The organism is Sphingobacterium sp. UBA5639 (genome assembly GCF_002421245.1).
GTDB classification, from domain to species: Bacteria; Bacteroidota; Bacteroidia; order Sphingobacteriales; family Sphingobacteriaceae; genus Sphingobacterium; species Sphingobacterium multivorum.
Genome location: NZ_DIJR01000014.1, coordinates 57,672 through 145,563, shown reverse-complemented (window position 1 = coordinate 145,563; position 87,892 = coordinate 57,672). Strand labels below are relative to the sequence as shown.

The 87,892-nt window shown below is 39.2% G+C and carries 76 protein-coding genes and 1 pseudogene (1 of these 77 running past the window's edge); 38 read left to right on the top strand and 39 right to left on the bottom strand.

What is annotated here, in order from left to right; all coding sequences use genetic code 11:
* The 3 genes from B4Z90_RS10455 to B4Z90_RS10445 form a co-directional block, all read left to right on the top strand.
* Positions 1 to 228, top strand: a 228-nt coding sequence (locus tag B4Z90_RS10455) for a hypothetical protein (RefSeq protein WP_286802157.1), incomplete at its 5' end; no start/stop codon positions are given.
* Between the two features lie 8 nt (positions 229 to 236).
* The gene (nagA, locus tag B4Z90_RS10450; protein WP_286802156.1) at positions 237 to 1,346 is read left to right on the top strand and encodes an N-acetylglucosamine-6-phosphate deacetylase; all 1,110 of its coding nucleotides are present in this window, start codon (positions 237 to 239) and stop codon (positions 1,344 to 1,346) included.
* A gap of 75 nt (positions 1,347 to 1,421) precedes the next feature.
* On the top strand, positions 1,422 to 1,901 hold the full coding sequence (locus tag B4Z90_RS10445; RefSeq protein ID WP_286802154.1) for a DoxX family protein: 480 nt from the start codon (positions 1,422 to 1,424) through the stop codon (positions 1,899 to 1,901).
* Positions 1,902 to 2,072: 171 nt separating this feature from the next.
* Here B4Z90_RS10445 and B4Z90_RS10440 read toward each other — a convergent pair whose 3' ends face one another.
* Genes B4Z90_RS10440 through B4Z90_RS10420 form a run of 5 tightly spaced genes read right to left on the bottom strand, consistent with a single transcriptional unit; the run spans position 2,073 to position 11,390 of the window.
* Positions 2,073 to 2,654, bottom strand: coding sequence for a hypothetical protein (locus B4Z90_RS10440; protein WP_286802152.1), 582 nt, complete (start codon positions 2,652 to 2,654; stop codon positions 2,073 to 2,075).
* The gene (locus tag B4Z90_RS10435) at positions 2,651 to 5,365 is read right to left on the bottom strand and encodes a GH116 family glycosyl hydrolase (protein ID WP_286802151.1); all 2,715 of its coding nucleotides are present in this window, start codon (positions 5,363 to 5,365) and stop codon (positions 2,651 to 2,653) included. The genes B4Z90_RS10440 and B4Z90_RS10435 overlap by 4 nt, the downstream gene beginning before the upstream one ends.
* Positions 5,366 to 5,384: 19 nt before the next feature.
* Positions 5,385 to 7,028, bottom strand: a complete 1,644-nt coding sequence (locus tag B4Z90_RS10430; RefSeq protein WP_286802150.1) for a RagB/SusD family nutrient uptake outer membrane protein — start codon at positions 7,026 to 7,028, stop codon at positions 5,385 to 5,387.
* A 5-nt stretch (positions 7,029 to 7,033) separates the two neighbouring features.
* Complete coding sequence (locus B4Z90_RS10425) at positions 7,034 to 10,330, bottom strand: SusC/RagA family TonB-linked outer membrane protein (protein ID WP_286802148.1); 3,297 nt, start codon at positions 10,328 to 10,330, stop codon at positions 7,034 to 7,036.
* 34 nt (positions 10,331 to 10,364) lie between these two features.
* Complete coding sequence (locus B4Z90_RS10420; RefSeq protein ID WP_286802147.1) at positions 10,365 to 11,390, bottom strand: FecR family protein; 1,026 nt, start codon at positions 11,388 to 11,390, stop codon at positions 10,365 to 10,367.
* A gap of 182 nt (positions 11,391 to 11,572) precedes the next feature.
* Here B4Z90_RS10420 and B4Z90_RS10415 point away from each other — a divergent pair, with 182 nt between their 5' ends.
* The gene (locus B4Z90_RS10415; protein ID WP_286802146.1) at positions 11,573 to 12,190 is read left to right on the top strand and encodes an RNA polymerase sigma factor; all 618 of its coding nucleotides are present in this window, start codon (positions 11,573 to 11,575) and stop codon (positions 12,188 to 12,190) included.
* Between the two features lie 17 nt (positions 12,191 to 12,207).
* On the opposite strand, the gene B4Z90_RS10410 is transcribed toward B4Z90_RS10415, so the two are convergent.
* Both B4Z90_RS10410 and B4Z90_RS10405 read right to left on the bottom strand, forming a co-directional pair.
* Positions 12,208 to 12,351 (bottom strand): hypothetical protein, encoded by a 144-nt coding sequence (locus tag B4Z90_RS10410; protein WP_286802144.1) that lies wholly within the window; start codon positions 12,349 to 12,351, stop codon positions 12,208 to 12,210.
* A 1-nt stretch (position 12,352) separates the two neighbouring features.
* Positions 12,353 to 12,541 carry a hypothetical protein gene (locus tag B4Z90_RS10405; protein WP_286802143.1) on the bottom strand — a complete coding sequence of 63 codons (189 nt, stop codon included), beginning with the start codon at positions 12,539 to 12,541 and terminating at the stop codon, positions 12,353 to 12,355.
* 1,228 nt (positions 12,542 to 13,769) lie between these two features.
* On the opposite strand from B4Z90_RS10405, the gene B4Z90_RS10400 reads away from it, so the two are divergent.
* The gene (locus tag B4Z90_RS10400) at positions 13,770 to 14,882 is read left to right on the top strand and encodes an acyltransferase family protein (protein ID WP_286802142.1); all 1,113 of its coding nucleotides are present in this window, start codon (positions 13,770 to 13,772) and stop codon (positions 14,880 to 14,882) included.
* On the opposite strand, the gene B4Z90_RS10395 is transcribed toward B4Z90_RS10400, so the two are convergent.
* Positions 14,879 to 15,373, bottom strand: coding sequence for a YdcF family protein (locus B4Z90_RS10395; protein WP_286802140.1), 495 nt, complete (start codon positions 15,371 to 15,373; stop codon positions 14,879 to 14,881). The genes B4Z90_RS10400 and B4Z90_RS10395 overlap by 4 nt on opposite strands.
* Positions 15,374 to 15,624: 251 nt before the next feature.
* On the opposite strand from B4Z90_RS10395, the gene B4Z90_RS10390 reads away from it, so the two are divergent.
* Entirely contained in the window at positions 15,625 to 17,205 is a 1,581-nt protein-coding gene (locus B4Z90_RS10390) for a discoidin domain-containing protein (protein ID WP_286802139.1), read from the top strand.
* A 193-nt stretch (positions 17,206 to 17,398) separates the two neighbouring features.
* Positions 17,399 to 17,920, top strand: coding sequence for a DinB family protein (locus B4Z90_RS10385; protein WP_286802138.1), 522 nt, complete (start codon positions 17,399 to 17,401; stop codon positions 17,918 to 17,920).
* Positions 17,921 to 17,991: 71 nt separating this feature from the next.
* On the opposite strand, the gene B4Z90_RS10380 is transcribed toward B4Z90_RS10385, so the two are convergent.
* Complete coding sequence (locus B4Z90_RS10380; protein ID WP_286802137.1) at positions 17,992 to 18,447, bottom strand: GNAT family N-acetyltransferase; 456 nt, start codon at positions 18,445 to 18,447, stop codon at positions 17,992 to 17,994.
* A 219-nt stretch (positions 18,448 to 18,666) separates the two neighbouring features.
* On the opposite strand from B4Z90_RS10380, the gene B4Z90_RS10375 reads away from it, so the two are divergent.
* From B4Z90_RS10375 to B4Z90_RS10365, 3 genes are all read left to right on the top strand, one after another.
* Positions 18,667 to 19,761, top strand: a complete 1,095-nt coding sequence (locus B4Z90_RS10375; protein ID WP_286802136.1) for a PAS domain-containing sensor histidine kinase — start codon at positions 18,667 to 18,669, stop codon at positions 19,759 to 19,761.
* A 142-nt stretch (positions 19,762 to 19,903) separates the two neighbouring features.
* On the top strand, positions 19,904 to 21,217 hold the full coding sequence (locus tag B4Z90_RS10370) for a sensor histidine kinase (RefSeq protein ID WP_286802135.1): 1,314 nt from the start codon (positions 19,904 to 19,906) through the stop codon (positions 21,215 to 21,217).
* A 128-nt stretch (positions 21,218 to 21,345) separates the two neighbouring features.
* The gene (locus B4Z90_RS10365) at positions 21,346 to 23,466 is read left to right on the top strand and encodes an ATP-binding protein (RefSeq protein WP_286752035.1); all 2,121 of its coding nucleotides are present in this window, start codon (positions 21,346 to 21,348) and stop codon (positions 23,464 to 23,466) included.
* Positions 23,467 to 23,567: 101 nt separating this feature from the next.
* Here the strand turns inward: B4Z90_RS10365 and B4Z90_RS10360 are convergent, their stop codons facing one another.
* Positions 23,568 to 23,897 carry a YegP family protein gene (locus B4Z90_RS10360; RefSeq protein WP_070569093.1) on the bottom strand — a complete coding sequence of 110 codons (330 nt, stop codon included), beginning with the start codon at positions 23,895 to 23,897 and terminating at the stop codon, positions 23,568 to 23,570.
* A gap of 163 nt (positions 23,898 to 24,060) precedes the next feature.
* Positions 24,061 to 25,395: a M60 family metallopeptidase gene (locus tag B4Z90_RS10355; protein WP_286802134.1), complete on the bottom strand. Its 1,335-nt coding sequence runs from the start codon at positions 25,393 to 25,395 to the stop codon at positions 24,061 to 24,063.
* A 925-nt stretch (positions 25,396 to 26,320) separates the two neighbouring features.
* On the opposite strand from B4Z90_RS10355, the gene B4Z90_RS10350 reads away from it, so the two are divergent.
* Positions 26,321 to 26,722 (top strand): helix-turn-helix domain-containing protein, encoded by a 402-nt coding sequence (locus B4Z90_RS10350; protein ID WP_070561060.1) that lies wholly within the window; start codon positions 26,321 to 26,323, stop codon positions 26,720 to 26,722.
* 150 nt (positions 26,723 to 26,872) lie between these two features.
* Here the strand turns inward: B4Z90_RS10350 and B4Z90_RS10345 are convergent, their stop codons facing one another.
* From B4Z90_RS10345 to B4Z90_RS10335, 3 genes are all read right to left on the bottom strand, one after another.
* Positions 26,873 to 27,274, bottom strand: coding sequence for a hypothetical protein (locus tag B4Z90_RS10345; protein ID WP_286802133.1), 402 nt, complete (start codon positions 27,272 to 27,274; stop codon positions 26,873 to 26,875).
* Positions 27,275 to 27,523: 249 nt separating this feature from the next.
* The gene (locus B4Z90_RS10340; protein ID WP_286802132.1) at positions 27,524 to 28,039 is read right to left on the bottom strand and encodes an N-acetyltransferase; all 516 of its coding nucleotides are present in this window, start codon (positions 28,037 to 28,039) and stop codon (positions 27,524 to 27,526) included.
* An 85-nt stretch (positions 28,040 to 28,124) separates the two neighbouring features.
* On the bottom strand, positions 28,125 to 29,540 hold the full coding sequence (locus B4Z90_RS10335; RefSeq protein ID WP_286802130.1) for a PLP-dependent aminotransferase family protein: 1,416 nt from the start codon (positions 29,538 to 29,540) through the stop codon (positions 28,125 to 28,127).
* A gap of 73 nt (positions 29,541 to 29,613) precedes the next feature.
* Between B4Z90_RS10335 and dxs the strand changes: the two genes are divergently transcribed.
* The 3 genes and pseudogenes from dxs (at position 29,614) to msrB (ending at position 32,804) form a co-directional block, all read left to right on the top strand.
* Complete coding sequence (dxs, locus tag B4Z90_RS10330; RefSeq protein WP_286802129.1) at positions 29,614 to 31,521, top strand: 1-deoxy-D-xylulose-5-phosphate synthase; 1,908 nt, start codon at positions 29,614 to 29,616, stop codon at positions 31,519 to 31,521.
* A 179-nt stretch (positions 31,522 to 31,700) separates the two neighbouring features.
* Positions 31,701 to 32,276: pseudogene (msrA, locus tag B4Z90_RS25045) on the top strand (peptide-methionine (S)-S-oxide reductase MsrA); the annotation flags it as partial.
* Positions 32,277 to 32,384: 108 nt separating this feature from the next.
* Entirely contained in the window at positions 32,385 to 32,804 is a 420-nt protein-coding gene (gene msrB / locus B4Z90_RS25040) for a peptide-methionine (R)-S-oxide reductase MsrB (protein WP_349676162.1), read from the top strand.
* A gap of 59 nt (positions 32,805 to 32,863) precedes the next feature.
* Here the strand turns inward: msrB and B4Z90_RS10320 are convergent, their stop codons facing one another.
* Positions 32,864 to 33,619 carry a response regulator transcription factor gene (locus B4Z90_RS10320; RefSeq protein ID WP_115048810.1) on the bottom strand — a complete coding sequence of 252 codons (756 nt, stop codon included), beginning with the start codon at positions 33,617 to 33,619 and terminating at the stop codon, positions 32,864 to 32,866.
* 150 nt (positions 33,620 to 33,769) lie between these two features.
* Here B4Z90_RS10320 and B4Z90_RS10315 point away from each other — a divergent pair, with 150 nt between their 5' ends.
* Together B4Z90_RS10315 and B4Z90_RS10310 are read left to right on the top strand one after the other, a co-directional pair.
* Positions 33,770 to 34,576, top strand: a complete 807-nt coding sequence (locus B4Z90_RS10315; RefSeq protein WP_286802128.1) for a DUF5694 domain-containing protein — start codon at positions 33,770 to 33,772, stop codon at positions 34,574 to 34,576.
* An 86-nt stretch (positions 34,577 to 34,662) separates the two neighbouring features.
* Positions 34,663 to 35,394: a DUF3667 domain-containing protein gene (locus B4Z90_RS10310; protein ID WP_286802127.1), complete on the top strand. Its 732-nt coding sequence runs from the start codon at positions 34,663 to 34,665 to the stop codon at positions 35,392 to 35,394.
* A gap of 45 nt (positions 35,395 to 35,439) precedes the next feature.
* Here B4Z90_RS10310 and B4Z90_RS10305 read toward each other — a convergent pair whose 3' ends face one another.
* The 3 genes from B4Z90_RS10305 to B4Z90_RS10295 form a co-directional block, all read right to left on the bottom strand.
* Complete coding sequence (locus tag B4Z90_RS10305) at positions 35,440 to 37,155, bottom strand: hypothetical protein (protein WP_286802125.1); 1,716 nt, start codon at positions 37,153 to 37,155, stop codon at positions 35,440 to 35,442.
* Between the two features lie 140 nt (positions 37,156 to 37,295).
* Entirely contained in the window at positions 37,296 to 38,240 is a 945-nt protein-coding gene (locus B4Z90_RS10300) for an aldo/keto reductase (RefSeq protein WP_286802122.1), read from the bottom strand.
* A gap of 190 nt (positions 38,241 to 38,430) precedes the next feature.
* Entirely contained in the window at positions 38,431 to 39,486 is a 1,056-nt protein-coding gene (locus tag B4Z90_RS10295) for an NAD(P)-dependent alcohol dehydrogenase (protein ID WP_070561202.1), read from the bottom strand.
* Positions 39,487 to 39,685: 199 nt separating this feature from the next.
* Between B4Z90_RS10295 and B4Z90_RS10290 the strand changes: the two genes are divergently transcribed.
* A complete protein-coding gene (locus B4Z90_RS10290) occupies positions 39,686 to 40,252 on the top strand; it encodes a YceI family protein (RefSeq protein ID WP_286752045.1) in 567 nt (188 codons plus the stop codon).
* 234 nt (positions 40,253 to 40,486) lie between these two features.
* Positions 40,487 to 41,071, top strand: a complete 585-nt coding sequence (locus B4Z90_RS10285) for a hypothetical protein (RefSeq protein WP_070561069.1) — start codon at positions 40,487 to 40,489, stop codon at positions 41,069 to 41,071.
* A gap of 32 nt (positions 41,072 to 41,103) precedes the next feature.
* Here B4Z90_RS10285 and arr read toward each other — a convergent pair whose 3' ends face one another.
* Together arr and B4Z90_RS10275 are read right to left on the bottom strand one after the other, a co-directional pair.
* The gene (gene arr / locus B4Z90_RS10280; protein ID WP_083295751.1) at positions 41,104 to 41,847 is read right to left on the bottom strand and encodes an NAD(+)--rifampin ADP-ribosyltransferase; all 744 of its coding nucleotides are present in this window, start codon (positions 41,845 to 41,847) and stop codon (positions 41,104 to 41,106) included.
* A 268-nt stretch (positions 41,848 to 42,115) separates the two neighbouring features.
* The gene (locus tag B4Z90_RS10275; protein WP_175441938.1) at positions 42,116 to 43,342 is read right to left on the bottom strand and encodes an amidohydrolase; all 1,227 of its coding nucleotides are present in this window, start codon (positions 43,340 to 43,342) and stop codon (positions 42,116 to 42,118) included.
* 390 nt (positions 43,343 to 43,732) lie between these two features.
* Between B4Z90_RS10275 and B4Z90_RS10270 the strand changes: the two genes are divergently transcribed.
* A complete protein-coding gene (locus B4Z90_RS10270; RefSeq protein ID WP_286802121.1) occupies positions 43,733 to 44,377 on the top strand; it encodes an ankyrin repeat domain-containing protein in 645 nt (214 codons plus the stop codon).
* Between the two features lie 149 nt (positions 44,378 to 44,526).
* On the opposite strand, the gene B4Z90_RS10265 is transcribed toward B4Z90_RS10270, so the two are convergent.
* Positions 44,527 to 45,711, bottom strand: coding sequence for a metallophosphoesterase (locus B4Z90_RS10265; protein WP_201639167.1), 1,185 nt, complete (start codon positions 45,709 to 45,711; stop codon positions 44,527 to 44,529).
* A 317-nt stretch (positions 45,712 to 46,028) separates the two neighbouring features.
* Between B4Z90_RS10265 and B4Z90_RS10260 the strand changes: the two genes are divergently transcribed.
* The 5 genes from B4Z90_RS10260 to B4Z90_RS10240 all read left to right on the top strand — a co-directional run bounded on the left by B4Z90_RS10260 (position 46,029) and on the right by B4Z90_RS10240 (position 50,905).
* Positions 46,029 to 46,544: a DUF2975 domain-containing protein gene (locus tag B4Z90_RS10260; protein WP_070561071.1), complete on the top strand. Its 516-nt coding sequence runs from the start codon at positions 46,029 to 46,031 to the stop codon at positions 46,542 to 46,544.
* A gap of 3 nt (positions 46,545 to 46,547) precedes the next feature.
* Positions 46,548 to 46,754 carry a helix-turn-helix domain-containing protein gene (locus B4Z90_RS10255; protein ID WP_046672837.1) on the top strand — a complete coding sequence of 69 codons (207 nt, stop codon included), beginning with the start codon at positions 46,548 to 46,550 and terminating at the stop codon, positions 46,752 to 46,754.
* A 69-nt stretch (positions 46,755 to 46,823) separates the two neighbouring features.
* The gene (locus B4Z90_RS10250) at positions 46,824 to 47,696 is read left to right on the top strand and encodes an ABC transporter ATP-binding protein (protein WP_286752050.1); all 873 of its coding nucleotides are present in this window, start codon (positions 46,824 to 46,826) and stop codon (positions 47,694 to 47,696) included.
* Positions 47,697 to 47,698: 2 nt separating this feature from the next.
* Positions 47,699 to 49,915 (top strand): hypothetical protein, encoded by a 2,217-nt coding sequence (locus B4Z90_RS10245; protein ID WP_286802120.1) that lies wholly within the window; start codon positions 47,699 to 47,701, stop codon positions 49,913 to 49,915.
* A gap of 261 nt (positions 49,916 to 50,176) precedes the next feature.
* On the top strand, positions 50,177 to 50,905 hold the full coding sequence (locus B4Z90_RS10240) for a M1 family aminopeptidase (RefSeq protein WP_286802119.1): 729 nt from the start codon (positions 50,177 to 50,179) through the stop codon (positions 50,903 to 50,905).
* Positions 50,906 to 50,978: 73 nt separating this feature from the next.
* Here the strand turns inward: B4Z90_RS10240 and B4Z90_RS10235 are convergent, their stop codons facing one another.
* Positions 50,979 to 52,184 carry an aminotransferase class I/II-fold pyridoxal phosphate-dependent enzyme gene (locus B4Z90_RS10235; protein WP_070561075.1) on the bottom strand — a complete coding sequence of 402 codons (1,206 nt, stop codon included), beginning with the start codon at positions 52,182 to 52,184 and terminating at the stop codon, positions 50,979 to 50,981.
* A gap of 144 nt (positions 52,185 to 52,328) precedes the next feature.
* Here B4Z90_RS10235 and B4Z90_RS10230 point away from each other — a divergent pair, with 144 nt between their 5' ends.
* Entirely contained in the window at positions 52,329 to 52,787 is a 459-nt protein-coding gene (locus B4Z90_RS10230; protein WP_070561076.1) for an Lrp/AsnC family transcriptional regulator, read from the top strand.
* Positions 52,788 to 52,793: 6 nt separating this feature from the next.
* Here the strand turns inward: B4Z90_RS10230 and B4Z90_RS10225 are convergent, their stop codons facing one another.
* A complete protein-coding gene (locus tag B4Z90_RS10225) occupies positions 52,794 to 53,816 on the bottom strand; it encodes a bestrophin family protein (RefSeq protein ID WP_046672841.1) in 1,023 nt (340 codons plus the stop codon).
* A gap of 266 nt (positions 53,817 to 54,082) precedes the next feature.
* Between B4Z90_RS10225 and B4Z90_RS10220 the strand changes: the two genes are divergently transcribed.
* Positions 54,083 to 54,619 (top strand): hypothetical protein, encoded by a 537-nt coding sequence (locus B4Z90_RS10220; RefSeq protein ID WP_139144872.1) that lies wholly within the window; start codon positions 54,083 to 54,085, stop codon positions 54,617 to 54,619.
* A 37-nt stretch (positions 54,620 to 54,656) separates the two neighbouring features.
* Here B4Z90_RS10220 and B4Z90_RS10215 read toward each other — a convergent pair whose 3' ends face one another.
* Entirely contained in the window at positions 54,657 to 55,226 is a 570-nt protein-coding gene (locus tag B4Z90_RS10215) for a gluconate 2-dehydrogenase subunit 3 family protein (protein ID WP_070561079.1), read from the bottom strand.
* Between the two features lie 21 nt (positions 55,227 to 55,247).
* Positions 55,248 to 56,936, bottom strand: a complete 1,689-nt coding sequence (locus B4Z90_RS10210; RefSeq protein ID WP_286802117.1) for a GMC oxidoreductase — start codon at positions 56,934 to 56,936, stop codon at positions 55,248 to 55,250.
* A gap of 348 nt (positions 56,937 to 57,284) precedes the next feature.
* Between B4Z90_RS10210 and B4Z90_RS10205 the strand changes: the two genes are divergently transcribed.
* On the top strand, positions 57,285 to 58,337 hold the full coding sequence (locus B4Z90_RS10205) for a sugar phosphate isomerase/epimerase family protein (protein WP_070561081.1): 1,053 nt from the start codon (positions 57,285 to 57,287) through the stop codon (positions 58,335 to 58,337).
* A gap of 34 nt (positions 58,338 to 58,371) precedes the next feature.
* On the top strand, positions 58,372 to 59,529 hold the full coding sequence (locus B4Z90_RS10200; protein WP_070561082.1) for a Gfo/Idh/MocA family protein: 1,158 nt from the start codon (positions 58,372 to 58,374) through the stop codon (positions 59,527 to 59,529).
* A gap of 65 nt (positions 59,530 to 59,594) precedes the next feature.
* On the opposite strand, the gene B4Z90_RS10195 is transcribed toward B4Z90_RS10200, so the two are convergent.
* From B4Z90_RS10195 to B4Z90_RS10170, 6 genes are all read right to left on the bottom strand, one after another.
* The gene (locus B4Z90_RS10195) at positions 59,595 to 60,818 is read right to left on the bottom strand and encodes a retropepsin-like aspartic protease (RefSeq protein WP_286802116.1); all 1,224 of its coding nucleotides are present in this window, start codon (positions 60,816 to 60,818) and stop codon (positions 59,595 to 59,597) included.
* Between the two features lie 106 nt (positions 60,819 to 60,924).
* Entirely contained in the window at positions 60,925 to 61,464 is a 540-nt protein-coding gene (locus tag B4Z90_RS10190) for a helix-turn-helix domain-containing protein (protein ID WP_286802114.1), read from the bottom strand.
* Positions 61,465 to 61,531: 67 nt separating this feature from the next.
* Positions 61,532 to 62,536 carry a YihY/virulence factor BrkB family protein gene (locus tag B4Z90_RS10185; protein ID WP_070561084.1) on the bottom strand — a complete coding sequence of 335 codons (1,005 nt, stop codon included), beginning with the start codon at positions 62,534 to 62,536 and terminating at the stop codon, positions 61,532 to 61,534.
* Positions 62,537 to 62,601: 65 nt separating this feature from the next.
* Positions 62,602 to 63,882 (bottom strand): hypothetical protein, encoded by a 1,281-nt coding sequence (locus tag B4Z90_RS10180; protein WP_115048823.1) that lies wholly within the window; start codon positions 63,880 to 63,882, stop codon positions 62,602 to 62,604.
* A gap of 312 nt (positions 63,883 to 64,194) precedes the next feature.
* The gene (locus tag B4Z90_RS10175; RefSeq protein WP_286802112.1) at positions 64,195 to 64,827 is read right to left on the bottom strand and encodes a response regulator; all 633 of its coding nucleotides are present in this window, start codon (positions 64,825 to 64,827) and stop codon (positions 64,195 to 64,197) included.
* A 12-nt stretch (positions 64,828 to 64,839) separates the two neighbouring features.
* A complete protein-coding gene (locus tag B4Z90_RS10170) occupies positions 64,840 to 66,990 on the bottom strand; it encodes a sensor histidine kinase (protein WP_201639164.1) in 2,151 nt (716 codons plus the stop codon).
* Between the two features lie 250 nt (positions 66,991 to 67,240).
* On the opposite strand from B4Z90_RS10170, the gene B4Z90_RS10165 reads away from it, so the two are divergent.
* Both B4Z90_RS10165 and B4Z90_RS10160 read left to right on the top strand, forming a co-directional pair.
* Positions 67,241 to 67,570 carry a DMT family transporter gene (locus B4Z90_RS10165; protein WP_070561088.1) on the top strand — a complete coding sequence of 110 codons (330 nt, stop codon included), beginning with the start codon at positions 67,241 to 67,243 and terminating at the stop codon, positions 67,568 to 67,570.
* A 53-nt stretch (positions 67,571 to 67,623) separates the two neighbouring features.
* A complete protein-coding gene (locus B4Z90_RS10160) occupies positions 67,624 to 68,922 on the top strand; it encodes a DEAD/DEAH box helicase (protein WP_070561089.1) in 1,299 nt (432 codons plus the stop codon).
* 140 nt (positions 68,923 to 69,062) lie between these two features.
* Here the strand turns inward: B4Z90_RS10160 and B4Z90_RS10155 are convergent, their stop codons facing one another.
* The 3 genes from B4Z90_RS10155 to recQ form a co-directional block, all read right to left on the bottom strand.
* A complete protein-coding gene (locus B4Z90_RS10155) occupies positions 69,063 to 70,157 on the bottom strand; it encodes an SGNH/GDSL hydrolase family protein (RefSeq protein WP_070561090.1) in 1,095 nt (364 codons plus the stop codon).
* A gap of 84 nt (positions 70,158 to 70,241) precedes the next feature.
* The gene (gene kdsA / locus B4Z90_RS10150; RefSeq protein WP_070561091.1) at positions 70,242 to 71,057 is read right to left on the bottom strand and encodes a 3-deoxy-8-phosphooctulonate synthase; all 816 of its coding nucleotides are present in this window, start codon (positions 71,055 to 71,057) and stop codon (positions 70,242 to 70,244) included.
* Between the two features lie 14 nt (positions 71,058 to 71,071).
* Complete coding sequence (gene recQ, locus B4Z90_RS10145; RefSeq protein ID WP_286767290.1) at positions 71,072 to 73,261, bottom strand: DNA helicase RecQ; 2,190 nt, start codon at positions 73,259 to 73,261, stop codon at positions 71,072 to 71,074.
* 101 nt (positions 73,262 to 73,362) lie between these two features.
* Here recQ and B4Z90_RS10140 point away from each other — a divergent pair, with 101 nt between their 5' ends.
* The 4 genes from B4Z90_RS10140 (at position 73,363) to B4Z90_RS10125 (ending at position 76,554) form a co-directional block, all read left to right on the top strand.
* Positions 73,363 to 74,328, top strand: a complete 966-nt coding sequence (locus B4Z90_RS10140) for a KpsF/GutQ family sugar-phosphate isomerase (RefSeq protein ID WP_070561093.1) — start codon at positions 73,363 to 73,365, stop codon at positions 74,326 to 74,328.
* Between the two features lie 98 nt (positions 74,329 to 74,426).
* The gene (locus B4Z90_RS10135) at positions 74,427 to 74,801 is read left to right on the top strand and encodes a DUF1573 domain-containing protein (protein WP_075992841.1); all 375 of its coding nucleotides are present in this window, start codon (positions 74,427 to 74,429) and stop codon (positions 74,799 to 74,801) included.
* Between the two features lie 97 nt (positions 74,802 to 74,898).
* Positions 74,899 to 76,098 carry a pyridoxal phosphate-dependent aminotransferase gene (locus B4Z90_RS10130; RefSeq protein ID WP_070561095.1) on the top strand — a complete coding sequence of 400 codons (1,200 nt, stop codon included), beginning with the start codon at positions 74,899 to 74,901 and terminating at the stop codon, positions 76,096 to 76,098.
* A gap of 162 nt (positions 76,099 to 76,260) precedes the next feature.
* Positions 76,261 to 76,554 (top strand): hypothetical protein, encoded by a 294-nt coding sequence (locus B4Z90_RS10125; RefSeq protein ID WP_070561096.1) that lies wholly within the window; start codon positions 76,261 to 76,263, stop codon positions 76,552 to 76,554.
* Between the two features lie 52 nt (positions 76,555 to 76,606).
* On the opposite strand, the gene cmk is transcribed toward B4Z90_RS10125, so the two are convergent.
* From cmk to topA, 3 genes are read right to left on the bottom strand one after another with little or no spacing between them, the layout of a single operon-like run.
* Positions 76,607 to 77,302, bottom strand: a complete 696-nt coding sequence (gene cmk, locus B4Z90_RS10120) for a (d)CMP kinase (protein WP_286802110.1) — start codon at positions 77,300 to 77,302, stop codon at positions 76,607 to 76,609.
* Positions 77,302 to 77,715, bottom strand: coding sequence for a hypothetical protein (locus B4Z90_RS10115; protein WP_046672862.1), 414 nt, complete (start codon positions 77,713 to 77,715; stop codon positions 77,302 to 77,304). The genes cmk and B4Z90_RS10115 overlap by 1 nt, the downstream gene beginning before the upstream one ends.
* A gap of 2 nt (positions 77,716 to 77,717) precedes the next feature.
* Positions 77,718 to 80,117 carry a type I DNA topoisomerase gene (gene topA / locus B4Z90_RS10110; RefSeq protein WP_286802108.1) on the bottom strand — a complete coding sequence of 800 codons (2,400 nt, stop codon included), beginning with the start codon at positions 80,115 to 80,117 and terminating at the stop codon, positions 77,718 to 77,720.
* Positions 80,118 to 80,495: 378 nt separating this feature from the next.
* Between topA and B4Z90_RS10105 the strand changes: the two genes are divergently transcribed.
* Positions 80,496 to 81,410, top strand: coding sequence for a glycerophosphodiester phosphodiesterase family protein (locus B4Z90_RS10105; RefSeq protein WP_070561099.1), 915 nt, complete (start codon positions 80,496 to 80,498; stop codon positions 81,408 to 81,410).
* Between the two features lie 108 nt (positions 81,411 to 81,518).
* Here B4Z90_RS10105 and B4Z90_RS10100 read toward each other — a convergent pair whose 3' ends face one another.
* Positions 81,519 to 82,334 carry a patatin-like phospholipase family protein gene (locus B4Z90_RS10100; RefSeq protein ID WP_070561100.1) on the bottom strand — a complete coding sequence of 272 codons (816 nt, stop codon included), beginning with the start codon at positions 82,332 to 82,334 and terminating at the stop codon, positions 81,519 to 81,521.
* A gap of 110 nt (positions 82,335 to 82,444) precedes the next feature.
* On the opposite strand from B4Z90_RS10100, the gene B4Z90_RS10095 reads away from it, so the two are divergent.
* The gene (locus B4Z90_RS10095) at positions 82,445 to 83,149 is read left to right on the top strand and encodes a DsbA family oxidoreductase (RefSeq protein WP_159332947.1); all 705 of its coding nucleotides are present in this window, start codon (positions 82,445 to 82,447) and stop codon (positions 83,147 to 83,149) included.
* A 69-nt stretch (positions 83,150 to 83,218) separates the two neighbouring features.
* Positions 83,219 to 86,761, top strand: a complete 3,543-nt coding sequence (smc, locus tag B4Z90_RS10090; RefSeq protein WP_286802107.1) for a chromosome segregation protein SMC — start codon at positions 83,219 to 83,221, stop codon at positions 86,759 to 86,761.
* A gap of 151 nt (positions 86,762 to 86,912) precedes the next feature.
* Here smc and B4Z90_RS10085 read toward each other — a convergent pair whose 3' ends face one another.
* Positions 86,913 to 87,065, bottom strand: a complete 153-nt coding sequence (locus B4Z90_RS10085) for a hypothetical protein (RefSeq protein WP_286770847.1) — start codon at positions 87,063 to 87,065, stop codon at positions 86,913 to 86,915.
* A 569-nt stretch (positions 87,066 to 87,634) separates the two neighbouring features.
* Here B4Z90_RS10085 and ppk2 point away from each other — a divergent pair.
* Positions 87,635 to 87,892 carry the beginning of a polyphosphate kinase 2 gene (gene ppk2 / locus B4Z90_RS10080; protein WP_046672869.1) on the top strand. It continues 552 nt past the right edge of the window, so 258 of the gene's 810 nt are visible here — the first part of the coding sequence; its start codon is at positions 87,635 to 87,637; its stop codon lies off the right edge, out of view.

The window sequence follows — 87,892 nt, the reverse complement described above, 5'->3', positions numbered from 1 at the left end:
CCAAGAAGTCTGCTTGATCCATTAAACTCCTTCAAAACTAGCCAAAGTATTTTCCAAAATCATTTTGACAGCGAAATTTCAGCGAATAAATTCCAATCTCGAGGCAATCGTTTACAAATCTATCTATTCTATTTTTTGATTTATAACAGTGCTTTAGTTACTAAATATTTTCAAGCTATATTTAATGTGACTCCTAATAAGTCTTTGCGCTTAAATATTAAATTTTAAATATTCATATGATAAAAGTACTCCATAATCTACAGATAATTTCAGACGGTGAGATTATTAAAAACAAAGCGATTATTATTTCTAATGACAAAATATTGGGAATAACTGACCGCTCGGTACTTTCAACGAATTTTGAAAAAATTGATTGTAATGGTTTTTACGTTACACCAGGATTCATAGACCTTCAGGTTTATGGAAGTAGTGGCAATCTATTGAGTGCGAAAAGAGATGTTGATACCTTGGCCCAAATGGAGCACGATTTGATTTCGCAAGGAACAACAGGATTCTTAGCTACCATTGCAACCAGTTCCCTAAATGATACCGAAGAAGTTATACATGTTGCACGTGAGTATTATAAAGTTTGCCAAGGGAACTTTTTAGGTTTACATTTAGAGGGGCCTTTTCTAAACCCTGAACAGAAGGGTGCACATCCTGTTAATTTAATCAGAAAATCTTCTTTTGATCTCGTAAAAAAATGGGTGCGTATGGGAGAAGGAGTAATTAAGATGATGACACTGGCTCCGGAACTTCAAGATGATCAAGTACTACGATTTTTAACAAATGAAGGTATCATTCTGTCCTGTGGACATAGTAATGCAACATATCAGGAAGCGAAAAGATTCTTAAATAATCCTGTCAAAGCTGTTACTCATCTATTTAATGCGATGCCACAGATGCATCATCGCCATCCGGGATATATACCTGCTGTTTTTGAAGAACGACCCTACACAAGTATAATTCCAGACGGCATCCATGTGGATTTCGCAATGGCAAGAATAGCAAAGAGAGAATTGGGTTCCAAGCTATTTTTTATCACAGATGCTGTTATAAGAACTAATATCGGTCAATTTATTCATATAGATAAAGGTGATCACTTTGAACTGCCAGACGGAACAATATCGGGTTCGAATCTTACCATGTTGAAATGTGTTGAGAATGGTTTTGTACATTTGAACATTGGGCTTCCAGAAGCCGTAAATATGGCTACAAAATATCCTGCTCGTTTAGTTCAATTAAACAAAGGCGAAATTAAAGCCGGCTATGATGCTGATTTAGTTTTATTCAACAGTGAATTTGAAATTCAGCAGGTATTTATGGCAGGAAAACTAAAAATATAAAAAAGATTCGCAGATCAATAAATCGTTATAACCATTTAATAGCAAAAAAATACTTCACAAAAAAATCTAAAGAATATGGAATCAGTTAACAATTTTCAAAATAAATTTGGAATGAGCACATATGTTGTCGCTAGGGTTCTTATCGGACTGTTTTTTACCATTACAGGCTTTAACAAATTATTTCATCCTATTTTTCAGGAACGTATGTTAAATACGATCAGTAAAATTGGATTCCCTTATCCTCAGTTTACGGCAAACTTTACTGCGACTTTTGAATGCATATTCGGTCTATTTTTGTTGATTGGACTATTTACCCGTATAAGTTCAGCAGGTTTAATTATCATTATCCTAGTTGCCCTTATAAGCCATGATTTAAATTCGATTCCAAAAGAGCTGCTGCCAAGTTTGGATGCAGGAAAAATATACCCGATGGATCCATTTACATGGCTAAGTTATTTTCTTTACCTTCCACAAGTGTTGTACTTATTATTACTTTTCATTTTTTTAGGGTATGGTTATGGAAAGGTCGGTTTTGATAGGTATGTTCAAAAATGAAAAATTATTTTATTCTCTCTTTTTTCAAATTTTGGCTTAAGTATAAGATCGGAGAAAAGTACAAAATTAAGGAATAAAAATTATAGACAACCTTCAAATTGAGAAGCATTCAAAGAAATCATTGAATGCCTCCAACTAAACCTAAATTATTATGATAAAAAGTTCGGATAGCTAATTACCGGAGTCTCCTTTCTTTATTTTGTCCCGCAGTAAAATTTCTTTGTCAACATTCCAATACTTACAATCCAGCTCCATGAAAACAGAAGAGTATGGCATGACAGCATTTGTTTTGAGAACCAATACCTTAAACAGTTTTGATGCAGCGTCCATTTTAGAAAAGATCTCGTTGTGCGAGATCACCGAATACGACTCTTTGGGATAAATCCTGTATAAGTCTTTTTTAAACTTTTCTATTCCCGGAACGAGCTCTTCATTCAAATAATCAAGCTCAAGATCCTTGTATAGGATTGGTTTAACATGTGCCTGCTCCCCTACTTGGTTCTTTACTTCATTCAATACATCCACCAGTTGTTCATTTGTCTCAATAATTTGAATATTTTCATCTGCAAGTAGCGGAAATGCTTTGTCTACCACCAACAACCAGTTTCGATGTCCCAATTGAGGTAATTCGGTCTGAAGTTGCTTCTTCCAACTTGTTGATTTCTGTCCATCGGGAACCGGGGTTTTATTTGGCTGACAGCTTATAAATAAAACCGAAAACACAAGCAATAAATAACTTATTCTTTTCTTCATATGATCTGGATTGAAAGTTCTTCCCCTTTTTTAATTAAAGTAGGATTTTTTAAAACAATGTTGATCTTTCCATCTGCAATCAGAGCATCTTGAACTTGGCAAGTCTTTTGGTCCAACCTAATTGTGATATTTTTCTTTGATAGCTGTTTTTTTACGTAGACGTTCAGCGAAATTTCACCAAGTTCTAACTGTCCTTTTTCAAGCTTCAGGGAAGCGTTAAATTCAGTAACAGATGACCGCTGTGAAAAGCTTCCCCAGCCCTCCGCAGCTGTAAATGCAGCTTTAAAATCTTGAGGATTAATTTTAGGGTCAAAGCCGATCTGCTTCTTTGGACCATGGTAGGTAAATCCACAAGCACTAATAAATGTACCATAACTTGCCATGGCTCTGGCATAATGGTCACTGCATTCGATTTCATTAAATGGGTTTCGCTTCAATGCATGATATCGATCGTGAATCTTACGGGTAAGAATTAAACCTTCATCCACCATTCCCTCTGCAAGCATATGGGCCGCTACCTGATGTTCAAATCCACTCATACATTCATGAAAATATCCCAACTGCCAGGTTTCATTCTCTCCATAAGCATTTTTCTCGTTCTTGGGATTGGTGTTCATCACCATTCCTCCATCCCCTGCAAGTGCATATGGCCTACCCTGAAGATGTGTTTTTATATAAGGTCCTACGTCCGGTGTAAAATTGTAATTCCACAGGGCACGAAGAGCAGACATGGTTTTTTCTTTAGAATTTACCCGTGGAAGTCCAACCTGGAAAGTCCACGCTTGTCCATATACTTGATCAATGTGGCAGGTATTGTAAGAACCCAATTTCTTTCTACCAAATTCTTTGTTAGGCCTATGGATATAATACTCGCCATTAAACAGCTGCTCATCCATATTTTTGCTCCCTTTACTGAAATATTCGGCACAAACCCTTTGAAAGTTTTTGTCACCGACTTCTTCAGCCATTAGTTCGCCTGCTTTTACTGCTGCCAAACAGAGGCCGACAATCCAGGCAATCTCTCCTTCCCAAACGGCATCCAGTGTATTTTCCATTGGTGTATCTGTCATGCCATCACCGTTCTTGTCCTGATCCAGGATAAACTGAGTCACTTTTTTAATCGCGGACCAGTTTGTTTTTAAGAATTGACTGTCTTTGCTCGTCTGATGATCACGGTAGGTCCTTAAGATCACTCCAGCCTGACCATCAATCGCAGGTCTAGTCTCATATTCTGCCCTGAATATTATTGCTCCAGAATCTTTCACAAATCCCACTCCATAATCAGTAGTTTCGCGCAGATTTCTCTCTAAACCAGGGAAAATTCTGCCCATAGCCTGACCGTACTGCCAGACGTGGGTGCAAGTGCCGGCGCAGGCGCCCACGCCTTCCCATCCCCAGAATCGACCGGTTGCAAAACGCATCGTATTTGCTGTTGCCAAGGTTCCAATGTTAACAAAAGTTCGATCAATGAACCAGTATGGTAAAGTTGTATCATTCCAGGTCTTTACCCAAGTCATGGTATCATTGTCTAATTGCGACTTGTTTGCTGAATAATATTTCAGTACATCAACTGCGTCTTTAAACTTCTTACCAAACCAGTATCCTTCCTTGGCATCGGACAGACGTTTTATCAATTGCGGATGTGGATTGTTAAAATACCAGGCAACAGCATAATTGAACTTCTTTGAATCTGAACCCGAAACTTTTTGGCGGGAACTTATTGCCGCAACTTGCATTTTGTCAAAATCTTCTACGCGTTTTTCTTCAGTATCGACAAAATTATTCGGATTAATTGGCCATTCCTGAATACTTGTCACCAGCTTAATCGCTGGATCATGGCACATAAATGCCATGTTACCATAGTCACCTGCTGTGAGATCCTGTGAAGCTACCTGATCGCATGAGAATTGAATTATCTTATGTGTCGTATATGATCTGTCTAGCTCAGCTACTTTATTTACGCTTTTGAAATCTTTTCTACCTTTGTGCACCCCATTTTCCATCCATCCGATCAACTCCACGTCCAGATCCGCATTGGATTTATTTCTTACCTCAATCTGAAATGTGGTCAATGGTAAAGATGAATTATCTTCATCCAGGGGAATAAATGGAGAAAATGCGGTCAACTCAACATCCACCGGGAACGTTTCACTGCTATAGGTAACTTTACAGCTTGGATAAGAAGGTTCAAAGATTATTTCGTCCCAATCGTTTTCATTCAGGTCTTTCTGAAAGAGCTCTCCCGATTTTCTTACAACGACCTTAAAACCCTGTTCGAATTTCCGCAGGTTATCTGCAATAGCAGGCTCAATATAGGCCGACCCATCTCTCGGTCTCACCTTGACCATTTCCTTTCCATTGTCCCACTGTAAAATTTTGGTTTCTATCCCCTCTTTCAGACCATCGTAGGCATCATTGAAGATCTGCCACAACCACAATCTGCCATCACCACCAATATAAACAGTACCAGTATGGAGTCCTCCAACAGGCATACCGATATATTTCAGTTCGTTTTTACTTTTTCTATATTGTATTTTATCTCCCTTTTGGTAGAGTGACTTTATCCATTCCGCAGGATATCCTTTGTCCAATGGAATATTGTGCATAGGTTGATCCCAGGCAAACATAGTGGTTGACCAGACGGGGTAATTAGCAGCTAATACACCCAGTCCAAGTAGACCCGATTTCTTTAAAAAGTTTCTTCTGTCCATTTTTCCGTTTATATTCATTTTACCAGCCTGCATTTTGAGGCAACAATTTTTGGTTTTTGTCTATGGCTTCTTGTGGTATTGGCCAAAGGTAATGTTTACTTTTGTCGAACACCCGATTTTGTGCCAAAAATTTAGGTTTGGTCCAGTCTCCAATTGGGTCATTTTTATCACTATTGATACCATACGCGGGCTTGCTTAAGACATCCTCAGCAATTTTCCATCGTAGGATATCGAAGTACCGCTTATGTTCAGCGACAAACTCATGTCTTCTTTCTTCACGGATAATCTGGCGCATTTCGTTTTTGTCGCTCAGCTGGGCCGTTGTTATCGCGGGAAGTCCAGCCCGTTTCCTTACCTGATCCAAGACTGTTTTTATTTGTATATCTCCCGGTTTGTACTCGTTTAACGCTTCTGCAACGATCAAAAGTGTTTCAGCATATCTATAAATTGGCCAGTTGGCAAATCCTTCGCTCGGTTTACTGTAGTTTGGTTCATTAAACTTCAAATACATATAACCTGTTAATCCACCACCTTCACTGTTGATCTTTTCACTTTGATTATACGCTGGATGGGGTTGGTACGGTGTGTATTGACCATTAGGCCTTAAAACGGGAACACCTGGTAACATAAAGGTTTGCGTAAGTCGTTTGTCACGGTTTGCCCAGGGATCTTGCTTATTATACAAAGGCGACGCTGTAATTGTCTTACCGTCTGTACACAGATAGGAATCTACCAAATCTCTTGTCGGACAAAAAGATGCCCAGCCATTTCCTGTAATCCCGGTACCTGAGGGTGAAGCCAATACCGGTAACATGTGAGTTATTTTATCTTGAACATATTGGTAAGCCAAGATCGTTTCATCCATATTACGGTTGTTATCCTGTTTAAAGATATCGGCATAATTATCAATCAATTTATAACCTAAATTCAATACTTGGGCTGCTGCATCAGCTGCTCCTTTCCATAAAGTGGCATCACTAGTCCCTTCATGGAACTGCTTGATGCTAGCCTGATATAACAAAACATTAGCCTTGAGCATCAAGGCTGCCCCTTTTGTAATTCTGCCGGCATCGGCGCCAGTGTATTTGTCTGGTAAATTGTTAATAGCAAAATCTGCGTTTTCCAATGCGTATTTTAGCACTTCCTCTTTTTTTGTTCGAGGAAGACTACTCTCATCCAGCGCAACTGGACTCTCCTTAATTAACGGAATATCGCCAAAAAGCTGAACCATTCGAAGGTATCTCATACCAATCACAACCCTTGCCTCAGCTTCAAATCTCTTTTTCTTATTTTCATCAAAACTCATCCCACGTAGACGTTCCAAGAAATAGAGACCTTTTCTAATTTGATCATACTTCCATTCTTCTTTCAGGTAGCCCGTGGCGGCATTATGATTCCCCATACTGATATAGCCCAAGCCAGCCTCTCCCCAGGCATTGGTCATGACAGAATTATCACTTTGACAGTCTCGCCAGAAATCTCTTGAATCTGGAAGTGCGGTGTATACCGCATTAAGTCCCACCATTGCATCATTTTCTGTTTGCCAAAAAGTATTTTCTGATGCCTGAGATAATGGTTCTCGGTCAAGAAAGCCCGAGCATGCGCTTGTACTTATGATAAAGGTGATCGCAAATGCAATCTTGCTTATATTTCGATAGTTCATTGTGTTTAAAATTTAAGATTTACGCCAAAAGAATAAGTTCTGGATAATGGATAGTAAGATCCTTCAGGATCAAATCCAGGATAATTGGTAATTGTTGCTAAATTCTGACCGGATATGAAAGCCCGAAGATTAGAGATTTTCAGACGTTCAAGAAACCCGCCAGTAAAATTGTAGCCGATCTGTACATTCTGAATTTTCAGATAATTCGCGCTTCGCAGCCAAAAATCGGAGTACTGCGTATCATTGGACGTATATTGCAAGGAGAGTCTCGGGTAACTTGCATTTGGGTTTTCAGTCGTCCAGTTATCCAAATGCATCGGTCTTGCATTCTGCGCAAGAAAAAATGCCCAGCCCTCATAGTTCGAAATATATCTGGCGTTCTGTAAAGCTCCATAGGCGTTCATCGATACATCGATATTTTTCCAGCCAAAACCAAGATTGAATCCATATCTAATAACGGGCTTATCTCTTAAAATTACCCGATCATCGCCATTGATTTGCCCATCCCCATTGATGTCTTCAAATTTTATATTACCGGGAAATACGTTGGTTCCCTGTGAAGGACTACTTTTTATTTCCTCTTCGGATTGGAAAAGGCCAATAGCGCGGTAACCGTATGGAAGATTATAGGTATGTCCTACGTCTGTAAAAGTCGAATTACCAATCCAGGGTCCTGTACCTGCCAGATCTTTAACCTTATTTGTGGCATAGGAAGTATTGGCGTTGAAAAACCAGTTCCAGTCATTCTTACGATCCTGATAACCCAACTGAAATTCCATCCCTTTACTCTCCATGCTTAAGAGATTTGTTAATGGCCCCCCTAATCCAAATTCCAAGGGTACGGGTGGTGCATAAAGAATGTTGTTTCTATTATTAATAAAATATTCTGCGGTAAAATTGATCTTGTTCAGCAAACCCAAATCAATTGCAAAATTGGTTTGTTTGGATTCCTCCCAGCTGATAGTGGGGTTAATGGAAACATTATTCCATGCTCCTGGGACTACGACACCATTTAAACCATACATGGCCGGATTATAGGTTAGAATTGCCGATGTCGCATAATAACCAACTTTTTCGGCATCGCCCAAAATTCCCCAGGAGGCCCTCGCTTTTAAGTTGGTAATGACATCCGAATGGAAGAGGTCTTCCTTATGAACATTCCATCCAGCTGAAAAGGATGGAAATACTCCCCAACGATGACCTTTGGCGAATCGAGATGAACCGTCTGCTCTTAAATTTGCCTGGAAAAGGTACTTTCCATTGAAATCGTAATTTAAACGAGAAAAGTAAGACTGAATAGCGACGTCACTTGCATCCCCTTTAGCCTGCATATTACCTTGTCCACCGCTATTTAACACATCAATATTGGCAAAAGGTAAGGCATCTCTGAATGCGGAGAAATTGGACGTATTGAAATACTCCTGCGAGTAACCGACCAATACTTTAAAGTTATGATTATCAAAATTAAAACCATAATCACCTGTAAATTGTAACATATTTCGGTAGCTATTCGACACAGCATCAGTTAAATTTGTCACCCGGTTTTGTACAGTTGCTACTTCCCCAGCGTCATTATAAAGGTTATAACTCAATACTCTATTTTTGCTCCAGTTATCAAATGTGTAACGGGAAAAGTTTGCTTTTAGCTCCATGCCTTTGATAGGTTTAAAAGCTACTTCAAAAATTCCCATCAGCTCCTTATACTTTTGCTTGTTGAATCCAGACTCATAAACTCCAGCTATCGGATTGTTAACCATAGATGAGCCAGGCCCATATTGACCCACAGCATTCCGAACCTTATAGATTGGTGCAACCCGAGTAGCCTGAGTCTGCCAAATCTCTGTACCACCCTGCGGTGCATCGATATAGGTTTCTGTATATTGAATATTCGCTCTAGCACTCAGATTTTCGGTAATCTTAAACGTCATATCCGGCTTTAAGATGATCCGATTATAATTATTATTGGGTAATGTACCATCCTGATAGTCATGTGAAGCTGAAAATCGGTATTTCATTTTCTCCGTATTACCGGAAAAAGCGAGGTAATTATTGGTAATCGCTGAATTCTTTTTATAGATCTCTTCATACCACTTGACATCACCATATTTTCCGTTCCGCAGATCTTCCAATCCCTGTTGACCGTACAATGCCGGTTTTCCATCATTGATCAGGGCCTGATCCCATAATTTCATAAAATCCTCTGCTCCAACAAAATCAATCATGAATTGAGGCGATTGAAACCCCACACTGGAACTAATATTAACGGCAAGCTTATCTAGGGCCTGTCCACTTTTGGTTGTCACCAAGATAACGCCGTTTGCGGCGCGCGAACCGTAAATAGAGGCTGATGCGGCATCTTTTAGTACAGAAATACTCTCAATATCATTTGGGTTTAACGTATTGATGTTTCCTGGCATCCCATCGATCAATACCAAGGTTCCAGAACTACCGCCAATGGTGGACGTTCCCCGGATATTGACCGAAGCACCACTCCCTACCGCACCGCTGCCTTTGCTCACGTTCAAACCCGGAATAGTTCCAGCCAGCAACTCCTGAACGTTGGTTACAGGTCGGGAATTCATCGACTTAGCAACATCAACGACACCAAAAGAACCTGTTAAGTCTGACTTCTTTTGGCTACCGTACCCTACGACAATCACTTCTTGCAAATCATTACTTTTCTCCTCCAGGATAACCTTTAATACTTCTAGTGAAGACACAGTAACTAACTGGTTTTTATAGCCTATTGAATGAAAAGACAATGTATTCCCCACGGTGCTCTTGATCTCAAATTTTCCATTTTCATCTGTCGAAACCGATATATTACCTTCTATATCTTTAACGGTAACTCCTGAAAGATTTTTTCCCTGCGAATCGACCACTCTACCTACTATTGTCCGTTGTTGTTGAACCTCAGATAGCGATGATGAACTGTTATTCCTTGGTTTAGGAGATCCGATAGACTGAATAATAAATTGTTTATTATTCACTTTGACCATTTTTAATTTTTTTAGACGAAGAATTTCGGGAAGATTCTTTAATTGGGCTTTCGACAGATCGACACTTTCAAAAACCACGTCTTCAATAGTCTTATCGGAATAGACAAAATAAACATCTTCAATTTTGGAAATCCGGTCCAAAAGCTGAACAATTTTTAAATTGTAAGTAGTTGTTTTAAGCCCAATCTGATAACTCCATCTGCTATTCTTTAGGTAAGAATTTCCATAGGAAGGAAAAGATTGAGCAGTAAGTGATGTTGCAAGACAACAGCTTACAATGAATTTAAACTTATCATTAATCATAGTTAAGGATTGTGTTTTGGTTTATTGATATTAATTAATATTGGTTGGCTTCTGTAATCAACACCTGATTACCGATATGTGAAATCTTTAGGTTATAAAAATTTTCTAAGGTTTGGTAGAGGTCAGACTCATTCTCAAGTTTGATCTTGCCACTAATTGTGTTATTTAGACGTTCTTTGGAAAGCTGGATATTGAAGTCGCGGTCTTGGCTAATTTGGAGCCAATCCAAAATTTCTTTTAATCTGGTATTATTCAAATTCAGAACTCCAGTATTCCACGCAGCAAAGAAATTGGGATTAATCGTTAATTTCACTAGCTGACCATGATGACTTTTAAAAACCTCACCAGGCTTCATTAATGCATAACCAGAGCGGTCACTAACTTTTACTTTACCCTCAAACAAGGCTACACTTTGGGATTTTCGTGTTCCGATAAAATTGAATTTAGTACCTAAAACCTCGACTTTAAATCCCTCATGTTCTACTTCAAACGGTACTCGTTTTCTTTGTTTTTCCTTTTTTGCGACTTCCAAATAGCCTTCTCCCTCAATTGTCAAAAGTCGAATTGTATCATTAAAAGAAAAAATAGCTTTTGAATTTTTATTTAATGTTAGCCTTGTACTATCAGGCAGAAGGAACGTTTCTTTTTTTTCTGTGGTAAAAAAGGAAACACTATTTTTCTGGACTCCGATCGGTTTATTAATCCACCAGATGGCTCCTAACAGTGTGGCAATAAAAATTGCTGCGTATGGAAACAATCTATTTAGATAGGGTAATATTCTCGAAGTATTAGAAGAGTCCTGCTGTGTCGAATCACTAATTTTTAATGCAATCATCTCCCATACCTCATTTTGCTCTTCATTACCATCAAAAACATTATTTTCATAATATTTGATCGTGTAAAAGGATCTTGCTAGGTCTTTAACAGCAAAGTATTTATTATTTTTTCTAAACCAACTGTCCCATTCCGTTTGATCAATAAAAATAGGTCGTGAGGTGAATTCATTAAAATGAGCTTCAGCGTATAATTGTTCAAGTAGATTATCGTCAATTTTATTCATTGGTAAGTAACCCTTTTTTGGTTTATATCCAGTAGACACTCATTTTTAAAATAGTGCCGCATTATTTTTCATAAATTTCATAAACAACAGATAAACAATCACTTAATTTTTATTAGGTAGAATAATTTGTAAGTTTTATGGGAATTGATAGATTTGCTTTTAATAAATTATGTTAATCTACCATGTCAGACGATTTGATATTTATATGGGGGAACTTTGTTAGAGGTAATTCTATTGCTTTTAAACAGGTCTACGACAACTGTTTTGAGTCTATCTATTTATATGGCCAACAGTTCAGTAAAGATCCTCAAACTATCAAAGATGTCATCCAAAATACATTTATCAAAGTTTGGGAAAAGAAAGAAAGCCTTGCTGAGGTTCGAAATCCCAAAGCATACCTTATGCAAATGTTCCGAAATCAGATGTTAAATCTTATCCGTTTTAATAAGAACAATCCACTGTATTCAACGGAAATTGATGCGGATAATTATGATTTCAAACTAGCTGTCCCCGTCGAACTAGACATTATTGAAAAAGAGAGAACGGACGAGATACAAAAAAAATTAAAAGATGCATTTAAAACATTGACAGCAAAACAGAAGGAGATCATTTATCTTAAATATGTTAAAGGACTAGAATTTAAAGAGATAAGTGACATTATGGAAATTAATACGCGATCTGCATACAAGTTACACCATCGTACTTTATTAAATCTGAAGAGTCAATTAGGCAATATTGATAACATGCTATTATTAGCCTATTTAACTTGGTACACAAAAGAGATTTATAGCATATTTTAGCCTCAAATTGTTCGACATTAACGGACTGAACGAATAGCAATATTTCCCTTGTTTTTTTGAATATCTTCCTGATTCTCTTTGTCGGAACATGAAATAGCACATAGTGAGCTTGATCCTATTGCAAAGGCCAGACTATAAATACGGATAAACTTTTTCATCATCTTATAAATCAAAATCTCTACTGTTGGACCAACCAGATTCATATTGTCGCTCTGTAGGAGTCTGACTTGAACTTTCTGAACCTGTTTTAAAATTTGCCGAACCTGCAGCAACTGAGTTTTCAAACTCAATCTGAAACATCTCAATCCTTGGTGGAATGTAAATTTCTTTGTTTTTAGTTTTGTCTTTCATCTCATTTCTAATTTTAGTGTGTATATCGAATACTATTCATTTACAAATATTGGTGGTCGATTTTACGACCGTACAAAATTATAGATGATAAAAACACGATAAAAGGACAGATCAGGGAGGTATCAGGACCATTCAACTATCCTTAAATATTTTTTAAAATATTTAAGGTAAATCCCGTAAAAAATGTCAAATGGAGTTGTTCTGTCCACTGGCACCCTAGTTCACCGATTCAGCCGACTTAAAATTTATCAACTTAATTGATACGGCATGTTTGAGATTCGATACTCATAGATAGTGGATATACCTGCTGGCCCCAATATACAGTTTCTGCGCAGGTCGTTACATAAGCGTATATTCTTTCCTTCTTTCTCTTTTAATTTTTAGCTGCCGCAAATGAAATATCAAGCAGTGATCAAATTCGATATTTCTACAGTGCTTGTTCAGTGTTCGTTCAGTGCTTGTTCAGTGCTTACTCAGTGGTAACTGAATAAGCACTGACTAAACATTGTTTAAAAACTGATTCAAAATTGTTATTACCTCTAAATTGATATTAGGATGTATTGGTTTTAATGCTTATCTTAACTATCTATTATCAACCAATTGTGACAACCATCAAAAAAGGATCAGCTGGCTCGTAAATTACCATAACTGCTGATATCCGGGCTTTTAAACATTTAGATCCTTATTTTTCTAAAGGACGATAAGAACAAGTACAATTGGATTGACGATTCGGTATACAAGCCATTGAGATACACGATACATTATCGAGTCTATGTAACCAGCTACTTGCTAAACTTAAATCTTAACAGGTTAGACTTTTATACGGTCGATGACAAACAACCGAAATCAGATTTCCCCGAAAAAGCAGGATTGGTTCTCGCTGGACAACTTGATGAAAAAACTTTCAACAACAATCATCTCTTCTATTATTTATATTTATAAATGCTCAGCAGGATTTTCAATGGGCAAAAAGAGCTTCTCGATTTTCCATAAACTAACGGTCGAAAAAAGCCTTTGTGAATCGGACAGCTGCATATACCACTAACAAGTATTTTGAATTCGTATAAACGGTTCGGCACAAATACAAAAAAATGAGACTAACCATCGGGATTTTGATACAATATGATCAAAATCAAATGTGTTATTTCGCTATTTTCACCCATTCATTCCATAACATTTATAAAAAACCAGTAAGTCCATAGACATCTTCGAAATACAATCAGAAGCCATGAACAATAAAACCCTTTCTACAAAGCCACACTATCCCATTTTAGATGGACTACGAGGAGTCGCCGCGATTATCGTTGTCACCTTTCATCTCACAGAACCATTGGGAACTGGACACCTCGATATATTGGTCAACCATGGCTATCTGGCAGTTGACTTTTTCTTTCTTTTATCTGGCTTTGTGATCGGTTATGCCTATGATGATCGCTGGCATAACATGTCGATTGGCACTTTTTTTAAACGCCGTATTGAACGCCTCCAGCCGATGGTTATACTTGGCATGACTCTTGGCGCAATAGGCTTTTATTTTACAGATTCCACCATCTGGCCACTTATTCATACGGTCCCGATCTGGAAAATGCTTCTCGTAATGCTCATCGGTTATACGATTCTCCCTGTCCCTCTTTCTTTGGATATTCGTGGTTGGCAGGAAATGCACCCACTTAATAGTGTTGGCTGGTCATTGTTCTTTGAATATATTGCCAATATTCTATATGCTATCGGTATTCGTAAATTATCCAAAACAGCATTAGGCAGTTTGGTTCTTATTGCAGCTGTGGCGCTCGCCTATTTGGCGGTCGCAAGTCCTAATGGTGATGTTAGTGGTGGCTGGACATTAAGTGTTGAGCAAGTGCGGATAGGAATCACCCGCACCATGTACCCTTTTTTTGCTGGCCTCCTGCTATCCAGAATAACAAGTCCCAGCCGTATCCGATATGCATTTTTATACTGCAGCATTTTAATCGTCATTGTGTTGTATATGCCTCGTATAGGTGGAGCAGATCAGCTTTGGATGAACGGTGTATATGAGTCGGTATGCATTATCATTGTATTCCCCTTGATTGTTTACTTGGGCACAAGTAACGTATCAAGCAGCAGAATAGAAAATAAGCTCTGTAAGTTTTTGGGTGACATCTCCTACCCACTATACCTCGTACACTATCCTTTCGTTTATTTTTACGTTGCCTGGATCAGCAATAACAAGGATGTGACACTAGTGACAGCCTTGCCTTATGCCCTATTGATTTTGCTGGCGAGTATTGCACTGGCCTATGTCAGCTTGAAATGGTATGACGAACCTGTCCGTAAATGGCTCAGAAAGAAATTGGGTTAATAACTTTTCAATATTTTTTGAATGGCCTGTTGTTCATGCATTGACAACAAATTCAATTCTTCGGGACTAACAGTCGACTTCGCGGCAATGAACAGTACATTTGGGTAGTCGATGAGTTTGTATTGCAACAATTTCGCTCGCTCCATATGAAAATCAGAGGTAATCACGATGAAGAGGTCGGGAGAGATATTTTCGATGATCTCCTTTGATAGCATAAAATCTTCGTAAGTATTTGTGGATAGTACACATGGAAGTAAATCCCTCTCATAGACACCTCTTTCCATAAGATAAGCTTGAGCATAAGCGCCATGCGGCTTTTCTGTCCGATTGAAATGTTCACCCATTCCGCCGGTACATAAAATTACCGTCCCCTCATTATGACAATAGAAATTATAGGCGCATTCGTTTCTATTTAATGCCATAACGCTAAGTTGTCCCTGCTCATCATTGGGTGCGCCCAACAATAATATCAGGTTTTTAATTTTTTCCATACAATGTGATTATTCATACAACCAAATGTAATAAGACCTGAATGAACGCCAAGTAAGTGGTCGGTTAAATTTTGTCCTGTTACTATTAATTCATACTCATTACATGCGCAAATAAAATAAAATGTTACAAAACATTTTTCAAAGTTGTTTAATCAATCGATTGACTATACTAATTGTGATAAAAGTTTATTTTTTTACATAGCAATAAAAGATAGCTTAATTATATTTATTGATACACAATATAAACCATTATGAGAAAAATTTTAGATCTAATGCTTGCAACCCTCGCTTTAGGGGCTGCATCCTGTAACAAGACCTTGGTAAACACCGAAGAAAGTGTCGGCAGTCTCAAAGCAAAAACATCAAGTACCACCGTAACAAATGAATGGAGCAGTAACCCCTATAAGCTGAACGTCATTTATTTTGTTCCAAATGATGTTGATTCCATTCCCAATTTCAGAAAGCGTCTTAGCAAGATCCTTTTGGACGCCCAAAATATGTTTGCAAGCAATATGGATCGTGAAGGCTTCGGAAGAAAATCCTTCGGATTAGATCTAGTCAGTGACAGCTTGATAAACATCCATTACATCGCTGGAAAATATGGCAAAGCTACTTATCCATATTCGGGGGGTAGCGGAGCAGTGAAGGCGGAAGTGGACAGCTATTTTAATCAAAATCCGTCAGGAAAAAAAAGCGAACACAATCTAATCATTATTCCAACTTATAATACAGATCCGGCTAATCCCGGAGGTCCTCCATTCTATGGTACAGGCACCAGCTGTTACGCCTTAGATTATGTAAATCTGGACGCTAAAAACTTAGGAATAGGCGGCGATATTGGATGGAAAGCAACCGTATGGATCGGTGGAATGATTCACGAACTGGGCCACGGATTAAATGCCAGCCACAATAGGATGAACAAAACATTAGCACCAACTTTAGGTACGGCATTAATTGGTTCAGGCAATTCAACCTATGGAATCTCTACAACTTCATTGACCAGTACCACAGCAGCAACATTTAACAATAGCCAAGTATTTAGCACTGTGGCGAGAAGTGACTGGTATGCATCCGCTTCTGCAGAAATTACATCCTTGTCATCAAGCTTTGTGAACAATAAGATTATCATTTCCGGGAAATTTACGACAACAAAACCGGTCAATGACATTGTTGTCTGGCACGATAGAGAGCCTTTTGGTGTAAACAACGATTATGATGCCGTACAATGGGCCACAAAAATAATTGGCCAAGATAGCTTTCGATTCGAGTGTCCATTAGCGGATTTTTATGATCTGACAGGGAATTACGAAATGAGAATAGGGTTTCTCCATGCCAATGGAAGCCGTACAACCTTAGGGTATGCTTATAACTTCGTTAACAATGTACCCGATTTATCCAAGGTTGTTACCTATAGACTTTTACCGACAACAGGTTGGTCAATCGTCGCTAGCGATAGTAACGAGCCTGGATCACCGGCGAGCAATGTATTGGATATGAATAGAAGTACAGTGTGGCATACGCCCTGGTCGTCCACTCAAACTCCACAGCCTCACTTCTTCTCCATCAATATGGGGGCAGTACGTACCGTGAAAGGAGTTGCTTTCCGTAACCGCGACAATTTAAATGGAGCGATGAAAGATGTCAATATTTACTCAAGTACAAATGGTGTAAGCTGGACATTGATCAAAACGACGCAGCTAAGCAAAGTTGCTGGTTCCTGGATCAATGTCGATCTGAATGCCTCCGTTAACACCCAATACCTTAAAATAGAATCGACAAGTTCTTGGGGTGATTTCTTCTATTCTCATCTTGCAGACTTTGGTGCATATTAGTTTTTAAACCAATAGAATAGGCGGCCGGTATAACAAACAATACCGGCCTTCTTAAATTTGATCATCATCGAATTAATGAGATTCATCAATGCGGTTAGCGAATAATTTCTTATTTTTAGTACATCATACTGACTTTGACGTATCAATAAGCTAGAATAAACGATCGAAGTAAACACTTAACAAAAAAAATAGGATGAATCGACAAGAACTGATCAAAACTTTTTCAGACAACCACCATACGGTTATTGCTTATATCCAGGCATTGCCTGATTCCCTTTTTTTATACCGTAATCATGAAAAATGGACAGCTGGTCAGCAGCTAAAACATATTCTCTTAACGCTTCTACCCTTTCCAAAGATATTGCAATCAAAAGAGTTCATCGTCCAAAAATTCGGCACCCTACAACGTACAACTTGGGATTACGATACGGTACTTAACAATTATCTCAAAACAAGCCTACAGGCACCAAGTCAATTTTTGCCTGAAGATATCCTGCCCGCACAGAAAAAGGGCCTTATAACGCAATTAGAAGAAGTAATAACTAAAATTAATCAGTTATTTGCACTGTACAATGAAGAGGAGCTCGATAACCTAGTCTTACCCCATCCTTTGCTCGGAAAACTCAGTATACGTGAAATGTTTTACCTGATGAGCTATCATCCCCTACACCACCTGAATCAAATTAAGGAAAACTTGGCGTCATTAAATCACTAAGTCGCACCCTATTTTCAACATGTTGCCTGACTAGCATTCATGGTTTGTGTCTATTCCTTCATGGTATTTGTCTATTCCCTTGTATGGACCATATCATATAAATCAAAGCCTTCAGCCCAATAATCTTTATGGATTTCCCGTAGTACAAAACCATTTTTCTTATAAAATCCAAACGTAAATTGAGAGGTGCCGACTTCGATCTTTTCAACCTGATGATGGGCGTAAAGAAAGTCAATGCGATGATGCAATAAGTTTTTTCCAAAACCAAATCCATGATATTTTGGATTTAAAAAACTCCAACTCAAATATCCTGTGCGCTGATCATCGGAAAAACCTACACCGCCGCCACCAATAATTTGTCCGTTAACCAGTGCAACAAAATACGTCTCCATTTCCTGATCCAGATATTCCCTGAAATCGGCAACCTCGCTCTGTGCAAAGTACTTCGGTATATTCATATGAAGAATATCAATCAGTTTATTGCTATCCTGAACATCATATTTCCTAATTTCCAAATACTTATCCATAATTGGTATGATTACAAATCCCTGTCTATTTTAAACTTACATCTCCTGTGAAGTTTCTTAAATATAGGAATAATTTAGTGGTTTTTTATTGAACTATTCCCAAGCATACCCGCTGATCGCATTTTTATTAAAAAACATAAAAAACTATGGCTATTGGCTTGATTTTTGATTAATTTTACGCTCGCACTGTGGCAAGCAGATGATTATTAAACACCCAATATGCAAAAACCTCAAAAGGATTTACCGATTTTTTTTGAAGCATTAAATCAAATGCCGATTGCCACGGCCATTTATGATAATTCGAACCTCAATATCGCATTTGCCAATTCTCGTATGTTAAAAATGTGGCGTACAGAGAATGAAATCGTTGGACATTCCTTTGGAGAGGTTTTTCCGGTTTTTACCCAGGAAGGATTTACCGATATACTCCGTAACGTCTGGGAAAGCGGTGTTACCTACAAGGCAGTTGAAACTCCCGCAACGATTGTTGACGGTGATTTCAAAATCAAACGCTATTTTGATTTTGAGTATCAGCCACTCTTTGATAAGCGCGGACGAACAAATTCCATCCTCCACACAGCTACCGATGTCACGCATAAGATACACGATGAGAAACCTTTAGATCGAGAAAATATAACTATCAATCCCGCAACCAACCTGCGCATGATATCCTATACACTATCACATGATGCGAAAAATCCCTTGGCACTCGCTAAATTGGGTATAGGTGTACTTAAAGAACATTTGGATATGCAAACCAATAGGCGGCTCGAACTGTATGAGGTCATCGATCAATCACTTGAAAACATCGCTGACATTATCGACAAAACGGTAGAGTTAAGCCTTGCCCCAATGTATAGGCTACGGAAACAACCTGTCCGTTTAGATCTTACATTGCCCAATTGGTGCCGGGAAGCTAAATTATTATTCCGTAGCCCGCATACTAAACTTATCTTTGGGGACCTTTTTCCAGTAAACAGTGATCAAAATGGAGTTTACCAAATCTTTACAAACTTGATCAACAATGCCATTAAATACTCTTCGGCCAATACGAAAGCAGCGCTGCATATTTATAGTGAAAAAGTAACGAACGGTGTGTTATATATTATTAAAGATAATGGTATCGGTATTCCGCAGCATGAACTCGAAAATATCCGTATGGAAAGACTTCGTGGCTCAAATTCAACGGAGTACCAGGGAAAAGGCATCGGATTGTTTATCGTTCAGGAAATTCTTGAAAGGCTCAAAGCGCAGATGGCCATTTTCAGTCAGGAAAACCAAGGGACCGAAATTCGTTTGTTTTTTCCAAATTAATAACGTGACGTAGCCTTTTATCTTCCTTCCAGGACAGATTTTGCCAATCTTATCCTGCTATTCAAGAAAAATCATTGTTGAACTCCTGATTTATAGCTAATTTTGAATGTTTAGAAATTGCAAGCAAATCAGACAAGTCTTTATGAATCATTTTCGTAAATATTGGAAACTACTTTCCCATATTGGTGCACATCCGGACATGTCATACATCGATTTCAAACGCGTATACATGATCAATCTGATTGCATTGTTATGTTTATTTCCGACAATTTTCTTTTCAATCCTCAATCTTATCGACCACCGTTATATTTTAGCAGCGATTAACTTCTGCAATTCACTATGTGCGCTTACGGTCCTTCTACTTCAATATTATGAGAAGCGTACTATCGCTAAGGCAACACTGTTGACAAGTAATGCTGTGTTTTTCTTCGCTGGAGCGCTACTTTATAAAAATGGTGGCGAATACTTTTTATTGTGCACATTGATTGTCTCCATGTTGATGTATGATAATCGAAAGATCCATATAGCCCTTTGTATTACGGTAGCTTTTTTGATTTCACTCTTATATCTACTTCCCGATATACTCCCGTTAAGCCAGCAAGTGCCTCGATCTAGGTCTGTTTTCAATATTATCAATGCACTAGCTTTTATGGTCGTCGCAGTCAACTTCTTTCTTGACATCATCTATAAGAATATAAAAAAAATTGAGCAGCAACGCCGCAACTTAGAATCCATGAATCGGGACAAAGAAAAAATCTTTTCTATTATCGCGCACGATATCAAAAGTCCTTTTGCCAATCTGGAAGCACTGGTCTTTATGTTTCGTAATCAAATGCTCGACAGTACAAACTCCAAGGAATACATCCAGCAGATCTTTCAACAAATTACGCAGCAGAATCAGGCGTTGGATGATTTATTGCAATGGGGCAGCAGCAGTATGCAGGGGATCAATACCAAAGCATCACCCCAGTTGATCAAACCTATAATACAACAAATTGTTGAAGTTTTTAATGAGAATGCACAATCTAAACAGCTAAAAATCAATATTGATATACCAAACAACACACAGATAATTGCCAATCGGGATCATACCATCATTATTTTACGCAACTTGATCAGCAATGCGATTAAATTCAGCTATGTGAGCGGGAATATCAACATCTACACCAGCATGGATGAAACCTATACACATATTCATATTCAAGATGAAGGAATAGGAATTAACCCTTCGAAGTCCGCCGTACTTTTTAATGAGATCCAGCAAAAGTCTTTCGGAACGGAAGACGAACCCGGATCGGGCGTAGGCCTTGTTTTATGTAAGGATCTTATTGAGCGGAACAAAGGTGTAGTGAACATCCAAAGCACACCTAATAAGGGATCCGTTTTTACGGTCGGATTGCCATCCTGCCCCAGCCATAAACCACAAACCGAGTTCGAAGTACCCACATGCTGTTAATTCAACTATAGGTTTAGAAATTTTTTGGTGGTTTTATGGAATCATTGAATTGCCGATGAAGAGAGAAAAATTGAATCTCCCTTTTGTAATTAAAACTATATCTTTATAAAAAGAATTACAGGGTCACTATGATAGAGAATACGTTTGGAATGGATATAATGCCTGAAAATGAACATGACCGACTGAATGCCCTCAGACGCTATAAAATAATGGGAACCCCCGCTGAAGCCAGCTTTGATGGAATTGCAAAATTAGCCAGCCAGATCTTTAATGCCCCTATTGCATTGCTCTCATTGGTGGATGCAGAATCGGTCTATTTCAAAGCAAATATCGGCATGGGCACCACAAAGGAAACGAATCGAGGGCAAAGTTTGTGTAGTCTGGCTATTTTGGACAAGAAAGTAACAGTCTTTGAAGATACATTGGAAGAAGATATCCTACTGACCAATCCAACTGTAATTGGAGACTTTGGGCTACGGTTTTACGCAGGTGCACCCCTTATTACACATGATGGTTTTATGATCGGTTCACTGTGCGTTATCGACAAGCATCCGCGGGCTTTCAGCGCAGCTGATCGACAGATATTAGCAGGTCTTGCACGCACAGCGATGGATCAAATCGAGCTTCGAAGTTCTTCCATCGATAAAATTGATGAGCTTGAGGGCGTCAATATTACTATGGCAACCATGCAACAACGACTGCTCGAACTTAATGACGAAATGGAGCTTGCCAATGACGAACTTTATCGCACGAATAGTCAGCTCAACAAATCCTATGATTTGACAGTGCTACTCAATAAAAATCTCAAAAAAAGTGAACGTCGATTCAGATCCTTTATAGATAAGGCCCCAATAGGCTTTGCGATTTTAACAGGCCGTGAGTTAGTTATTGAAGTTGCCAACGATAGGATGCTCAAGCTCTGGCGCAAAACCGAAATTGTCCTCGGCAAACCACTTGCACAAGCGCTTCCAGAACTTCAGGGACAGCCCTATTTAGGGATATTGGACGATGTCTTTACCACCGGCCAAAACTACATTGGAGATACTGCCTACGCAAGACTTGAGTCTATGGGGGTATTGGGCGATCATTATTTTGATTTTACTTATGAGCCGTTAAAGAATGATGAAGGTGAAACGGAGTCTATTATTGTCATAGCCAATGAAGTTACCGAGCGTATCAAAAGAAACGAACATCTTGAAGCTCTCAACTATCAGTTGGAAATTGCACTAAAAGCTGGTGAACTCGGCTCCTACAATCGCGATATCAGAACAGGAAAAATGGACTGCTCCGAAACCTGTAAAATCAATTTTGGTCTTACCAAAAACGACCGCTTTGACTATGAAGACCTCATGCGAAGCATCGTCCCTGAACACCGCGAAATGGTGTATCAAAAGGTGCAGGACGCTATCCAGAACAAGACCACTTATCACGCGGAATATCTCATCCGTTGGCCTGATGGATCGTTACACTGGATCAATGCGTCAGGTCTTCCCAAATACGATCCAGAAGGTCATGCAACTCACCTCATCGGCGTAGTGGCAGATATTACAAAACGAAAGAATTACGAATCACAAAAAGATGACTTCCTGGGCATTGCCAGCCATGAACTAAAGACACCCGTCACGGGCTTAAAGGGAACGATTCAATTGCTGGAACGATTTAAGGACAAAACTGGAAGTGAGATCATTTCAAGGCTTATTGATCAGTCTGCTGTCAATATCAAAAAAATCGTTACACTTGTTGATGACCTGCTCAATATGCATAGAATCAGTGAAGGACAGCTTCATCTCGAAAAAACAACCTTCAAAGCGTCAAAGATTCTTGCCTCCAGTTGTCACAATATCATATCCCAAGGCAACCATCAAGTTAATATTACGGGCGATCTCGATGCAACTATATTTGCTGACGAGCAACGCCTTGAACAAGTGCTTGTTAATTTTGTCAACAATGCCGTTAAATATGCACCAGAATCGAGAGAAATCAATATCACTGTGGAACAGCTGCAAGATTGTATCAAGATAACCGTCAAGGATCAAGGTGAAGGTATTGATCCGGCAGTACAGCCTTTTATTTTTGATCGATATTATAGAGCAAACCATGAAGGCAAATCGTACTCGGGGCTCGGGCTCGGACTCTATATCTCCGCTGAAATTATCAAAAAACACGCGGGTCTAATAGGAGTTGACAGTACGGTAGGCTTGGGCAGCAGTTTCTGGTTTTCCATTCCACGCCCACCAGCGGAAAGATAATCGCAAAAGAGCCGGTAAAAAACCGGCTCTTTGTTATAAACTCCTATGCGCTTCTATTTACAGACTGCTTATGTACAACCGATCGGCATTTCAATATAGACTTAGGCTATCTCCTCAACCGTCGCGTCAGGCGCATTCTTCTTGACAGATTCAATGCCGTTTTCCATACCACTTGCGCTTTCATACATCTCGCTGCTTCCAATAATTTGACCATTGGTCGCCTTGAGATTGAAATAGTACTTACCATTGGTAGCAGTTTTACGATCAAATTTGTTATCGTCCTGAGCATTCTTCTTAACAGATTCAACGCCATTTAAACAGTTTGCTTTAGTTGTATAACCTTCACTGCTTAAAATCACCTGTCCGTTTCCAGCTTTTAGATTAAACTGAAATTCGCCATTTTTCCGAGTTTTTACTTCAAATTTACCCATTTTCTCAATTAATTAAATAAATACGTGGTTATTGGAATGAAATCCATACTACAATATAATACTTTTCCATGTTTTTATTGTAAAACAACGATTAATTTTTTTTTCCGCGATAACGTACTTGTTTCTATCCGTCTATCCTGTCCAACAGGGTATTTAAGAATGTTTAATCTCTTAAAGTAGTTAGATCCTGCATTGGCGCTGGCAAATTCAAATCAGCTATTGCTGTATAGACAGATTCATCAACTTTAAACCCCCATTTTCTAAAAAAATCCGAGAGATCTTTTTGAGCAATCTGACATGCAGACAGCATAAAATAGCGCATTTTCTCTGCATCTGTCGCGGGCCTGTTCTCGCGCGTAGTTTTGCTAAGTTTGATGTAAAAATCGTCGCCAAATCCCAACCAGAGTTGATGAAACATAATCATTTTTAAATCATTATCCCCCAAATTAAAGTTACGATCAGCGATATTTTTTTGAAAGTAAGTCGTAAATTTAGGCCAGGAATTATTGGCTGTCACTCGACTTACCGGCAATCCAAATCCCCTTTCGCTGGCTAGGGAATAGACATTCACGGTTGTTTCTGTCAGATTGCCCCAGGTCCAAGCTTTTTGTTGATAGGTGTGGCCGACCTCATGCCATATTCCCCATCCATTTGTATTGGACAGATATTTTGGCTGCAACATACGATAAGATAAGGCATCGGTAAAATAAATAGAAATACCGGCTGCCATATAGCCTCCAGCACTCGAATCCCTCACGGTAATCAGATGCTTATTGTAAGGTACCGCATGGACTCCACTGGTACCATTCAAGCCACTGATCCGATTGGAAAAGTCAATAATTGAATCCAGTCTATTAACAATCAGCTGTTGATCTTCGTCCCTGTACAACAGGGCATCGGCAATTTTGGCTACCATAATGGTGTGATCCGACGAGAAGACGACATCCGGTACGGTACTTTTCAACGAATCCAATGTAGCTACCCATTGCTCATGGGAGGTTATCCCCTTTTGAAAGTAAGGGACCGGAATAAATCCATTGTCAAAAGAAAGCTCGATTTCTCCAGTTGTCGTATAATTATCAGCTGTATAAATCACATAAACCAATCCCCCGTATTGATCCACTGTGAAAGTTTGCGTACCTGCCTGGAGATTGAAATACTGCCGGACTGGTCGAATATTATCTCTAAAAGGCGTCCCGATCGCTAAGCGTGCTGCTGTAGTACCCGAGTTGACTTTTACGTTTATGGTTATGGTACTGTTTGGCGCCACATAAAATCCGGTCATTTGCATTTCATTGTGATTCGCTCGAAATTGAAGTCTATCAGCCTCCATTGCGGCCGAAGGACTTACGTTGAATAATTGGACCGAATCCGCTATTGCTAAGGATTCTGCGCCGGTATCGTTTGGTAAGGTGTACATTAAGCTGCCATCTTTCCGGCAGGAAATGCTAATAGCGATCACTAAAATCGTGATTAAGGAAAACACGGTCTTTCTCATAATTTTTAAATAAAGTTTATAAATTGTATTAATTGTCCGCACTTCTTCCGATCATCCTACAAAGCCTCAGCGGCTGTTTCGAAGTTTTTTATTTTTTTGATCGATTTAGGATTCCACAAAACTTGAAACAAGATGATCCATACAAAGAATTCTCTTCACCTTCGGTAAAGTATTAGTTCATAACCTTAAAGCAAGATATAATATATTGTACAGAAAAATAATCAACTGCTTCAGATCAAACGTTTGCACAATCAACGAAAACCTTTTCGCTTAGACAAACATCAAATAACCCAAAAGAAAGTATATTTTATAAAAAATGACAAGAATCGAGTAATAACCTTATTCTGTACCGCGATAGAAGCTAGATGTTATTCAAACTAATCGCTCAGATCTAACGCTATTCGCTCGAACACTCCATCATCCAGCACTAGCGGAGCTGCGCATGATCATCTCAATAACCATGATTAAATTATAGATGAAGATGACTTGAAGTGGATTAATTAGACGTGAATCCTAAAAAACCTAAAAAAAAGCAGTATAACCAAAGGTTATAATCAACGTATTTCATAGTTTTATTTTTAATAAAGATAACATACGTAAAAACCTATATTACAAAGAATAATATAAAATAAAACAAGAGAAAAATGAAATCAGAAAATAGAACAAAAAAACGATTTCTCTCTTCTCGGAGCCAAGTTTTAATTTATCCGTCTATTTTTCAAAGGATAATCTGCTTCGCTTCAGTTTACCAGAATCAATTATAAAAAATTATAATTTTAAAAAGCGAATCGTTAATTTCGAAAAGTACACTATGAAATTAATACCCTAATTTTGCTTGTATTCAAAAAAGTTTGATGAAACATTTAACCTAAACTATAGCCTCAGAACACTATAGTGAATCAATAACAAGCGATTATCTTAAAACATGAAAAATAACATAAAGGAACAAAAAGAAACATTAAATCAATTGGATCAAAATTCAGCACCGCTAGCGGAACACCCCATTATAGTAGAATTTAAAAAACTCATTCACCAATATCCTCAGAATCACTGGGACCTCCAATTCTACTTGAAAAAGCTCAACGTTTCAAGAATGGCCTTACATCGATTGACACTTTCAAGCAGTGAAACTTCACCCAGCACGATCGTCAAGGAAATTGTCGCAAGTGAGATTGCCAAAAAACTTGCTACCACTGAAATTCCGATTAAAGAGTTGACTTCGTATTATGGTTTTAGTTCTTCAGCATCATTAACACGGTTTATAAAAAAGCATACCGGTCTGAGTCCCCGAAAATTTAGGGCATTAAATGCGCTGGATTATATTTAAAAAATAACTCGAAGCTATCTCCCGATCGATAGCTAAAAATTGAATAGCATAGGGAAGCTTTTTATGAAATTTGGGCGATATTCCTATATTTACCAGTATTTAATGCTGATTTGGTAAAGCTGCATCGTACAAAAAATCAAGATAGTGTATCTACTGCTTTTTGATAAGCCTGTAGTTATTCAGCGGTTCGTCTTTTTGCACGGCATACTGATCTTTGAGTTGCATCACCCAGCCCTCACCCTCTACGCGTTGCCCTTCGATTTTTGTAGGCCTACTAACTGTTATTTTTCCCAATTGGGCCCCATAAGCACTCCACTTTTGACTTGGCGTGGTATTATAGGCAAAAGACCTTACATGAGTGGGATTCGAGAAAAATCTGTCTACAACATTAGTAAAATGTTTTTTTGTTTTTTCTTTGTTTCTCCCACTGATCATTACCCCGGTATACTCTGCGATTCCTTCATTAAGCTCCAATTGGTTTTCAATGTGGGCAGAACCTGGAAAAAGTGAATTTCGATACTTCCGAAAAATCAAAGCATCCTTCAAATGCATTCGTTGTTCTTATAGAAGCGTTATAACTATTTTCTTCATTAAACAATTATGAAAAGGGATTATAAACGATATTTTTTAGTTTAAAGATATTGTTAAAGTTTGACAAACACCTTCTTTTTAAAAACTAAAAACACACATTATAAAACTAAAATATCTATCATTAAACAAAAAAAAGCGCACTTATCTGTGCACTTTTTTTGCTAAACATTATTATGCTTTGTTTAAACTTCACGATAAAATTCCTTTGAACTATGAGGTCGCCTTAAGATATATTGCTGATTCCAAGGCCAATCCCTCGAATCTGCCAACCCCTGGCTGTTTTATAAATCCATTCTGCTCAAAAAATCCTATCGACGAACTTTTTATGGGTTCATTGACCCATATCACATCATAGGGATTGCAGACGGCAAGACATTTGTCCATTAAAGATGTCTCCATTTGCTGCCGAGCTGCATGTTGGCAGACACCAAAGTCCGCGATTCGAATCGCACGTGTACCTGCCAGGGCATCCGGCTTCTGCCCTTTCGAGGTTATTCTTGCATAACCCATTGGTTGATCGTCGGCATACACCACCAGCCATTGGTTTGACATGCTGTTTATTTCGTTGACAAGTGTTCTGGAATTAAAATTGTCAGCGATGTAATGTTCCAGTTCAGCTGGCTCCACTAAGCTGGCGAATTTTTCTAGCGCCAGTGTTTTGGTGATCATCGACAACGCTTCAATTCCCTGCTCTGTTGCCACCGTAAATTTTGTAACTATATTCATATATGCATCTCCTATTAAACAAACAAATGTAAATGCTATCACTTGCTATTATTCGATACACATTATTCATTTAGCATCAGTACAGCTACAGGTTCCCACATAAATACCGACCTATATGCTGGATCGCTTCAATTCGTTTATCAGAAAATTTATCCGCGATGACCAACCTAAAATAATGTCCAAAAGTATTCGCAAAAGAGAACGTATAACCCGGTGTGAATCTCGCACCAATTTTTTCACACTGCGCATAAAAATCCGACATATCTGTACTTTCGGGCATTTTAACCCAAAGATTATATCCACCTGCCGGGGCAATCACTTTGGTTTGTTCGGGAAAACTGGAAGCGATTAGTTTGGTGGCTAGATAGGCATTTTTTGCCAGTTGCATCTTCAGTGAACGAATATGCCGATCGTAACTACTGCTGCCGATTAAACGGCTTACAGTCTCCTGATTCAAAGGGGAAACTGTACTGCCCAACGCAAACTTGATCTGTTCGGCATCTTTCAGAAATAGCCCTGTGCTTAACCAGCCCAGTCGAATTCCAGGTGCCAGGGTTTTTGAATAAGATGAATAAGTCATCACCAATCCGCTTTCATCAAATTGTTTTAAAGTTGATGGTCTACTCCCATGAAAGTTTAGGTCGCTATATATATCGTTCTCGATAACAGCAACATGATATTGATGAGCAATCGCCAATAAAGTAATTTTCTGTTCATCTGCAAGCAAAATACCTGTTGGATTATGAAAATTCGGTGTTAGCACGACGGCTTTTACAGCACTTCTTTGACATGCTCTTCTAAAAAAATCAATATCGAAGCCTTCTTTAGTCAGAACAGGAACTTCAATGACACGCAGTTTGAGCACCCGAATGACCTCCAATACAGAAAATACACATGGACTTTCCACAGCAACAATATCTCCGGCTTCGCATATGGCTGCCAAGGCGATATACAAGGCCTGTAAAGCGCCATCTGTGATCAGCAGTTCATCTGTATGCAGCAAGGTCTGATGAGAGGCCGCACGGCTGACAATGTTGTCCTTCAATTGTACAGAGCCATTAGACGGATAATAGCGTAGCAATCCTGCCCCTAGTTCCCGAATGACCTGTTGCATCGTCCGAAGTAAAAGTTTTTGCGGAACAAGGAGATCCCCTGGAGCCGCAACATTAAATTCCGAAAAACCCCGCCCCAAAGGTGACGCTGTTGTCAGGCCCAGCCTTTGTTCAAAGACAGCATCCCTTACTATTGGTGGACGACCATGCCCTCCTGGTTCTGCCAGCATTTCATTTTTCGCACTGACATAGTAGCCAGATTTCGGAACGCTTTCCACTAGGCCACGAATCATAAGATATTCGTATCCAGCTTGAACAGTACTCATACTTAAACCATAATAATCTTTAAAATCACGTACTGAAGGTAGCTTTTGTCCGGGTTTATAGACCCCTGATTTTATATTTTTCTCGATTGCCTGTGTAAAGATTTCAAACTTATAGTTCTTCATCTGTATTGATCACTTTTACCTATACTGTACCTGTATCGCAAATCTAATCAATCTAAATTTGTCTAAAAAAGAAATGACAGGTAATTATCAAATCAACAGCCCCAGTGAATTACGAGCTCTTCCACAGGAGGTATTACCCGAATTAGGTCAGGAATTAAGGAACCTCCTCATTGACCATATTGCTACACATGGCGGTCATTTTAGTTCAAGCCTTGGTGTTGTAGAACTTACCATAGCAATACATTATGTGTTTAACACCCCTGAGGATAAATTGATATGGGACGTTGGTCATCAGGCTTATGTCCATAAATTAATCACAGGTAGAGCGGCTCGCTTCCATTCGAACAGGCTTCTACATGGCATCAGCGGATTTCCTGTTATGGAAGAAAATAACTTTGACGCCTTTGGTACTGGTCATTCATCCACATCCTTATCAGCAATTCTGGGTATGGCCTGCGCGGCCAGGTATAAGGGTGATCATAACCGTCAACACATCGCTGTTATCGGTGACGGCGCCATGACTGCCGGTCTAGCATTCGAAGCTTTAAATAATATTGGTTTCGAGCAGCCCGACCTATTGATTATATTAAATGACAACAATATGTCTATTGATGCCGGTACGGGAGCGCTACAAAATTATCTGACCGACCTGACCTCGGGGCAAGCCTATAATCAGTTCAAATCACAGATCAAAAAGCTGCTGTCGCGTAATAAGGATCGGGCACAATGGTCAATTGCTGCGATTAGAAAAATAGAGAAACTGATAAAAACGGGACTACTTGCTTCAAGCAATATTTTTGAGGCCTTAGGTATACGTTATTTTGGACCAGTGGATGGGCATAATCTCCATAAGCTTATCAAAATATTCGAGCAGTTGAAGCATATAATGGGGCCCAAAATAGTACATTGTGTGACGCAGAAAGGAAAAGGTTTTGCACCGGCCATGTTAAATAAGGCAGAATGGCATGCCACGGGGAAATTCGACAAACTGACAGGTGAACGGTTAGAACACCAGCTACCGCAACTCCACAACGAGACTTTTCAGCAGGTGCTGGGCGAAACGCTGACACAGCTGGCCCGAAGGAATAGTCGTATTATGGCTATTAGCCCAGCGATGCTTTCCGGCAGCAGGCTAACCGCAATGAAACAGCAGATGCCCAACCGTGTTTTTGATGTTGGTATCTGCGAACAGCATGCCGTTACTTTTTCTGCTGGCCTTGCTGCCGATGGACTACTTCCTTTCTGCTTTATCTATTCGACATTCTTACAACGCGCCTATGATCAGCTTATCCACGACGTCGCTTTGCAGAAATTGCCAGTCGTGTTCTGTATTGACAGGGCCGGTGTTGTCGGTCCCGACGGCCCCACTCATCAGGGGGCATTCGACATTGCTTTTCTCCGATGCATACCCAACATTACGGGCGCTTCCCCCATGACGCTTACAGACTTTAAAAATTTGTTGTTCACGGCTCAGGACATCGCTCTCGACGGACCGTTTGCAATCCGCTACCCAAAAGGTCGAGGTAACCAAGAGAAGCAATCCGACAAATATAAAAGACTTGAAATGGGAAAAGGAAGAAGACTTTGTTCAGGTAAAGACATTGCCCTACTCTCTCTTGGACCCGTTGGTCAATATGCACAGGACGCCTGCTGCGAGCTGCTCCAGGAGGACATCCACGTCGGGCACTATGATCTCCGGTTTTTTAAACCGCTCGACGAAGCGTTATTACATGAGGTATTCCAATCATATTCGTCTATCATCACCATCGAAGATGGATGTATCGCAGGTGGAGTGGGCACCGCAGTGCTTGAATTTATGGTGGAACATGGTTACTCGGCTACGTTAAAACGTCTTGGTTTGCCCGACTCGTTCGCAGTACAGGGTACACAGCAACAGCTTCACCAACTTTATTACTACGACAAACAGGCTATTATAGCCACAGTGAGACAGCTACACAGAGATACAGCTGGCGAAGTTTAGCTAAAAGGTCTTTTTGTCAGGACATACCTTTCATAGACTTATTTCGTCTTCCAATTGTAAAAAGAATCTATTAGAGTCAAAACTGTTTATATCTTCTAAGTTAAACATCCAGAAAGGTACGGTGTTTGTAGCCTACATGAAAGAAACAATGTTGTTTCTTTCATGTAGCAATCCATACCATGAAACACTTATTCGTCCTCCTTGCTATAGCGACCGGCTTATTTCTGATCAGCAAGGTTTGCTTTTCACAAAAAGGGAAAGACTTAAAACCGTCAACACAAAATACTATGAATACTACAAATCAAAAAGATCATGTTGTCTATTTTGCAGGAGGATGCTTCTGGGGAACTGAGCACTTCTTTAAACAAGTGCGCGGGGTCACCGCAACGGAAGTTGGCTATGCCAATGGAAACCTTCAGCACCCTTCTTATGCACAAGTTTCGACAGGAACGTCCGGGTTTGCCGAAACCGTAAAGGTAAACTTCGACCCAGCGCTTGTCGATCTAAAGCTGCTCGTAGACCTTTTCTTCAAAACAATTGACCCAACTTCACTGAATAAACAAGGCAACGATATCGGTACGCAATACCGTACAGGCATCTATTATACCAATGCCGACGATGCTGCTGTTATCAAAGAGCAAATAGCTGCTTTAGCAAGTCAATACAGGAGCAAAATAGTGGTGGAAATAGAACCTTTACAGAATTACTATAATGCTGAAGCTTATCATCAAAAATACCTGGACAAAAACCCCGGTGGTTATTGCCATATAAGCCCTGATTTATTTGAACTTGCACGAAATGCCAACCCCGAAAAAGCGAAAGTGAACATTGAGAACAGGTATAAAAAAGCTGACAAGGAGACCTTGAAGAAGGAGTTAACTCCATTGCAATACGATGTTACACAAAACAGTGCAACAGAGCGCGCATTTGACAACGCCTATAATGACGAATTTAGGGAAGGCATTTATGTCGATATCACAACTGGAGAACCCTTATTTGTCTCAACAGATAAATTTGAATCGGGCTGTGGATGGCCAAGTTTTTCCAAACCAATTAGCGATAGCTTGATTCAAGAACACGCCGACAATTCGTACGGGATGCGCAGAACGGAAGTACGCAGCAAAACTGGTGATGCACACCTCGGCCATGTTTTTAACGATGGACCCGCAGATAAAGGTGGTCTACGCTATTGTATAAACAGTGCTTCACTTCGATTTATTCCAAAAGACAAGATGAAAGCACAGGGCTACGAGAAGTACTTACCCCTATTGGTAAAAAAATAATCTGCAGCGCCTCGATTGAGGCGCTTGCCCTGAACATTTCAACATCCGTCAAGCCATCGTTACAATAACCTATTATTCAATGCATAAACCAATGCTTCATTCATGTTACTTACCCCCAGTTTTTCAAATAATTTTCGCCGATGAAATTTCACCGTGTCAATGGAAACGAAAATTTTTTCGGAAGTTTCATGAATGGTCAGACCGCGATGATAAAAGCGTAAAATTTCTATTTCACGTTCGGTAAGGTTAATCTTTTTTTGGGAGTTCCATCTCCCAGTCAACAGATCCAACTCCCAAACTAAGTTGGAGTGCAACTTTTCGATCGTCACGTTGCCCGAAGACACATTGGTGGATAAAGATACGATACAAATTGCCTTCCATATTTTCCCCTCTTCTGTCAAAAAAACCGGCGTCAGTTTATGATTAATCAAAATAAATTTGTTATGCGCATTTTGTATCTGAAAATCATACGATATAACGTAAAGCTTCCGTTCCTCTATGGGTATTTTTTCGTAAAAACTGAACCCCGCTTCGTTAATCGTAATGAGCATCCGGAAATCATCGGACGGAACATATTTTTGATAAAAGCCATAGCCCATTTCCATCACCTCTGTGGCTGTTAAACCAGCGAGAAACAGCGGGTTGTCTGAAACAAACTCAAAGCTTTTGGCCTGATAATCGATTAGATAGATACTCTGGTAAGTAATTCGTGAGAAAGCTTTGACAAGCTCAATATAGCCATGCGTCTGCAGGATGTCCTTTTCTGAAAGACGATCAACATTATTTTTTTGTGAAAATAGCGCGTTAAAATCCATAACGAAATTCTAAGTTTCGAAGTTAAATAAAACTACACTCAAGTGTAGCTTTTATTTGGACAAACTGTAATACTTTTGGACAAAACAGCTAGAAAAATACAGCTAACTGAACGAAAAGCCGGAAAAAACATAAAACCATTTCTTACACAGATGCTTATTAAAACTATACAGATTCGAAATATTGGAATCGCCCTTGGGGTCTTATTTTTTGGGAACAGCTACGCACAGCAGAAAATCGAAGTTTTAAATTTTGGGACATTTCACATGAGCTATACCCCTGATGCCCATAAAGTAGAATTTGATGAAAAAGATCAAAAAAACAGAAGAGAAACTTATCATGTAGCCAAACTGTTGGCTGATTTTAAACCAACCATCATTTGCGTAGAAGTCATTTCTGAAAAAAACAAAGAATTGAACAGTGACTACAGATCTTTTATCGACGACAAAGGCCATAAAGCTAAGTTTGGTGGTGAAATAGCGTTAATCGCTTATGAAGTTGGCAAACTTGCAGGGGTAAAAACAATTTATGGAATTGATGAACAACAAACTGCAGCATATAATTACAACATTGCCAATGAACTGGAGAACCAGGTGGATACTGTAACGTATAAAAACTACATGGGAAAAATCATGAAGGAATTCACCCATATTGACCAACTCTCCATTTTAGATAAATTAAAGGTATTTAATCACAAAGAGACCCTGCAAAAATTTATCAATGTAAACGCTGATATCTTAACCTACAGTAGTACAAAAGGTAATTTTGAAGGAGCTGACGAAGCCACTAAATTTTACGGAAGAAATCTACGGATACACTCCAATTTAAATCAGATCCCTGTCACGGCGCAAGATCGTATTTTGCTGATCACCGGTGCTACTCACGCAGCTTTTCTTGGTGAGTTTTTGCAACGGAGCCCCAAATACAAGCTTGTGGAAGTTGCTGAATACCTCCAATAAAATGGTCCGTAAAGAAAGTTTGCCTTTATAGGCTTTAAAAATGATATAGAGTACCTAACCTTAATTACCTAAAGAAAAACTTCAACATGATAACTTGCAAAAACTGCGGTACAGACATTACGTCAAAATTTTGTCCCGATTGTGGCCAACCTGCAACGCTGAAAAGAATAGATGCGCATTATATCACCCATGAAATAGAACATGTGCTTCACTTTGAACGCGGCATTCTCTATACCATTAGCGGATTGGTAACAGCGCCGGGGAAGAATGTGCAAAACTACATTTCTGAGAATCGTAGCCGGCTGGTCAAACCTATTATTTTTGTTATAGTAACCTCTTTAGTGTACTCAATTATTGCCCACTTTTTCCATACTGAAGAACGGTATATGCAGTCAATCGACAGCCATGGTATTGAAAGTAAACTCATCATCACGACCCACATCTTCCGATGGCTACAAGATCATTATGGTTATGCTAACATTATCATGGGATTCTTTATCGCCCTTTGGACTAAATTATTCTTTAAAAAATACGGCTATAATCTTTTTGAAATCATCATCTTATTATGTTTTATTATGGGGATGGCGATGTTAATTTATGCTTTTTTTGCAATAATTGATGGTATAACCCACCAGCGTTTTATCATATACGCAACATTGGTGACCTTTGCATATTACTCCTGGGCCATGGGACAGTTTTTTGATAAGACTAAAAAGATCAGCTATTTCAAAGCATTTGCCGCTTTAATAATAGGCTTTATCTCCTATTTGATCGTCATAATGTTCATTGGTATTACCCTGGATATACTTATAAGATAGCCATATTGTAACGAACGCAGCCTTGTGTATCAAAAATCACCGTGATCAATTGATGCGATAAATAGGATAAAGAAGATGTGACTCTTCATAGTAAGGTGAATGTTTGTATATCCAATCCAGCTGCGCACTACTACTCGCAGCAAGTTTAGGGTTGTTCATCTTCTCGCGTTCAAAGGCAGCTCTTAAATCTTTATTCTCTTTTAGAAGTTTGGCTGCTGTATCTTCAAAAACATATGCTGAATAATATTCTTTCTGTCCTAAGATCGCATCAAAGAAATTCCAATTAAAATAAGAGTCTATTGCTTCAGGTTCTAAAGTTTCCAGCAAGAACTTTACACCGTCCTGATTCAAGGGGACTAAATAATCACCAGCACGAAAGTTTACCTTATTGGATTCCCGGAGGAGGCTGGTATCAAAATGTAAATAATGCCCTTCATAAGGACTTGAAGTTGTCTTGAAATCCTTAATTCGATACTGTTCCACCGCTATTACCGTATCTTGTTTTAGCGGAATCATTTTGATCTGATTGAGTGTTAGCAAGTTAACAATTTCCCATTCAGACTGCGGAATGACATAATACGATGGAATAGTTACTTCTTTTGTCGGAACATAGGTATTATATAACTTAACTTGTTTTGAAAACTTAGCGTTTCTATCATACCACAATCTATCTTTCGAGGAGACATCGCTCGGCTTATATTTTGCCTCGAAGCCCGTAAAGTCCAGTGGTTCATATTTCGATGAATCAAGCTTCCATGCTATGGCATATTTATCCCCTATTTGATATTGCTTGAGGTTTTCAGTTCTTTTTTGTTTAATCTCCTTATAATGCTGTTCCATAAAATCCAGATTACAACGCATATAATCATAAGTCGCTTTGACACGTTCTTGATAAGGTTTCAACATATGTGTTTCCACCACGGTTCCGATGACATTAAATAGACTGGTGTAACCTGTTGCATATCTTGGCGAATCCATAAAAGTTGGAAAACCACCATCAGGTACATCGTTGTGGATGTTAACATAGGGAACAGACATAAACCCTTTCTCCTGGAGATCTTTCAGTAAGGTTTTTTGCATGTTGTTATTAAAATAATTACCTAAAAGGTTTCCCAGACGTTCTTTGTTTGTTGAGATATAAGTAAAAGTGTACTGATAATCGGCCCCATTGCTCACATGATTATCGATAAAAACATCCGGCTTGACCCAGTGGAAAATCTGCTGAAAACTGCGCGAGTTTTTAGTGTCTGTCTTAATAAAATCCCTATTTAAGTCATAATGCCTTGCATTTCCACGAAAGCCATACTCTTCAGGGCCATTTTGGTTAGCTCGGGAAAAGCTCCCACGATTTAACATCCCACTGACATTGTAACTCGCGAGCGCAACAACGATAACATTTTGAGGTGCCTTTACCTTTCCTGTCGCCAAATCCCGCATGAGCATCATAGTGGCATCAATACCATCGGGTTCTCCGGGATGAATACCGTTGTTGACCAATAAAATACACTTCCCTTTCCTAGCGACTTCCAGTGTCTTTCCAAACGGATTAAATACGACCACATCTATTGGTTTATTGTTATCGTCTTCTCCCTTTGTTTCATAATGAATTGATGTATATTTCTCCGCCAATTCCTGATAGTAGGCCCGCATTTCTTCAAATGTTGTGGATTGATTACCATTGCCCCGTTCATAAGGTGTAGGCATTTGCGCATAACTTCTGCCAAAAAGCATAAAAGAAAATAATATCAGGAACCGTTTCATAAGATCAATTTAGCGTCCAATTTACGATAAACTTGTTAAAATACATAAGCTATCTCCACCGTCTATCAAGAACGACTTCTCAATAAAAACAAAATCCCTCAGAAATGTAGGGATTTTGTGATTGCTCTTTTACCGGTATTTTAATTGCTGACCTCGTTTAATAATTCGATATCTTCTGTATCCAACTTAAGAGCCGGCGCCGCACATAGCGTATCCAATTGACGCTCACTTGTGGCACTCACAATGGGAGCGGTAATCAGCGGTTTAGCCAACAACCATGCTAATGCTACAGTAGCCTGTTTTGTCTCATGCTTCTCGGAGATAGCATCGAGCGCTTTCAGGACAGCTTTACCTTTAGCATCAAAATATTTTTTGATCCCACCGCCCCTTGCCGTTTTATCAAAGTCAGTTTCAGTACGGTATTTACCGGTCAAGAAACCTGCTGCAAGCGACCAATATGGAAATACACTCAACCCATACTTCTCGACCAAGCCCGCATAATCTGTTTCAAAACCTGCACGCTCTACCAAATTGTAATGCGGTTGCAACGCAACATATTTGGGAAGACCGTTTTTCTCTGCTACATCAAAGCTTTCCGTTAAACGCGCTGGCGATAGATTGGAAGCGGCGATATAACGTACCTTGCCTACCTCTATTAAGTCCGCATAAGCCGACAACGTCTCTTCCACGGGGGTTATGTTATCGTCAAAGTGGGTATAGTATAGATCTATATGATCTACTCCCAACCGTCGTAATGATTCATCAGCCGATTTCAAGATATGTTTCCTTGAGATATCATATCCGTGTTCCTTGGTCTCCGATCCGACTTTTGTTGCAATTACTATATTTTGACGGTTACCACGGCTTTTTAACCATTTTCCAATAATTTCTTCGGACTGCCCTCCGGTTCCATTTACCCACCACGAATAGGTGTCTGCCGTATCAATAAAATTAAACCCTGCTCCTACAAATTTATCTAACATTTCAAACGATTGCTGCTCATTTAATGTCCAGCCAAAAACATTCCCACCAAAATTAATTGGAGCTATCTGCAAATCTGTGTGCTGTATTTCTACCTTCTTCATTGAAATTATCTATTTTATTGTTCCTTTAAATAAAAAAATAGCTATGCCTTTCCAGCTGAAAAGCTCAAGCTAAAGTTACGGTATCCATCTTGAATCATGTCAGCATTCTTCAAATCCAATTGTCAAAACGCGTAAAGATTTTATTGCGATTAAAAAAATAGGTCGGCTCTTTAACCGACCTGTTCTTGGATTACTTTTCAATAGACGACATGTCGATTACGAAACGATATTTTACATCACTATCCAATACCCTTTGATAAGCCTCATTTACATAGTCGATATCAATCATTTCTGTTTCGGGTAGAATATTATGTTCAGCACAAAAATCAAGCATATCTTGAGTTTCCTGTATTCCCCCAATGCTGGAAGCCGTTAGGATCTTATTTCCCCCCATAATTGAGCGTCCATTGATTTCCATGGGCGCAGCTGGAATCCCCACACAAATATAAACTCCCTTTGTTTTCAATAATGCAAGATAGAGGTTATAATCATGCGGTGCCGATACGGTATCAATAATAAAATCAAAATACGATGAGAATTCTCTTATTTCATCTGCCTCATGCGTATTTAAGAACTTGTGTGCGCCAAGTAGAGCCGCATCCTCCTTCTTACGTGGAGAATGGCTTATCATTGTGACTTCTGCTCCCATTGCTACTGCAATTTTAACAGCCATATGTCCCAATCCACCTAAGCCCAACACACCAACTTTATGTCCTTTGCTAATATTCCATCTTTTTAATGGCGAATAGGTGGTGATTCCAGCACAGAGTAGCGGTGCCACCTTTTTAATATCCAACGATTCCGGCACATGCAGCACAAAGTCCGCATCCGCAACAATATTATTGCTATAACCACCAAAAGTATAGCTGTGATCATGCATCACATCCTTGCTGTTGTAAGTCCAGACGGTCTTCTTTTCCGAACAGAACTGTTGTTGGTCTGACTTACAGTTATCGCATTCGCCACAGGAAGCCACCATACAACCGACACCTGCCAGGTCTCCTTTTTTGAACTTAGTCACTCCACTACCAACGGCACTTATCCGACCGACAATTTCGTGCCCGGGAACAATTGGGTACTGTGTACCACCCCACTCGTCATGTACTTGATGAATATCGGAGTGACAGATCCCGCTGTATAAGATATCTATTAAAACATCGTTTGCACCAAGCTCCCTCCTTTCAAACTCCCAGTATTCAAGTGGAGAACTGCTGTCTTTCGCCGCATAACCTTTCGACTTAATCATATTATCTTTTTTTATAGACCACAATTTGGATGCGAAGATATCTCCGATCCCCTTTTTATATTGTACTAAGTTAGCGGGTATTGATGAGGAATAGAGCAAGGCAAACACAATATTGACACTCCGCAAACAAAAAAACAAGTTTAAACATAGAAATATCCGCACAAGACCATGTATATTTGAGTTCATATAAATCATTTCAATGAAAAGAACCAGTCTAACGCTAGCAATTATTTGCTTAACATCAATGGCTTTCGCCCAAAAGATAAGCTACAAAGTGAACACGCAAAATTCGACAATCAAATGGAATGCTAAAAAAGTTGTCGGAGGACATGTGGGAACAATCAATATACAAGAAGGAACGGTACAGACAGAAAAAGGGAAAATTACCGGCGGTGGTTTTACCATAGATATGAATTCCATGGCTTGTACTGATGCACCTAAATTGACCGGGCACCTAAAAAATGAAGATTTCTTCAATGTGCCTACCTATCCCAACAGTAAATTTGTCATCAGTAAGGTTGATAATAGCAAAGGCAATCCAATCATAACAGGCAATCTGACGATCAAGAATAAAACAAAATCGATCTCCTTTCCAGCAAAAGTCACCACAACTGCAGATGGGCTTTCCGCTGAAGCTATCGGAGTCAAAGTAAATCGACTGGACTTTGATATACAGTATCGTTCAGCAAGCTTTTTCTCCGACTTAGGCAATCGCGCTATCGATGATGAATTCACCTTAGATATCCTACTTAAGGCTGTAAAATAAAAACTATTAGAGCCATTTGTTAATACAGATGGCTCTTCCTTCATTGCATCGTACCGAGAATCGATATGATCTTCCCTCCTCAACATAGCGCGTCCGCGCATTTCTACAGCAGCAAACAAAGACTCCGTTAAATTAGATTTGATTCAAATTGCACTTAGTAACCGATAAGATTGACGAAAGTAAAGTTTTAAAATTATCTTTAAACTCCCAAAAGTAAGGTTAGACAAATTATATATGGAGAAAATAAAAACTTTTCAACAGCACGAGCTTAATAGAATTAGAAAAAATTGGAGTGACAGTGGCCTCGCATTTGAAAAGTTGGGAAGATCTTCTAACATAGCAGATTATTCGGATCGCGAGATCAATGAAATGCTTCTCGGCGTATATAAAGACAGTAAACATCTTATGGTCGATGAAGGCTACTTTATCGATCTCACCCAAGCCCGTAAAGCCAGCTGTATTTTGGTTGATGTATCCTATTCAAGACGTATCAAACCTGCTCCAAACAGCGTCCTTAGTCTTCAGGATATCCGTAATTTTTATATTGAAGATTATTTCATAGAAACGGAAGAAGCATTTTCCAATAGATACAAACATAAGATAACCGGTTATTTAAAAAAGATCGGCGGAATCAGTTTGGGCAAAGGGCAATACAATTACCTGTATTCTATTCCGAACGATTTCAAAACTTTTTTCGGCGATACGCCAGCCGATCTGTTCTATCCGATCCAACGTTATATCAATGGTTTATTTTTTGACGACGATTATCGAATTTCAGCCTTCGAAGTTATCAGCAAGATTGTTATCAGTAAGACATAACTCCGATTGCCGGAGCAGGCACTCGTGATTTCTTAATTGATAATGTCGCCGCCACTCTCGTCTAGTTTATCACGAAATTTTTCAAGTTCCTGAGTGCCGGGTTTTGCCCAATTAGCAACTTCACCAATAATTTTTAATGGAAATTCAGATCGATAGGAACGTGTCGGATTTCCGAGGAATTTCTGATCCGTCAGGTTGGGATCATGCTCATAATCACCGGTAGGTTCAACAATAAATACGCGCTCGCTACGCTCACCTTTTGCGAGTGCCGCTGCAAGTCCAGCCCCATTCATCAAGCCTGTAAAATAAATGTGGTTCATTTTTAAGTCAGCTTGATAGTTGGAATTGAAGCCTGGAACCAATAAATCGCCGATTTGTGCATCTGCTTTTGTCCCATGATAAAAAGGTCCCTTATCAAAGGGGATATTTTTATAAGAAGAGGCCAGCCGAGCATACTCACTTGCCATTGCTTCTTCTCCTAAGCCTGTGTAACAGGCGCAAATCTTCAAATACAATCCGGGTAATGCACTGGTCGTCCGGTCATCGTTGATTACCAATGCATGCTCTAAGGCTATGTGTAGCCATTTCAGACCATCAGACAGCGATTTTTGTTGCCGCGATACAAAATAAGCCGCAAAAAACTTTTCATGGTCATCACTTGCCTCCCGATAACCTTGCATAAAAAATGACAGTGATTCTTCCGCTCTACCGCTTTCTTCCAGTTGTATTCCTTTTAGACAAAGTTTGACAACTTCATTAAATGGTGAAAATTCCATCGTATAAATTATTTTTTATCCAACATACATTATTCTCGCCTCAATTACAAATGACCACTCCTTAAAAACATCTGTTCTACAGCAAGGCCTTGGACGTGAAAAGCCAGTTATGAGGATAACCGGCTCTTCAACAAAATTGTTCTCTTAATTTCAATATTTCTCCACGCAATAACGTACAATTGGTTGGGCATTTAGGAAACGACACATTGCTGGAATCCCGAAGGCAGTTAGCGTTCGGAACGCAATCATTATCCGATAGTGGCGTCCTTTAGAACACAATATTGCCTTTGTGAATCAATGAAGTCACAGGTGAAATCCGAGAAACTGCTTCAGCAGAACAACTTGCCTCAACAAAAACCATACTGGCTTCATCGCCCACTTTCGGCCATTGTTGATTTCCATTATTATCCAAAGGCAATTTGTAACGTGTGGCGAAAGCGAGTGTTCTGGATAAGCCGAATTCTGTTCCATAGCCATACAGCTCAGCAATTAGATTCGCTTTCTGGAGCATGTTTCCCGAACCAAAGGTATTCCAGTGATCCTGAATATTGTCATTTCCAATCAAAACTTCCACACCATATTTTCGAAGTGTCGGAATAGGCATAATCATATTGCCAAAAGGCACTGAGGAGACGATTCCCACGCCCGCCTCGGCAAGACGCGCCGCAATTTTTTCGACTTCGACATTTGCGAGACGGCTAAGTGCAAAAGCGTGGCTAACAAAAGCTTTTCCTTTTAATTGGGGGTTTTCCAATGTTCGGTCGATCAAAAAGTCGATTGTCTTTAGACCACTTTCTCCCATTTCATGGAGATGTATGTCAACTCCCTTATCGTTATCAAGCGCCAACCGGGTAATCTGCTCCATACTTTTTTCAATACTTCCGTCCAAAGAGTACGGATCTACTCCACCGATGAAACTAACAGCATCCAGTTTTGCAACATCCTTCAAAATGGGTAAGGTATCCGTATAATAGAGACCATGCTGTGGAAAAGCAACCAGCTCCACGTCTACCGTGTCTTTTTTTGATGCAAGCGCCTTTTCTAAATTTGTTAGCGATCTTAGTCCAGATGTTGGATCAACATTGAAATGCGAACGAATAAAATCAGTTCCGTATGCCTGCAGAAAATTCAGCATTTTGCCCGTTCTTTCGACCGAGGTGCTTAACCATTCAGGAATCATCTTTTGCTCATACGCGATCATATCTTTTACGGTATGCCGCGTGGGAGATACTGCTTCCCATGGCAAACCAAACAACATTTTATCCAAATGGGCATGCATATCCTTAAAGGCCGGCAACATCAAATGTCCTTTTGCATCGATTCCATTGGCATTTGGGGTATTTGGTTTGATTCCTTTGATCTTACCCGCTTCAACTTCTACACAGCATAAAGCGGTATTTGTACTTATTACTTCCTCTCCATCAAACTCGAATCCCGTCTCAAGCCGTACGTTTTTTAAAATATATGTTTTAGCTTTCATATTTCTTTTGATCATATTCTTTTTTCTAAAATTTACTAGACAATGGAAACGGTATTATTTTTTCCGCATTTATGACTTAGTATGACCAAAACAAAGGTCGCGATGATTTTTCTGGATGTTTTGCAGAATACATCTCGAAGCTTGAACAATTTATCACAACGCAAACTTTGACTTAACATTGTGTGTGAGCAGGAGCTACACGAGTACACTTTCAGCCAGTGTTTGACCAATAATAGCGAAATTTAAGATCCACGCTTGTAATAAATTGTCCAACAGATGGAATGAAAACCACATTGTAAAAACAGCCCTATCTCCTATTTTTGTACTAGACGTCAAACTTATTCGACAGTTTATCGAAAATTACAGCATAATAGAATGATGAAAACAACTTTAATACTCCTGATCATGATGAGCATAACAAGTTCGTGCCGATCGGCATTAACAGAAAACTCCTATACTGAAAATTCGTCCCAGGAAGAGATTATTCAATTGGTCATCAAAAATGACCTGCAGGGAGTAAGAAGAGCACTAGAAAATAAGGCCAACGTAAACAGCAAAGATGCGAACAAACGTACTCTTCTACTTATCGCTACAAACAATGGAGCTCTTGAAATGGCCAAATTATTGGTAGAATATGGCGCCGATGTCAACATTCAGGCTGATAATATGGATAGCCCATTTTTATACGCGGGAGCAAGTGGGCAAGTTGAACTCGTCAAGCTTTTCTTAGATCACGGTGCTCGCTTTGATTTATTTAATCGATATAATGGCACAGCTTTAATACCGGCATGTGAACGTGGACATGTAGAAACGGTAAGATTATTGGCCAATACTAAAAATTTTCCGTTAGATCATGTCAATCGCTTAGGATGGACCGCTTTGATGGAAGGAATTATACTCGGTGACGGAAGCAAAAAATATCAGGAAATCGTTCAGATTCTAAAAGATGCCGGAGCAAAATTAGATATTCCGGACTTCAATGGCACAAGCCCGTTGCAACACGCACAACAAAGAGGCTTCAATGAAATTGTTAAGATACTAACATTATAAATATCAAGGTTCATCTTCCATTAAATGGTCAAATTTAAATAAAATTTCAGTAAGGATCTCACCATGCTGCAGATCAGTGTATGTTTCACCAATTGAAGGAAATGAACCTTATCGATTAATAGATGAGTGTTGTATCTCATACCGAAATATCAGGCAACGCTTTTCCGTAATGTAATAACTGTAATTTCCGGCCAAACACCTATCCGCCCCTTTAGGCCATGAAAACCAAAACCACGGTTGACATAAAGATATTTTCCCTGTTTTTGATAAAGTCCAGCCCACTGTTTATAAAAATACTGAATTGGACTCCATTTTAACCCAAATAGTTCTATCCCAAACTGCATACCATGTGTATGACCAGCCAGCGTTAAATGGACATGTTGATCATAGTCCAAAGTAACATGATCCCAATGTGAAGGATCATGAGACATTAAAATTTTAAACGTATCTTTTTCTAATCCAAGAGTTGCCTTAGCCAAATCGCCATATTGATGAAACCCTCCTTTTCCCCAATTTTCAACACCAATTAACGAGATACGCTCACCTTGCTTTTCTATAGCTATCGATTCGTTTAGCAACAATTTAAACCCCATTTCATGATGAATTTCCTTGAGCCTATTCAAATTTAAGGCTTTTGATTTCATGCTTTCCCATTGCACATAATCCCCATAGTCGTGATTTCCAAGGACAGAAAACTTTCCCGAAGGAGCTTCTAATCGATTGAAGTCTGAAACCCAGGGTTCCATTTCGGAAGCCTTATTATTGACTAGATCGCCCGTAAACAATAACAGATCACTGTTTTGTGCATTGGCCAATTCGATACCTTTACGTACTCTTTTGATATCAGATAAACTCCCTGAATGAATATCCGACAGCTGTGTAATTTTAAAACCGTCGAACGCCGCAGGTAGATCAGGAAAAGTCAAGACTTCCTCACGCACTTTATAAAAATAACGACCTTTCGTTAAACCGAAAAAAATAACCAACAGCATGGCTCCCGCCAAAAACAATACAATTTCACTCAAAAATAGACTTCGTGGAGGAAAGGAACTAAAAATACGCATAAGATCTTCAACAAATAAAAAGGGCACTGCAAGCAATTTTGGGATGAAAACAATTAAAAATGCTGTGATCAGACTTGTGGCGGTCCGCTGGACATCATAACCCGTTCTCCGTAAAAAAATTAAAATAAAAACACCCAAAAACAGCAGAATATCAATCCCCCAATACATGTTGTGCCAAATTGAACCATGAATAACCGTACTAAACGCCTGAAAAAAATAGATATCCCCCAAAACGAATAGGAATATTATCAGTAAGAGTCTCTTTGCCATAGTGATTAAAGTATTGATTTTAAATCACTAATGATATGCCAAAAGATATTTTTTAACTTTTACAGCCCTTATCCTCTTAAATAGTGATGTCTATGTGACAATCGCATCGCTGTTGGCAGGGATCGATATAAGGGTTGTACGATCGATTTAAATTCCTGTCAATATGTCGCACTAGCTCCACATTCTCGCAGGCGCCAAAGTCAATGTAAGTGTTTGAGCATCCTATCATTTCTCTATAAATATTCTATTTTAATAAATAATTACCGTATAACGGTAATTATTTATATATTTACAGTATCAAACCAAATTATTACATAATGAACCGGACAAAAATAATCGGCAGAATCTTATTCTATATAACTTCACTTTTAGGGAGCTTATATTTAATCATAACCCTGTATGCCTTGATATGCCTGCTGACAGGCTGGAACACAGCATCCTATGGCAATGGAATGTTTCTTCATATCAACTATCCATTTACCATAACGCCCTTGATGAATGTGGATAATAACGTATCGTACAAAGTATTTTCATTCTTACTACCCCTGTCATTCTATACCATCTTTTTTCTCTTGTCTGCGCAAATATTTAAATTGTTTACCCGAAGGAAGCTATTTACCAAATTCCACCTGCTTATACTCAAACGATATTACAGGTTAAATATATTGCTACCAATCGTCTGCACGGCTATTGCTGCAGTATTTGTTACAGTCGAAGGGGGTATTGCCATACTCATTGCTGTACATTTCATTTTAGGCATTTTTGTTTTTTTCCTCGCGGAAATCTTCCGGCAAGGCCTCCATTTACAGGATGAACAAGATTTATATATCTAGTACATGGCTATTGTTGTAAATATAGATGTAATGCTGGCCAAACGAAAAATGCAAAGCAAAGAACTTGCAGAACAAATCGGCATTACACAAGGTAATCTTTCGGTATTAAAAACGGGAAAGGCAAAAGGTATACGTTTCGAAACGCTACAAGCGATATGCACTGTATTGGAGTGTCAACCAGGTGATATATTGGAATTCGTGCCAGATTAGCGCATAAAACCATGACATTAAATATTAATAGGGCCCAGATTGCGATGTGGGTATAAAGACAAGTCTGTTATGAACCAGTTAAAAATCCAGAATCTTTCGAAAACGTATCCTAACGGGGTGAAAGCAATTACGGGACTTTCATTACATATCGGTCAGGGCATGTTTGGACTGCTAGGTCCAAATGGAGCTGGAAAATCGACATTAATGAAGATCATTGCCGGCTTAGAACAGGCAGATACCGGTTCCATCGTATTGAATGATGTCAATATTTTAAATGAGCCCTCTTTTATAAAAAAACAGCTCGGTTACCTACCGCAAGATTTTGGAGTATATCCGCATCTGTCGGCTTATCAACTCATGCATCATCTTGCCGTACTTAAAGGAATTAAAAAAGAGGGACGAAAAGAACATATATTAGATTTGCTCGCACGTGTAAATCTTTACGAATTCCGTGACAAAGAAGTTCACAATTTTTCGGGAGGAATGCGGCAACGTTTTGGTATTGCGCAGGCGATGTTGGGTTCGCCTCAAATTATCATTGTAGACGAACCCACAGCGGGCCTCGATCCGCAAGAGCGCAATCGTTTCAACAATCTACTTAGTGAAATCGGGGAACAGATGATAGTGATCCTTTCAACACATCTAGTGGAAGATGTGCGAAGCCTCTGTGCTCAAATGGCCATTATCAATAACGGAAGTTTGATGGTCAATGGCGCACCCAACGACTTTTTAAAATCGTTGGAAGGCCGTATTTGGGCAAAAACGATTGACAAGAATGAATTACGTTATTTTAACGAAAATTTTCACACCTTATCAGCCCAATTACACGGGGGGCGGCTAGACGTCCATATTTATGCCACAAAAAGCCCAGGGAATGGTTTTGAGCAAATTAAACCTGATCTTGAAGATGTCTATTTCACACATTTATCTCAAATTGTATAGCCATGTTTATCGACTACTTTCTACTGGAAGTCAGCTTTTACTTTCCAAAAAAATGGTTTCTGGCACTATTATGCTGTTTTTTTGCATTTGGTTATTGGGTTAGTGTCATAGCTTCTTTTTCATTTGCCGGTGTTTACGCCAATTCTCCCTTTGTGTTAACTTACACCATAGGATTAGTATCGCTATTGAATATCTTTACTATCGTTATTTTTTCATCACAAATATTTTTACGTGAAATAGATGCACGATTTTCATCACTCCTGTATACAACCCCGGTCAATAAAAATATTTTTCAACTGAGTCGTTTTGTGCTGGTGTTTCTGATCACGGCCCTTACATTTCTATTCTTTATCCTTGGGCTGATGTTCGATCATGCTTCACAAGGAGATGAACATGAGAAATTTATGCCATTCCGTATGCTCAACTACCTACAGCCCTATATACTACTCGTCCTTCCAAATATTTTTTTCTGCACCGCAACTGTTAGTGCAATTGCTTGGACCAGCCGTAGTAAAATGCTTGTTTTTCTTTCGGGAGTTTTCATTTATATCCTATACTTCGCTGTCTCTTTATTTTCGAATTCGCCATTATTTGCCAACGCATCCCCCGTTTCCTCCGAGACCATGAGCCGGATGGCCATAGTCGACCCTTTTGGTCTGGCTGCTTTCTTTGAACAATGTCAGTCATGGAGCCCAGCTTTGAAAAACTCGACATTGCTCCAGCTCAAAGGAAATTTTTTGATAAACCGGATTGGTCTACTTGTATTTTCATCTGCATTGACGTTACTTGCGATCCGTCGAGCACGTTTTCATTGCACGACAAAAAAGAATATAAAACCGCCGCTGCAAAAGGCTGGAAACCAGCCAATCCTTCCTAGGGGACAAATAAGCATATCCGAAAAAGGTTGGCTTTATGATTGGCATACGCTTTATAGCTTTCTAAAGATTGACCTTCGAGCCCTACTAAAAGGTTTACCCTTTGTCGTTGTCATTGCGCTATGGTTGTTTTTTCTAGGTATGGAAATATACAGTAACATCGATGCAGGAATGCGCCTACCACAACGCTATGCCAGCACGGGATTAATGGTTCGGAACATCATCAATAGCTTTCCTCTTTTTTTACTTTCCGTCCTATCTTTTTATGGCATGGAAACAGTCTGGAGATCTCGAAGTACGCGGATATATGTACTCGAAGACAGCACTCCAGTACAAGTAACAGTTGTCATGCTGGCCAAGTGGATCTCGTTGTGCTGTATTGCATTATTACTTATTACAATAAGCATTCTGCAATGCATGGTTCTTCAACTTATATTCCAATATCCAAAAATTGAATGGAATCTATATCTAAGTCTTTTTTATATCCTTGGCGTCCCATCTCTACTGGATGCTTCAGTTATTATCAGTATACAGACTATTGTGGGACTAAAATATCCAGCATTACTTTTGACAGTCTTGTTTTTTGCATTGACCAATTCCTTTATTGGTACCATGCTTGGCATAGAGCATCCACTTTTCCGTTTTGCAAAATCACCCTTAAACTATAGCGGCGACATGAATGGGTTTGGCGCCTATCTGCATGCATTTGGCTTTAAAATGATCTACTGGACTTCCTTTTCGGCCCTTATCGCTATTGGCACAACGCTCACCCGGCAAAAGGCAAGATCTTTTTCAGTAAACTTAAAATCGCATTCAAAGTTAAAGGTCTTCGCTGTGTTAATGGTTGCTGTCTTGTTGATTTCAGGCCATTTCATCTATCAGCGAACTCAAGTCGGCAATTCAGCAGCGGAAATAGATTGGATGCAACATTATGAACAGAAATACAGGCACTATCAGCATATTCCCCAGCCAACGATCGTTTCGGTCAAAACCGAAATAGATCTTTATCCGACGTCAAATGAATATATCATTAGTGGCCTATATAAGCTAGTCAATAAATCAGCCGCTCCGCTGGATAGTCTATTACTTTACACGGATCCTGCTATGGAATTAGCACATGTCAACATAGACCGCGCCGTACAAAAAGCTACCGACAGCACCTATGGTCACCACCGATTTAAACTAACAAGCCCCTTCATGCCTGGAGATTCTATTACAATGGAATTTACAATAAAATACAAATGGACACCGTTCAATCGTCACGATCCCATGAATGCTATCTTAGCTAATGGTTCTTTTATGCGTATCAGTCGCTATTACCCCATATTTGGTTATCAGCAATAAAATGAAATAGAAGACCCACTTGAGCGTAAAAAGCGAGCGCTGGGAAAAGCAAGCGCTTTAAAAAAGTTAGAACAGCCTGATGCTCTTCCCTACGACTATGGATATGTCGACCTTGAAACAATTATTTCGAGTGACAGTGACCAAACCTGTATCGCGACTGGAGAATTTATCAGAAAATGGCAAAAAGGAAATCGAAACTTTTTTCACTATAAATCAACAGGACCAATTCCCTTCCGTTTCGGTATATCATCAGCTGTATATATGGTTGAAAAATCCTCTTACGACAATATATCCATCGAGGTATATTATGACAGCAAACACGCGGAGAATGTTAAACAACTTATAAACGACTCAAAGCAAACTTTAGCCTATTGTCAAAACAACTTTGGAAAATATCCATTTAAAAGCATACGTTTCGTCGAAATATCTGGATTTGTTAGTGGATTTAACGCGACGGCTTATCCCGGTATGATTTTTATGAATGAGAACATGACCTTTCATTCAGATCTACGTCGCGAAAAAACAAGAGACGTCATTAATGAACTTGCCGGCCATGAGTTATCGCACCAATGGTGGGGTAACAGTCAAATTGACCCCGATGACCGGAGAGAAGGCGCTACAATGCTAACAGAAACGCTCGCTATGTATACCGAATTAATGTGTTATAAACACAAACATGGTCCCGAAGGAGTAAAGAAAATGGTCAAAATGTATCAAGATCTTTATGACATTGGAAAAGCAAACAGTGTAGACGAAGATTTAATGAGAGTATCCCTTGGAAATACAAACGTTGCCTATTATAAAGGCCTTTTAGCCATGTATCAATTACATGAATTGATAGGTGAACAAAAAATAAATACTGCTTTGAGGACTTTTTTACAGCACTATGCCTTTCCACATCGACCGCCCACAAGTAAGGACCTAATTCATGAATTTCTCAGGATCAGCGAACCAGCATTGCACAAGAACATCCGTAAACTATTTTTGTAGAAAATGTCGAAACAGTTTACGGATCCTCTCTGTCGTCGTGAACTTTTTATTCAACTAATGGCGATTATCCGCATTATTGTAGAATCCCAATCTTTTGCATGCATGCTCTCATTTTTTGATAAGTGCGCTCAATGTCTTGATCTAGGCCAATGGAAAACCTGATCAATCCATCGGAAATACCCATCTTTAAGCGCTCTTCTTCAGGAATTTCTGATGACGTAGAACTACCTGAACAGGAGAATAGCGTCTTATAGAATCCTAGGCTGACGGCTAAATACCCTAAATTTTCAGCCTGCATCAGTTCCATTAATTCATTGGCTTTTTCAGTGGTTTCCACATCAACTGTCATTAAGCCTCCAAAACCATAGGTCTCATGCATCATACTTTTCATTAATTCATGATCTCGATGCGAATGTAAGCCCGGATAAGATACCTTTAGTCCATCTTTCTCAAACCGTTCGGCAAGATACATCGCATTATAGCTATGTTGTCTCATCCGTATATGAAGTGTTCTTAAATTTTTCAATATACTCGCCGAACGTAAGCTGTCCATCGTTGGTCCCAATAACATACAGGTCCCTGTGTTCACATTTTTCGTTTCATTAATAAACTCCTGACTTCCACAATAAACCCCACCTACTGTATCACTACTGCCATTGATAAATTTCGTTAGACTATGGATGACAATGTCTGCTCCCAAAAGTATCGGCGATATAGACAACGGAGAAAACGTATTGTCGACAATCAGTTTTAGCTTGTGTTTTTTACAGATGGCTGAAAGTTTTCTTAAGTCAGCCACATGCAATAAAGGGTTGCTCACGCTTTCGCAATACAGCACCTTTGTATTAGGTCTTATCGATCTTTCGATTTCGTGGGCATCATTAATATCCAAAAATGTTGTCTCAATCTGGAAAGGTGGGAGAAAATTTTTGAGAAAGGCATAAGTTCCACCGTAGATCGTCCTACTGGAAATAATATGGTCGCCGCTTTTACATAACTGTAAAAGAACTGTTGTGATCGCTCCCATACCCGAAGATGTTACATTGGCCGCAGCGGTATTCTCCATTTTTGCTAAAGCTTGCGCCAAATACAAATTCATTGGCGAGGAATGTCTTGAATAGAGATAACAGCCTTCTGCATTCCCTTCAAATGTGTCGAACATTTTTTTAGCGGAAAGAAAGGTATAGGTAGAGCTGTCTGAAATTGACGGATTCACACCTCCAAACTCTCCAAAGTATTGCAAATCTTGAATTTCATTTGCTGCATTAAAATTATCCATATTTTTATCTTTAAAATTGAGATATTTTAGATTATATCACAAGTATTTTTATCTATATTAGAATATAAATCTATTATATCAACAATAATTAGTTAAAACATCTGAACACTTTAAAAACTGATACCAAACACAAAAAAATAATCTATGCACTTTGACGAAATTGACCTTAAGTTATTGCGTTTTCTCCAAGAAGATGCGAAACAAACGACCAAAGAACTGTCCTACAAGCTGAACTTGTCCGTGACAGCAGTCTATGAGAGAGTCCGCAAGCTCGAAAATACGGGAATTATCGCAGGCTATGTCGCCATACTTGATAAAAAGAAGATAGCAAAAGATTTCCTCGTATTATGCCACGTAAAATTAACACAGCACAAAAAGGAGTATATTTTACAGTTTGAAAAAGAGGTCATGAACCTTCAAGAGGTAACCGAGTGTTTTCACGTGAGTGGCGACTACGACTATATCCTCAAGATTTGTGTCAAGGACATGGCAGACTATCGCAGCTTCATGTTAACAAAACTAACTAGCTTACAGCACATTGCAAGCACCCACAGTTCCTTTATGATCGCTGAGGTAAAAAATACATTGGTAATAGATCTGTAAGAAGTTCTAAACCAACACACCGTTTTTCGATGCAATAGCTTCCGGAAGATCCTCATCTCCCACCATCTGCAATAAATCAATTTCAATGGTCCTACAAATGGAAAGCATCGGTACATCAAACATCAGACCTCCAAAAGGATTTTCGGTATAATCGCCGACCAATTCCATCACAATATAAATCCATCCTATGACCACACAAAAAGGAATACTGGTCCAGATACCCCAGTCCCCTAATTTCGCAAATTCATTCACGAGGCCCAAAGGAAGTAGAATGATTAAAATAACATTGAAGACAAAGGCTGTACTGGCAAACTGCCTAGGTGATGGAAATTTTTTGATCCTTTCTGCCTGTCCTTGATAATCGTAAAATTGATTCAGGCAATTCTGCAGTTGCGTTTGGTTAAAATCCGAAATAATCTGATCATTTTTCAACGCATTCACTTCTTTTGCTTGTTTAGAAATCAAATAAGTCGCAAAATTTTTATATTCGCTCTGCAACTTAAACTCCTCCGCAGAAAGATATTTACGCAAAAAAATCGAAGTTCTACTATAATCTGGAAAGCCAGCCTTTATCAACCTGTTCCGTTTCACATTCATTGAACCAAAATGTTTTTTCATGCTGATATGCTCCCACTCTGTCGGGACCAACAACTGCTCACGAAAAGTATAGAGCCAGGCAATGTGACGATAGGCGATTCTTTTCCTCCGTTCCTCCAAATCGGTATGATCACCGTCTTGGGTATCAAAAGCATATAACATAGCCGTGAACGAACGACTTGAATTGACAATTCCACCCCAGATTTTTCGGGCTTCCCAAAGCCTGTCATAGGCTTGATTATTTTTAAAACCAACGTAAAAAGATTCGGCCGTTCCGATTAATGCCAATGGCACCCACGGAATTATCATCCACTGCCAATTGAAAAAATAATAAATGACCGCCACCAAAGAACACCAAAGCGTCAGCCATATTAAATGTGCGCCCGCTAAATTAAATATTTGTCGATAGTTGAAATACTTGGTTGTGATCATAAAAAGTAAATATCTTCCTTTATTAAAAACGCTATGAAAGTACAATTTAAATTGTAACTGTCCAATACTTCAAATTGTTTTCGGCATAACGATATTTGATCAACTAATTTCAGCGCGATAGATAGGTCCAACAACTACAACAACATTACCATCATTCCATTACTGATTAATAAAACAAGTATAAAGAACTATTGTATTTTTTTATGTATTTGATTAATTTTAATCTTACGGATAAAAACAATTGCCAAAGATATAACAAAGATACGATGAAGATAAAAGCACTAACATTAAATATAGGTCTTTTCCTTTTTGCGGCAACGACTTTCGCGCAGAATAAAGCCGACTTAAAATCATTGTTAAATAAAAACAGTGAATTTGTATTTCCACAGACAGTGGATAAAATTGCTGCTACATTGAATGTGAAAACAGAATTCTATGAAGATGCCAACGAAGAAAAGTATGCAAAATGGATCACAAAATCCGGTTTAGAACTTTATAGCAATTATGGGGCTGATAAATCCGTCAATGAACTATTTTTTGATATACCAGAAGACAAGTTTTTGATTGTCGAAGGATTACCTTTTGATCTGGCGATCAATAAAACAACAGTCAAAGAGGCTCTTTCAAAATTCAGCCAACACCATGTCAAAAAGCAAAAACTTGATGCGGGAAGCTCGTTTCCGGGCGGTACCAGACTGACGATGAAAACAGGGACACATTTTACCACTCTACTTTTCGATAGCAAAAATTTGTTAAAGTTCATAGGCTTGACAACCTCTTTAATTGACCCCGCTGCCAATTAAGGACAAGGGGTCAATATTAAATTTATACGATTTTTAGCTAGGTTGCCCAGGCATGGTCACCCTTTTGATAAGGGAAATCGCCATCATATTTCCCTGGGATTTTCACATAACGGAATACTTCCGTGGCTCCCAATTTTGAGCTAAAAAATGTAAGGAGAGTAAGCTGTTTAAACAGTGTGAAAAAATGAGGTAGATCGTTAGCGGATTTCTTTTCGTCATAATCCTGCGCTTCCTTGTCCAAAATATCGACAAAGGCCGTTTGGTCTTTCTTTTCGAGTTGCTGAAAATTGCGTCCAAATTCTTTCTTGGCACGTTCGTCAATTCCGGCTGTTCCAGCCAGAAAGACCTGCTGTTCTTCAGGTTTATAGCAGTCTCGCACCAGAACGGGAATCTCAGAACCTACACCAGCTTCCTTCGCCCCCGGTGTAGTGGTTTTAGGAAGAATGGCCTCAGCGAGATCACCCAAAAAATCGATTGATTTTGAATCAAAGAGCATTTCTATATCTTTCGAAGCAGACCTTTGGCATCCTTCCAAAAATAATGAAGCACCAATAACTGTTCCGCCCATGAGCATGGCTACACGTTGTATTGCTTCTCGTCTATTCATAACTATTACATCATAAAATAATTAAAGATTCCCTTTTTTTAATTCATTTACAGCAAAATCTACTGCCCTAGCTGTAAATGCCATATAGGTAAGCGATGGATTCACACAGGAAGAAGAAGTCATAAAGGCCCCATCTGTCAAAAAAACATTTTTAGCATCCCATACTTGGTTAAATTTGTTTAATACCGAGGTTTTCGGATCATTTCCCATTCGTGCTGTTCCCATTTCATGAATTCCCTGTCCCATACTAAACCCGTTATCGTAGGTTGTTACGTCTTTGACACCGATAGATTCTAACATTTCCTTCATTTCATTGCTTGCATCAACCCTTATTTTCCGCTCGTTATCCTTAATCTCTGCGTCTATTGCCAATACGGGAAGTCCCCATTTATCTTTTACCGATGAATCCAATAGGACTTTATTTTCGTGATATGGGAGTATTTCACCAAACGCGCTGAAACCCACTCCCCAGCTGCCCGGCTCGGCGATAGCATCTTTCCAAGCGCCGCCCACGCTCTTATTATCGACCTTACCCGACCATTGTCCCCTCGAAGCCCCACCCTGATAGCCAAAACCACGGACGTAATCTCTCCTCTTGGTATCGCCGGCAATATTGGCAAATCGGGGCACATATAATCCATTGGCCCGTCGTCCAAAAATATATTTATCCTCAAATCCCTCTACTCTTCCCCCAGCCCCACTATTTAACATGTGATCCATTAGGTTATGTCCCAGTTCACCACTACTGCTTCCAAGCCCACCCTCCCATACATTGGTAGCGGAATTCATTAATACCCAGGTGGAATTTAACGTTGAAGCACATACAAAGACGATTTTAGCAAAATACTCATAGGTTTGATTCGTCTCCGCATCAACAATTTCTACTCCTTTAGCTTTCTGGGTATCACGATCGTAAATAATACTCTTTACAATTGAAAATGGCCGTAAGGTAAGGTTCCCTGTCTTCACTGCTGCAGGCAATGTTGCAGATTGTGTGCTAAAGTAAGCGCCGAAATTGCAACCCAACCAACATTTATTTTGGTATTGGCAATTAACACGGCCATGGTGGGGCACTGTTATCTTGGCTACCCGGCCAATTATAAAATGTCGTTTTCCCTGATAATGCGATTTTAAGCGTGCGGCAAGGTCTTTTTCCACGATATTCATGTCCATGGGTGGCATAAATTCACCATCAGGCAACACCGCTATACCGTCTCTATTACCCGAAATGCCGGCAAATTTTTCAACGTGACTATACCAAGGTGCTATTTCTTTATAACTTACGGGCCAGTCAATGCCATGTCCGTCTCTGCTATTTGCTTCAAAATCAACATCCGACCAACGATAACTCTGCCGTCCCCACATAAGCGAACGCCCGCCAACGTGATAACCCCGGAACCAATTAAAGGGTTTTATCTCCTTATACGGACTCTCTGTCTCATTAGTCCAAAAGTCGATGTTCCCTTCATTCATCCATTGATTTTTAATTCCAAAAGGTAGGTAGTGCTGGGCGCGATCCAATGGCACCCGGCCCCGATGCGGAAAATCCCATGGATCTTTATTGGGTGATGGGTAATCTTTGATATGCTCAATATTGCGTCCTCTTTCTAACATTATGGTTTTAAGTCCACGCTCTGTTAGCTCCTTGGCTGCCCAGCCACCTGTGATCCCAGACCCGATGACAATTGCATCATAAACATTATTTGCCATTTATTTATAATTGGTTTATTGGGTTATTACTCGAGGGGAAATTTCCCGCTCAAATCAAGTCTTCTCCACAATCAAGCGCCACACTGGTGCCTGATAGCTTTACTTGTTTAGACGAGACATTCTTATATCATTTGGAAAGCGTAAGAATGGATCGTCTAGACAAGTTTAAGGTTTTTTTTGATTTTATTGCAACCGGTTGCAAATTTTTGTAATATTGTATTAAACAAGCAGGTAGCTTGGATAACCAAATTATAATAGTATAAACGACAGACGCAGCCATTTCTTTAAACGTATTGGAATATGGATCTGTTTTGTACATAACGTAGTCTTTTTCTAAACGCAATACATATGACAACAATTAAAGGCCCTGCCATCTTCCTCGCGCAGTTTATCGGTGATGAAGCGCCATTTAACTCCTTGGACTCTATCTGCCAGTGGGCTGCAGCACTTGGCTATAAGGGTATACAACTGCCCACCTTGGATGCCCGTTTTATCGATCTAGAAAAAGCAGCGCTCGATAAAAGCTATGCAATTGATCTAAAAGCGAAAGTACAGTCTTTCGGATTGGAAATTACCGAACTCTCAACCCATCTCCAAGGGCAATTAGTGGCTGTAAATCCAAGTTTCGATGATCTATTTGATGCATTTGCACCACAGCATTTACATGGTAATCCTCAAGCACGACAACAGTGGGCGATCCAGCAATTAAAATATGCCGTACGAGCTTCCCACAATCTCGGGCTTAAAGCGCTGGCGACCTTTAGTGGAGCCTTTCTATGGCCATTTATATACCCTTGGCCACAAAGACCCGCGAAGTTGATCGAAACAGGTTTTGCTGAGCTTGCAAAATTATGGTTACCCATTCTTGATGAATGTGACCTGTATGATGTCGACCTATGCTATGAATTACACCCTGGAGAAGATCTCCATGACGGTGCTACTTTTGACTTATTTCTCGAAAATGTAAATTATCACAAGCGGGCAAACATTCTCTATGATCCCTCCCATTTTGTCCTTCAATGTCTTGACTATCTTCAATTCATCGACATTTACCATAAACGAATTAAAATGTTCCATGTTAAAGATGCTGAATTCAATCCTTCTGGTCGTCAGGGCGTCTATGGTGGCTTCCAGAGCTGGCAGTCAAGAGCAGGTCGTTTTAGATCAATTGGTGATGGACAAGTGGATTTCAAATCCATATTTACCAAACTCACACAATATGATTATCAAGGCTGGGCAGTACTGGAATGGGAATGTGCATTCAAAAATGCTGAAGATGGTGCACGGGAAGGCGCGCTACATATTAAAGACTATATTATCCGTGTTACTGATAAGGCGTTCGATAATTTTGCTGCCGTCGAAACCAATGATAGCCTTAACCGCAAACTATTGGGTTTGTAAATACGAAAGATATCCTCATTAAAAAATCAACTTTATGCGCAATACAAAACTAAAAATGGGCATGATCGGCGGTGGAAAAAATGCATTTATAGGGGCTGTACATCGCATGGCTACTGGAATTGACGGTCTGATTGAATTATGTTGCGGAGCACTGAGTGCTGATCCACTTGTCGCAAAAGAATCCGCTGCGCTTTTAGGGCTTCCAGAGGAAAGGAGCTATGGAAGTTATCGGGAAATGATTGTCGAGGAAAGTAAACGTCCGGCGGATGATCGCATGAACTTTGTGAGTATCGTCACGCCCAATTTTGCTCATTTCGAACCAGCAATGATGGCGCTGGAACATGGCTTCCATGTCGTGCTTGAAAAGCCGATGACTCTGACAACAGAACAGGCCGAATTGCTCCAACAAAAAGTAGCGGAAACTGGACTAATACTCTGTGTCACATACACCTACTCTGCCTATCCGATGGTGAAACAAGCCCGTCATCTTGTCAAAGAGGGCCAATTAGGTTCGATTAGAAAAATTATGGTCGAGTATCCGCAGGGATGGCTAAGTAAGATGATCGAAAATAGTCCTTCTCTGGCCTTCTGGCGGACAGATCCGGAAAAGAGCGGAAAAAGTGGTTGTATGGGCGATATTGGGACACATGCTGCTCACCTAGCGGAATATATCTCCGGTTTAAAAATCACTAAAATGTGTGCCGATCTTCAAACATTTGTGACCGGAAGAAAACTTGAAGATGACGGCAACATATTACTTGGATTTGAGAATGGAGCCACCGGCGTACTATCGGCATCCCAAGTTGCTGCAGGAGAAGAAAATGCGTTAAAAATTAGAGTATATGGTGAACTTGGGGGATTGGAATGGAACCAGCAGGATGCAAATACACTCATCTTTAAACAGCTCGATGCGCCAATCCAGCTATTTCGTGCAGGTCAGCAGTACCTTTCACCAATCGCCAAACATAACATTCGTCTACCGGCCGGTCACCCCGAAGGATATATCGAAGCATTTGCCAATATTTATAGAAATTTTGCAGCCACACTATTGGCATCAATGCAAGGTATAGAGCCGCGAGAAGAAGATACTGATTTTCCAACTGTAGCTGATGGTCTGCGTGGCATGAAGTTTCTAGAAACTGTAATTGCCTCGGGAAAATCCGAACAGAAATGGACCGATTTTATTCGTTAGATACATACTTACCATAAGTAGCCAATGTCATTTGCTCCCTGAACAAACGGCATTGGCTGCTCACTTTAATTTTTCTGCATTGACTGAGACATCTGTTTCAAATAGCCCTCATAGTTTGAATAAGGTTCCTTGATCCTGCTGTTTGGTTTCAGATAAAGAAATCCTTCCTGATTATCCAAAATGACATTAAAATGGTTCAGAATCTGATTTCCGAACAGGCTTGGTCTGCCATTGGGCTTGGCCGGATCAGCGGCATTCGTCACAATATCTTTAAACTCCACACCAGCTATTGAAGCATCCAAACGGATAATCTTACGGTTACTGATCATGGTAAGCGGCGTTAGATCGGTCCAATTATGATCTATACCGGTAAAATCTTCCCCTAACAGCATCGTACCATCACGACCTGTATCAAAAAGGAACCAAAAATCGTAGTCTTGTTGGTTATGTCTAAAAGCAGCTTTAAACTTGGGTCGGTTTTGCTCATAGTATACTGGAAGCTTTGTATACTTCTTTGCTTTAGTGGGGAGATCGCGATGAATTACCAATTCCATTTTATCATAATCGATTTCAATAATGTGATTTCGAAAGAAACTGTTGCCAATAATAAGATCTTCAAAAGGCTTCATATTACCGACCTCAGTCACTGACACGTTTTTCCAAACAATCGGCCCAATATGCAATTCATTGCCCAGACTTGTCCGCTCGTTATTAAGCCCGTCGGTATTCGCAACTGTCGTAAACGATGAAAATGATAAATCCAGCTGCTTTGCGTTATTTCTATTAACAACGCCAGTTCCAGCTCCTAAATCAAACTGTATCGTAACGTCTTTTTTGTTAATTGTACCGTTCAGGAAAATCCGTGAGCCAATAAGACGAAACGGTATCCGCATCGGAAATAAATTACTATTATCCATTGTGGGTAGATCCGGCGGTAATTGAGCGCTTATACGAACGTGACAAGAATCCGTTCCATTCAATAGTACTATGAAATCATACATCGACCCGGGTTTAGTCATCACAGTCAATTCCTCCTGATCTGTTTTAAAAACAACTGTACTTTCTTTTGTTGGAATATTTACGAAATAGACGTCGGGATCTGCCTTGGGATCTAATTTCCAGTCAACATAGCAATAGGCGCCATCTGTAATACCGGCTTTCTCAGATGAAGCTTTGATCAAAGGAATCTTAGCTTGCGGAAAGACGTTCGTCATCGTAAAAAAAGAAAGAATAATAGCAAAGGTAGCCAAGGCAATATGGCGTTTCTTCTTTTGATTGTCTGTTTTCATAATTTTGCATTTTTTTGAAGATCAAAGAAAAAAAATACCAGACGAAGAATACCCTTTTACAGCCCGACAATGTCCCGACAGCTAGCCGACAATTGTATAAAAGCACCTATAATATACTTATATCGGGCAAAATACGTGCATGCCCAGCTTTATTTAATCCAATCGCATTTCGCAGTATAATGATTATATTCATAAGTATCCAACATAACGGAATAAGCAATTTCACATTGCTTTTAATACCTACCCAATCGTTCAGTATAAAAATAATAAGCATCAGTAAAACAGCAATTAAAGTCGATACGATTTGAATTGAGATTAACTGGCGAACTTTATATGAATGCAGTTTTTTGAAGAGCATAATTGCGACAGGTACCAAAATATTTAATGGTGGCAATATAGAAAAGGGTAAGGAAGACAGGTTGATAATCTTGATCCATCTCAAGTTTTCTGACTCAAGAGGTATATCATACGCAGAAAACTCCGATTCCTCCACATTCAATGCCTGTGCAAGTGCGCGAAGGGTGTAACCCTTTGGCGACTGCCCCGCTTCAATCCGCTGAATTGTTCTTACTGAAATATTTGATTTTTGCGCTAGTTCCTCTTGTGTTAAATTGAGTTTCTCACGTAATGATTGTAATTTGTTCATAAACAATAGATCGATCTTACCATCAAATTTACAGAATTTGGTGGTAAGAATTCAGTAAATCTAATGTTTATGCTTTCTTGGGGATCGTAGTATCCTCTTCGGTAATCGTCTGCTCCTCTTGTGTTAACGGGGCCGGAGGTATTTCGGTTACATTACGCTCAATTTCCTGCGTTTCAACATGCACGGCATATTGCGAGGGTTCAATAGGGATGCCCATGACAGTGGCGTACTCCCTTGTATAGATCGCACCAAAATATAAAATAGCTGCTGTGTAGTAGACCCAAAGTAAGATCAACACAAATGAACCTGCCGCACCATAGGTATCTTGGGTTGCAGAATGCTCCAGATAGACTCCAATTAAATAACGTCCCAATACAAATAAAATTGACGTAAATAAGGCACCCGCCCGTACGGTCCGCCAGTGAATATTTACATCCGGAAGTGCTTTAAATATGACACTAAATAACAAGAATATAATTCCAAAAGACAATGCAAAGTTAATCCCATCCATTAACATTACGGTCACGTCCGGGAAATAATGCTGTAGCTGATCTGTCAACGCCAATATTACACCATTTACGATGAGTGTAACGACTAATAAAAAGCCCAATCCAATCACCAAAGACGAAGATAACAATCTATCCTGAATCAATTTTAACCAGCCTTTTTTCGGCTTTGCCCTTACGTGCCAAATTTTGTTAATCGAATTCTGTATATCCCCAAAAACCGTCGTTGCTCCTAAAACCAATGTAATGCTACTGATAAGCAACGCCAGGTTTGATTTTCCCGAAAGCTGCAAATTCTGAATAACTTCTTGAATCTGTTTTGCAGCATTGCTTCCCACCAAACCGCGGAGTTCCAGGAATACTTTCCCTTCAATCGCATCCTCACCATAAAAAATTCCAGCTAAGGCAATCATTAAAACCAATATAGGACCAATAGAGAAAACAGTATAATAAGATAATGAAGCACTATATTTCATCGAATCCTCATTCAAAAATCCAGCCACCGTACTCTTTAAAATTCGCCAATAGGTTTTCACCTTACTTCTACTTTTAGTTCGTTTATCCATGTTCTTGTACTTTGTACTCCAAAACAAACCATTGAGAAGCTAAGAATGTTTGTCGTTAACGCGTTTTAATGCGAGTAGTCTCCTATTGTTCCCTGGAGAACCAAGCGATTGTGGTCTGCAACTTTAAGGCTCAGCGTAATGTCTGACGCGATCGTTTTCAATAATAGAATCGGTGATATTTTAGCCTCATTTGGCCAATCCGCCAAATGAACTGCCACATGGGATAGTTCAACCGTCTTATTGTAAGCTACGTTAAGTTTATCAATATCCTTTGATGTGGACAGCAAACTAAATCCCTTATCTTGTTTTTGAAACCAGTGATAAAATAATTTATTGGGGAGGAATCTACTCATGTCGCTATCTCCACGCATGGCTATTCTTACATCCGGAACTTTCGTTTCGTACGGTGTTTTCTCTTCGATCGTTTCAAAATTTTCATCAACCGCATAATTTATAATGGTATCTGTTTGAATGACCTTATTTTTCAAAATTTCAATATCGACGTAATTTCCATCCAAATGTGTTATAATAGAATCGGCGGCTAAAGGGAGTTCACTAAGTAGTTGTTTTAGCTGATTTTTAAATTGACTATTGGGTATATTGATCCAAGCTTTACCAATGTATTTTGCGGAAGCGAGTTCTCTCACAAGATATTCCTTTGGAAAATTCCAATCTGTTGAGAAAAATTCGCCGGATACTTCGACATGGTCTCCTTTCAAATCAAGTTCGATAAAATTATCTGTTGAAATATTGCTATAACGCAGTGATTTTCCGGTCAACGTGCTTGGACGGTTGATAAATTGTTCTATGGTAACCCGGTCCTCTTTTGATTGAATTAGCTGAAGCATTTCTTCCTTCTTTGTATCAAGATCAAAGCCTAGACCTAGCAGCAGATCATCCCCTTTCCAGATAAAGGCGATTTTACTCGGTTGATGATAGGCATAGCTCACATCAGGGGCGAGATTACTTTCCACCGCACCAACCTGTAATACATCCTTTAGAAAGGTCAAAAATTGTTGTTTATTTTTTAGCTGAAAAAAAGCATAAAAGTTTTTTGGATGCGGTTCCAAAGCAAAAAGAAATACATTCGCTTTTATATCAATACCATTATCTTTGAGTTTACTTAGTTTTTTGCCAAAATCCTGTCCCTCTTTCGGCGCTGACTGCCATTTATTAAAAAACTGATTCAGCAGGATATCATCCAATGATATGGTCAACAAAGCCTTACTTTTTTTATGGACCAATGATTTATAGGATTCTTGCTGTCGTAGTATATATCCGCCCCAGGCGACAATCGCCAACAGTACGAGGACAGCTATCGTCCAAAGCATTATTTTTTTAATCATAACAATTGAATCAGTAATTTTTGGTAGTTTATCTCGTAAAGAACTATCTGACAGACCCCTCAACTAAGAAATTAGATTCCGCAGTATTGAGCTCCTTAAGAAAATCCTAGATTTGAAATTTTGTTCTGAAACCTATTCGATTTAAAATAGATCAATGAATCAAAGGCTGAAACAATACCTTCTCTGAAAAGAGCATAAAAACTAGGTTTCAGCAATGCACTTGATACCTTCTATTTTAAAATCAATAATAGCAAAAGTATCAAATGCCTGGGGATCTTTTCATCCCTGAAATCAGGGAATTGGGGAGTCTAATTAGGCTTCCCGAATTAATCCGTATTCTATAGCCGATTTTACTGCCGCAGTAACACTTTTGGTTTGAAATTTTTCCATTAGATTTTTGCGATGGCTCTCTACCGTATGTGAACTGATAAACAATGAATCGGCAATTTGATTTGTTGTCATTCCTTGCGCCACGAAAGTAAGCACCTCTTTCTCGCGACGTGTCAATTTTGGCACCTGCTTAAGCCCCATTTCCACCTTCTTGTTCAGGATCGCCTGCGTTTTCTCACAGAGATACCTTTTGCCGACAAGAACAGCGGAAATGGCAGCAATTATTTCATCACCATTTGCATTTTTTTGTAGATAGGCATTGGCACCCTCATTTAAAATGCTGTTAATCACTGCAAATTCATTATGTACACTAAACGCAATAATTTTCAAATCCTTATTGCTTTCCTTTAGACCTTTAACCAAATCAATACCGTTAGCATCCGGCAGATTGATATCGAGCAGCAATACCAATGGCATATCAGCAGGAATACGATGGAACAGTTCAGTGGCGGTGGAATACATGCCCACAACTTCAAAATCTTCATGCGCATTTATAATGTTTTTCAATCCCTCAAGTAGCAAAGGGTGATCGTCTGTAATCGCTATTTTTATCATTTTTCCAAAAAGTTAAATCATAGGTAATTCCAATTCTATGGTTGTACCCGCTCCATTCTCCGACATAACCTTCATTTCCCCGTGTAGAAACGAAAGTCTTGACCGCACATTATGCATTCCCGCAGAGTGCTGCAAATCGACACTTTCCATATCAAAACCCTTGCCATCATCTTCAATAGTAATATGTAAACGTTTATTATGTGAAGAAAGCTGTATTAAAATGTTGGCCGCATTAGCATGTTTCAACGCGTTATTCACCAATTCTTGAATAATTCTGTACAAAGAAATTTCCTGTTCCGTGCTTAAGGTTGATTCAAATTGTAAAAATTCACATTCTACTTGACATGTCGATTGACTCATTCGGTTTGCATAGTCTCTTAAAGTTTCTTTCAAACCATATTTTACAATTAAATCTGGCATAAGATTATGTGCAAGCCGGCGAAGTTCATCTACAGCCCCGTCCAGCAAATCAATACTTCGATCGATTCCTTCTTTCATGGATTCCTGCTCCAATACATTTTTATTTATGGCTGATAATCCCAATTTGGTACTTGACAGCAAACCTCCTAATCCATCATGCAGGTCGCGAGCAAGACGGGTACGCTCTTTCTCTTCCCCGGCCAACATTGCAGTCAGGTTTTTAATAGCATGTTGTTGATTATTCTTTTCCATCTCCAGTTCATGCAAATGAACCTTCTGCTTCAAGGCCTTTGAACGTTGCCAATACGCATAAAACAGCAAAACAATCACAACCAAACAACTGACGAACAACCAAATATAAATTGAATTCATTCGTGATTTAAAGGCAATTTGCTTTTTTGACACGTCAAGTTCTTGCAAGCGCTGTTCATTTTCCAGTTGGCTTAATTGCAAATCCTGTTCCTTTTTATCCCGTTCAAGTTGGAGTACCTTGAGCTGTTGTGTTCGATTGAGTTCATTTAATTTCAAATTCTCCACCAGTTGACGTTGTCTATCGTTCAAGACTTTCATCAGCTTGATCTGCTGTTCCTTTTTCTCGCCTTCCAATCGAAGCCGCATTAACTTTTGGTTTTGCAATTCACGCTCATACTTTAGCTCAAGTTGCTTCGTCTTATCCAGTTTATCCGAATTAAATGCTTTTTCAAATACATCTATGTAACTTTTTTGATAATTGAAAGCTTCCTCATATTTACCCTCTTCAACACTTACTTCAGCCAGTCTGCTAAACAGGCTTAACCCGACTTGGTAATCATAATGGGGCTCTCTTTGAAGATTGTGCAGTGCCTGCTGCAGATATTTTTTTCCTTCCTCTCGATGTCCGACTTTGAAAGATTCATCAGCGAGGATACCGTAAGCAGGTATTGTAATGGCATATTGTCCCGTTTCAGCAGCAATATCTAAGGCCTGTTTCGCATATGATATTGCTTTTTTACCACCATTTTCTGGATAAAACTCATGGTACAGATTCGCTAAATTAACAGAAACGTAAGCTAAATCTGTTGGATTAACAAGATGTTTCTCGTTCTTTTCTACCAAATTGTAAGCCTCAAGATAGTGTTGTTCAGCTTTCCTTAATAGATTTTGGTCTGCATTATTGGATCTATACTCCTCTTCAAATAGGTAACCAGCCTGCATGTAAGCGTCAAATAGGCTATTGACATTCTTTCCTTCCTTCGCCGTTTCCAGCAGAAGCGTGGTGTACTTTTCTTGAAAATCATAATTGCGTTGGTTTGCATAGATCGCTGTAAGCTCCTTATAAACTGCCAATTTTCGGGCGATATTTGCCTCAGTCGGTGGCGCCTTCTCTAAAAATGAAATTGCTTTATGGAATTGGGAAACAGCCTCATCCTCTTTATTCTGTCGTGTCATAACCCATCCATCACAATAATGCACATACCCCTTTATTCCATTATCGTTAACTATGGGGAGTACAGATTTAGCATGTTCTAAATAATAGCGTGATTTTTCAAATGCATGATCATTAAAACTGTTCATGGCAGCAATACAATTCAAATAGGCATAATATTGCTTGTCAGGATAATTTCTGGCCAACTGAATATTATCATTAAGCAATTGACTGGCCAGCGCTTTTTCATTACTAAAATATAGGGCTTGTGCATATTTACCCGTTAACACAAACCGTTCTTTACTTCCTAAAGGAAGACTGTAATACGACTTCTGCAAATCTTGCAGCTGTTCTTGCGCAACAATAGCATCGCAAAAGCACAATAAAACAAAGAATATTAGTACAGATTTCCAAAAAGTTCGAACATGCCCCATAAAATCAAATCTAGCGTCTAGCTATGTGAATTGGCCAAACATAGATAAAATTGCTCTTATACGCAATTCGTTGTCTCGAAAATAAATTAACTTCCCCCTGTTATTGACCTAATTAACCGAACCTTGCTGAGCAAAAAATTGTACCTTTGTAACAATGAAGTACACCTATCTTTTTCTTGCTATAGCCGCAGAGATATTTGCAACCACTTTCCTCAAGAAGTCTGCGGGTTTTACCCTTATAAAGCCTACCATTCTCTGTATTGTAGGCTATATTATTGCCTTCTATTTTTTAAGTATCACACTTAAATACCTGCCCGTCGGAATATCCTACGCAATTTGGTCTGGCGTTGGTATTGTAGCCATTACGCTTATTGGTATGTTCTTATTTAAACAGATTCCCGATACAGCAGCCATTATCGGTATGGTCTTGATTGTTGTTGGAGTCATTATTATCAATCTGTTTTCAAAAATGGGCGCACATTAGTTGATCTAAGATCAAAATTTGTATTTTTGTAACTTACATAAATAAAAGGATACGTGTCGTTAGAGAAACTAAAACTTAGCAAAAGATTGAATGCTACGATGACCGAACTCGGTTATCTTGCTCCAAAGGAAATTCAAAGTAGATGCATTTCCAGAATTCTTGGTGGACAGGATGTGATTGCCATCGCTCCAGAAGGTGCAGGCAAAACCACAACTTATGTCTTATCTACCTTGATGAAGTTGAAATTCACAACAGATGAAGCTCCGAAGTTTTTGATCTTGGCGCCTAATGAAGAACGTATCGACGAAATTGTTGAGAGATTCTATCAATTAAGCAAAAATAAAGATCTTCGCATCATTGGATTGCGGGCTTCAGGCAGCATGGAAGAAGAAATCGAAGAACTGGTTGATGGAAAAGACATTGTTGTAGCTACCCCAAATCGTGCAAGAGCTATCTATCTTAAATTGGCTTTGAATCTCAACCGTATTCAGACACTGATTATCGATGATGCTGAAGAGATTATCAAACAAGGAATGCAAAATACGGTAAGGGAATTAGCCGAAAGCTGCGGAAAAGTACAACATTTAGTTTTCAGTACTGTTGAACACCAAAAACTTTATGACATGATCGACAATTTCATGAATGAAAATTGTGCCTCGGTCGAAATAGATGAACTTGAGAATGACACTGTCGACACCCTAGATCTATTATTATATCATGTTCCTAATTTCACAACAAAGATCAATTTATTAAATCTTCTGTTGCAGGATAAAGAAGTATTTCAAAAAGTAGTCGTCTTTGTAAATTCGAAGCTTACTGCCCAAAAGTTGGCCAGCAGTTTGTTCAGTAGCAATAAAGAAGAAATTGCTATCCTCAATCCATTGTTCTATGATGATTTTGGCTATGAGACGATGGAAGATTTCAAGGAAAATAGTCAATCTCGTGTCCTAATAATTGCACGGGAAAATACGAACGATGTAGACCTTTCCGCTGTTCCATTCATTTTTCAATTTGAGTTACCAAATGAAAAGGAGGAATTCTTAAATCATCTTGTTAAAAATGACGAAAATGAAGAATCAGTCGTGTTGACTTTCACAACAGATCTGGAATTACCCATGGTTAAAAAAATAGAACAGGCTGTCGGTAAAAGAATGGATGTTTTGGAACTGCCAGAGGATCTTGTAATCTATAATCCCATCACCGACAAAAAGAAAAAGTCGAGCAAGGAGGAAGATAAAGAAGATCTTTCCCGAGGTGGCGCATTCCACCAAAAGAAAGAAAGCAATGCCAAGACTTTTAATTATGGCGGTGGCGAAAAGGCAAAAATGACCATGAAAATGAAAAAGAAATAAAAAAGGGAAGTTTTAAACTTCCCTTTTTTAAATAACAGCATACTGTTATCATTTTATCAACAAATCCTTTTCATACACAATTTCCCTTCGATGAGGTAAATTCGAAATACTGCTATGGTGAAGTCCTCGTTGACTGTAGTTTACTTGAGAATTTTCTTCAACAATTTAATATACGCATTTGCGATTCTTTCCATACCTTGATCATTTGGATGAGCGTAGTCAACGGTCGAATTCAGATCCAGATTAAGGTCTTGACTCGACAATAAGAAAAGCTGACGGATTCCTTTTGATTGTAATTTTTCAAAAGTCGCCTTCAGCACACGGCTACTTTGCTGGTATTCCGCATTTTTATCTTCATTAAAGACTTCGGCTATGCTCCCCGAACTATGCTGTGTCAAAATAATGGGTGTCGTCGGATGTTCTTTTCTTAAAAATGTCACCGCATTGACCAACAGTGAATCCAATTGCTCTTCTGTTAGCGACTTTGAAATAGCAAGATTAGGAATACAATCCAACACATAACAGGCAGCATCTACACTATTCATCACATTCAAAATCGGTTGTTCCAATCGACCGTTACCAGAAAAGCATAAGTTGATCATTTCATGGTCAAACGCACGTCCCACTTGGTTGGTCCAAGCTAAGCCTGGGCGACTGGTACAGGCCCCCTGTCCAATCGAGGTCCCATACACAACAATAGGTTTGGCTGCTGTGGTATGGGTATACGTTAATTTAGCGGTATTTGGCACACCAATCTTTAACCACTTAACCGTATTGTATAGCGGAAGATATAAGCGGTAATTAAATTTTCCATTGCGCCCTATATTCTTCCATGTATAAGAAATGGTATCCGAAAAATCATAATTGCCATAAGCCCATTTCCATTCCTTGTTTACAGTATCATAAGCATAAAGATCAAGCCCACTGACACCTGTTGTTGGCATATGGGGCATATTTAAACCGCCAGCCACTTGGTATTGAACCATAATCTCAGGTGAAGTAGTTTGAAAGTCAATATAGAATCCCGCACTATTCTTCCCCAGTTCCCATACGGGTTTACGTACCTGGCTTTCCAGTTCATCCGGAAGTCTATTGAAGGCCGAAAGCTTCTGATTCTCCAGCCTACCTTCCACATGCTTATCTTCTAGTGGAGAAAACCAACTATAACTCTCCTGCGCTTTGATGGCAGAAAAAGACAACAACAAAAACGCTGTCAATGCAACTTTTGAGAACATACAATAATTTAGCTTTAAGTTTGGTGTAATTGATTATAAAAAAGGAGCCTATTGGCTCCTTTCTATTGCGATTTATTTATTATACTATAAAATAGCTTGTCTAACTCGGACCAGTTTTTCCATCAAGCCTTCAAGTAAATCCAAATGTAACATATTGGCGCCATCAGACTTCGCATTTGCCGGATCAGGATGTGTTTCTATAAACAGGCCGTCGGCTCCCACCGCTATTGCAGCTTTGGCTATTGTTTCAATTAATGCTGGTTTCCCTCCTGTTACGCCAGAAGTTTGATTCGGTTGTTGTAAGGAATGTGTACAGTCCATTATTGTGGGCACGTTAAAAGAACGCATTTCGGGAATCCCGCGATAATCTACAATGAGATCCTGATAGCCGAACGTATTACCGCGATCAGTTAAAAAAACCTTCTCATTTCCAGATTCCACGATCTTATCCACTGCAAATTTCATAGATCCAGCACTCAAAAACTGACCTTTCTTTACATTGACCACCTTGTTCGTTTTTGCTGCTGCAACTAATAAGTCAGTCTGTCTGCACAAAAATGCTGGAATTTGAAGAACGTCAACGTATGCGGCTGCCATTTCCGCCTCATGGCTCTCATGGATATCCGTCACCGTCGGTACACCAAAAGTTTTCCCAACTTTCTCTAAAATCTTCAACGCTTTCTCATCACCTATCCCCATAAATGAATCTAGCCGCGATCTATTGGCCTTACGGTAAGATCCCTTGAAAATGTACGGAATATTTAGTTTATCTGTAATTGTAACAATCTTTTCAGCAATACGCAAAGCGATTTCTTCTCCTTCAATTGCACATGGCCCCGCCATTAAAAAGAAATTCTGCGATGTCCCATTCTTGATTTCGGGAATGTATTTGTTAATCATATAATTATAAAAAATTAATTGCCGAGTTCTGATAAAAATTTGATTCGCATCAATTGGAGATCCTCATAGCTATAATCGTCTCCACCTAATTCTTTAAGCGCATCATTAATTGAATCAGTCTCTGCTGTCTTAAAATAGTCATATACCTCATCTTGACGATCCTCATCTATGACCTCATCAATAAAGTAATTGATATTGATTTTCGTTCCTGCGTTTACGATCGTCTCAATTTCTTTCAATATTTCTTCATAAGTTATCCCCTTAGCTGAGGCAATATCATCTAATGCAATTTTACGATCGATATTTTGAATAATAGACACTTTTAATGCCGATTTATTAGCTGTACTCTTAATGACAAGATCCACAGGTCTATCAATTTCATTCTCCTCAACATAGTCTTTGATCAAGGCAATAAATGGAGCACCAAATTTAATCGCTTTACCATTCCCTACCCCCTGAATCTGTTTCAACTCATCGATAGCAATTGGATAATGTGTACACATCTCTTCCAGCGAAGGATCTTGAAAGATAACAAACGGCGGCAGGGACTTGCCCTTTGCAATTTTCTTACGTAAATCTTTAAGCATACCCAACAAGACGGTATCTAAGGCCCCTGTACCCTGTCCTGTATCTTCCGAACTTGTATTATCCCCCCCTTCAATTGGACGATTCAAAACAAATTTTAGTTGATAAGGATTATCCAGATAATGACGACCAATAGCTGTCAATTTTAAAAGGCCATAATGATCAATATCTTTTTCGATAAAGTTATCAAGCACTGCCTGCCTAAGTAAGGATTTCCAATAAATAACACCTTTATCTTTGCCCTTTCCGAAAAGACGATGTTCATCATGTTTATAGGCGGATACGGGTTGGTTGTTTTGGCCGATCATGACGTTAATCACGTGATGATCATCAAATTTTTCACCCTGTTCTTGAATAAAGCCCAATACATCTTTTAAAGCGTCTTCGGCCTCAAAATATTCTTTTTCCGAACGACAATTATCACACATATTATTACAGCCCTGCTCGTCAAAATTTTCTCCAAAATAATGAAGAATCTGTTTACGGCGACATACTGCAGACTCCGAATAATCAATAACCTCTTTTAAGATCTGTGTGCCAATCTCACGTTCAGCCACAGGTTTATCTTTCATAAACTTGGTCAGTTTTTCAACATCTTTTTCCGAATAAAAAGCCAAGCAATAACCATCACCCCCATCACGTCCAGCACGTCCAGTTTCCTGATAATATCCCTCCATGGATTTAGGAATATCGTGGTGAATCACATAACGAACATCAGGTTTATCTATTCCCATACCAAAAGCAATGGTAGCCACAATCACTTCGACATCCTCCATCAAAAATTTATCCTGTGTATCTGCTCTTGTTTTGGCGTCTAAACCCGCGTGGTAAGGTAAAGCTTTGATGCCATTTAGGTTCAAAACCTCACTGATTTCTTCTACCTTTTTACGGCTCAAACAATAGACAATGCCCGTCTTACCCGATTTGGTTTTGATAAAACGTACAATTTCTTTTACGACATCTTTTTTAGGTCTTACCTCGTAATATAAGTTGCTACGATTAAATGATGACTTAAATAAAACAGCATCAGTCATCTGCAAATTTTTACGAATATCAGACTGTACTTTAGGTGTTGCTGTCGCTGTAAGCGCAATAATAGGAATATTGGCCCCTATTTCATTAATGACCTGGCGTATTTTACGATATTCTGGTCTAAAATCGTGTCCCCATTCGGAAATACAATGCGCTTCGTCAACCGCTACAAATGACACGGTGATTTGGTGTAAGAAGTCCAAATTATCTTGCTTAGCAAGAGATTCCGGAGCGACATACAGCAATTTGGTCTTCCCAGCGATTACATCATCCTTAACCTTTGTAATCTCACTTTTATTCAATGAAGAATTCAAAAAATGAGCGATACTATCTTCGCCACCGAATGCACGAAGCTGATCTACTTGGTTTTTCATTAAAGCAATCAACGGAGAAATAACAATTGCAGTCCCCTCACTCATGAGTGCTGGAAGTTGATAGCAAATTGATTTCCCTCCTCCGGTTGGCATAATTACAAACGTGTCTCTCCGTTGAAGAATACTGTTTATAATTGCCTCCTGATCCCCCTTAAAAGTATCAAAACCAAAAAAATCTTGTAAATTGTCGAAAAGTGATTTTTCTATTTCCATTGCGCCTTGGGCAAAAATAAGATAGATAAATGAAGAAATAATCTTGAAAAATAATCTATTTTTGCAATCTATTCTAATACATAAAAGTAAGAGTATTTTTTGTGAAAAACAACTACGAAATAAAAAATATAGCTATTCAAGCTATTCAAGAAGAAGCCAAGGCAGTAGCTGCTTTAGCTCAATATATTGATGATGATTTTGTTACCGTTGTCGATCGTATTCTTAATTTGCACGGCCGAGTTATTGTAACTGGAATTGGTAAAAGCGCTATTATTGCTCAAAAGATAGTTGCAACGCTCAATTCGACAGGTACACCATCGATTTTTATGCATGCTGCTGATGCTATCCATGGAGATCTTGGTATCATCCAACAAAATGATTTGATTATTGCCATCTCTAAAAGTGGTAATACACCTGAGATTAAAGTACTTGTTCCCTTTTTAAAACAGACAAAGAATGTATTGGTTGCTTTGGTCGGAAATACAGATTCCTACCTCGCTAAAAATGCCGACTATATTTTAAATACCACCGTTGAGAAAGAAGCTTGTCCCAACAACCTTGCACCAACTTCAAGTACAACTGCTCAGTTGGCAATGGGTGATGCGCTTGCCGTGGTATTACAAGAGTGCCGTGATTTCACGGATAAAGATTTTGCAAAATACCATCCAGGAGGAGCATTAGGCAAAAAGCTGTACTTGAGAGTCGGCGATCTATCCGATCAGAATGGCAAACCTAGCGTCCCACAACAAGCCACAGTAAGTGATATCATCATCACCATAACACAGTTTAGACTGGGAGCTGTCGCCGTGTTGGATGATGAAAACATACTTGGCATCATCACAGATGGTGATATCCGTCGTATGCTGGAGAAACACACGGATTTAGCGACAATTACTGCCGCCGATATCATGGGAAAATCACCTAAAATTATCGATAAAGATGAATTGGCCGCCAATGCGCTCCATATTATGCGTGAAAACAATATCACACAACTATTGGTTTCCGACAAAGGAAATTACGCTGGTGTTATCCACATACAGGATCTATTGAAAGAAGGGATAATATAACTGTAATAAAGTTGTTAGATGTACAATAAATTGGCAATAAATATTAAATTTGGCATATCAGTTGTACTATTTTAATCGTAAAGTAATATTTTAGAAGCATGAAAAAGTATATAACAATCTTAGCAGTGATCATTTCCTTTATTGGTTTTTCTTCGATGCAAACAGGACAAGGAGAATTTAAATTCGAAAAAGAAACACATGATTTTGGTAAAATTCCTGCCGGCACGCCCGTTTCGTATAATTTCAAATTTTCTAACACCGGTAGCGAGCCAATTATCATTTCCAACGTGGTGCCTACCTGTGGATGTTCTGTAGCAGAATTTACAAAAACGCCAATCAAACCAGGAGAAAGTGGTACGATTAAAGTGACTTACAATGCTGCAGCAAAAGCGCCATTCACAAAGAGCTTCACGGTGCAGTCGAATACCAAGACTCCTGTAAAAACGCTATACATTAAGGGTATTGTAGAATAACAATTCCCATAGATAAAACGAAAAAAGCCACATTATCATGTGGCTTTTTTCGTTTTATTTTGGTTAGCTTTGCACTACTAATTTTAAAAAAACTATAATGCCAGTAATATCAGAAAAAGGGCTGAATATGCCTGCGTCGCCTATTAGAAAGTTGACGCCATATGCTGATCAAGCAAAAAAAGAAGGTAAAAAGATATATCACCTCAATATCGGACAACCTGATATCCAAACACCTGAAGTGATGCTTAATGCTTTGAAAAATATACAGTTCAAAGTGTGGGCCTACACACCTTCTGAAGGTACAGCCTCTTACCGAAACAAGTTAGCAGAATATTATAATAAGCTAAATTATAATATCGAGCCGACAGATATATTAGTAACAAATGGTGGTTCGGAAGCGATTATGATCGCTATGCAAGCCTGTTTAAATGAAGGCGAAGAGATCATCATTCCAGAGCCATTTTATGCGAATTACAATGGTTTTGCTTGTTCCTCCGATGTGGTAATCAAACCAATCATGTCCTATATTGAAAGTGGATTTGCATTACCTTCCATCGCCGAATTTGAAAAAGTAATTACCGCTAAAACCAAAGCAATCTGCATCTGTAATCCAAATAACCCTACAGGTTACCTTTATTCCAGAGAAGAACTCGAAGCTCTTCGTGAACTTTGTCTAAAATATGATCTTTACCTTTTTTCAGATGAGGCTTATCGTGAATTTTGTTACGATGGCAGAGCGTTTATCTCACCAATGCATTTAGAAGGTCTCGAAAATAATGTCGTTATTTTTGATACAGTATCAAAACGTTACTCCGCTTGTGGTGCGCGTATTGGATGTATCATTACCAAAAATAAAGAACTATATCAGACAGCACTGAAATTTGCACAAGCGCGCTTAAGCCCATCCTTAGAAGGACAAATAGCGGGTGAAGCTGCTGTTGATACACCAGACAGTTACTTCGAGGCGGTATCCAAAGAATATACAGCAAGAAGAGATACCCTCGTAAAAGGGCTCAATGCCATTGAAGGAGTTTACTCTCCTAACCCGGGTGGCGCATTTTACGTCGTAGCCAAATTACCAATTGATAATGCAGATAAATTCTGTCAATGGATGTTGGAAGAGTTCTCTTACAATAACGAAACAGTTATGATGGCTCCAGCTACGGGCTTTTATAGTACAGAGGGTGCTGGAGTAAATGAAGTCCGCCTGGCCTATGTACTGAATCAGGATGATCTTAAAAGCGCTTTAGTTTGCTTAGAGAAAGCACTCCAAGTGTATCCGGGACGCACAAATTAACAATAAGATAACAGCACTTAAGAAAGGCGGAACATGCATGTTCCGCCTTTTTCTTTTTTCATGGTTCCTTCCCATAAACCCCAATTCTATTTCTTTTTAAAAAAAAACAAAACAAAGTTTTGAAGCATCTTGTTCTTCTAATAGTAACAAAAGCGATTTCATATGGATAAATTGAAGAAATTCCAATTGATGGAAAAAATAGCGAGAGAATTAGAAGATGTCAGAAATAGCCAGCAAGCTGTTTTGGAAAAAATAGGCAAAATCGAAGTTGATAACATTGAACTCGGCGATAAAAATATCGAAAAAACAATTCCCGATATCTATCAACGTACAGCAGATAATTCAGATGCTATTAAAGCTCTTCTGGAATCTTTTCAAGATGAGACAGCAGAGTTTGGAGAAAAGAACAATGTTGGAAAATTATTGGAACAACAACAAATTAACAGTATAAAATAATGATATTCCAAACACAAAGAAGGTCGATTAAATAATCGGCCTTCTTTGTGTTTTATAATTGGACTTTTGCAGCCTTAGCTTTCAAATACTCTTCTTCAACAAAATGGAGCTGTTGTTCTGGTGTCAGATTAGAATTATCCAAAACAATCGCGTCTTCCGCTTGTCGTAATGGACTTTCCGCACGGGTACTGTCGATACGGTCACGTGTTGCAAGATTTTCCACGACTTCTTCCAACGTCACATCCTCCCCTTTTTCCGTCAACTCCAAATAACGTCGCGCAGCACGTACTTTAGGATCGGCCGTCATAAAAATCTTCAGATCAGCATCTGGAAAAACAGTAGTACCGATATCACGGCCATCCATAATAATATTTCGTCTGCTACCCAATTTTTGCTGCTGGGCAACCATGGCAACCCGGACAGCTTTAATTGCACTCACATCACTAACTTTATCAGAAATATACATCTGACGGATCTCTTCCGAAATATCCTCATCATTTAGATGGATCTCCGTCTTTATTGCATTTGGGATAAAATCAATATGGATATCTTTTAGTACGCTTTCGATCGCTTCTTGATCATCCAGCGCTATTTTATGCCGGATAAAATAGAGTGTGACAGCCCTATACATGGCTCCGCTATCAATAAAGGCAAACTTCAGTTTTTTTGCCAAAGCTTTTGCCAGTGTACTCTTACCGCAGGAGGAAAAACCATCTATGGCAATAATAAAATTGTGACGTCCACTCATTATTCGTTTCCTCCTATGATTACACCTGGGCGATTGACCAAAGGAACCTTAGTCAGGTTACCATCCACAATGCTTTCAGGTAAAAAGATATATTTTTTATCGTAAATAATGTTATCAATATAAAAACTCAACCAATATTCATTTGTAAGCCCGAATACCTGTTCATCAATCGCTTCAACACGATCGAAAGATTTAGCTTCTATATTACCAATAAAATGACGCAAAGTCGTTGTTGTTACTTGTCGGCCATCCTTTTCGCCATAACCTTTTGAGCTAATCAGCACGTTCTGAATAGCAATATTCTTGTCGTTGATAACATAGACAGTCCAATTTTTTGTCTCCACCGTCTCACCTTCCAAAACGACGGCGATCATAATGTCTTTGACTATATTTTCAGGCAAATCTGCTTTCATGCTTATTTAGACTTTGTAGTTTTTTTAGCTGGAGCCTTCTTAGCGGTAGTCTTTTTTGCTACAGTTTTCTTTTCTGTTGTTTTTGTTTTAGTTGCTTTTCCTTTTGGCGCATCCGCCTCAGCCCATTTTAACACATCTTCATAGGTAATTTTATCAATTTCCGTTCCCTTAGGAATCTTCAGATTCTGCTTGCCAAAACGAATAAATGGCCCCCAGCGTCCCTGTTCAATCTGAGCATCCGGATTTTCATCAAAAACCCGAATCACTTTTTCGATATCTTTCTGACGTTTGTCTTTGATAATCTGTATCGCCTCTTCTTCTGTCACATCCAATGGGTCAACACCTTTTGGTAGTGAGTAAAACGCCGAATTGTGACGGATATAAGGTCCAAATCGCCCAACAGCAACCGTCATTTCCTTATCTTCAAATAAACCAACTTTTTTCGGTAATTTGAACAATTCCATGGCATCATCAAAAGTAATGGTTTCGATCATCTGTCCCTTTCTCAAGGAAGCAAAACGAGGTTTCTCTTCATCGTCAGGAGAACCAATCTGTACCAATGGGCCGAACTTACCAATGCGAACCGAAACAGGCTTACCGGAAACCGGATCGACACCGAGCTCACGCTCATTATTCGCACGATCTGCATTGACTAAAGTATCTTCTACCTCAGAATGAAAAGGCCCATAGAAATCATGCAGCATTTTTGTCCATTCGGTCAGTCCATGCGCAATATCATCAAATTCTTTTTCTACGTTGGCCGTAAAATGAAAATCCACAATACCGTTGAAGTGTTCAACCAAAAAGTCATTCACGACAACACCGATATCTGTTGGAAACATTTTTCCTTTTTCGGCACCAGTGATTTCGGTTTTTGTTACCGCTGTTAATTCGGCATCCTTTAATGTCAGTACACGGTAATCGCGCGATTTACCTTCACGCTCTTCCTTTATGACATACCCGCGGTTTTGAATCGTTGAAATCGTAGGGGCGTAGGTTGAAGGACGGCCAATTCCCAATTCCTCTAATTTTTTCACCAAAGCAGCTTCCGTATAACGTGCTGGAGGTCGTGTAAAACGCTCCGTCGCCGACATGTTTTTCAACGTTAATGGCATACCAACAGCTAATGGTGGAAGAATAGCATTGTCACTATCTTCGTCCATCGCGTTGTCTTGATCGTCATCCAAGGATTCCATGTAAACTTTCAAGAATCCATCAAATTTCATCACCTCTCCTGAAGCATTCAAATCTTCAGTACGAGTTGATATGTCGATTTTTGCCAATGTACGTTCAAACTCCGCTTCACTCATTTGAGAAGCAATTGCTCTTTTCCAAATAAGCTCGTATAATCTTTTTTCGGATGCATCGCCATCGATGGTGTGCTCAGAGAAATAAGTAGGACGAATAGCTTCGTGCGCCTCTTGTGCACCCGATGTCTTTGTTTTATATTTTCTGACTTTATGGTACTGGTTACCATAAGCCGATTTGATTTCCTTTTCAGCAGCCTCAATCGCCGTATCACTCAAATTAACAGAATCGGTACGCATATAGGTAATTCGTCCTGATTCATACAGCCTTTGAGCCACCTGCATGGTGCGGGCAACCGAAAATCCAAGTTTCCGGCTTGCTTCCTGCTGTAATGTTGATGTAGTAAATGGCGCTGCCGGTGAACGCTTCGCAGGTTTTGTTTCGAGATTTTTTACAGAAAAAAGCGCTGCTTTACAATCCTCCAAAAATTTGGTCGCCTCTGCCTCTGTCGCAAAACGCTGCGGAAGCTCGGCTTTAAAACTATCCTTAACTTTTCCCGTATGAAAAAAAGCAACGATCTTAAAAGCCGCTTCGGGTTCAAATTTATTGATTTCACGCTCACGATCTACAATCAGACGAACCGCAACTGACTGCACGCGTCCGGCAGATAAAGAAGGTTTCACCTTTTTCCATAGAACCGGAGACAATTCAAATCCGACTAATCGATCTAACACCCTTCGCGCTTGTTGTGCATTTACGAGGTTATAATCTATTTTACGCGGGTTGTCAATAGCCTTCAAAATAGCTGGCTTTGTAATCTCATGAAACACAATTCTTTTTGTGCTTTCATCTTTTAATCCCAAAGTCTCAAATAAATGCCATGAAATAGCCTCTCCTTCGCGGTCCTCATCGGACGCTAACCAAACGGTTTCTGCAGCTTTAGCCAATTTCTTCAGTTCACTTACAACCGCCTTTTTGTCGGATGGAACTTCATACTTTTGTTCAAAATTCTTTTCGGTATCAATTGCATCATCGGTTTTCACCAAGTCGCGAATATGTCCATAACTTGACTTGACCAAAAAATCCTTTCCTAAATACCCTTCTATCGTTTTCGCTTTCGCCGGAGACTCAACTATCAATAAATTTTTCGCCATCTAATTTGAGATTTGTGCAAATAAAGGGAATTCTGAAAGGAATGACAATAATTTCTTACAAAAAAGACAAAAAAAATAGATTTCATGTCGACAATTAAGAAATTTATCCTACAATCAAGAAGCAGGTAACGAGCTCATGGTTGGCATAGAAACGCTGTCAGATCAAGGTAATTTGCCCATCGAACTACTTTGTGCCCCTCAATTTCAAACCAAAACAAATTCATTTAACTTTATTCGGTTTCGAATTCACCTTCATAAAGTTGCAAAATCAAGTATTCGAAACAGTTAAAATACGTAAAAGCAAAATATATATGTATATTCGCTTATTCAAAAGGGCAATATATAACAACTCCGCTATTTTGTTTAAATATTTTAATAATGAAAAGAAGTCTTCTCAGAATTGCCTTTTGGGGCACGTTATTACCATTTGCATCTTGTTCAGTTATGAAAGATTCAGCAAAATCAACTTCAGACAATTTCCCTAAACTTAGCTTGGAAGCGCATCGTGGTGGCCGCGGCCTATACCCTGAAGAATCTATCGCTGCCATGAAAAATGCAATAGATTTTGCAAAGGTGACAACACTGGAAATGGATTGTCATATTACCAAAGACCGTAAGGTTGTTGTCTTTCACGACGATTACCTTAACCCGAAGTTTGTATTGAAACCCAATGGCACCGAAATTTCTGACAAGGACAAACCGTTGAGAATTTACGATATGCTTTATAAAGATCTGGTTAAGTACGATATCGGATCGAAATTTTACAAAGAGTTTCCTGAACAAAAAAAACAGGTTACACGTATAGCAAAACTAGCAGACCTTATTGATAGTACTGAAGCCTACGCAAATCTAAAAAGGAAAGCGCCGATGTTTTACAATATCGAAGTGAAAAGTAAGGAAGATAAAGATGGTATTTTCCATCCAAGGGTTGAAGAATTTGTGGATCTTATGGTACAGGTAATCACCGATAAAAAAATTGCTGCGCGAACCGTTATTCAATCGTTTGATAGCAGAGCCATTAACTATCTGCACAAAGCATATCCTCAAATCAAAGTTTCTTATCTTATTGATGCAAACCATACAAAAAGTATTGAGCAAACAATTGCAGCTTTGGGTTTTACGCCTTTTATTATAAGTCCGCATCATAAAATAGTAACAAGCGATTATGTCAAGCAGTGTCACAAAGCTGGTATCAAGGTCATTCCTTGGACAGTCAATACGAAAGAAGAAATCGAGCAACTAAAAGCCGTGAAAGTTGATGGCATTATTAGCGATTACCCCAATTTGTTTTAACAAATACTTCGCATGGTTCGCTTAGAATAAAAATATCAGTTTCAGTGTATCTCAATGCCAGAGAAACCATGTACAGCCAAAGCAAAGTAGTCCCTTGATCGTCCTAAACTACTTTGCTTTGGCTTTGTTTTTTAATGCTTTGTCAATATATTCCCGCCCCTTCTGGACCAAAAATTCAGAGCGGTGATAATCCCAAAGGTTACAGATATTATAGGGAATGTCCACCACCACATCGGGCCGGTATAAATCAACAATCATACGGCTCATTTTCCTGCGCATCACATAGTATGACGCTTGGAGTATATCCAACGAATTCGAAGTCCTTGTATCCAGTTTTTTGATAACAGAATATTGTTTATCCGGTTTAGATTCCAGATTAACCGCTATGATTAGGTTCTCTTTCTTGGTGACATGATTTATAGGCAATGGATTGAGTACCCCGCCATCAACATAGACATGATTGTCGTCTTCTACAGCTGTAAACACCGCGGGAATGGCAATCGACGCCCGAATGGCATCATACATACTTCCAAAGTCCAGCACAACCTCCTTTTCGTAGTTTAGATCTGTCGCAACGGCTTTAAACAAAATAGGGAAAGTCTCAATATTAGCATCCGGAATCACAGATTTCAAGGCGTTAAACACCTTGATCCCCTTCATCATCCCCAGTCCCTTCCAGCTAAAATCCATCATATTAAAGACCGATTTCTTCGTCAGGCGCTGCATCCATTCTTCCAGAACATCCATCTTCCCCTGTGCATAGATACCACCGACAAGCGCTCCTATTGAACAACCTACCACCTCATCGATTTCGTAGCCCAGCTCTTCAAGACGTCGAATAATACCAATATGCACCAGGCCTCTTGCACCACCCCCGCCCAGAACAAGGGTAACTTTACGATTTAAAAAAGCTTTCTCCACCATAGTTATACAAATACTTGAAACACTTGTTTACATCCATGCAACAATGTAAACAGATAATCATCGTTATTATATGTATTTTTGATTACAATATACGCAGTAAAAAAAGAAATATGAAAATAGAAATTTGGTCGGACATCATTTGTCCTTTTTGTTATATTGGTCTGACAAAGCTTGAACTAGCTCTTCAGGAGTCCACAAGTAAGCCATCCGCTAAAATCATCTGGAAATCGTATCAGCTTAACCCTGATTATCCCGAAGATGCTCCAGCAATGCCAACCTACGATTACCTCGTTCAAACGAAAGGCATGAGTATGGACGATGTCGTTGCGATGACCTCACAGCTCAGTGCACAAGGAAAAGAGCTGGGTATTGATCTGAACTTTGAAAAAGCAATCGTTGTAAATACAAAAAAAGCACATCGTCTGATACATTTTGCCCAAGCGCAACAAAAAGGCACTCAGATCAAGAAAGCCTTATTTAAAGCTCATTTTACGGATGGTCTTGATGTAAATAACAACGAGGTGCTCAGCACGATTGCTGCGCAAGAGCATCTTTCCGCTCAGGAGGTAAAAAACTTATTGGAATCTGATGAATATGCTTATGATGTTGCACAGGATATTCAAGAAGGTGTCAGCTTAGGACTCCGAGGTGTCCCTTTCTTTGTATTTGACAGAAAATATGCTATCCCCGGAGCACAGCCCATGGAAGTCTTTCACAACACCATAAATGAATGCTTGGCCAGTCAGCCAACACCGCTTGAACGCAGAGGCGAAGAAGGCCCTTCATGTGATCCTGAAACAGGAAAATGTGAATAAAGAAAGGAAAAATTATTGTTTAATTTTACTATTTTCGCAAGCTTATAACGACAAACAAATTTGGTATAAATGCAGTTAACCAAACTAGAAATTAAAGGATTTAAAAGTTTCGGAGACAAGATCACGATCAACTTCAATGATGGTGTCACAGCGATTGTTGGCCCCAATGGATGTGGGAAGTCCAATGTGGTCGACGCCATACGCTGGGTGCTGGGAGAGCAGAGCACAAAGATGCTTCGCTCCGATAAGATGGAAAATATTATCTTCAATGGAACGAAAAATAGAAAACCGGCAAACCTTGCAGAGGTCTCGCTGACCTTCAACAACAACAATAATATTTTGCCAACGGAATTCTCGACAGTAACCGTCACGCGGAAGCTGTTTCGCAACGGCGATAGTGAATATCGATTGAATGATGTCAAATGTCGTTTAAAAGATATCACAGATCTGTTCCTGGATACCGGAGTTGGTGCGGACAGCTATTCGATCATCGAATTGAAAATGATTGATGAAATTATCAATAATAAAGATAATTCACGTCGCAACCTCTTCGAAGAAGCATCTGGAATCTCTAAGTATAAAGTTCGTAAAAAACAGACTTTGGCAAAGCTGAGAGATACTGAGGCCGATCTTAGCCGTGTAGATGACTTGCTTTACGAAATCACAAAGAACCTCAAATCATTAGAAAATCAAGCTAAAAAAGCTGAAAAATATACCTCACTTAAAGCAGAATACCGCCAAAGCAGTATAGATTTGGCTTATTATAAAATAGCAGATTTCTCGACTGAATTGGAAAGACTTCAAACACAAGAATCCAAGGTTCAGAAAGATGCTGCCAATGCACATCAAAATATTCTGAATGCGGAAACGGAACTCCAATCACTCCGCCAGACAAATTTGGAACAAGAAAAAAACCTTTCGGTACAGCAAAAAACAACGCAGGAATTTGTCAATAAAATCCGAGGTTATGAATCGGAAAAGAAGATCAAAAACGAAAAGGTCAAAAATCTTCAAGATAAAGAGAACCGGTTGAACCTCGATATCAACAGTGATAAACAACAGCTTAATCATGTACTCTACACCATCAAACGACTGAATGAAGAATTGTTTGATGAACAAAATAAACTCGATTCGTTAAAAACGAATCTTGAATCGGATAAATCCGAAGTCGACGAACTGAGGGGACAGCAACAATCGGCAAAGGGAAAGCTTGATCTTTTTAATAAGAGTAATGCTGAATTACAGGCAAAAATCTACAAATTAGAAAAAGATCTTGCTGTATTTACCATTCAGAAAGAAGCCCTCCTCCAAGAATCTGTTCGCAATAGTGTAGATACAGAAGCAAAAGAAGCCGAATTGCAGCAGTTTAATTCTGCTGTTACTGAACTGGAAGGCCGTGTGGAAGCACAGCAGTTACAGTATGACTCAGCAAACCAGCTGGAAGAAGAGCTCCAAGGACAGATCAGTCAGTGCCAGGCAAACCTAGAAGAACTTAAGGCCCAGCTTGCCAAAGACCTCCGTCTGGTAGATGCCAAACAAAACGAATACAACCTCACGAAATCTCTTGTTGATAATTTAGAAGGTTTCCCCGATTCCATTCGGTTCCTCAAGAAAAATGCAGGATGGAAAAAGCAACCTCCGCTCCTATCAGATGTCCTTTTCTGTCAGGAAGATTATCGCGTGGCTATTGAGAACTATCTAGAGCCTATAATGAATCACTATGTTGTCGAAACACAACAAGATGCTGTTCAAGCAATTCAGCTATTGAGCGATGCCGCAAAAGGAAGAGCTAATTTCTTTGTTTTAGATGCCATAACACACTCGCCAAGCGCTGCCCCTGCACCAAATGACAATTTGATGTCTGCGTTGGATGTGATTACAGTAGACGAAAAGTACAAGGCTTTATGTACGATGCTGCTCCAGCAGGTCTTTATTCTTAAACATGACAATGAAAAAGAACTGGATGAAAAGCTACCTGCTCTGGGACAGGTGATTCTGCAAAAAAATGGACGTTATTCGAAACATCATTTGGGTCTTTCTGGTGGTTCCGTGGGATTATTTGAGGGCAAACGTATCGGAAGAGCGAAAAACCTCGAAGTGTTATCCCAAGAGATCAAAACCTTAAATCAGGAAATAGCAAAACTTGAAGATAAAATAACCGCCGAAACAGCTCGCTTGGATGTACTACGCGGCAATTCGCAGAAAGAGTTAATCGATGAGCTTCGTTTTCAGCTCAATAGACTGAATAATGAATTAATTACTGTCAAAACAAAGCAAGAGCAATATCAAGCCTTCATCAATAACTCCCAGGCCCGTAAAAAAGATATTCAGGAGAAAATTGAAAGTATAGAATCAGATTTAAGGATTGCCGAGCCACAGCTTCAGGAGCTGCGCCAGGAAAAAGAACAGAGTATCGCCGAATTATCGACTTTACAGGACCAGTTCCATGAAATAGCTGAAATACTTAACGAAAAATCGACCGCATACAATCAAGAGAATATCGCTTATCATCAACAGTTAAACAAAGTTTCCAATATCACGAAAGATCTCGAATTTAGAGAGACGCAGAAGGATGACCACGAACTCCGTCTGGAGCGAAACAGTGCAGAATTAGTTGAAGTGCAAGAAGCGTTAAGAACAACCATTCCATTTGAAGATGAAGAAGATCGGGATCTTATTGCCATGTATGAGCAGAAGATTGCTTTAGAAGATGGTCTTAAAGAATTGGAAGACAACTACTATGCAGATAAGCAGAAAATCAATAATCTCGAAGACGCCCTGACACAGCAGCGTCGTTCAAAAGAGCAGAGTGACTTTCTTATTTCAGAGATCAAAGATAAAAAAACAGGTCTGCAGATCGACCTCAATGCCTTAAAAGAACGCCTTTCCGTTGAATTCAACATTGAATTGAAAGATCTAATTGACCGTGAAGATGCGCCTGAGATCACAGAAGATCAAGCGACATTGGCAACCAAATGTAGCAAACTCAAGAAACAGCTTGATGAATTTGGAACGATCAATCTGATGGCAAAAGAGGCTTTCGACGAGATGAACGAACGCTATGATTTCATTAACAAAGAGAAAGCTGATTTAATTGAAGCAAAAGGATCCTTGATGGCAACAATAAAAGAAATTGACGATACCGCTCAGGTTCAGTTTATGTTTACATTTGATGCCGTGAGGAATAACTTCGTTAAAGTATTCCGTTCGCTATTTAACGAAGAAGACAGCTGTGACCTGGTACTCACAGACCCGAGCAATCCGTTGGATTCAGATATCGACATTATTGCAAGACCCAAAGGGAAAAGGCCGCTGTCTATCAATCAGCTTTCGGGTGGTGAAAAGACCTTGACTTCAACAGCTCTCTTATTCTCACTCTATCTTTCTAAACCGGCACCATTTTGTATCTTCGATGAGGTGGACGCTCCTTTAGATGATACGAATATTGATAAGTTCAACAATATTATCCGGGATTTTTCGAAAAATTCACAATTTATCGTAGTCTCACACAATAAGAAAACGATTGCAAGTACAGACATCATCTATGGAGTAACCATGGTGGAACAAGGTGTATCCCGTGTAGTAGCAGTAGATCTAAGAGAAGTTGCCTAGAGCGCAGCAAAATACACAATAAATAAGGCGGACCGGATGTACATCTGGTCCGTCTTATTTTATATATATCGATTTAAGTTCCGCCCGACTTTAATGAGACTCTTTACTGCAACAAACAGTGAATTGCTCTGAGCTTATTTCATGTCGCAGATCAATATAAGGATAGCGAGCAGACAGCTGATTCCCCCAATAAATAAACCGACTGATAACCAAACGGGCCCGCTACTAATCCCGCCAATGCCCCTGCCATTCGTAGAGGCAAATCCACCAATGCAACACAAGCTCCAAGTGCTGTACCACGCATCTGTAATGCAACTTTTTTATGACTGCCCCCCCCACACAACTATATTTCGAGTACAAATATGCTACGGATCAAAAAGCTAACATTGACTTAAGTCAAAAAAAGCCTTTAAGTCGAAAATGGGACCTGAAAAATAAAAAGCCCAGAGTGGGGAACTCTGAGCTTTCGTTAGCCATATATTAACCTATTTTATGAAAAGTATTTGTAATGAAAACGTCGCATTTTTGAATTCATTATAAGAATAGATGCCATTTAACATTTTTTAACATTTAGAATAAACGGAGGATCAGCTCAATTAAGCGGGAACAGAATCGTATTTTTTCGTACTCTTGAAGCGATCCCCCATCCGACAAAAAAGCTCGAAGTGGGGAACTCCGAGCTAACCTAACCAATTATTAACCTAAATTTATGAAAAGTCTTATTTATGCAAACAGCCTTTTTTGCTGTTTAGAATTCTAAACGTAAGTGAAGAGCTTATTATTACACATCCCATTCGGAATTATATGAAATTTGACGTTTTTTAACAATTCAATAAGTAACTTTAGGAAAACGAACGTATAAATCAATAGCATATGGCAGAATACGATTTAAATGAACTTCAGAAGATCTACGAAAACAAAGATGTTTTAAACTATCTGGAACAGCATGGCATTCTGGAGATAAAAAAATTCAATGATGTTTACGATTATGAAAAGGAGCTTTACGAGCTCCAAGTCAAGCTCTTAAAACTTCAATATGAAATCATTGAAAAAGGAAAACGAGTACTGATTATTTTTGAAGGCAGGGACGCTGCGGGTAAAGGCGGTACAATTGGCCGTGTAACCCAATAC

Coding starts and splice junctions, on each gene's coding strand:
- nagA (WP_286802156.1), top strand. CDS start 237: ATGATAAAAGTACTCCATAATCTACAGATAATTTCAGACGGTGAGATT.
- B4Z90_RS10445 (WP_286802154.1), top strand. CDS start 1,422: ATGGAATCAGTTAACAATTTTCAAAATAAATTTGGAATGAGCACATAT.
- B4Z90_RS10440 (WP_286802152.1), bottom strand. CDS start 2,654: ATGAAGAAAAGAATAAGTTATTTATTGCTTGTGTTTTCGGTTTTATTT.
- B4Z90_RS10435 (WP_286802151.1), bottom strand. CDS start 5,365: ATGGACAGAAGAAACTTTTTAAAGAAATCGGGTCTACTTGGACTGGGT.
- B4Z90_RS10430 (WP_286802150.1), bottom strand. CDS start 7,028: ATGAACTATCGAAATATAAGCAAGATTGCATTTGCGATCACCTTTATC.
- B4Z90_RS10425 (WP_286802148.1), bottom strand. CDS start 10,330: ATGATTAATGATAAGTTTAAATTCATTGTAAGCTGTTGTCTTGCAACA.
- B4Z90_RS10420 (WP_286802147.1), bottom strand. CDS start 11,390: ATGAATAAAATTGACGATAATCTACTTGAACAATTATACGCTGAAGCT.
- B4Z90_RS10415 (WP_286802146.1), top strand. CDS start 11,573: ATGTCAGACGATTTGATATTTATATGGGGGAACTTTGTTAGAGGTAAT.
- B4Z90_RS10410 (WP_286802144.1), bottom strand. CDS start 12,351: ATGATGAAAAAGTTTATCCGTATTTATAGTCTGGCCTTTGCAATAGGA.
- B4Z90_RS10405 (WP_286802143.1), bottom strand. CDS start 12,541: ATGAAAGACAAAACTAAAAACAAAGAAATTTACATTCCACCAAGGATT.
- B4Z90_RS10400 (WP_286802142.1), top strand. CDS start 13,770: ATGAACAATAAAACCCTTTCTACAAAGCCACACTATCCCATTTTAGAT.
- B4Z90_RS10395 (WP_286802140.1), bottom strand. CDS start 15,373: ATGGAAAAAATTAAAAACCTGATATTATTGTTGGGCGCACCCAATGAT.
- B4Z90_RS10390 (WP_286802139.1), top strand. CDS start 15,625: ATGAGAAAAATTTTAGATCTAATGCTTGCAACCCTCGCTTTAGGGGCT.
- B4Z90_RS10385 (WP_286802138.1), top strand. CDS start 17,399: ATGAATCGACAAGAACTGATCAAAACTTTTTCAGACAACCACCATACG.
- B4Z90_RS10380 (WP_286802137.1), bottom strand. CDS start 18,447: ATGGATAAGTATTTGGAAATTAGGAAATATGATGTTCAGGATAGCAAT.
- B4Z90_RS10375 (WP_286802136.1), top strand. CDS start 18,667: ATGCAAAAACCTCAAAAGGATTTACCGATTTTTTTTGAAGCATTAAAT.
- B4Z90_RS10370 (WP_286802135.1), top strand. CDS start 19,904: ATGAATCATTTTCGTAAATATTGGAAACTACTTTCCCATATTGGTGCA.
- B4Z90_RS10365 (WP_286752035.1), top strand. CDS start 21,346: ATGATAGAGAATACGTTTGGAATGGATATAATGCCTGAAAATGAACAT.
- B4Z90_RS10360 (WP_070569093.1), bottom strand. CDS start 23,897: ATGGGTAAATTTGAAGTAAAAACTCGGAAAAATGGCGAATTTCAGTTT.
- B4Z90_RS10355 (WP_286802134.1), bottom strand. CDS start 25,395: ATGAGAAAGACCGTGTTTTCCTTAATCACGATTTTAGTGATCGCTATT.
- B4Z90_RS10350 (WP_070561060.1), top strand. CDS start 26,321: ATGAAAAATAACATAAAGGAACAAAAAGAAACATTAAATCAATTGGAT.
- B4Z90_RS10345 (WP_286802133.1), bottom strand. CDS start 27,274: ATGCATTTGAAGGATGCTTTGATTTTTCGGAAGTATCGAAATTCACTT.
- B4Z90_RS10340 (WP_286802132.1), bottom strand. CDS start 28,039: ATGAATATAGTTACAAAATTTACGGTGGCAACAGAGCAGGGAATTGAA.
- B4Z90_RS10335 (WP_286802130.1), bottom strand. CDS start 29,540: ATGAAGAACTATAAGTTTGAAATCTTTACACAGGCAATCGAGAAAAAT.
- dxs (WP_286802129.1), top strand. CDS start 29,614: ATGACAGGTAATTATCAAATCAACAGCCCCAGTGAATTACGAGCTCTT.
- B4Z90_RS10320 (WP_115048810.1), bottom strand. CDS start 33,619: ATGGATTTTAACGCGCTATTTTCACAAAAAAATAATGTTGATCGTCTT.
- B4Z90_RS10315 (WP_286802128.1), top strand. CDS start 33,770: ATGCTTATTAAAACTATACAGATTCGAAATATTGGAATCGCCCTTGGG.
- B4Z90_RS10310 (WP_286802127.1), top strand. CDS start 34,663: ATGATAACTTGCAAAAACTGCGGTACAGACATTACGTCAAAATTTTGT.
- B4Z90_RS10305 (WP_286802125.1), bottom strand. CDS start 37,155: ATGAAACGGTTCCTGATATTATTTTCTTTTATGCTTTTTGGCAGAAGT.
- B4Z90_RS10300 (WP_286802122.1), bottom strand. CDS start 38,240: ATGAAGAAGGTAGAAATACAGCACACAGATTTGCAGATAGCTCCAATT.
- B4Z90_RS10295 (WP_070561202.1), bottom strand. CDS start 39,486: ATGATTAAGTCGAAAGGTTATGCGGCGAAAGACAGCAGTTCTCCACTT.
- B4Z90_RS10290 (WP_286752045.1), top strand. CDS start 39,686: ATGAAAAGAACCAGTCTAACGCTAGCAATTATTTGCTTAACATCAATG.
- B4Z90_RS10285 (WP_070561069.1), top strand. CDS start 40,487: ATGGAGAAAATAAAAACTTTTCAACAGCACGAGCTTAATAGAATTAGA.
- arr (WP_083295751.1), bottom strand. CDS start 41,847: ATGGAATTTTCACCATTTAATGAAGTTGTCAAACTTTGTCTAAAAGGA.
- B4Z90_RS10275 (WP_175441938.1), bottom strand. CDS start 43,342: ATGATCAAAAGAAATATGAAAGCTAAAACATATATTTTAAAAAACGTA.
- B4Z90_RS10270 (WP_286802121.1), top strand. CDS start 43,733: ATGATGAGCATAACAAGTTCGTGCCGATCGGCATTAACAGAAAACTCC.
- B4Z90_RS10265 (WP_201639167.1), bottom strand. CDS start 45,711: ATGGCAAAGAGACTCTTACTGATAATATTCCTATTCGTTTTGGGGGAT.
- B4Z90_RS10260 (WP_070561071.1), top strand. CDS start 46,029: ATGAACCGGACAAAAATAATCGGCAGAATCTTATTCTATATAACTTCA.
- B4Z90_RS10255 (WP_046672837.1), top strand. CDS start 46,548: ATGGCTATTGTTGTAAATATAGATGTAATGCTGGCCAAACGAAAAATG.
- B4Z90_RS10250 (WP_286752050.1), top strand. CDS start 46,824: ATGAACCAGTTAAAAATCCAGAATCTTTCGAAAACGTATCCTAACGGG.
- B4Z90_RS10245 (WP_286802120.1), top strand. CDS start 47,699: ATGTTTATCGACTACTTTCTACTGGAAGTCAGCTTTTACTTTCCAAAA.
- B4Z90_RS10240 (WP_286802119.1), top strand. CDS start 50,177: ATGGTTGAAAAATCCTCTTACGACAATATATCCATCGAGGTATATTAT.
- B4Z90_RS10235 (WP_070561075.1), bottom strand. CDS start 52,184: ATGGATAATTTTAATGCAGCAAATGAAATTCAAGATTTGCAATACTTT.
- B4Z90_RS10230 (WP_070561076.1), top strand. CDS start 52,329: ATGCACTTTGACGAAATTGACCTTAAGTTATTGCGTTTTCTCCAAGAA.
- B4Z90_RS10225 (WP_046672841.1), bottom strand. CDS start 53,816: ATGATCACAACCAAGTATTTCAACTATCGACAAATATTTAATTTAGCG.
- B4Z90_RS10220 (WP_139144872.1), top strand. CDS start 54,083: ATGAAGATAAAAGCACTAACATTAAATATAGGTCTTTTCCTTTTTGCG.
- B4Z90_RS10215 (WP_070561079.1), bottom strand. CDS start 55,226: ATGAATAGACGAGAAGCAATACAACGTGTAGCCATGCTCATGGGCGGA.
- B4Z90_RS10210 (WP_286802117.1), bottom strand. CDS start 56,936: ATGGCAAATAATGTTTATGATGCAATTGTCATCGGGTCTGGGATCACA.
- B4Z90_RS10205 (WP_070561081.1), top strand. CDS start 57,285: ATGACAACAATTAAAGGCCCTGCCATCTTCCTCGCGCAGTTTATCGGT.
- B4Z90_RS10200 (WP_070561082.1), top strand. CDS start 58,372: ATGCGCAATACAAAACTAAAAATGGGCATGATCGGCGGTGGAAAAAAT.
- B4Z90_RS10195 (WP_286802116.1), bottom strand. CDS start 60,818: ATGAAAACAGACAATCAAAAGAAGAAACGCCATATTGCCTTGGCTACC.
- B4Z90_RS10190 (WP_286802114.1), bottom strand. CDS start 61,464: ATGAACAAATTACAATCATTACGTGAGAAACTCAATTTAACACAAGAG.
- B4Z90_RS10185 (WP_070561084.1), bottom strand. CDS start 62,536: ATGGATAAACGAACTAAAAGTAGAAGTAAGGTGAAAACCTATTGGCGA.
- B4Z90_RS10180 (WP_115048823.1), bottom strand. CDS start 63,882: ATGATTAAAAAAATAATGCTTTGGACGATAGCTGTCCTCGTACTGTTG.
- B4Z90_RS10175 (WP_286802112.1), bottom strand. CDS start 64,827: ATGATAAAAATAGCGATTACAGACGATCACCCTTTGCTACTTGAGGGA.
- B4Z90_RS10165 (WP_070561088.1), top strand. CDS start 67,241: ATGAAGTACACCTATCTTTTTCTTGCTATAGCCGCAGAGATATTTGCA.
- B4Z90_RS10155 (WP_070561090.1), bottom strand. CDS start 70,157: ATGTTCTCAAAAGTTGCATTGACAGCGTTTTTGTTGTTGTCTTTTTCT.
- kdsA (WP_070561091.1), bottom strand. CDS start 71,057: ATGATTAACAAATACATTCCCGAAATCAAGAATGGGACATCGCAGAAT.
- recQ (WP_286767290.1), bottom strand. CDS start 73,261: ATGGAAATAGAAAAATCACTTTTCGACAATTTACAAGATTTTTTTGGT.
- B4Z90_RS10135 (WP_075992841.1), top strand. CDS start 74,427: ATGAAAAAGTATATAACAATCTTAGCAGTGATCATTTCCTTTATTGGT.
- B4Z90_RS10130 (WP_070561095.1), top strand. CDS start 74,899: ATGCCAGTAATATCAGAAAAAGGGCTGAATATGCCTGCGTCGCCTATT.
- B4Z90_RS10125 (WP_070561096.1), top strand. CDS start 76,261: ATGGATAAATTGAAGAAATTCCAATTGATGGAAAAAATAGCGAGAGAA.
- cmk (WP_286802110.1), bottom strand. CDS start 77,302: ATGAGTGGACGTCACAATTTTATTATTGCCATAGATGGTTTTTCCTCC.
- B4Z90_RS10115 (WP_046672862.1), bottom strand. CDS start 77,715: ATGAAAGCAGATTTGCCTGAAAATATAGTCAAAGACATTATGATCGCC.
- topA (WP_286802108.1), bottom strand. CDS start 80,117: ATGGCGAAAAATTTATTGATAGTTGAGTCTCCGGCGAAAGCGAAAACG.
- B4Z90_RS10105 (WP_070561099.1), top strand. CDS start 80,496: ATGAAAAGAAGTCTTCTCAGAATTGCCTTTTGGGGCACGTTATTACCA.
- B4Z90_RS10100 (WP_070561100.1), bottom strand. CDS start 82,334: ATGGTGGAGAAAGCTTTTTTAAATCGTAAAGTTACCCTTGTTCTGGGC.
- B4Z90_RS10095 (WP_159332947.1), top strand. CDS start 82,445: ATGAAAATAGAAATTTGGTCGGACATCATTTGTCCTTTTTGTTATATT.
- smc (WP_286802107.1), top strand. CDS start 83,219: ATGCAGTTAACCAAACTAGAAATTAAAGGATTTAAAAGTTTCGGAGAC.
- B4Z90_RS10085 (WP_286770847.1), bottom strand. CDS start 87,065: ATGCGTGGTACAGCACTTGGAGCTTGTGTTGCATTGGTGGATTTGCCT.